Origin of the sequence: Mesorhizobium sp. 1B3 (genome assembly GCF_050958605.1) — a bacterium.
GTDB lineage: Bacteria > Pseudomonadota > Alphaproteobacteria > Rhizobiales > Rhizobiaceae.
In genome coordinates this window covers 287241-402583 of record NZ_JBJHDO010000005.1, presented here as the reverse complement: position 1 = coordinate 402583, position 115343 = coordinate 287241, and the positions used below count along the sequence as shown (strand labels likewise).

Annotated in this window: 107 protein-coding genes and 2 pseudogenes (2 of these 109 cut by a window edge); 47 read left to right on the top strand and 62 right to left on the bottom strand. The window is 62.6% G+C overall.

Annotated features, from left to right (window positions below; genetic code table 11):
- Window positions 1-122, bottom strand: the 5' end (the start) of a protein-coding gene (locus ACCO56_RS16575) for a peptidoglycan-binding protein (protein ID WP_433641887.1). It extends 1051 nt beyond the left edge of the window; the window shows 122 of its 1173 coding nt (coding positions 1-122); the start codon lies at window positions 120-122; its stop codon lies beyond the left edge, outside the window.
- A 1357-nt stretch (window positions 123-1479) separates the two neighbouring features.
- Here ACCO56_RS16575 and ACCO56_RS16570 point away from each other — a divergent pair.
- The 3 genes from ACCO56_RS16570 to ACCO56_RS16560 all read left to right on the top strand — a co-directional run bounded on the left by ACCO56_RS16570 (window position 1480) and on the right by ACCO56_RS16560 (window position 4238).
- Window positions 1480-2742: an FAD-binding protein gene (locus tag ACCO56_RS16570; RefSeq protein WP_433641886.1), complete on the top strand. Its 1263-nt coding sequence runs from the start codon at window positions 1480-1482 to the stop codon at window positions 2740-2742.
- Window positions 2691-3101: a GMC family oxidoreductase gene (locus ACCO56_RS16565; protein WP_433641885.1), complete on the top strand. Its 411-nt coding sequence runs from the start codon at window positions 2691-2693 to the stop codon at window positions 3099-3101. The genes ACCO56_RS16570 and ACCO56_RS16565 overlap by 52 nt, the downstream gene beginning before the upstream one ends.
- Window positions 3102-3458: 357 nt before the next feature.
- A complete protein-coding gene (locus ACCO56_RS16560; RefSeq protein ID WP_433642022.1) occupies window positions 3459-4238 on the top strand; it encodes a UTRA domain-containing protein in 780 nt (259 codons plus the stop codon).
- Here ACCO56_RS16560 and ACCO56_RS16555 read toward each other — a convergent pair.
- The 8 genes from ACCO56_RS16555 to ACCO56_RS16520 all read right to left on the bottom strand — a co-directional run bounded on the left by ACCO56_RS16555 (window position 4204) and on the right by ACCO56_RS16520 (window position 12116).
- Entirely contained in the window at window positions 4204-4443 is a 240-nt protein-coding gene (locus ACCO56_RS16555) for a hypothetical protein (RefSeq protein WP_433641884.1), read from the bottom strand. The two genes, ACCO56_RS16560 and ACCO56_RS16555, sit on opposite strands and share 35 nt — an antisense overlap.
- A 17-nt stretch (window positions 4444-4460) precedes the next feature.
- Window positions 4461-4841 (bottom strand): RidA family protein, encoded by a 381-nt coding sequence (locus tag ACCO56_RS16550; protein ID WP_433641883.1) that lies wholly within the window; start codon window positions 4839-4841, stop codon window positions 4461-4463.
- Window positions 4842-4936: 95 nt separating this feature from the next.
- On the bottom strand, window positions 4937-5731 hold the full coding sequence (locus tag ACCO56_RS16545) for an ABC transporter permease (protein WP_433641882.1): 795 nt from the start codon (window positions 5729-5731) through the stop codon (window positions 4937-4939).
- Complete coding sequence (locus ACCO56_RS16540; RefSeq protein WP_433641881.1) at window positions 5728-6552, bottom strand: ABC transporter permease; 825 nt, start codon at window positions 6550-6552, stop codon at window positions 5728-5730. Before ACCO56_RS16540 ends, ACCO56_RS16545 begins: the two co-directional genes overlap by 4 nt.
- 32 nt (window positions 6553-6584) lie before the next feature.
- Window positions 6585-7676, bottom strand: a complete 1092-nt coding sequence (locus ACCO56_RS16535; protein ID WP_433641880.1) for an ABC transporter ATP-binding protein — start codon at window positions 7674-7676, stop codon at window positions 6585-6587.
- Between the two features lie 104 nt (window positions 7677-7780).
- Entirely contained in the window at window positions 7781-8803 is a 1023-nt protein-coding gene (locus ACCO56_RS16530; RefSeq protein WP_433641879.1) for an ABC transporter substrate-binding protein, read from the bottom strand.
- Between the two features lie 100 nt (window positions 8804-8903).
- Complete coding sequence (locus tag ACCO56_RS16525; protein WP_433641878.1) at window positions 8904-10613, bottom strand: thiamine pyrophosphate-binding protein; 1710 nt, start codon at window positions 10611-10613, stop codon at window positions 8904-8906.
- A gap of 12 nt (window positions 10614-10625) precedes the next feature.
- Complete coding sequence (locus ACCO56_RS16520; protein WP_433641876.1) at window positions 10626-12116, bottom strand: aldehyde dehydrogenase; 1491 nt, start codon at window positions 12114-12116, stop codon at window positions 10626-10628.
- Window positions 12117-12453: 337 nt separating this feature from the next.
- Here ACCO56_RS16520 and ACCO56_RS16515 point away from each other — a divergent pair, with 337 nt between their 5' ends.
- The 8 genes from ACCO56_RS16515 (at window position 12454) to ACCO56_RS16480 (ending at window position 19283) form a co-directional block, all read left to right on the top strand.
- Entirely contained in the window at window positions 12454-13212 is a 759-nt protein-coding gene (locus ACCO56_RS16515) for a UTRA domain-containing protein (RefSeq protein ID WP_433641875.1), read from the top strand.
- Window positions 13213-13233: 21 nt separating this feature from the next.
- Window positions 13234-14559 carry a UbiD family decarboxylase gene (locus ACCO56_RS16510; protein ID WP_433641874.1) on the top strand — a complete coding sequence of 442 codons (1326 nt, stop codon included), beginning with the start codon at window positions 13234-13236 and terminating at the stop codon, window positions 14557-14559.
- 1 nt (window position 14560) lies between these two features.
- The gene (locus ACCO56_RS16505; protein ID WP_433641873.1) at window positions 14561-15154 is read left to right on the top strand and encodes a UbiX family flavin prenyltransferase; all 594 of its coding nucleotides are present in this window, start codon (window positions 14561-14563) and stop codon (window positions 15152-15154) included.
- Complete coding sequence (locus ACCO56_RS16500) at window positions 15151-15873, top strand: aspartate/glutamate racemase family protein (protein WP_433641872.1); 723 nt, start codon at window positions 15151-15153, stop codon at window positions 15871-15873. The genes ACCO56_RS16505 and ACCO56_RS16500 overlap by 4 nt, the downstream gene beginning before the upstream one ends.
- On the top strand, window positions 15870-16985 hold the full coding sequence (locus tag ACCO56_RS16495; protein WP_433641871.1) for an NAD(P)/FAD-dependent oxidoreductase: 1116 nt from the start codon (window positions 15870-15872) through the stop codon (window positions 16983-16985). Before ACCO56_RS16500 ends, ACCO56_RS16495 begins: the two co-directional genes overlap by 4 nt.
- Window positions 16966-17286, top strand: a complete 321-nt coding sequence (locus tag ACCO56_RS16490) for a (2Fe-2S)-binding protein (protein WP_433641870.1) — start codon at window positions 16966-16968, stop codon at window positions 17284-17286. Before ACCO56_RS16495 ends, ACCO56_RS16490 begins: the two co-directional genes overlap by 20 nt.
- Window positions 17283-18659, top strand: coding sequence for an NAD(P)/FAD-dependent oxidoreductase (locus tag ACCO56_RS16485; RefSeq protein ID WP_433641869.1), 1377 nt, complete (start codon window positions 17283-17285; stop codon window positions 18657-18659). Before ACCO56_RS16490 ends, ACCO56_RS16485 begins: the two co-directional genes overlap by 4 nt.
- A 78-nt stretch (window positions 18660-18737) precedes the next feature.
- Window positions 18738-19283 carry a TIGR02444 family protein gene (locus tag ACCO56_RS16480; protein WP_433641868.1) on the top strand — a complete coding sequence of 182 codons (546 nt, stop codon included), beginning with the start codon at window positions 18738-18740 and terminating at the stop codon, window positions 19281-19283.
- A gap of 141 nt (window positions 19284-19424) precedes the next feature.
- Here the strand turns inward: ACCO56_RS16480 and ACCO56_RS16475 are convergent, their stop codons facing one another.
- The 4 genes from ACCO56_RS16475 to ACCO56_RS16460 all read right to left on the bottom strand — a co-directional run bounded on the left by ACCO56_RS16475 (window position 19425) and on the right by ACCO56_RS16460 (window position 22331).
- Complete coding sequence (locus ACCO56_RS16475; RefSeq protein WP_433641867.1) at window positions 19425-20636, bottom strand: cyanate transporter; 1212 nt, start codon at window positions 20634-20636, stop codon at window positions 19425-19427.
- Between the two features lies 1 nt (window position 20637).
- Window positions 20638-21111, bottom strand: a complete 474-nt coding sequence (locus ACCO56_RS16470) for a nucleoside deaminase (RefSeq protein WP_433641866.1) — start codon at window positions 21109-21111, stop codon at window positions 20638-20640.
- Between the two features lie 16 nt (window positions 21112-21127).
- On the bottom strand, window positions 21128-21760 hold the full coding sequence (locus ACCO56_RS16465; protein WP_433642021.1) for an ankyrin repeat domain-containing protein: 633 nt from the start codon (window positions 21758-21760) through the stop codon (window positions 21128-21130).
- Window positions 21761-21842: 82 nt separating this feature from the next.
- Window positions 21843-22331 (bottom strand): GlcG/HbpS family heme-binding protein, encoded by a 489-nt coding sequence (locus ACCO56_RS16460; RefSeq protein WP_433641865.1) that lies wholly within the window; start codon window positions 22329-22331, stop codon window positions 21843-21845.
- Between the two features lie 254 nt (window positions 22332-22585).
- On the opposite strand from ACCO56_RS16460, the gene ACCO56_RS16455 reads away from it, so the two are divergent.
- Window positions 22586-23443 (top strand): LysR family transcriptional regulator, encoded by an 858-nt coding sequence (locus tag ACCO56_RS16455; RefSeq protein WP_433641864.1) that lies wholly within the window; start codon window positions 22586-22588, stop codon window positions 23441-23443.
- 114 nt (window positions 23444-23557) lie between these two features.
- On the opposite strand, the gene ACCO56_RS16450 is transcribed toward ACCO56_RS16455, so the two are convergent.
- The 8 genes and pseudogenes from ACCO56_RS16450 to ACCO56_RS16415 form a co-directional block, all read right to left on the bottom strand.
- Entirely contained in the window at window positions 23558-24415 is an 858-nt protein-coding gene (locus ACCO56_RS16450; RefSeq protein WP_433641863.1) for an amidohydrolase family protein, read from the bottom strand.
- Between the two features lie 8 nt (window positions 24416-24423).
- Window positions 24424-25350, bottom strand: a pseudogene (locus tag ACCO56_RS16445) (branched-chain amino acid ABC transporter permease); the annotation flags it as partial.
- Window positions 25351-25494: 144 nt separating this feature from the next.
- A pseudogene (locus ACCO56_RS16440) lies at window positions 25495-26400 on the bottom strand (branched-chain amino acid ABC transporter permease); the annotation flags it as partial.
- A 3-nt stretch (window positions 26401-26403) separates the two neighbouring features.
- The gene (locus ACCO56_RS16435) at window positions 26404-27117 is read right to left on the bottom strand and encodes an ABC transporter ATP-binding protein (RefSeq protein WP_433641862.1); all 714 of its coding nucleotides are present in this window, start codon (window positions 27115-27117) and stop codon (window positions 26404-26406) included.
- Window positions 27110-27916 (bottom strand): ABC transporter ATP-binding protein, encoded by an 807-nt coding sequence (locus tag ACCO56_RS16430; RefSeq protein WP_433641861.1) that lies wholly within the window; start codon window positions 27914-27916, stop codon window positions 27110-27112. Before ACCO56_RS16430 ends, ACCO56_RS16435 begins: the two co-directional genes overlap by 8 nt.
- Window positions 27913-28674, bottom strand: coding sequence for an SDR family NAD(P)-dependent oxidoreductase (locus tag ACCO56_RS16425; RefSeq protein ID WP_433641860.1), 762 nt, complete (start codon window positions 28672-28674; stop codon window positions 27913-27915). Before ACCO56_RS16425 ends, ACCO56_RS16430 begins: the two co-directional genes overlap by 4 nt.
- Before the next feature lie 71 nt (window positions 28675-28745).
- Entirely contained in the window at window positions 28746-29948 is a 1203-nt protein-coding gene (locus ACCO56_RS16420) for an ABC transporter substrate-binding protein (protein ID WP_433641859.1), read from the bottom strand.
- A gap of 41 nt (window positions 29949-29989) precedes the next feature.
- Window positions 29990-30412 (bottom strand): cupin domain-containing protein, encoded by a 423-nt coding sequence (locus tag ACCO56_RS16415; protein WP_433641858.1) that lies wholly within the window; start codon window positions 30410-30412, stop codon window positions 29990-29992.
- A gap of 197 nt (window positions 30413-30609) precedes the next feature.
- On the opposite strand from ACCO56_RS16415, the gene ACCO56_RS16410 reads away from it, so the two are divergent.
- Window positions 30610-31524, top strand: coding sequence for a LysR family transcriptional regulator (locus ACCO56_RS16410; protein ID WP_433641857.1), 915 nt, complete (start codon window positions 30610-30612; stop codon window positions 31522-31524).
- Between the two features lie 144 nt (window positions 31525-31668).
- On the opposite strand, the gene ACCO56_RS16405 is transcribed toward ACCO56_RS16410, so the two are convergent.
- On the bottom strand, window positions 31669-32460 hold the full coding sequence (locus ACCO56_RS16405) for an RraA family protein (protein ID WP_433641856.1): 792 nt from the start codon (window positions 32458-32460) through the stop codon (window positions 31669-31671).
- 669 nt (window positions 32461-33129) lie between these two features.
- Between ACCO56_RS16405 and ACCO56_RS16400 the strand changes: the two genes are divergently transcribed.
- The 3 genes from ACCO56_RS16400 to ACCO56_RS16390 are packed head-to-tail and all read left to right on the top strand — an operon-like array spanning window position 33130 to window position 36219.
- Window positions 33130-34155 (top strand): DUF1989 domain-containing protein, encoded by a 1026-nt coding sequence (locus tag ACCO56_RS16400; protein WP_433641855.1) that lies wholly within the window; start codon window positions 33130-33132, stop codon window positions 34153-34155.
- A complete protein-coding gene (locus ACCO56_RS16395) occupies window positions 34070-35152 on the top strand; it encodes a LysR family transcriptional regulator (protein WP_433641854.1) in 1083 nt (360 codons plus the stop codon). The genes ACCO56_RS16400 and ACCO56_RS16395 overlap by 86 nt, the downstream gene beginning before the upstream one ends.
- Window positions 35149-36219: a BMP family ABC transporter substrate-binding protein gene (locus tag ACCO56_RS16390; RefSeq protein ID WP_433641853.1), complete on the top strand. Its 1071-nt coding sequence runs from the start codon at window positions 35149-35151 to the stop codon at window positions 36217-36219. The genes ACCO56_RS16395 and ACCO56_RS16390 overlap by 4 nt, the downstream gene beginning before the upstream one ends.
- A gap of 393 nt (window positions 36220-36612) precedes the next feature.
- Here ACCO56_RS16390 and fdhF read toward each other — a convergent pair whose 3' ends face one another.
- The 8 genes from fdhF to ACCO56_RS16350 all read right to left on the bottom strand — a co-directional run bounded on the left by fdhF (window position 36613) and on the right by ACCO56_RS16350 (window position 47880).
- Window positions 36613-39402, bottom strand: coding sequence for a formate dehydrogenase subunit alpha (fdhF, locus tag ACCO56_RS16385; protein ID WP_433641852.1), 2790 nt, complete (start codon window positions 39400-39402; stop codon window positions 36613-36615).
- Entirely contained in the window at window positions 39402-41075 is a 1674-nt protein-coding gene (locus tag ACCO56_RS16380) for an NAD(P)H-dependent oxidoreductase subunit E (RefSeq protein WP_433641851.1), read from the bottom strand. Before ACCO56_RS16380 ends, fdhF begins: the two co-directional genes overlap by 1 nt.
- A gap of 296 nt (window positions 41076-41371) precedes the next feature.
- The gene (locus ACCO56_RS16375; RefSeq protein ID WP_433641850.1) at window positions 41372-42802 is read right to left on the bottom strand and encodes an amidohydrolase family protein; all 1431 of its coding nucleotides are present in this window, start codon (window positions 42800-42802) and stop codon (window positions 41372-41374) included.
- A gap of 64 nt (window positions 42803-42866) precedes the next feature.
- Complete coding sequence (locus tag ACCO56_RS16370; RefSeq protein ID WP_433641849.1) at window positions 42867-44243, bottom strand: nucleobase:cation symporter-2 family protein; 1377 nt, start codon at window positions 44241-44243, stop codon at window positions 42867-42869.
- Window positions 44244-44312: 69 nt separating this feature from the next.
- Window positions 44313-45137 carry an alpha/beta fold hydrolase gene (locus ACCO56_RS16365; protein ID WP_433641848.1) on the bottom strand — a complete coding sequence of 275 codons (825 nt, stop codon included), beginning with the start codon at window positions 45135-45137 and terminating at the stop codon, window positions 44313-44315.
- Window positions 45118-46260, bottom strand: a complete 1143-nt coding sequence (locus tag ACCO56_RS16360) for a Rieske 2Fe-2S domain-containing protein (protein WP_433641847.1) — start codon at window positions 46258-46260, stop codon at window positions 45118-45120. The genes ACCO56_RS16365 and ACCO56_RS16360 overlap by 20 nt, the downstream gene beginning before the upstream one ends.
- Entirely contained in the window at window positions 46175-46924 is a 750-nt protein-coding gene (locus ACCO56_RS16355) for an SDR family NAD(P)-dependent oxidoreductase (protein ID WP_433641846.1), read from the bottom strand. Before ACCO56_RS16355 ends, ACCO56_RS16360 begins: the two co-directional genes overlap by 86 nt.
- Window positions 46925-46935: 11 nt before the next feature.
- Window positions 46936-47880 carry a PDR/VanB family oxidoreductase gene (locus ACCO56_RS16350; RefSeq protein ID WP_433641845.1) on the bottom strand — a complete coding sequence of 315 codons (945 nt, stop codon included), beginning with the start codon at window positions 47878-47880 and terminating at the stop codon, window positions 46936-46938.
- Between the two features lie 106 nt (window positions 47881-47986).
- Between ACCO56_RS16350 and ACCO56_RS16345 the strand changes: the two genes are divergently transcribed.
- Together ACCO56_RS16345 and ACCO56_RS16340 are read left to right on the top strand one after the other, a co-directional pair.
- Window positions 47987-48907: a LysR family transcriptional regulator gene (locus ACCO56_RS16345; RefSeq protein WP_433641844.1), complete on the top strand. Its 921-nt coding sequence runs from the start codon at window positions 47987-47989 to the stop codon at window positions 48905-48907.
- A gap of 181 nt (window positions 48908-49088) precedes the next feature.
- A complete protein-coding gene (locus ACCO56_RS16340) occupies window positions 49089-49889 on the top strand; it encodes an IclR family transcriptional regulator (protein ID WP_433641843.1) in 801 nt (266 codons plus the stop codon).
- On the opposite strand, the gene ACCO56_RS16335 is transcribed toward ACCO56_RS16340, so the two are convergent.
- The 15 genes from ACCO56_RS16335 to ACCO56_RS16265 form a co-directional block, all read right to left on the bottom strand.
- Complete coding sequence (locus ACCO56_RS16335; protein ID WP_433641842.1) at window positions 49880-50479, bottom strand: pentapeptide repeat-containing protein; 600 nt, start codon at window positions 50477-50479, stop codon at window positions 49880-49882. The genes ACCO56_RS16340 and ACCO56_RS16335 overlap by 10 nt on opposite strands.
- The gene (locus ACCO56_RS16330) at window positions 50479-50946 is read right to left on the bottom strand and encodes a flavodoxin domain-containing protein (RefSeq protein WP_433641841.1); all 468 of its coding nucleotides are present in this window, start codon (window positions 50944-50946) and stop codon (window positions 50479-50481) included. The genes ACCO56_RS16335 and ACCO56_RS16330 overlap by 1 nt, the downstream gene beginning before the upstream one ends.
- On the bottom strand, window positions 50943-52193 hold the full coding sequence (locus tag ACCO56_RS16325) for an FAD-dependent oxidoreductase (RefSeq protein WP_433641840.1): 1251 nt from the start codon (window positions 52191-52193) through the stop codon (window positions 50943-50945). Before ACCO56_RS16325 ends, ACCO56_RS16330 begins: the two co-directional genes overlap by 4 nt.
- Window positions 52190-53683 (bottom strand): aldehyde dehydrogenase, encoded by a 1494-nt coding sequence (locus ACCO56_RS16320; RefSeq protein ID WP_433641839.1) that lies wholly within the window; start codon window positions 53681-53683, stop codon window positions 52190-52192. The genes ACCO56_RS16325 and ACCO56_RS16320 overlap by 4 nt, the downstream gene beginning before the upstream one ends.
- Before the next feature lie 26 nt (window positions 53684-53709).
- The gene (locus tag ACCO56_RS16315; protein ID WP_433641838.1) at window positions 53710-54534 is read right to left on the bottom strand and encodes an aspartate dehydrogenase; all 825 of its coding nucleotides are present in this window, start codon (window positions 54532-54534) and stop codon (window positions 53710-53712) included.
- Between the two features lie 4 nt (window positions 54535-54538).
- Entirely contained in the window at window positions 54539-56212 is a 1674-nt protein-coding gene (locus ACCO56_RS16310) for a thiamine pyrophosphate-binding protein (RefSeq protein WP_433641837.1), read from the bottom strand.
- 9 nt (window positions 56213-56221) lie between these two features.
- Complete coding sequence (locus tag ACCO56_RS16305; protein WP_433641836.1) at window positions 56222-57010, bottom strand: SDR family oxidoreductase; 789 nt, start codon at window positions 57008-57010, stop codon at window positions 56222-56224.
- A complete protein-coding gene (locus ACCO56_RS16300; RefSeq protein ID WP_433641835.1) occupies window positions 57010-57936 on the bottom strand; it encodes a VOC family protein in 927 nt (308 codons plus the stop codon). The genes ACCO56_RS16305 and ACCO56_RS16300 overlap by 1 nt, the downstream gene beginning before the upstream one ends.
- 19 nt (window positions 57937-57955) lie before the next feature.
- Window positions 57956-58771 carry an alpha/beta fold hydrolase gene (locus tag ACCO56_RS16295; protein ID WP_433641834.1) on the bottom strand — a complete coding sequence of 272 codons (816 nt, stop codon included), beginning with the start codon at window positions 58769-58771 and terminating at the stop codon, window positions 57956-57958.
- Between the two features lie 7 nt (window positions 58772-58778).
- On the bottom strand, window positions 58779-59513 hold the full coding sequence (locus ACCO56_RS16290; protein ID WP_433641833.1) for an SDR family oxidoreductase: 735 nt from the start codon (window positions 59511-59513) through the stop codon (window positions 58779-58781).
- Window positions 59513-60553, bottom strand: coding sequence for a Rieske 2Fe-2S domain-containing protein (locus ACCO56_RS16285; protein WP_433641832.1), 1041 nt, complete (start codon window positions 60551-60553; stop codon window positions 59513-59515). The genes ACCO56_RS16290 and ACCO56_RS16285 overlap by 1 nt, the downstream gene beginning before the upstream one ends.
- 63 nt (window positions 60554-60616) lie before the next feature.
- Window positions 60617-61456, bottom strand: coding sequence for an ABC transporter permease (locus ACCO56_RS16280; RefSeq protein ID WP_433641831.1), 840 nt, complete (start codon window positions 61454-61456; stop codon window positions 60617-60619).
- Complete coding sequence (locus tag ACCO56_RS16275) at window positions 61453-62427, bottom strand: ABC transporter substrate-binding protein (protein WP_433641830.1); 975 nt, start codon at window positions 62425-62427, stop codon at window positions 61453-61455. Before ACCO56_RS16275 ends, ACCO56_RS16280 begins: the two co-directional genes overlap by 4 nt.
- Before the next feature lie 27 nt (window positions 62428-62454).
- Window positions 62455-63225 carry an ABC transporter ATP-binding protein gene (locus tag ACCO56_RS16270; protein ID WP_433641829.1) on the bottom strand — a complete coding sequence of 257 codons (771 nt, stop codon included), beginning with the start codon at window positions 63223-63225 and terminating at the stop codon, window positions 62455-62457.
- Window positions 63215-63517, bottom strand: coding sequence for a recombinase-like helix-turn-helix domain-containing protein (locus ACCO56_RS16265; protein WP_433641828.1), 303 nt, complete (start codon window positions 63515-63517; stop codon window positions 63215-63217). The genes ACCO56_RS16270 and ACCO56_RS16265 overlap by 11 nt, the downstream gene beginning before the upstream one ends.
- Before the next feature lie 243 nt (window positions 63518-63760).
- Between ACCO56_RS16265 and ACCO56_RS16260 the strand changes: the two genes are divergently transcribed.
- Window positions 63761-64891, top strand: coding sequence for an FAD-dependent monooxygenase (locus ACCO56_RS16260; RefSeq protein WP_433641827.1), 1131 nt, complete (start codon window positions 63761-63763; stop codon window positions 64889-64891).
- Window positions 64892-65155: 264 nt separating this feature from the next.
- On the opposite strand, the gene ACCO56_RS16255 is transcribed toward ACCO56_RS16260, so the two are convergent.
- Both ACCO56_RS16255 and ACCO56_RS16250 read right to left on the bottom strand, forming a co-directional pair.
- Window positions 65156-66304: an alpha/beta hydrolase family protein gene (locus ACCO56_RS16255; RefSeq protein WP_433641826.1), complete on the bottom strand. Its 1149-nt coding sequence runs from the start codon at window positions 66302-66304 to the stop codon at window positions 65156-65158.
- Window positions 66305-66431: 127 nt separating this feature from the next.
- Window positions 66432-67379, bottom strand: coding sequence for a cupin (locus ACCO56_RS16250; RefSeq protein ID WP_433641825.1), 948 nt, complete (start codon window positions 67377-67379; stop codon window positions 66432-66434).
- A 69-nt stretch (window positions 67380-67448) separates the two neighbouring features.
- Between ACCO56_RS16250 and ACCO56_RS16245 the strand changes: the two genes are divergently transcribed.
- The 26 genes from ACCO56_RS16245 (at window position 67449) to ACCO56_RS16120 (ending at window position 98259) form a co-directional block, all read left to right on the top strand.
- Window positions 67449-68273, top strand: coding sequence for an IclR family transcriptional regulator (locus tag ACCO56_RS16245; RefSeq protein WP_433641824.1), 825 nt, complete (start codon window positions 67449-67451; stop codon window positions 68271-68273).
- Window positions 68274-68402: 129 nt separating this feature from the next.
- Window positions 68403-69407 (top strand): ABC transporter substrate-binding protein, encoded by a 1005-nt coding sequence (locus tag ACCO56_RS16240; RefSeq protein WP_433641823.1) that lies wholly within the window; start codon window positions 68403-68405, stop codon window positions 69405-69407.
- Window positions 69404-70198 carry an ABC transporter ATP-binding protein gene (locus ACCO56_RS16235; protein ID WP_433641822.1) on the top strand — a complete coding sequence of 265 codons (795 nt, stop codon included), beginning with the start codon at window positions 69404-69406 and terminating at the stop codon, window positions 70196-70198. Before ACCO56_RS16240 ends, ACCO56_RS16235 begins: the two co-directional genes overlap by 4 nt.
- A complete protein-coding gene (locus ACCO56_RS16230) occupies window positions 70198-70983 on the top strand; it encodes an ABC transporter permease (RefSeq protein WP_433641821.1) in 786 nt (261 codons plus the stop codon). The genes ACCO56_RS16235 and ACCO56_RS16230 overlap by 1 nt, the downstream gene beginning before the upstream one ends.
- A 368-nt stretch (window positions 70984-71351) precedes the next feature.
- Window positions 71352-72122 carry a LuxR C-terminal-related transcriptional regulator gene (locus tag ACCO56_RS16225; RefSeq protein ID WP_433641820.1) on the top strand — a complete coding sequence of 257 codons (771 nt, stop codon included), beginning with the start codon at window positions 71352-71354 and terminating at the stop codon, window positions 72120-72122.
- Window positions 72123-72508: 386 nt separating this feature from the next.
- Window positions 72509-74020: a phage tail sheath family protein gene (locus ACCO56_RS16220; protein WP_433641819.1), complete on the top strand. Its 1512-nt coding sequence runs from the start codon at window positions 72509-72511 to the stop codon at window positions 74018-74020.
- A gap of 20 nt (window positions 74021-74040) precedes the next feature.
- Window positions 74041-74565, top strand: coding sequence for a phage tail protein (locus ACCO56_RS16215; RefSeq protein WP_433641818.1), 525 nt, complete (start codon window positions 74041-74043; stop codon window positions 74563-74565).
- Window positions 74566-74576: 11 nt separating this feature from the next.
- The gene (locus ACCO56_RS16210) at window positions 74577-75275 is read left to right on the top strand and encodes a hypothetical protein (RefSeq protein ID WP_433641817.1); all 699 of its coding nucleotides are present in this window, start codon (window positions 74577-74579) and stop codon (window positions 75273-75275) included.
- Window positions 75272-75922: a hypothetical protein gene (locus ACCO56_RS16205; protein ID WP_433641816.1), complete on the top strand. Its 651-nt coding sequence runs from the start codon at window positions 75272-75274 to the stop codon at window positions 75920-75922. The genes ACCO56_RS16210 and ACCO56_RS16205 overlap by 4 nt, the downstream gene beginning before the upstream one ends.
- Entirely contained in the window at window positions 75919-77235 is a 1317-nt protein-coding gene (locus ACCO56_RS16200) for a DUF4255 domain-containing protein (protein ID WP_433641815.1), read from the top strand. The genes ACCO56_RS16205 and ACCO56_RS16200 overlap by 4 nt, the downstream gene beginning before the upstream one ends.
- Window positions 77236-77312: 77 nt before the next feature.
- Complete coding sequence (locus ACCO56_RS16195; protein ID WP_433641814.1) at window positions 77313-79184, top strand: ATP-binding protein; 1872 nt, start codon at window positions 77313-77315, stop codon at window positions 79182-79184.
- A complete protein-coding gene (locus tag ACCO56_RS16190) occupies window positions 79181-79429 on the top strand; it encodes a hypothetical protein (RefSeq protein WP_433641813.1) in 249 nt (82 codons plus the stop codon). The genes ACCO56_RS16195 and ACCO56_RS16190 overlap by 4 nt, the downstream gene beginning before the upstream one ends.
- On the top strand, window positions 79426-81903 hold the full coding sequence (locus ACCO56_RS16185; RefSeq protein WP_433641812.1) for an eCIS core domain-containing protein: 2478 nt from the start codon (window positions 79426-79428) through the stop codon (window positions 81901-81903). The genes ACCO56_RS16190 and ACCO56_RS16185 overlap by 4 nt, the downstream gene beginning before the upstream one ends.
- The gene (locus ACCO56_RS16180; protein WP_433641811.1) at window positions 81903-82445 is read left to right on the top strand and encodes a hypothetical protein; all 543 of its coding nucleotides are present in this window, start codon (window positions 81903-81905) and stop codon (window positions 82443-82445) included. Before ACCO56_RS16185 ends, ACCO56_RS16180 begins: the two co-directional genes overlap by 1 nt.
- Window positions 82442-83869, top strand: a complete 1428-nt coding sequence (locus ACCO56_RS16175) for an eCIS core domain-containing protein (protein ID WP_433641810.1) — start codon at window positions 82442-82444, stop codon at window positions 83867-83869. The genes ACCO56_RS16180 and ACCO56_RS16175 overlap by 4 nt, the downstream gene beginning before the upstream one ends.
- On the top strand, window positions 83866-84525 hold the full coding sequence (locus ACCO56_RS16170) for a hypothetical protein (RefSeq protein WP_433641809.1): 660 nt from the start codon (window positions 83866-83868) through the stop codon (window positions 84523-84525). Before ACCO56_RS16175 ends, ACCO56_RS16170 begins: the two co-directional genes overlap by 4 nt.
- A gap of 10 nt (window positions 84526-84535) precedes the next feature.
- Window positions 84536-84886, top strand: coding sequence for a Base plate wedge protein 53 (locus tag ACCO56_RS16165; protein WP_433641808.1), 351 nt, complete (start codon window positions 84536-84538; stop codon window positions 84884-84886).
- 10 nt (window positions 84887-84896) lie between these two features.
- Window positions 84897-86024 carry a hypothetical protein gene (locus ACCO56_RS16160; protein ID WP_433641807.1) on the top strand — a complete coding sequence of 376 codons (1128 nt, stop codon included), beginning with the start codon at window positions 84897-84899 and terminating at the stop codon, window positions 86022-86024.
- Window positions 86021-86536, top strand: coding sequence for a phage baseplate assembly protein V (locus ACCO56_RS16155; RefSeq protein ID WP_433641806.1), 516 nt, complete (start codon window positions 86021-86023; stop codon window positions 86534-86536). Before ACCO56_RS16160 ends, ACCO56_RS16155 begins: the two co-directional genes overlap by 4 nt.
- A gap of 12 nt (window positions 86537-86548) precedes the next feature.
- Window positions 86549-86866, top strand: a complete 318-nt coding sequence (locus tag ACCO56_RS16150; protein WP_433641805.1) for a hypothetical protein — start codon at window positions 86549-86551, stop codon at window positions 86864-86866.
- Between the two features lie 11 nt (window positions 86867-86877).
- Entirely contained in the window at window positions 86878-87246 is a 369-nt protein-coding gene (locus ACCO56_RS16145; RefSeq protein ID WP_433641804.1) for a GPW/gp25 family protein, read from the top strand.
- On the top strand, window positions 87243-89789 hold the full coding sequence (locus ACCO56_RS16140) for a putative baseplate assembly protein (RefSeq protein ID WP_433641803.1): 2547 nt from the start codon (window positions 87243-87245) through the stop codon (window positions 89787-89789). The genes ACCO56_RS16145 and ACCO56_RS16140 overlap by 4 nt, the downstream gene beginning before the upstream one ends.
- On the top strand, window positions 89786-92407 hold the full coding sequence (locus ACCO56_RS16135; RefSeq protein ID WP_433641802.1) for a putative baseplate assembly protein: 2622 nt from the start codon (window positions 89786-89788) through the stop codon (window positions 92405-92407). Before ACCO56_RS16140 ends, ACCO56_RS16135 begins: the two co-directional genes overlap by 4 nt.
- Window positions 92404-94527 carry a hypothetical protein gene (locus ACCO56_RS16130; RefSeq protein ID WP_433641801.1) on the top strand — a complete coding sequence of 708 codons (2124 nt, stop codon included), beginning with the start codon at window positions 92404-92406 and terminating at the stop codon, window positions 94525-94527. The genes ACCO56_RS16135 and ACCO56_RS16130 overlap by 4 nt, the downstream gene beginning before the upstream one ends.
- A 24-nt stretch (window positions 94528-94551) precedes the next feature.
- Window positions 94552-97731: a DUF6519 domain-containing protein gene (locus tag ACCO56_RS16125; protein ID WP_433641800.1), complete on the top strand. Its 3180-nt coding sequence runs from the start codon at window positions 94552-94554 to the stop codon at window positions 97729-97731.
- Window positions 97732-97746: 15 nt separating this feature from the next.
- Window positions 97747-98259 (top strand): hypothetical protein, encoded by a 513-nt coding sequence (locus tag ACCO56_RS16120; protein ID WP_433641799.1) that lies wholly within the window; start codon window positions 97747-97749, stop codon window positions 98257-98259.
- 123 nt (window positions 98260-98382) lie between these two features.
- Here the strand turns inward: ACCO56_RS16120 and ACCO56_RS16115 are convergent, their stop codons facing one another.
- On the bottom strand, window positions 98383-100008 hold the full coding sequence (locus tag ACCO56_RS16115) for an ABC transporter substrate-binding protein (RefSeq protein WP_433642019.1): 1626 nt from the start codon (window positions 100006-100008) through the stop codon (window positions 98383-98385).
- A gap of 72 nt (window positions 100009-100080) precedes the next feature.
- Between ACCO56_RS16115 and ACCO56_RS16110 the strand changes: the two genes are divergently transcribed.
- Entirely contained in the window at window positions 100081-100977 is an 897-nt protein-coding gene (locus ACCO56_RS16110; protein WP_433641798.1) for a LysR family transcriptional regulator, read from the top strand.
- 29 nt (window positions 100978-101006) lie between these two features.
- Here the strand turns inward: ACCO56_RS16110 and ACCO56_RS16105 are convergent, their stop codons facing one another.
- The 9 genes from ACCO56_RS16105 to ACCO56_RS16065 form a co-directional block, all read right to left on the bottom strand.
- Window positions 101007-101939 carry a phytanoyl-CoA dioxygenase family protein gene (locus ACCO56_RS16105; RefSeq protein WP_433641797.1) on the bottom strand — a complete coding sequence of 311 codons (933 nt, stop codon included), beginning with the start codon at window positions 101937-101939 and terminating at the stop codon, window positions 101007-101009.
- 318 nt (window positions 101940-102257) lie between these two features.
- A complete protein-coding gene (locus ACCO56_RS16100) occupies window positions 102258-102752 on the bottom strand; it encodes a RidA family protein (RefSeq protein ID WP_433641796.1) in 495 nt (164 codons plus the stop codon).
- A 54-nt stretch (window positions 102753-102806) separates the two neighbouring features.
- Window positions 102807-103772, bottom strand: a complete 966-nt coding sequence (locus tag ACCO56_RS16095) for an ABC transporter ATP-binding protein (RefSeq protein ID WP_433641795.1) — start codon at window positions 103770-103772, stop codon at window positions 102807-102809.
- A complete protein-coding gene (locus tag ACCO56_RS16090) occupies window positions 103769-104761 on the bottom strand; it encodes an ABC transporter ATP-binding protein (protein ID WP_433641794.1) in 993 nt (330 codons plus the stop codon). The genes ACCO56_RS16095 and ACCO56_RS16090 overlap by 4 nt, the downstream gene beginning before the upstream one ends.
- The gene (locus ACCO56_RS16085; protein WP_433641793.1) at window positions 104758-105882 is read right to left on the bottom strand and encodes an amidohydrolase family protein; all 1125 of its coding nucleotides are present in this window, start codon (window positions 105880-105882) and stop codon (window positions 104758-104760) included. Before ACCO56_RS16085 ends, ACCO56_RS16090 begins: the two co-directional genes overlap by 4 nt.
- 10 nt (window positions 105883-105892) lie before the next feature.
- Window positions 105893-106741: an ABC transporter permease gene (locus tag ACCO56_RS16080; RefSeq protein ID WP_433641792.1), complete on the bottom strand. Its 849-nt coding sequence runs from the start codon at window positions 106739-106741 to the stop codon at window positions 105893-105895.
- Window positions 106734-107654: an ABC transporter permease gene (locus ACCO56_RS16075; protein ID WP_433641791.1), complete on the bottom strand. Its 921-nt coding sequence runs from the start codon at window positions 107652-107654 to the stop codon at window positions 106734-106736. Before ACCO56_RS16075 ends, ACCO56_RS16080 begins: the two co-directional genes overlap by 8 nt.
- A 13-nt stretch (window positions 107655-107667) precedes the next feature.
- The gene (locus tag ACCO56_RS16070) at window positions 107668-109272 is read right to left on the bottom strand and encodes an ABC transporter substrate-binding protein (protein ID WP_433641790.1); all 1605 of its coding nucleotides are present in this window, start codon (window positions 109270-109272) and stop codon (window positions 107668-107670) included.
- 55 nt (window positions 109273-109327) lie between these two features.
- The gene (locus tag ACCO56_RS16065; protein ID WP_433641789.1) at window positions 109328-110341 is read right to left on the bottom strand and encodes a pyridoxal-phosphate dependent enzyme; all 1014 of its coding nucleotides are present in this window, start codon (window positions 110339-110341) and stop codon (window positions 109328-109330) included.
- Window positions 110342-110498: 157 nt separating this feature from the next.
- Between ACCO56_RS16065 and ACCO56_RS16060 the strand changes: the two genes are divergently transcribed.
- Window positions 110499-111275 (top strand): IclR family transcriptional regulator, encoded by a 777-nt coding sequence (locus ACCO56_RS16060; RefSeq protein WP_433641788.1) that lies wholly within the window; start codon window positions 110499-110501, stop codon window positions 111273-111275.
- 99 nt (window positions 111276-111374) lie between these two features.
- On the opposite strand, the gene ACCO56_RS16055 is transcribed toward ACCO56_RS16060, so the two are convergent.
- The 5 genes in view from ACCO56_RS16055 to ACCO56_RS16035 are tightly spaced (at most 16 nt apart) and all read right to left on the bottom strand, a layout consistent with a single transcriptional unit that may run on beyond the window.
- Window positions 111375-112217 carry an ABC transporter permease gene (locus ACCO56_RS16055; RefSeq protein WP_433641787.1) on the bottom strand — a complete coding sequence of 281 codons (843 nt, stop codon included), beginning with the start codon at window positions 112215-112217 and terminating at the stop codon, window positions 111375-111377.
- Window positions 112214-113407: an ABC transporter substrate-binding protein gene (locus ACCO56_RS16050; RefSeq protein WP_433641786.1), complete on the bottom strand. Its 1194-nt coding sequence runs from the start codon at window positions 113405-113407 to the stop codon at window positions 112214-112216. Before ACCO56_RS16050 ends, ACCO56_RS16055 begins: the two co-directional genes overlap by 4 nt.
- A 16-nt stretch (window positions 113408-113423) precedes the next feature.
- Window positions 113424-114203 carry an ABC transporter ATP-binding protein gene (locus tag ACCO56_RS16045; protein ID WP_433641785.1) on the bottom strand — a complete coding sequence of 260 codons (780 nt, stop codon included), beginning with the start codon at window positions 114201-114203 and terminating at the stop codon, window positions 113424-113426.
- Window positions 114200-115279, bottom strand: coding sequence for an acyl-CoA dehydrogenase family protein (locus ACCO56_RS16040; RefSeq protein ID WP_433641784.1), 1080 nt, complete (start codon window positions 115277-115279; stop codon window positions 114200-114202). Before ACCO56_RS16040 ends, ACCO56_RS16045 begins: the two co-directional genes overlap by 4 nt.
- Window positions 115276-115343, bottom strand: partial view of a carboxymuconolactone decarboxylase family protein gene (locus ACCO56_RS16035; protein ID WP_433641783.1) — the 3' portion only. Its footprint extends 508 nt past the window's final position; the window shows 68 of its 576 coding nt (coding positions 509-576); its start codon lies off the right edge, out of view; it ends in the stop codon at window positions 115276-115278. Before ACCO56_RS16035 ends, ACCO56_RS16040 begins: the two co-directional genes overlap by 4 nt.

Sequence of the window (115343 nt, the reverse complement as noted above, 5' to 3'; positions counted from 1 at the left end):
CGTTTACGCCATTCCTCGAACGTCGCGCTGTCGATCGCCTCCCCGGTCATCGAAGGCGAGGCGAAGGCAACGTCTGTAACCATGGTGATAGTGGAGAGGATCACGACGGAGATGATTTTCATCTTGTTTCCGATTGGAGCAACGCGGCGGTTCAAGTTAGCGACAACGCACCCCAAAGGACAAAGTTCAGCCGGTCTGGTCGTTATTTTCGTACGTCTGACCCGCGGGCGCAGAGCGCTCCCATTTGCCGATTTGCTTAGGCTCCTCACCACCGTCCGTAACGGCCGTGTAACACCTTGCGGGAAATATCCGTTGCGGGTCGTTGCTCAAGACCTCCGAACGGGGATGGATCTTAATGCAAGCGAGGCACGTGCAAATCGAGGGACTGGGTTTCATTACCGGCTACGTCGTCGTGAGTGGCGTGGTGACCGAGGCAACTCCGGCCCTTTCGCACTTCATCGGCTGGCGCGATAGTCGCGCGAAGGCATACGCCCGGCGCGAGGGGTGGCGCATCCGCCCTGCCTCCGATGGTTCCCCACCGCAACAATGGTGGCTTGGCTGCAAAGGTATCCCCCCGAGCTTTGGAGAAGTGGCATGATGGAAATCCTAGCAAGCGAGGTGGCCAAGGAACCAGGCTCAGCATCAGAGATGGAGCGGCGGCTCCACTCGGCAACAACGCAACGCTCTTGGGGGGAGCTCCTGTGGGTCAACTGGAACGTATCGCCGGAATCTCCTCTATGCGGACGGCTACGCCTGCTTCCCTGAATTGATCGCGCGTCGCGTGCGCGTACGCTCGATCTGGCGTGCGCAGGACGACACTCCAGGGTTTGGATTTGCCTTCGACGGCCGCAACCACCTCATATGACAGAACGGCCTTGGCGTGGTTCATCGAGGGTTTGCGTGGTGGCATGTCAGTCGAAACCCTTCTTACCGCAGCGCACGCTTCTGGCAGGAGGTGCCTACGCAGTATGCCGCGCGGCATAGCTTGAGAAGCAAGGGTATTGGGGACCCCTTCATGCCGCGCGGCAGACGGATGGCTGGCTGCATCCGCTCAGGCGACGCTATTCGGCATCTGGCCTTTGTGTCTATTGGACTTGGGGGCAATGGCGGGCAGCAATTCGGATGCTTCGGCCAGGACACCTCGCCTCCAACAACTGATGCGGGACCCGGTCCAACGTGGTCTGCCCAGCCTGGAATGTGGGAAGCCGACGCGGCGAGGCTGGCAGCCTCGTACTTGTTGAGCTCGGTCCTCCTTCAAACTTTTTGTCGCGAATCATTTGCCGACAGTCCCTGCCGGTGACTAAACCGCAGATAGGACAGCTTCCAACCTTCGCAACCAATCGGGTGTCGCGGCCGGCACGAAGGTGCATTGCCGACTGCATGGTAACGGCGACCTGCTCCCAACGAAGGCCTTCATGTCCAGGTTGTGATATGCCATGAAGACTCTCGGCGGTTGGCGTCCGTGAAAGCGGCGGTGCCATGATCCTGCACGATTGGGAGCCAGTCCCCAGCGATGTCGACGTCTGTATCGTTGGTTCGGGGCCGGTAGGCCTTGCGCTCGCGCTCAAATGCGCGAACCAGGGCCTCTCGGTTGCCATACTGGAAGCTGGGGAGGAAAGGGAAGCCACAAAGGGCGGTGACGCGCCATACGATGATTCCGTGACGCCACATCACGTGACGCCGTCCCTGGCCGCCGCCAGTGGCCTCGGCGGCACCTCGCGTCTGTGGAGCGGACGATGTGTTCCTTTGGACGACATCGATTTTGAAGAGAGGGCTTTCGTTCCTTTCTCCGGTTGGCCGATCACACGTGCCGATATTTCTGTCTACCATACGGAAGCGTTGGAATTTCTCGGATCCGGCGCTGGCTCGCCTCCTCCATCTGATTGGATACTGGGAGGTAATGTCTCGAACACCGTCCTCGAAAGGTGGAGTTCCGAACCCGACCTGAGCCGCCTACATGGACAGGCCTTGAGGACGTCACAGGATATAAAGGTTTGTACAAGCTGCACCGCAACCGAAATCAAGTTCGATGACGGGCGCCGAGCTACCGCCCTAATCGCCAGACGACGTGGGCACGTTGTCGAAGTCAAGGCTAAGTTCTTGGTGTTGGCAGCCGGGGGCCTAGGCAACACCCGGCTGCTGCTCGCGACTCAGCGCAAATGGCCGCGGAAGTTCGGCGGGCCCGGGGGGCCTCTCGGCGGCTTCTGCACAGGCCATCTCACTGGTTATCTCGCGAAGATCCGCTTCCATCAGCAGGCGCTTGTCCCTGGGTTGTGGTATCAGAAGGGTGCCAGAGGCACTTTCACAAGGCGTCGTCTGTCAATCTCGCCCGAGACACAACGTACACAATCTCTTTTAAATATCGGCTTCTGGCTGGACCCTATCTCAATCGCTGATCCCGCGCATTGTAGCGGCGCCCTCTCGGCAATTTATCTGGGGCTCGAGACTTTGGGGCTCTATAAGCGCCTCGGAAGCGGTTTGGCGCCGTCGACCATTCGCGGGAAATCAGGCGCAAAGCGACAGCACTGGGCAAACATCCGAGGCGACGGAGAGATCATCCCAGGCCTGCTTTCCGTGGTTTCCTGTCGGGTTCGACAGGGGATGGCCACAAGGATGCGCGGGCTAGTCAATCCAACCGGGCATTATCTGTTGCGATTCCATGCGGAGCAGGCCCCGATCCAGCCAACCGCGTGCGGTTGCTGGACGATAATAATGATGCGCCGTTGCCGAACGTTCGGGTGAACTATCGGTTTGCAGAGCGGGACGCAGAGTCTGTGGTGAGGTCCCATGAGGTACTCGACAGATGGCTGCGAGATCACAATCTCGGTTTGCTGGAATACCTCTGCCCACCGCAAGAGCGGCTCGAGCATGTCCTCGAACAAGCCGTGGACGGTTATCACCAGATCGGGCTGACGCGGATGTGCGCCAATTTGCGCCAGGGCGTCGTCGATGCGAATTGCCGCGTGCACGACACGGATAACCTGTTCGTGGCCGGCAGTTCGGTGTTTCCGACGGCAGGCCAGGCAAATCCGACGCTTTCCGCGGTCGCACTGGCAATGCGACTCGCAGACCATATATCGCGACGCCTCGCGCAACGATAGCTGGCTCTGGAGCGCCAAGGCGCCGGTGCTCGGTTCCGTATGCCACGGACGAGCTCGGCGGCAGCGCAAACTTCTCACGCCAGAGCGAGACGATGCAAGCCAAGGCCTCACCCGCAGCCCAAGCACATCCGGGCCATAGGCGCAGGCGCAGAAACCGATGTGCGAGCAACAAACGACACGCCTTTTAGGTGTAATTTCAAACAAAACATTCTTTTTCGTGACCTTAATTATATCACTATCAGCCCTACCAAGCGCGTAATACCCCGGAGCGGTGGATGCCCCTCATCGAAATCGTCCTAGACAGGCGACAAATGGATACCGTAAGTCCAACCTATTGGTATTAATTTTAAAAGGATGATGATTGTGAGCCAGCCGGGCCAGCCGCTCTATGAGCAGATCAAAATGGTGATCGAGAGGCGCATCCAGCAGCAGGAATGGCCTGCTGACTTTCAGGTCCCGGGAGAGGAGATTTTAGCCGCGGAGTTCGGTGCGTCGCCCCTAACTGTTCGACGCGCCCTGCGCGAACTGCAGACCGAAGGAATGCTGGTCCGCATCCAAGGCCGGGGCACTTTTGTTATCGGCCCGCGAATGCAATGCGCGATTTTTAATCTCCAAGACGTATCCGAGGAGATTGAGGAAAGCGGCGGGGTTCATCTAAGCAAGGTGATATCGTTAGGTGCGCTCCCCCCGGACAGTCCGTTAGCTAACTTGCTGCCGGTAGAGCCTGGTACCGCGGTCTACCATTCACGCTTGCTCCACATGGAGGACGGCACCCCCATTCAACTCGAAGATCGCTTCGTCAACGCAGCGATGGCGCCTGACTACCTCAAGCAGGATTTCACGCGCATCACTCCGCATGCATATCTGCTTGGCGCAACTGAAGTCACCTTCGTGGATAATACGATCCGCGCCATCCGGCCAGACGAGCAGGCACGGATGCTCTTGCAGATCGATGGAAACCAGCCCTGCCTGCTGCTCGACCGGCGCACCTGGTGTGGCGACGTCCCCGTCACACGCAGCCGTTTTCTTTATCCAGGTGACCGCTATCGGCTGCGCAGCGCGCACGAGGCGGCTACAACACCTGGCGGTCCCCGCGGCGCCTTCACGCCATCCAACTCTTCACGGAGAATTCGATGAGAATCCGGTTGCCCGCCTTGCGAAACCGCATTGCCATCGCGAACAAGAAATTCTCCCGTTCGGCTGCTGCGTGCAAGGCTGAAATTCGTTGTGGCAAGCTATCCTTCTTCATGAACTCGAAAGCGCGCCATTCACCGCTGTAATCCGGGATTGTCGCTAAGAACCCCAGGCTTCGCTCAAATTGAAGAAAGCCGCGCGCCATCAATGCCGCAGTCTCTCCAGTTACGAAGCAGTTGAGGCTGTAATCTCGATTTCCACCTTAGCGCCTGAGGCAGGGATCTGGCAGATCAGTAAGGTGTTCGTCGGCCGAACATCGCGAAAAACCTCACCCAGCACGGGGGTCACCTCCGCCGCGCTGGCCTGATCAACGACATAGACCCTGCAGACTACTGCGTTCGAGAGGCTCGCCCCCGCCTGTCGCAAAGCCGCGTCGATCGAGGCAAGGCAATTCCTTGCTTGCTGGCCCGCATCCTCAGGGAAAGTGCCGGAGACAGGGTCGCGTCCGGTCGTGCCCGAGACATGGATGGTGGTGCCGTCGATAACAGCCTTGGCGTAACCTGCCGCGTCCTCAGAAGGAACCCCGGCGAATATGCGGTTTTTCACGAAAGTCTCCTTGACCTCGCCCGCCGACGGGCGCCTAACGCTTTAAAGGTGTGGGGTATCCGCCGGACATTCTCGAAATGTCCGGCAATCTTCGATCAGGACCGCAGCACGCGCCGCAATCCGGCCAACCGATCGATGATCACTATAGCAAGCGCCGATAGCAGGATAAGGGAACTCGCCAGAGCCGCCGCGACTGCATCATATTGGAACTTGATGTACGAGAAGAGCTCGACCGGCAGCGGCGTCCATCCCGGCGGGGCAAGGAATACCGAGATTGGGAAATCGTTCCAAGACAGGATAAAGCAAAGCGCGAAACTCGATACCAACCCCGTACGGATCACCGGCAGCGTCACCGAGAACAGCGTTCGAATACGCCCTGCACCCACAATATACGCCGCCTCTTCGTAGGACGGATCGAGATTATGCAAGCTCGCCGTCAGAATACGCAGCGCGTAAGGCAAAATATGGATCGTATGGCCTACCAGCAGCGGCAAAAGGCCTGAACCATAACCGATCCGCACGAAATAGATGTAGAGCGCAAGGCTGAAAATCGTGGTCGGGATCAGCAATGGCGACATGAGGATGATGTTGATCGCCCCCTTACCGACAAAATTGTTGCGCACGAGCGCCATGGCGGCCGGCAGGGCAAGCACGTTGGCCAGGAAGGCGGCCGAGATGCCGAGCACGAGGCTTACCCCCATGCCGCGCAGGAACGTCTGCGAACTCCAGGCGGCTTTGAACCAGTCCAGGGTGAAACCGCTCGGAGGCAGGATGAACTCACGCGGATTGACCGCCACGATCAGCGTCACGGCGATCGGGAAAATCAGGAACGCCATCATGAGCATCGTGATGAGCCGTAGCGCGGCTGTGCCAAGGTCCAGCCGGTTCACTGTTTCGCCTCCAGTCGATTGAGAATGAGGCGGCCGAACAGCGCCGCCATCCCCACTAGGATCAGCGCGTTTACGGCCACCATAATCACCGACAACGCCGAAGCGAAGGGCAGGTCGTTGTTCAGCAGCGCCTCTCGATAGACGATCAGCCCGATCATCTGTGTATTGCTGTCGCCGACCATCAGCGGCACCGCAAACGCCGAGAAATTCAGTGAGAAGACAATGACCAGACCGGCATAGAGGCCTGGCAAGGTCATCGGGAAAACAATCTTCCAGAATGCGGTCCAGCGGCTCGCACCAACATTGCGCGCCGCCTCAACGAGGAAGGGGCTGATGCGCTCGATCGAATCGAGCAGCGAAAGCACCACATACGGTGTTCCAATGTAAACGAGAAGGATCACCACACCCTTGATATCCCACATATAGCGGACTGGTTCGTCATAGATCCTCAGGGCGATCATCAGCGAGTTCAACAGCCCGCCGCCCCTGAAAATGACGATCCAACCATAGACCAGTGTCACGAGGCCGATCAGGAGCGGCGCCATGATGAGCGCTATCAGTACGTTGCGCTGGAGGCCCGTGGTCTTCGCGATATAGAGCGCGACAGGATACGCGCAGACCACCGAGATCACAGTGGTAACAATGGCAATTCGGATCGAGAACCACAACGTATTGACGAGATACCAGGGATCACCAAGAAACCGAGTGTAATTGTCGAGCGTCATCGCATCGACGATATAGGCTCCGTCAACCAGCTCATTGAAACTGGTGCGCAGAACCCAGAGCATCGGGAAGGCGACAAAGATCAGCAGCGCGATCAAAGCCGGCGCCAGAGGGGGTAGAATGCGCCGGGTCATGTCAGCACTGCCGTTTCCTGGGGAATCACCCGCAAATGTTCCGGAAGGACACGTATCCAGACCTTCGCGCCGTCCTCGATGAAACCGTCGAAATTGTGGACCTCTGAGCGTAGGACGTCGCCGCTGTCGAGCCGCACCGAATAGCGAAGCACAGCGCCGAAATATTCGGAGAGGATGACGCGGCCGGTTAGCACATTCTCGCCCTCGATCGATGCCGTCATAAGCGTCACCCGCTCTGGCCTGATCAGTGCGCGCACCTCGGTGCCCGATGTGACCGTCTCTTTTGCAATTGCGCGGAGAACCTGGCCCGAGGACAGTTTGACGCCGATTGCCCTTCCGTCGACGCCACTCGCCACTCCCTCGAGGAAATTTGTTACGCCTACGAAATCAGCCACAAAGCTGGTGGCGGGGTTTTCATAGAGCTCGTATGGGGCGGCAATCTGTTCGACCCTTCCCTTATTCATAATCACGACGCGGTTCGACAGCGATAGCGCTTCCTCCTGGTCGTGCGTCACATAAAGCGTCGTCATCTTCATCCGCGCCTGCAGTTCCTTGAGCTCACGACGCATGGTGACCCTTAGCGCGCGGTCAAGATTGGAGAGCGGCTCGTCCATCAGCAGGACCTGCGGCTCGAGAGCAAGCGCGCGCGCCAGAGCCACGCGCTGCTGCTGGCCGCCCGAGAGCTGGCGTGGTAGCCGGTCCTCATAGCCCGACAGCCCCGTCACGGAGAGAGATTCCGCGATCTTGTCGCGAATGAAGGCGCGGCTCTTCTTCCGCAGCTTCAGGCCGAAACCCACGTTCTCGGCCACCGTCATATGCGGCCAGAGCGCGTAATTCTGGAATACGAAGCCCAGATCGCGTTTATTGGGCGGCAGATGAGTGACGTCGCGATCGTGGACGCGGAGCGCCCCGCCAGTGGGCGCGATAAACCCAGCGATCATCCTCAGCGTGGTGGTTTTGCCGCAGCCACTAGGTCCGAGGAGCGAAACGAATTCGCCCTGGGCGACATTGAAGGAGACATGGTCGACAGCTGTCGCCGCGCCGTAGCGCTTCATGACTTCCAGGACTTGAATGGCATTATCAGACATGGCTGTTTTTCATCTCAGCTCTGCGCGGGTCCTTGGCGAAAGTTCTGGTTGGACATGCAAGACGTGGCGGCCCGAGTGTCGGACCGCCAGAGAGCGTATTCGAGTCAGCGCTTGGCCTTCTGGTTCAGCCGCTGCTGCCAATCAGCCTTGTTGGCAGTGATCTTTTCCTGATCGGGCAAATAGAGACGGCCGAATGCTTCGTTCCGCACGAGAAGATCGCGGAACTCGAAATCCTGAGGTATTTCGGCATTCTTCACCGTGGGTGCATATAAATTGCGTGTGGCGAAGGCGACCTGTACCTCGGGGCTGAGGATATAATTTACGAAATTCGCCGCCATATCGGGATTGGGAGCATCCTTATGGATGTTCACGCTCGTGATAAGCGGGAAGGTGCCTTCCGCGGGACGCACGAACTTGACGTTCTTGGTGCCCTTCGAAAGCAGATCCTTCATTCGACCGGTGGCCAGCATGCCGATCGAAGCATCTCCGGTTTCGAACAGCGAGACCATCTGGCTTTCCACGTCAAGCATGCCGATCAGATTGCCGCTTTTGACCAGTTCGGCCATGCGGTCGACACCCGGATCGATGTTGTCGATGCTACCGCCGTTCTGCTCGGCTTTCATCACCATAAGGCTCAGCGTCGGGATGTGATCGACCCCGTAAATCACCACGCTGTTTTTGTATTCCGGATTCCAAAGTTCGTCCCAGCTAGCCGGCTGCTCGGCGATTTTGTCAGTATTGTATGCGAGAACATAGTCCCCAACATTCGCGAACACCGTGTACTTGGAATAAACAGCATTCTCGTAAAGATTGGCCATGTTCGGGATCTTGGCTGGGTCAAGCGGCAGCCAAAGAGCTTCCTTCTCACCCGCGATCGAATTTAGCAGCGTGTTTGTGACCACGTCGACTTGACCGAGACGAGCTTTGATCAGGTGGTCTGGGCTCGCGCCAACCACCCATTCGATCTTGCAGTCGTATTTTTCCTGGAATGCGGCCGCGACAGATTCATAGGTGGCTTGGTAGCTGCCGCCCCAAGTGGTCACGCGCAGCATACAATCGTCAGCAGCCGCCGTTCCGACCCAGCAGATCGAAAGGGCGAGACCTGTAAGGATATGTCTGGATTTCATGTCAACTCCTCTGGGGTGGTTAATCGAGCGGGTCTTCCGCCCGATCTTGCGCCGGCTCGCTTCTGCGTCGGGTTTCGGCAAATCTATTGTCGCGCCGCGGTCAAGCTCTTCTCTCCGCTCGTGCCTTCGCCTCGCGCTTTGCGCGCAGATCGCTTAGAGAATAGCGGCAGTGGATCGCTTCAGGGTCGATCATCATCTCGATGAGAGCAGGCCGGCCGGCCGCAAGACAGCGCTCGAACGCAGGCGCGAATTCCTCCGTTCGTGTGACGCGCTCGCCGTGCGCGCCATAGGCCTTGGCGAGCATGAGGAAATCCGGGTTCACGAGATCGGTGCCATTGGCGCGCCCCTCCAGCCGATTTTCCTCATGGATACGGATCGTGCCGTAGAGCCCGTTGTTGTAGAGGACGACGATGATGTTCGCGCCATATTGGACAGCAGTCGCCAATTCTTCGCTGCTCATCTGAAAGCAGCCGTCCCCCACGAAATCCACCACAACTCGCTCGGGGTGAGCGATCTTGGCCGAGATCGCCGCAGGCAACGAATAACCCATCGAGCCGCTGATCGGCCCCAGTTGGGTATGCAAACGGTAGTGTGGGAAGTAGCGCTGACTCCAGGTGGCGTAGGCGCCTACACCATTGGTCACGATAGCATCCTCGGGCAAGCGCTCACGCAACCAGCGCATCACGCCAGGCAGGTCGATATCGCCCGGGCACGGCTGAGGCATGCGCTCCTCCATCAATGTGGCGCGCAGTTTCGCGCACCATTCCCGATGTTCAGGGCGTGGAGAAGCCGGATGCGTTGCCAGGGCCCGGGCGCAGGCATCATTGTCCGCCGCCAGCGCCAGATCGACCTGAAACACCCGGTTCAAATCGCCGTGATCGGCCATGACATGAACGACTTTCTGCTTCGGATGCGGAATCGAGAAGAGCGTGAAGCCCTCCATGTAACCCGCACCGATCGTGTTCACGTCGCTCAGCGCGTCGTTGAGCATCAAGATGAAGTCAGTCTCGCGAATGTGAGCCAGAAGCGCTGGATTCGAGCCAATCCCGATCTCGCCCACATAGCACTCGAGCCGGTGGTCGATGATGTCGCGCCGTCGGAAGGTGGTCACGATCGGCAATCCATGGACGGTGGCGAAGTGCTGGATATCTTCGCGGGCGACCTCACTCCAATCCGAGCCACCGACGACCAGGAGCGGCTTTTTCGCATCGGCCAACATCGCGAAAATCTGGCGCAGATCCCCATCCCTCGGGGCGCCGGCACGTGAAGGCGCGGCCGGTCGATCCGAAGGCGCGACATCGCTCATCGCCTCCAGCACATCCTCGGGCACGACCAGAACCACCGGCCCCTTTCGTCCTGAAAGGGCGGTAGCCCAAGCGCGCTGGACGAATTCCGGAATACGTGCCGGATCGTCGATCTGTCCCACCCATTTTGTCATAGGGGCGAACATGGTGCGAAAGTCATAGGACATGAACGCTTCGCGCTCGAGAATCGAGCGCTTGACCTGCCCCACAATCAGGATCATCGGCGAGGAATCCTGAAACGCGGTATGCACGCCATTTACGGCGTTGGTGGCACCGGGGCTGCGGGTTACAAAGGCAATTCCCGGCTTGCCGGTGAGCTTACCATAGGCCTCGGCCATCTGTGCCGCTCCGTTTTCATGGCGGCAGCTGATGGAGCGGATTTCCGGATGACGGGTGGCCAGCGCATCGAGCGCGACGAGAAAGCTCTCGCCCGGGACATGATAGACGATCTCGACCCCATTCAGAGCAAGTTCGTCGGCGAGGATCTCAGCGCCTTTTCTCATCATTTCACCCGCGCGTCAGCCGATGACAAAGGGATTAGCGATCTCTTCCGCCGTCGAGAGCCAAACGGCCTTGGTCTGCAGGTATTCATAGATGCCCGCGACGCCGTTCTCACGGCCGATGCCGCTCTTCTTGTAGCCGCCAAAGGGGGTCGTGTAGGAAATGTCCCGGTAGGTGTTGACCCAAACACTGCCGGCCTCCAGCTTCTCCGACATTTTCAGGGCGAGCCGCATGTCGGCAGTCCAGAGCCCTGCCGCGAGGCCGAATTCGCTATCATTGGCGATGGCGAGGGCCTCTTCCGGTTCATCGAAGGGAATCGCGGCCAGAACCGGACCAAAGACCTCCTCCCGCGCGATACGCATATCGTTGTTCACGCCCGCGAAAATCGTGGGCTCGATGAACAGGCCGGTGCGGCATTCTTCCAGATCGGGGCGCTTGCCACCAAGGATAAGTTCAGCCCCTTCCTGACGCGCGATGTCGATATAGCCAAGCACACGGTCATATTGCATTTTGTTAGCAATTGGACCGATCTGGGTCTCGATCTTGCGCGGATCACCAACGCGGGCAGTCCTCGTGAAGGCCGCGAGCTTTTCCAAGAACTCGTCATGGACTGAGCGATGCACTAGGAGCCGCGAGCCGGCGATACAGGTCTGACCCACAGCACCGAAAATGCCCCCGACCACGCCACGCACCGCGTTGTCGAGATTTGCATCGCCGAAGACGATATTCGGGGACTTGCCCCCCAATTCGAGGCTCACCCGCTTCACATCCTTCGCCGCCAGCGAATAGAGATAAGAGCCGGTCTTCGTCGAACCGGTGAAGCCGACGTGCCGCGTCAATGGATGGACAACGAGCGGCTCCCCAACCTCCGGACCATAGCCGGTGACCACGTTGATGACGCCGGCAGGGAAACCCGCCTTCTCGACCAACTCCATCAGCTTGAGCGCGGTGGCCGAGGTGAATTCTGCCGGCTTCATTACCAATGTGTTACCCGCAGCCAGAGCAGGAGCCGCCTTGAGGGAGAACAACAGGAGCGGTGCGTTCCACGGCACAATGCCGACGCAAACACCCAGCGGCTCATGGCGCGAGAAGCTCAATGCCGGCTTGTCGCAGGGATGGACGGCACCCTCGATCTTGTCGGCATAACCAGCATAGTAGTGATACCAGCGGGGGATGTAACGTATCTGATGCCTCATCTCCTCTAGCAGGCGACCATTATCCCGCACCTCGATCTCAGCGAGCGAATCCGCATGCTCCTCGATGAGCGTGGCGAAGCGCTGGATAATGCGGGCACGCTCGGTCGGATGCATCTTCCCCCAGGGACCTTGGGTGAAGGCTCGGTGGGCGGCTTGGATTGCCCGATCAGCGTCGTCAGCATTGCCGCGCGGAATCAGTGCCCAAGGCGCACCCGTAAAGGGATCGACTGTCTCGATATACTCACCCGAAGCGGGCGCGGCCCATTGGCCGTCGATATACATGGACAGTTTCGGCAGGCTTTCCGCGGACATGATCTTTCCTTCTCGCAAAGCTGAATGGATAACCACCCTGCGCGATGCGTGATCGCGCCACATGGAATACCCATTAGTAATATCTGTTTCAATAAAAAGTGATATTTTTAGTGCGTGTCAAGCACAAACCTGGCACATGAAATTTATATCTAAATCTGCTCAAAAAATGATCACTTCGGCAGGCAAACGCTCAGTTTGATTAAAATATAGGCAACATCCTGCTGGCTAACGAGGGAATCTCCTCCCTAAATCGGCGGATTGCCCCGTAAGGCGGCAAAATTGCCTTGATTTTAAAAATCGGATCATATGTGTATGTGACAAACATTGTGATATCATTTTGGACGCGCACGTGCCCCCTGACCTACCGCTCTACGAGCAGATTAAAAGCGCTATTGATCGCCGAATTGAAACCGAAGAATGGCCTGCTAATTTCCAGCTGCCCTCCGAGGATGAGTTGGCCGGCGAGTTCGGCGTCTCGCCCCTGACTGTGCGCCGCGCGCTACGAGAATTACAGTCCGATGGGGTACTCATTCGGGTCCAGGGCCGGGGCACTTTCGTGATCGGGCCCCGCACGCAATGCGCGATCTTCAACCTTTCGGATATCTCCGAGGAAGTCGCCCTCTCCGGCGGTGTGCATAGCTGCCTGGTTCTTGAGCATGAAGTTCTCGACAAAGACGGCATCGGCCGGAGCATGCTTCAGCTTCCGCCGGGCGAGATCGCCTTCCATTCGCGTCTCCTGCATCTCGAGGATGGCACGCCCATTCAGCTTGAGGATCGCTATGTCAACGCCTCCGAGGCCCCGGATTACATAAACCAGGATTTTTCCAAAACGACACCGCACGCTTGGCTCCTGCGCGAGACCTCGGTGACGACGGTCGATAATACGATCCGCTCGATCCGCGCTGACGAGGAAATCCGTCAGCATCTGCAGATTGATCCCAACCAACCCTGTCTGCTGCTCGACCGCAGCACTTGGCGCGAAGGAATCCCCGTTACACGCAGCCGCTTTATCTATCCTGGAGACCGCTACCGGCTGCGTTCGACCCACGAGGCGCGCACCAACCGCATCGTAAACGCCCCCAACAAGGGCAGATGAGCCCGCTGCAAGGAGCCCAGTATGAGAGAATTCGTCCGTAAACTGCAGGAGCGCGGAGACCTGTTGGTCATTGAACGTGAGATCGATCCCGCGCATGAACTCGCGGCCGTCACGCATCTGGCCCAGAAGAAATGGGCCAAGCCGGTTTTGTTTACCAATGTGAAGGGGACCCGTTTTCCGGTCGTCACCAATGTCTACAGCACGCGCGAGCGACTGGGCGAGGTGATCGGAATCGACGCAAGTGACTTCTGCCGACAATGGAGCAGGCTCTCCTCACTTGGCTCGGCCGAGATGAAGGAGCCGCTCGTTCCTGCCACGGATCTCCCGGAATACGAGGAGGTGAAGCTCTCGGACCTGCCGTTGATCACTTATTCCGACCGCGACGGAGCGCCTTATTTCACCTCGGCAATGTTCATCGCCAAGGATCCCGAAACCGGGGTGGGGAATCTCTCCTACCACCGATCGATGTATATCAATGATGGCGAATTGCGCTGCCGCCTCGCTCCGCGACACCATCTGACGATCTATCACGAGAAGGCGGAGAAAATGGGCAAGCCGCTGGAAGCAGCCATGCTGATCGGGGCGCCCGCTCATGCATTTCTGACTGCCGCTGCACCGCTGCCTTATGATGTTGATGAACTGGAAGTCGCAGCCCGCCTGCGGGGGCGCTCAATCTCGATGCGCAAATGCAACCATATCGACCTTGAGGTTCCCGCCGAAACCGAAGTGGTGATCGAGGGGCGCTTCCTGCCCAATGAACGCCGCCCCGAAGGTCCTTTCGGCGAGTTCATGGGCTATTATGTCCCCGTCGGGCCCAATGCTGTCTTCGAGGTGCTGGGCGTCACCGTGCGCAAGGACGCGATGTTCCACTCGATCCTCTGCGGCTCGCCCGAAGAGGTGTTGACGCTGGAACTTTCTGTCTCGGCTAATATCTATCAGCGCCTGAGCGCGGCGTTGCCAGGGATCGTCAACGTCACCTGCCAGCCCTTCGTTAATCATGCGATCGTGCAGATCGAGCCGCAGTTTGCGGGCCATGCGCGCCAGGTCATGCTCTCCACCATCGGCGCCGAGCCGATCTGGGCCAAGCAGATCACTGTCGTGGATACCGATGTCAACATCTACGACATGGACGATGTTCAATGGGCAATTCTCACCCGTTGTCGCCCCGACCAGGACATGATGATCATCCCGGAAACGCCGTCCTTCTATCGCGACGAAGCCAAGGATCATTGGGGCCGCCTGCTGGTCGACGCCACCAAGCCTTGGGGACGTGAGAAGGAATTCGAGCGCAAGCGGCTGCGCATGGTGGATGACATCCGCCTCGCCGACTGGTTCCAGGGCGCCTGACATGGACCGGCGGAGGCTGGTGATCGGCATATCCGGTGCATCGGGGGCGGCCTATGGGCTTCGTGCGCTCGACCTTGCTAGGACGGCGGGGGTGGAGACCCACCTCGTCGTCAGCCGGTCGGCACTTCTCACGTTGAAGCAAGAGCTCGGTCTCCATAAGGCCGATATCGAAGGGCATGCCGATGTAGTCTACCCGCCCACCGATATTGGAGCCACAATCGCCAGCGGCTCTTTCCGCACGATCGGGATGCTGATTGCACCCTGTTCGGTGAAGACCATGTCCGAGATTGCCACCGGCGTCACTTCGACCCTCATGAGCCGAGCGGCCGATGTGGTGCTTAAAGAGCGTCGACGCCTCGTCCTGATGCTGCGCGAAACGCCGCTGCATCTCGGACATATCGAGACGATGGCTGCGCTCACCCGAATGGGGGCAATCATCATGCCGCCGGTTCCTGCTTTCTATGCGAAGCCGCAGAGCCTTGACGAAGTGGTCATTCACTCCACGGCGCGCGCACTTGATCTCTTCGACATAGATACCGGTGCCGTTCGGCGCTGGACAGGATTGAAGGATAGCTTCGCCGGAGAACCAAAATGATCCTGTCCGTCCCGCCGCGCCGTGCCGTGCATGGCACCATGATCGGCATAATCGTGCTCGATACTGGCTTTCGCCGCCTCCCCGGGGATATCGCCCATGCAGGGACCTGGCCGTTCCCGGTGCAGTTCCGTGTGGTGCATGGCGTGCGCCCGGCAGAAGTGATCGAGGGGGACCCCCGCCATTCGTTGGACGCTTTCCGCGCCGCGATCGACGATCTTGTCGCCCTCGGCTGCACGGCAATCACAACGAGTTGCGGCTTTCTCGCCGTCGTGCAGGATGAGCTTACTCGCCATTCACCAGTGCCTTTCCTCTCGTCGGCCCTGCTCCAGATCCCGATGGTCGAGCGCATTCTGCCGGCCGGAAAGAAGCCGGGGCTGATCGTCTCCGACCCGAACGCGTTGACCGAGCGACATTTCCGCGGCATTGGCGCCGCCTCCGGCCTGCCCATGGGGGCCCTGGCTTTCGATGGACCCTTGCGGCGCAACATGCGCGAACAGGCAACCGAGGTGGATGCCGCCGCACAGGAGGCCGAAGTGATCGGAGTGGTGGCGGATCTTCTCGCCCGGCATCCAGAGGTCGGCGCGCTGATCTTCGAATGTGCGAACCTGCCGCCCTATTCCGCCGCTGTCGCGCGCCGCTTCGGCGTGCCTGTCCACGATGTCGTCACGCTGCTGCGCTGGATGCATCTCTCGCTCGCGCCGCCGGATTATCCTTCATGAGTGCCAGCAGTGACCTGATTGTCATCGGCGGTGGGCTGATTGGCTCGGCTCTTGCCTGGGGGGCTGCGCGTCGGGGCGCGCGGGTCACCCTGTTGGACGAGGGCGATATTGCCCACCGCGCCTCTCGCGGGAATTTCGGCCTTGTCTGGCTGCAGGGAAAGGGGCTCGGCCACCCCGATTACATGCAGTGGTCGATCCGGGCGGGGCAGCTTTGGCCCAGATTCTCCACGATCCTGCGGGAGGAGACCGGTATCGACATCGGTTGGCGCGGTGGTGGCGGGCTGCATTTCTGCCTCTCCGAGAATGAAATGGAGGCTCGCCGCACCCTCATCTCCCGCTCAAAGGCGGAAGGTGCCGAGATTCGTATCGAACTGCTCGACCGTGAGGCCCTGCGCGAAATCGCTCCCGGCATCGGTCCCGAAGTGTGCGGCGCCTCGCTTTCCGACCTGGATGGCGAGGTCAGCCCACTGCTAACTCTTCGCGCACTGCAAACTGCGTTTCGCACCCATGGTGGCGAGCTCGTAGTGAATTTCATGGCTGAACGAATCCGCCACGACCGACGCCTGGGTTTCATCGTGAGTGATGGCAAGGGTATCGAATTCACTGGCCATCACCTTGTCATCGCTGCCGGGCTCGGGGCTAACCATCTTGGCGGCCAGCTGGGCTTCGAGCTGGGCCTGCATCCCGAACGTGGACAGATCGTGGCCACCGACCGCATCGCTCCGTTCCTTCGCCATCCCACCAACATGATCCGGCAGACCCGGGAGGGCACGGTGCTGCTGGGTAGTTCGCACGAGGATGCGGGTTTTTCCACCGGCACCGATATGGATACCATTGCCCAGCTCTGCCGGATCGGGACACGGCTCTTTCCGGCGCTCCGTTCGGCGCGTCTGTTGCGGGCCTGGGGTGCGCTTCGAATCATGAGCCCGGACGGATTGCCGATCTATGATGAGGCGCCAGGAACATCCGGCGCGTTTGTCGTCACCTGTCACAGCGGGGTCACCCTCGCCAGCCTCCATGGGCTCGAAGTGGGCCCGGCGCTGGCTGAAGGGCATCTTGGCCCCGCTCCCAATTCGATGCGGAGTGTACGTTTTGCCCTTCAGACGCCTTGACGACCGGCCCGTGTCCGGACCCACACCTGCCGAATTCCACTTCCAAGGCCGCCCCGTCTCCTTTCAGCCCGGCGAGTCCCTTGCCGGCGCACTGATGGCGGCGGGGGTCACGTATTTTCGCGAGACACCGGTCTCGGGCAGCCAGCGAGGGCCTTGGTGCCTGATGGGGGTCTGCTACGAATGTCTGCTGCGCGTCGACGGGCATGACAACCAGCGAGCTTGCATGACAACGGCGCGAGCGGGGATGGTGGTCGAGCGCCAGGTCGGCGCGCGCCGCGACGCCGCAGGAGGCCGGAGATGAATGCATGGGATGCAATCGTCGTCGGCGCCGGGCCGGCTGGAATCGGCGGAGCGAGCCTCTTGGCCGAGAGTGGCGCGCGGGTTCTTCTGGTTGATGAAGCCTCCGGCCCAGGCGGTCAAAGCTGGCGCGGGATCGAGACCGTTCCGGAAAGCCGCGCACGAGTTCTCGGGCCCGATTATTTGATGGGAAAGGTCGAAGCCGCCCGCCTGCGCGCAAGTGCGGCACATCTTGCATTCGAGACCCAGGCCTGGCGAGTTGAAGCTGATGGCACGGTCTGGTTGAAGGACAAAGGAGGCATCCATCAGGAACGCGCCCATCACCTCCTGATTGCCACCGGGGCGATGGAGCGCCCAGTTCCGCTACCCGGCTGGACGCTCCCCGGCGTAACCACAATCGGCGGCCTGCAGATCCTGCTCAAGCGGGAGGGGCTTTTGCCTCAGGGACCTCTTGTTCTGATCGGGACGGGGCCGCTCTTTTACCTCTATGCCGCTCAATGTCTTGACGCGGGCAAGCGGGACCTGACGCTCGTCGATACCGCCGAAACTGGTGCGCTGATCCGGGCCTTACCGTATCTGCCGCGTGCGCTCTGCGGGCACGGCCCGTCCTATCTGGTCAAGGGACTGAAGCTTTTGTGGAAGCTCCGACGCGCCGGGATCAAATTCCATGAATGTCCGCAGGATCTCCGCATCGAGACAGCCGCGGATACATTGGAAATTCGCTTTCGAAGCCGCGGCGCCCAGCATTGCCTGCCCGCCAGCCATGTCGGCCTTCATGAGGGTGTAATCCCGGAATCGCATATGACGCGTTCCTTGGGCTGCCGGATGCGTTGGTCAGAGGCGGGCGCGGCATTCCATCCGCTGCGTGACATGTATCTGCAAAGCTCGATCGCCGGGGTGTATGTCGCGGGCGACGCAGGGGGTATCGGCGGTGCCACGGTGGCGCTGCTTGAAGGGCGCCTCGCAGCCATGTCCATTCTTGAGAAACTTGGGCGCCCAGTTGATGAATACCTGCGCAGCACGACCCGCCGCCAGCGGCGTGCCCATCTTGCCCCTCGTCCCCTGCTCGACAGGCTCTACCATCCACACCGTGCCCTATTCTCTCCGCCGGATGGAGTCATCGCCTGCCGCTGCGAAGAAGTCACGTGTGGCGAGATCCGGGCCTCACTTAAGGCGGGCAGCGCCGGTCCCAACCAAGTTAAGGCGTTCCTGCGCAGCGGCATGGGGCCGTGCCAAGGTCGAATCTGCGGCATGACGCTAACCAGCCTTTCAGCCGCAACGTGCGGCCTCCCAATGGAGGAGGCTGGCTACTTGACAATCCGCTCGCCGCTCCGGCCAGTCTCGCTCGGAGAAATTGCCGATCTGGTCCAGCCTTGACCGCATATAGCTTCACGAGCGGCTATATCGAGTCACACAACAAGGCTGATACCCTCGAGCGTTTGAGGTAATGAACCGATGCCGGACCTCCCCTCTCCTCCCCTCGATCTGAATGGCGAAATCTGGCGGTTTGCACTCGACTACTACGGCGGGCCGGGGATTTCGGATGCGTGCCTCCGCCTCCAGGACGAATCGGGAATAGATGTGGTCAACCTGATCATCATCCTCTACGCCGACACGAAGCTGAAACGCCGCTTGTCCGCTAAAGAAGTGAGCCAGCTTAAGGAGGAGATGAAATGCTGGCGTGAGGAAACCGTGTTACCTCTGCGCACCTTACGGCGGCGGTTGAAAACCCCGCCGGCGGAGTTTCCTGCCGAGGAAACGGAAGCTCTGCGGAATCTGATCAAAAAAGCCGAATTGCAAGCCGAGCAAATTCAGCTCGCGATAGGCGAACGCTGGCTCTTGCGACCTCGAACGCGGGGCGGCTTGTCTGCCGAAAAAGCGATTCTCCTCTTGCGCGAAGGCTCCCCAGGCGATCCGGCAACGGACCTTCTGGCTCTGATCGAGCATGTGGCAGCCGCAGCCAGAAACACGGCTGGCCGAATGGCTGAAAGAAGCACCTAGTCCTCCTGCTCATCGCTATCCATGGCAATCGAACCGCTCAGAAAGATCCCGCGCGATCGGCGGCGTCTCAGCGGCTGATGCGCCGCCGCGACCTCCAGCGACTCGCGTTTGCGCGGGCCCGCAGTGCAATGGGGGCGTTCCCTATCGGCCGCACACCGCGCTCGCGTTCCCCGGCGACATCGCGCGTGCATAGCCGTGCGGCGCCAGACGCATCGTCAGAACGACGACAATTGCAACACTCGTCAGGTGCCACAGCCAACCGGCAGTATAGCCGCCCGTCAGGTCGCGCAGGACCGCGACAATCCATGGTGGTATCGCTGCGATCAGAAAACCACCGCCCTGCATCAGGGCAGACAAAGCGCCGGCTTGCCCCGGATCGGCCGAATGATCGAGCGCCACCACCATAGAAAGCGCAAAGCAACCGCCCAATCCCGCCCCAACCAGCACTGCCCAAGCCATGGGCGAGACGCCCGGCCACAAAGCCAATCCGGCAAAGCCCGCTGCCTGCATCGCCAAGGTCAACCATAGCCATGGCCGGCGATCCCCGCCTTTGCCGGCCAGCATGGGCATCAAGAGGGCGGACAGCGCCTGACAGGCGGCCATGATGGCAAGCAGGCTGCCGCTCGCTGCTCCGCTCCAGCTCTGTCCCTGATAGGAGGGAGCAAGCCATGCCACAGCAGATGAATAGCCGCCGTTGACGAGACCGAAGCTGGCCATGAGCAGCCATGCGCGCGGCCGCTTCAGCAAGGCCGCAGCCAGGCTCCTGTTCGATTTTGAGGTCTCGTCGGGCGGCAACAGGAAAACAGCCAGCGCCGCCGCGCCCAGCGCGGGCACCGCGAGCCAGGCAAGTCCGATATGCCAGCTTCCCGTCACTCTTGCGATGATCGGAGACGCCTGCGCACCAAGCGCGCCACCGCCCATTAGCATCGAGGAGTAAAGCCCCGTCACCGCGCCGACGCGTTCGGGAAACTGATGTTTTATGATTCCCGGGAAAACGGACTGGACGATAGCGACACCGAGGCCGATGATCGCGGCCGTTGCAATCATCGCCCACCCAGTCGAGGCGAACAGGCGCAACAACGACCCGACGCCCAATATCGCAAGCGCCGCGACCACCAATCGTCGCGCACCCAGCGTGCCCTGCAGTGACGGACCGATAAAGGCAACCAGCCCCATCAAGAGCATCGGTACCAGTGTCAGAAGCGCCATTCCCTGAAGGCTCAGGCCCGTTTCTACCCGCACGCTATCGGCCAGCGGCCCCACGCTTGTAATGAACGGCCGCAGATTGAGCCCGACCAGAGCTACGACGGCAAGGAGCAGCAGGGGTGCGACAGAAGACTGGCTGTTCCGCACCCTAGATCTGGGCCTCTTGCTTGCGTTTCCAATCCGCATAGAGATCAGGATGCGATTCGAGCCGAACCGGGAGATGACGGATCTTCATCGTTTGTTCGGCAAAGGGTTTTGCAAGCTCGGCAGAAATTGCAGCCGTCGAAAAACCGAACGGAGCGCCGTCATCGTTGGAATAGGCGTAGGCGACCTCGCTGACACCGGCGAGCCGCATCGCCGCCATGCACATCGGACAGGGATGGCCGCTCGCAAAAACGGCACAACCTTGGAGATCGGCCGAGCCCAGCTTCTGGCTGGCAGCACGGATCGCCATAAGCTCCGCGTGGGCCGTCGGATCGTTGGTGCTGAGGATCTCGTTCACGCCCGTCGCTATGATCTCGCCGTTCTTGACGACGACCGCGCCAAATGGCCGTCCACCGTGTTCGACATTGGCATGCGCCAGCTCTATCGCCTCGCACAGAAAGCGTCGTTCATTGCTCATGTTCTTTCCTCTCTATTTACCGGGCGCCCGCCGCAAGGAGGATCTTTTCGATCTCGGTATAGCCGCGGCTTCGCGCATGCTGGAGCGGTGTCACACCCTCGCGATCCGCCAGATTGACGTCGGCCTCGGCCTTTACCAAAAGCTCCACGATCCGCTGGTGTCGATCCCCACCGTCGCCAAGGATGATCGCCTCGAGCAACGCTGTCCAACCAAGATTGTTGACGTGATCGACCTCGACACCGGCTTCGATCAGCGTCCGCACCGTCTCGACATGACCGCGCTCCGCTGCCGGGATCAGGGCTGTCCCACCATAACGGTTGGTGCTCTTCAGATCAGCACCGTGGGTGAGCGTCATCATGAGGATTTCGAGATGGCCCCGCGCGCCGGCGTAAAGATAGGGGCTGTCGTTGATCTTGTCTTTGGCGTTGACGTCGGAGCCGGCCTCGATCAGCGCCGCGGCGGCGCTGATTCTGTTTTCGTGCGTCGCAACGAGCAAGGCGGTTGCACCAGAGCGGTCGCGCGCGTCGATCTTCACCTTGTCGGACAGAAGTTTCTTGATCGCTTCGACGTCGTCCTTCGCGGCCGCGGCATGCAGTGGTGTCTCACTCATGGCTTTTCCCGATGTCAATGAAACGGACGCCATCGCCATGAAGGCGCAGGCCAGAATAGCGAGAGATCTGGGCAATGTTTCCACTCCAACAACGATTTGAGCATGCGCGCGAACAGGCTGATTATTTCAGCTGGTCTTCGACCTGCTTGATTGCGGCCACCGCGCAAGCCTCATCGAGATGCCCGCCGGGCGCCCCGCCGACTCCGATGGCGCCAATCGTTTCGTCACCGACCTTGATCGGCACGCCGCCGCCGAGAACGAGAAAGCCGTCGATCGCAACGAGCTGGGCAGCACCCGGATTGTCCTGCACGTTCTTCGCCATCGCGCTGGTCGCCGTGCGCGACGACGCTGACGTGTAAGCCTTCCGCCGGGCTGCGTCGGGCGTGTGAATGCCGGCGTTATCACCCCGCATGAGGGCACGTAGGACGCCTGCGCGATCGACGACTGCAGCCGAAACGTTGTAATTGTCCTTGGCACATTCCTGCACGGCGCCCTGAGCGATTTCGACGGCCAGATCGAGCGGAATGTTGCGCTCCCGGAGGACTTCGGCAGAAGCTGCGGTCGAAAAGCTTGCCGCCGCGCAGGCAGCAATGACCAGGTGCTTGCTCATCTCATGTTCCTTTCTTGTCTTGCGCCTTTCAGGTCGAGCAATGGTTCAGGTCCGGCAGAACCGCCCGCAGCGGTTTGAAGATGAATTAGCCAGCCATCGGAGCGCGGCCCGGGCAGATCGCAAATAGGTCTTGCGCCCCACATTTGAAAATTAAATATGTAGATGTATCCTATTTCAAATCTGAATACAGATGGCAAATTGCCCATTTTGCTCCCGAAGACCGAGGTAGCCGGCACATCTGTTGGGAAATTAAGATGCTCGATCCTCGCCTGCTCCGCGCCTTTGTCGCGATCGCCGATGCCGGAAGCTTCACTGCGGCAGCGGAACGCTTGAACATGACCCAGTCCACGATCAGCCAGCAGCTTGCGCGTCTTGAGGACACCGTCGGTCATCCCCTCATCGACCGGGTCGCCCGCCCTGTCCAGCCGACCGCCGCCGGTGAGCGCCTCCTGGGTTACGCCCGTAGGATCCTGACACTTCAGCAGGAGGCCGAAACCGTTCTTGCCGATCCCGCCGGCACAACTTCCATCCGCATCGGCCTGCCTGAGGACATCATCACCCGTGAAATGGCTGCCATCTTCGCAGCGTTCGCGAAGAGCCACCGCTCCATCCGGCTGGATGTCGTGGCCGGCCTAAGCCGGATCCTGACCAGACGATATCGTGCCGGTGAGTTCGACATCGTCGTCGTGAAAGAGCCAGCCGCGAGTTCGGACAATCGCGCGTCTTTCCCTGAGGCCATGGCGTGGTTCGAGAGTGCCGATGCGCCGGAAGCGTGGCCTGATCCCATTCCGCTGGTGACGTTTCCGCCCGGAGGACTCTATCGAGAGTCTATGTTCGAGCGGATCGAACGGGAGCGTCGGCGATGGTACATCGCCTTCTCGGGCAGCAGCCTTCACAACGTGATCGTTGGCGTGGAGGTCGGGCTGGGCGTGTCTCTCTTGCCGGTGGGGGCAACGTCGGGGCGGCATGTCCGACGCTATGCGCCCTTTGGCATGGAAACTTCCATGGTGGCCTCCATCTATGCCTGGGAAACGACAGGTCCCGTGTCGCAGTTGGTGGAAGAAATGGGTGCAGTGCTTGCCGCGCGTTTCAAAATATCCGGCCAGGTCTAGCCCTCGAATCTGCTTGCAAATCGCGAAGATGGCCGCAGCGCCGGGATGTCGTTTGTCACTCCTTGCTCGTGGCGAAACCGGCAAAGCCACGCGATGCATCGATAGTCCGCTTTGTCAAAGCCCGTAGACACGGCCCGCATTGCCGCCAAAGAACAGCTCCCGCTCATCTTCGCCGCTTCTTGCGAAGATCGTCTCCATCGCGCGGTACCATCTCGGAAAACCGCCGCCCGTCATCTGCACCGGTGTGTCGCTGCCGAACAGGATACGGCGGGGGCCGAACGCTTCGGCCACCTTCTCGACGATGGGCGCCACAGTTTCAGCACCCCAGTCTGCCGGAAGATGCACTGGCAGGCCCGAAATCTTGCAGACGACGTTTTCCCGCTCTGCCACCGCCCGCATTGATTGCTCCCAGAACGTATGTGCCTCGCCATCCAGGGGTGGGTTGGCCATATGATCGATTACCAGCGTGACAGCAGGGCACCGGTCGGCCAGCGTCATGACATTGGCAAGGTCGGCTGGGCCGCAGGCGACATCGAAAGACCAGCCGTAGCGTTCCAGCAGCCGGATGCCATCGATGAAGGCCGGACGGACGCAGAAGTCGGGATCGCTCTGGAAGGGCGGCCGGACGACGCGGCGAATACCCCGGATCAGGCCGATCTGAGCCAATCGATCGAGCTCATCGGCAACCGCCGCACCACGTTCGATCCTGGCCTGGGCGACGACCGCGGCAACATTAGGCGTGGCATCCGCGAAGGAAGCGAGCCATTCGGCTTCGTCGAACGATTGATCGTCGCGCGCCGCAGCCTCGACCAGCACGACCTTGGTGACGTTCGCGCCTTCGATGTGGATGCGATAGTCGGCATCCGTGAAGGGGCCGTCGACATCCGGCCGGCGTGCCAACCAGGGATAGTGGAAGCGCCCTGGTGCCATGAAGTGAACATGCGTTTCGATTATTTCCTGCGGCGCACCCATGGCCTCCCCTATTCACCGGCCGCGCTGGCGGTATTGGAAACGGGCGCGGCATTCGCGACCGTCCCCGTGTCGGATGCGCGGCCGCCGGCGGCATGACCGATCGCTGCTTGAATTCTGCGCCACGGGCGTGCCAGGGCGCCAGCAACTCCTGTGCGGAGAAACAATATACACACGACAAAGATCGCTCCCTGGATGACGAGCACCCAGGATCCGAAGGACGCCAGATAGTCTTGGATTGCAATCAGCGCTGCGGCGCCCAGAATCGGCCCGAACAGCGTCCCGATGCCGCCGATCAGGACCATTAGCAATGCATCGCCAGAGGTCGTCCACGATACGTCGACCAGGGTTGCCATTTGGAAGACGATCGTCTTGGTGCTGCCCGCCAGGCCGGAGATCGCGGCGGAGATGACGAACGCCAGCAGCTTGAATCGGTTGGTATTGTAACCCAATGAGATCACCCGCGCTTCGTTCTCACGGATCGCCTTCAAAATCTCGCCGAAGGGCGAGTTGATCGTGCGGTAGATTACGGCAAAGCCAATCAGAAAGATCGCCAGGACGAAGGCATAGAGCGCAGGCGTGTGCGCCAGGTCGAACAGGCCGAAGAGCTTGCCCCGCGGCACGGCCTGGATGCCGTCCTCACCATGCGTCCAAGGTGCCTGGACTGCGTAGAAGTAAACGATCTGTGCCAGCGCGAGGGTGATCATGGCGAAGTACAATCCCTGGCGACGGATCGCCAGAAGGCCGATGAGACCGCCCAGCACTGTGGCGACGAGTGTTCCAGCCAGAATCGCGAATTCCGGTGTTAGGCCCCAGACCTTGGCGGCATGCGCCGTGACATAGGCAGCCGAACCGAAGAACGCGGCGTGGCCGAACCCCAGCAGGCCGGCGAAGCCGAACAGCAGGTTGTAGGCACAGGCAAGCAATGCAAAACAAAGCAGCTTCATCAAAAACAGCGGATAGATAAAGAAGGGGGTAACGACGCCCAGCAGTGCCAACAGCACCAGATAATGGCCCAGGCCCCAGCGGCTGGAATCGGTGCTGTGCGCGCCGATCGAAACCGAGCCTGCATGAACGACCCCCGCATCCTTGCCGAACAGACCTGCCGGTCGCACCAGCAGCACGAGCGCCATGATCACGAAAATCGTCGTGGCGGAGGCCTCCGGATAAATGATCTTCGTCAGACCTTCGATGATGCCGAGCATGAAACCGCCGACGATCGCGCCGAGGATGGAACCCATGCCGCCGATCACGACGATTGCGAAGATGACGATGATGACGTTTTGCCCCATCTGCGGATTGAATTGATAGATTGGCACTGCCAGCACGCCGGCCAGACCCGCCAGCGCCACGCCGAAACCGTAGGTCAATGTCAGCAAGCGGGGTACATCGATTCCGAACGCCTGGACGAGTGCGGGGTTCTCGGTCGCGGCCCGCAGATACGCGCCAAGCCGGGTGCGCTCGATCAGCAGCCAGGTGCCGAAACAGACAATGATGGATGCCGCGATAACCCACAGCCGATAGGTGGGCAGATACATGAAGCCTAGGCGCATGCCGCCTCTCAGCATCTCCGGCGTCTCATAAGATGCGCCCGTCGAACCGAACACGATGCGGAAGACGCCCTCGATGACCAGCGCGAGACCGACAGTGAGCAACAGCCCGTAGGCATGGTCGAGCCGATATGTGCGCCGGATGAACAAACGTTCGATGGCCATGCCGGAGAGCCCGACGAGAAGCGGCACGATGAGAAGCGCCCAGCCATAACCGATCGACGGCAGGCCCAGACCCGGGAATAGGACCGGCAGATTGAAAAGGAACCATGCACCGAACGCACCCAGCATGTATTGCGCGCCGTGCACAAAATTGGCGATGCGCAGCAGGCCGAAGATGACAGCCACTCCCAGCGACAGTGTGGCGTAGAACGAGCCGTTTATCAGCCCGATCAGTACCTGGCCGGCCACGAGCGATGCGGAAATGTTGAAGTCCATTTTTCAGACGCCCAGATAGGTTTCTATATGGCTGCGCCGGATGGCCAGATCGTCGCTCGACAGCATGTCAATGACTTTGCCGTGCTCGACGACATAGTGACGATCCGCGAGCTTTGAGGCGAAACGGACGTTCTGTTCGACGAGCAGGATCGTGTAGGCGCGCTCGCGCAGCAGCCGGAACATTCGAGCAATCTGTTGGACGATCGCTGGCGCCAGTCCTTCCGTCGGTTCGTCGAGCAGCAACAGCGTCGCCCCGGTGCGCAGGATGCGCGCGATCGCCAGCATTTGCTGCTCGCCCCCCGACAGCTTGTTGGCCTGACCGTGGCGCCGTTCGGCGAGGTTGGGAAAAAGGGTGTAAAGCTCGGCCACTTCCATTCCATCGGCAGAGACGTTCACCGGCAGCATCAGATTCTCTTCGACCGATAGCGAAGCGAAGATTCCGCGTTCCTCGGGACAATAACCGATACCGCGCCTTGCGATCTGGTTCGAGCGCAGGGCAAGCAGGTCCTTCCCTTCATGGTCGATCGCCCCTTTCACCTTCTCGAGCATTCCCATGATGGCGCGCAGTGTCGTGGTCTTGCCGGCACCGTTTCTTCCCACCAACGTGACCACCTCGCCCTGTTCGACCCGCAAGGTCATGCCGTGGAGGACGTGGCTCTCGCCGTACCAGGCTTCCAGATCGCGCACGTGGAGTGCCGGCGGGAGCGCGTCACGCATCCTCACCTCCGAGATAGGCTTCAATGACCGCAGGCTGGGCGGCAACGTGTCGATAGGTTCCTTCCGCGATGACTTTGCCTCGCGCCAGAACGGTGATGGTATCCGACAGCTGTTCGACGACGGACAGATTGTGTTCGACCAGCAGTGTCGTGCGACCCCGAGAGGCTTCTTTCACCAACGTCGAGACACGCTCAACATCTTCGCGGCCAAGGCCGGCCATGGGTTCGTCGAGTAGCAGCAGTTTGGGGTCTAGCGCCAATGTGGTGGCGAGTTCCAGGACGCGCTTGCGGCCATAAGACAATTCCGCCGCTATACGGTCCGCAAAGCCGGTTAGGCCGACCAGTTCCAGGAGCTCATCCGCCCGGCTGTTCAACGTGCGGAGAGATGCTTTCGACCGCCAGAACTGGAAGTGTGTGCCTAGCGGACGCTGCAAGGCGATCCGAACATTTTCGCGCACCGTCAAATGCGGAAAGGTCGCCGAGATCTGAAATGACCGGACGACACCACGGCGGGCGATCGCGTAGGGCTTCTGGCGAGTGACGTCCTCGCCGTTGAAGAGAATAGTACCGCCGCTGGGCTCGATGAATTTGGTGAGCAGGTTGAACATAGTGGTCTTGCCGGCGCCGTTCGGCCCGATCAAGGCATGGACAGTGCCGGCCATGACCGCGAGATCGACGCCGCTGACGACGGTGAAACCCTTGAAGTCCTTGGTCAGCGAGCGCGTCTCGAGTAAGACATCATCCGAGCCGGTAGCCGGCGCGGATGGTATCCGGCCAGACAGATCAGGCGAAGCGTTCATGACATGGTCACGCCGCTGTCGACCGGCAGGACATGGCCGGTGATCATTCGCGACTCGTCACAAGCAAAGAACAATGCCGCATGGGCTACATCCAGCGGTTCGAGGAAGCCGAGCAGATGGCGGTCGCCCAGGGCCGTCGGGATCGCACCCTCGTCGATGCGCTTGACCAGCCGTTCGGTGCGGGTGATGCCTGGGGCCAGGGCGTTCACCCGGATGCGATGGGGCGCATAATGTACCGCCATCGATCGCGTCAGCGAGACGATCGCGCCCTTTGCGGCAACATAGCAGTCGGTTGCCGGAGCCGGCTTGCCCATGAGCGCAACGAGGGATGCGGTGTTGATGACAGAGCCGCCACCGGCTTTGATCAGTTCCGGTATTCCGAAACGGCAGATCAGGAACGTACCGTAGAGATCATGGTTTATGGCGTTCCAGAAGACGTCGAGATCGACCTCCGTGACTGGACCGTCCCTCCGACTAGTGCCTCCAACATTGTTGTAGAGCACGTCGAGGCGGCCGAATTCCTCTACCGCCGCCGCAATCGCCATCTGGACGCTGTCCGGATCGGTCACGTTGGTTTCCACGAAGGTTGCCCTGCCGCCCTGCGCCGCAACGCGGCGAACCGTCTCTTGGCCGGCCTCGGCATTGATCTCCGCGACGACGACCGCCGCCCCTTCCCGGGAAAACAGCTCTGCCGTTTGACGGCCGATACCACCTCCGGCCCCGGTGATCAGCGCAACCTTGTTCTCAAGCCGTTTCAATGTGTGACCTCTTTGTTGCTAACGCCACGCTTCGCCTCGACAGGCGGATGTCGATCGCCGAACAGCGTGATTTACTTGAGAAGCGGGCATTCGCTTTCAGAAGCGGGCCGGAACGCCACGTCGCCGGGCACGGTGGTGACGATCTTGTAGAGATCCCACTCTCCCTTCGACTCCTCCGGCGTTTTCACCTGCGCCAGATACATCTCCTTGATCAGGCGACCGTCTTCGCGCACGCTGCCGTTCTTGGCATAGACGTCGTTGACCGGCAGTTCTTTCATCTTGGCGACGACGGCAGCTCCGCTTTCGTCCGAGCCCAGCGCCTTGACGGCTTCCAGATAGTGTCTGGTCATCGAATACGTGGCGACCTGGACACGAGAGGGCATCTTCCCGCGCGCCTTCATGAAAGTTTCGGCAAAAGCTCGGGTCTCGCCGTTCTGGTCCCAATACCAGGCTTCTGTGAGGTAGAGTCCGCCAAGAACCTTGGTGCCGATCTTATAGGCATCGAGCAGTTCGACGCTCAGCCCAACCAATTTCATCTGGTCGTTAAGGCCAAACTCGACCGCCTGCCGCACGGCATTCTGGAGGTCCAGCCCACCGGTGGCGAACGCGAGCGTATCCGCGCCCGAACTCCCGGCCTGAAGCAGGAAGGACGAGAAGTCGGCGGTGTTGAAAGGAAAACGGATCGCGCCGCTCAATTGCGCGCCGTTGGCAGTAGCTATGGCGGCGGCGTCGCGCTCCATTGAGTGGCCTAGCGCATAGTCGACCGTCAGCGCAAACCAGTTCTTCAGACCGCGCTCGACGAGTGGACGCACCGCGACCGCCGCGAACGAATATGTGTCGGGTGCGAACTGGACGCTGTTCGGCGTGCAGCCTTTGCCCGTGATATCGGAACTGACAGCCCCGCTGAGATAAACCCGGTCCGTATCGCGTGCCAGCGAGGCCATGGCGATAGCGATTGCCGAGTTGGGCGCATCGATGATGACGTCGACCTTCTCCTGGTCGATCCAACGGCGTGCGATCGTCATCGACACGTCTGCTTTATTCTGGAAGTCGGCACTGACGATCTCGATGGGGACGCCGTTGATGTTGCCGCCGAATTCCTCGACGGCCATCTTGACCGCCTCCATACTGCTTTGTCCCGAATTGTCGGCATATACACTGCTGAAGTCGGTTAAGACGCCGAGCTTGATGACATCGCCGCTCATCGCGGCCTCTGCGGGTATCGACACGCCCATCAGTGACACGGCGATAAGCCCTGACAACAATTTCTTCATGATCTTCCTCCCCACTTGACTTCCGAGTACCCACGAGGGCGCTACTCCGCGCCCTCGTGCCGTGAAGCTTCAACCGTTTCGAATTTCCCAGGCATGCTGATGCACAGCACTTCCAGATCATCGGAATAGTCGAGCACGGCGTGCTCGATCGACGGGGGCTGGAGCCAGCTGTCATTGCGCCGCACCGTTACTTCCCCCTGCCCCTCGATGGTCATGCGCTGCCATCCATTGAGCACGTAGAAGAACTGGAAATCTGCGTGATGCCGATGCGCTCCGGGCAAGGTGTCCGCCTCGCATGGTCCCGCGGCGCGCACGACATGCGCGATGGCCAAGCCGTTGGTCGCCTTCAGCACTCCAAGATCGCGCTTCAACAGGTACGCACGTTCGCTGGTCGGCGTGAAATCCGCTTCGTTGTAATGGCTTACGACGAAATCCTGCTGCTTCCATCCTTGGGCATTGCTCATCGCGCGCTCACTTCCTTAGCGGACGTATGGGGCCCTGGGCGCGCCGAAGGGCTATTGTGGATCATTTGTGGCTCCTCCACAGATTTTAGATAGCGGCAATCTACACAGCCCAGCTCTTAAGCCGCCAATATAGAGTTTCGCGCCCTGCCATCTCGTTTTTTGATACCGTCTATCTATTGATCGCTGGGAGGACAACCTTGGATCTGAAGCAGCTGCGCTATTTTGTGCGGGTCGCCGAACTGGCCAGTTTCACCCGCGCCGCTGCCGACATGCGCATCGCGCAGTCGGCGCTGAGCTATCATATCAGCACCCTCGAAGCCGAACTCGGAGTCGGCCTGCTGGATCGCCATAGCCGCGGTGTGACCCTCACGGAGGCCGGCCGCTCGGTGCTCGCCCACGCGCATCGGGTCTTACAAGGGGCCAACGACCTCAAGGCCGACGCCTTCTCGCACACGCGATTTCCATCGGGCCACATCGTCTTCGCCGCGCCGCCGTCGATTGCTCGCGCGCTGGCTCCGTCGGTCATCGAGCGATTTCGCGCCGAGTATCCTCAGGTTCGGCTGACCATGCGCGAGGAGACCGTCGACGTCATCCACAGCTGGCTGCTGACGGAAGAGATCGACCTGGGGATGGCGTTCGACCCACCGAACCTTTCGACTGTGGAGCCGGAGTTGCTGCTGGTCGACCATTTGCATCTCGTCGGAGCGAACCGGACCGCCCTGCCAGACGATCTCTCGATACCCGAGCTGGCATCCCTGCCTCTGGTGCTTACCACGACTTCATACGGCTGGCGCCGACGGCTGGAGCGTGCGCTGCAAGAGCATGATCTGAAGCCGACCATCCGCGCGGAGGTCGATTCGCTGTCGGTCATCAAGGAACTGATGGTGCGCGGTTTCGGCTATACGGTGCTGCCGCAATCGGCAATTTCGCAGGAACTTCAGAGCGGCGCGCTCTGGGCCTTGCCAATCACCGGGCTGAAGCTCGATACGAGTCTGATGATGGTGCGCCTCAAGCGGCGCGCTCTGACCTTGGCCGCCGAGGCGCTGTGCGTGATGATCCGCGCCGAAGCATTGCGTTTGACTGAAAAGGCCTCGGGCAGCACGCCAAGCTAAGCGCGTCAGCCCAAAACGATATGCGCCTGTGCGGGAAGCAGGCGATCAAGTTCGAACGAATTCGTAGCTAGCGGACATCTTGACGGCGTTTCACAACACCATGCCGACGGGAAAGTCGCTTTGTTGGTATCTGGAATGCGAATATCACCGATGATCGCTCCGATCAGCACTTGGCCCCGGCACGTCATCGAAGGCGCCATCGATGATCACGCCGTTGCGCTCGGCCACTGCCTTATAAACAGAATCCATGCCCAGCACCGGCGTATCCGGCGCCAATTCCTTGAGCCGCCGAGTGATGGTTTCCGGCGCAAACTCGGGATGGCCGGCGGCACCGATGGCGCGAGCGACTTCGCCTGCCCAAAGGCGGGGGACGACGACCAGCCCTTCGGCATCGCCGATGACAATGTCACCAGGACACACCACCGCGCCACCGCAGGCTACCGGCACATTGACCTCGCCAAAACCGGATGTTGTGCTACCTGATCGTGGCGTAAAGCCCCGCGCCATGACCGGCAGGCCGAGCTGCCGAAACTCGCCGACGTCGCGGACGACGCCGTCGACGACAAGCCCGGCCACGCCGCGCTTGACCATATGCATGGCGATGACGCCGCCGAGCACGGCACGGGAAGTCTCGCCATGCGCGTTGGCAACGATGACATCGCCCGGTTTGGCGACTGAAATGGCAGCGCGCAGCAACAAGCCGTCGCCAGGCGTGAGATCAACGGTAATGGCCGATCCGAAGATCCGGCCCATCGGGCTGTACAAGCCACGGATGCCCCCTTCGACGACGCCTCTGCCGCGCGCCACGTCGGAGATGTCACAGCTGCTGGCGTTGGAAAGAGCCGCCAGCTCAGCCTGCGATGCGCGGTGGATCCGTTCATAAATACGCAGACCCAACGCGCAGCCACCACGACCTGTCGAATTCACATGTGCCATTTCTCGATTCTCCACGCGTCATCCACGCACCGCCACAACAGCTAAGCGTGGCAAAGCCACTGTCCAGGAAATGTTTCTCCCGCTGGGCGGCGAAAAGATCGCCTTTTTGACCCGATCGCAAGACACAACGCGCGACCAGCGCCGAAGACCTTCGTTAATGGTTGCCTGCCGCGACCGGCGATGCTCATGAGCTCTGCTGGGCTTGAATCCCCGATCCGGAGTGGGGTGCCAAATTCAGTTGTTTCCCTGGTGAAGTTTCGCAAGTCTCCAGGCAGGATCCTGTTGAAAAGTTTTTGGGTTAAGGCTCCATAGGAGGACAACCGGCGTTACGCGGGATCCCCTGCTGCGAGCTGTCAGCGGCCAAGCCGTTCTAATTTTTTCCCCGTTCCCTCACTCGCTCCTCGATGTCTTTCTGAACCTTGGCGCCCCGATGGAGCCCGGCCACATCGAAGACAAGATTCTTATGAAGCGCTGCACTTTCAACAGCACCTTGCGGCAAAACTAAATCTACTCGACATCAACAATGCCTCCTACAATCGAGTAAATTCGGTCGATCTTCGTGTCTGTTCGGAGGGTATTTTGGCGGCTGACACTCTTGTTCTGACATTTAACCAACAACAACTCGAGCTCCTCGAGAGAGCCGTCAGAAGCGGTGGGGCAACCGACCTTTTGGCTCTGATCTATCGCGCCTTGGGCGAATACGGACGACCTGCGCCTCAGGCCAGTGCCGATCACCATCAGCAGAACTCTGACGCCGACACAGACCAATCAAATCGCGAACTGGTCGATGAGCTCATCATGGAGCCAGGCACTGGTAAGGCAGTGGAGGTTCTCAAGGATCAAATCCTGAAAATTGAACAGATCGAAGGCCCACAATGCGTGGATTTCAACTGCTTCAATCTTCATGACTACAAGGAGGCAATGCACGTAGGACGTATCCGTGCCGTGCACGGACTGAGCCCCACCGCTGGTCACTTCATCTGGTCCGCGCCACCGCGGGAGCGCGCCATGATGTATATTATGGGAGACACTGCCAACTGCAACGATGTGCTGTTTTCGCGCTGCAGCGCCTATCTCTATGAGTCGGCTTACGGCTTTGCCCACCACACGAACTGCCACGATATCCAGGCAGAGGCTCAGCGGGAATATGGACTCACTCCCGATGACGTCCATGATTCCCTCAACTTCTTCATGTGCACCGGCGTCGAAGACAACCGCGCGGTGATTAAGCGGCAGCGCTCAAACGGCGACCACTGCGTAGAACTCTTGGCCTTGATGGATGTCCTTGCCGTCCCGAACGTTTGCGGGAATGACGTCGGCCGGACCAGCAACTTCTCGCTGAAAAAAATCAAGGTCAGCGTTTTCAGCGCGAGTGAGAACGATTTGGCGCGCGTACCACCGCTCAAGACCTTCCCTACCAATCTTCGTACTCCAGCCAGCTTCCGGCAGCCAAACATAAAGGCCGATCGACCGCTCAAGCGTGATCCTAGCTACGAACCCCAGTTCACGAACGTTCCGCTTGCCACTACCCGGATCGAAGTGCCGATGAACAAGGAAATATGGGCGAAACTCAACCAGGCTGGGAACGTATTGCGAGAATACCACGGAGATGACGACGCCGCATTGCTTCGCGATGTCGTGCTCAGCTGGTGGGAAATCCAGTACACAAACAATCTGCCGGGAACCGTCGACTGAGTGGGATGTCCAGAATCGGGAGAGTTCGCTGCATATACAACGGCGTTCACTAAAGTTCTTTGATGCCATCCGTCGACACGGATCGATCCGGGAGGCTGCACGACAACTTTTCATCGATTCTTCGGCGCTGAACCGTCAGCTCTTGGCACTCGAGGCGGAGGTAGGGACTCCATTATTTGAACGCCTCTCGCGAGGTCTGAAGCTAACGCCGGCCGGAGAGATTTTCGCCAGACACGTAATCACCGTGTTGCAAGATGAGGAACGTCTCGCCAGTGAACTCAACGAACTCCAGACAGACTATCGCGGCAAGATCATGCTGCAGTCTGTCGAAGGACTGAGTGCCGGCTTAGTGGCCCCTGCTATCCGGGAGATGATCCAGCGCTATCCAAATGCGAAGATCATCGTCAAAAACGGTACCTCCGCGCAGAATGCGAAGGCAGTCATCGAAGGGGACGCCGACGTTGCGCTCAGTTTCTCCTCCGAACACAGTTCGGAATTAAGGTGCTGCCACCTTGGCCGGTTTTGCATGGGCGCCATCATGCAGCCCGCCAATCCCCTGGCATGGAAAGCACAGGTCAGTTTCGCCGAATGTGCCGCGCATCCGCTGATCTTCAGCAGTCCCGAACTGACGATCTCTCAAGAGATGCGTCCTGTGATCGCCAGATACGGCCGCCCCTTGAATGTACTTCTGGAAACCGCGTCGATCGATCTGGCCAAGAGTATCGCGGGAATGGGGCTTGGCATTGCCTTCCAAACAAGGCTCGGTCTCGAAAGCGAAATCCACGACAGCAAGCTGGCCTTTGTACCACTGAAAACGGTGCCGCGCATATACAGCGAGCTGAGCCTATACGTTCGCGCGAGAAGGTCCCTGCCGCCCGCCCTGGAGGCCTTCGTGAAGCTGTTGGCCTCTGAGATCCGGCACAGACAGGCTGAGGAAGCAGAGACGAAAAAGCTCGGAAGAGACACAACTAGAAAAATTGAAGGAGGGAACCAATGAAACGTTTTTTTCTGCCCGCCATGGCGGCCATAACAATCCTTCCCCTGACCTCGGTGGTAGCAGAGGCCAAAACCAAAGCCTGCTTTGTTTATGTCGGATCGATTACGGATTTAGGTTGGTCATACCAACATCATCAGGGCATGCTTGAAATGCAAAAGGCCCTCGGCGACGAGGTCGAAACGGCATTTCAGGAAAATGTATCCGAGGGCGCTGATGCCGACCGCTCGATCGAGCGCTTTGCCAGATCTGATTGCGACATCATTTTTGCGACCTCGTTCGGCTACATGAATGCCGTGAACCGCGTCGCTGCGAAATTTCCCAACGTCAAATTCGAGCATGCATCGGGTTATAAGCGAGAGCACCCAAACGTCTCGACCTACAATTCGAGACCATATGACGGGCGTTACGTCGAAGGGATAATCGCTGCGAAATTGTCGAAGAACGGTTCGGCTGGCTATATCGCGTCATTTCCGGTGCCAGCTGTCATCATGGGCATCAATGCCTTTATGCTGGGCGCACAGTCGGTAGATCCGAAGTTCGAGCTAAAGATCGTCTGGGTCAATTCCTGGTTCGACCCCGGCAAGGAAGCCGACGCGGCGAAGGCACTGATTGACCAAGGCCAGGACATTCTTGTGCAACATACCGACTCGACCGGTCCCATGCTAGTCGCCGCCGAGCGCGGCATCAAAGCCTTCGGGCAGTCTTCAGACATGATCAAATTCGGCCCGAAGACACAACTCACCGCCATAATCGAAACCTGGGGCCTGTATTACACCGAGCGGGTCAAAGCAGCGATGGATGGCAGCTGGAACCAAGGTGATGTCTGGGGCGGTATGGCTAAGGGGATTGTTGTGATGGCGCCCTATACCAATATGCCCGATGACGTCGCGAAACTCGCGATGGATACCGAGGCAAAGATTAAATCTGGTGCTTTTGAGCCATTTACAGGCCCAGTGTTCAAACAAGATGGCAGCGCCTGGCTGGCCGCGGGTGAAGTCGCGAGCCCTGCCGATGTCTTGAATATGAATTTCTACGTAAAAGGCATCGAGGACACGATCCCCCACTGATTTTAAGCAGTAGTCCGCTCGGAACAGAGTGACCAGCGCCGTGCGCTTCGAACCGGCGGAGCCTATTGGCGTTGCCGATCATCACATAGGTGCGCAGATCCTCGGCCAAATGTCCAGCTCTTGCGTCATACGGTCAACATGCCGAGCGCGAGCACGTCGACCTTCATGAACTTCCTCGCATCGACGTCATCGATGCGAGGCCGGCGGTAAGCGGGCTCTGGAAGAGCTGGGCCAGGCGGAACAAGTCGTTGGAAGCCGGAGATTTCACGGATGCGGGAAGCTTCAGCGGCAAGCCGTCATTCAATCAAAGATCGCGTGGACTCTTTCCCATCTGAGCCAGTTGCGCTCACATCGGGGCATGGCTTCCTGAGTCCGCTCGCTTTCAAGAACGCGCTATTCAGCGGCCTCGATCCTCGATGCAGGCACAATTCGTGCGGCGCAATACTTGAACTCCGGGATCTTGCCGTAGGGATCGAGCATCGGGTTGGTAAGCTTGTTGGCCGGGCTCTCGTTGAAGCAGAAGGGCATGAATACCATTCCATCGGCGACTTCCCGGTCTGCGCGGAGGATGGCCTCGACCGTGCCGCGCCGCGTCTCGACGGCGATGATGTCTCCCTGTGTCAGTCCACGACGCTTGATCTCGTGCGGATTCATCGCCGCGATGCCGTAGGGCTCGATGGCGTTGAGGACGCCGGCGCGGCGGGTCATGGCTCCGGTGTGCCAATGCTCCAGCAGGCGCCCGGTGGTCAGTACCAGCGGATATTCGTCGTCGGGTACCTCGGCGGGCGGCAGGAGATCGGCCGGCACAATGCGTCCCCGCCCATCCGTGGTCGGAAAGCCGGAGGAGAAGACGATCTCATTGCCGGGGACATCCGGGCCATCGGCCGGATAGACGACGGAGTCTTCGCGCATGAGGCGCTCCCACGAGATGTGCCGTAGCGACGGCATCATCTGCGCCATCTCGGAATAGACCTCTGAAACGTCGCGGTAGTTCCAGCCAAGCCTCATCCGTTTGGCGAGCTCGACGATGAGGTCGAGATCCTGCCGCGCCTCGCCGGGCGGGTCGAGCGCCGGACGGCCGACCTGCACCTGACGGTTGGTGTTGGTGAAGCTACCGAGCTTCTCTGCGTGCGCGGAGGCCGGAAGCACCACGTCGGCGTGCCACGCCGTCTCGGTCAGGAAGATGTCCTGAACCACCAGATGTTCGAGCTTGGCAAGCGCTGCGCGGGCATGGCTTTGGTCGGGGTCCGACATCGCCGGGTTTTCGCCCATGATGTACATGCCGCGGATCTCGCCGTCATGGATGGCGTCGACGATCTCGACGACGGTGAGGCCGCGTTTGGGGTCCAGCGTCTGGCCCCAGAAATTCTCGTACTGGCCGCGTATGTCGATGTTCTCCACCGACTTGTAATCTGGGAAATACATCGGGATGAGACCGGCATCCGAGGCGCCCTGCACGTTGTTCTGGCCGCGCAGGGGGTGGAGACCGGTGCCGGGACGCCCGACATGGCCCGTGATCAGCGCCAGCGCGATCAGGCAACGCGAATTGTCGGTGCCGTGAGTATGCTGGGAAACGCCCATGCCCCAGAAGATCATCGAGCGCTCGGCCTTGGCGTAGGTGCGCGCCACTTCGCGCAGGACATTCGCCTCGATACCGCAGACCGGCGCCATCGCCTCGGGTGAGAAATCCTTGACCTTGGCCTTCAGCGCCTCGAAGCCGGAGACATTGGCCTGGATGTACTGCTCGTCGAAGAGCTTCTCCTCGATGATGACATGCAGGAGCGCATTGAGCATCGCCACGTCGCTGCCGGGTTTGAAACGCAGCGCATGGCTGGCGTGCCTCATCAGGTCCTGCTCGCGCGGGTCCATGACGATCAGCTTGGTGCCACGCTTGGCCGCCTGCTTGAAGTAGGTCGCGGCGACGGGATGGTTGGTGGTGGGACGCGCACCGATGATGATCACGCAGTCGGCCTTCAGCGCATCCATGAAGGGGGCCGAAACCGCGCCCGAGCCGACGCCCTCCATCAGGGCCGCGACCGAGGACGCGTGGCAAAGCCGTGTACAGTGATCGACATTGTTGGTGCCGAAACCCTGCCGGACCAATTTCTGGAAGAGATAGGCCTCCTCGTTCGAGCCCTTGGCCGACCCGAAGCCGGCGAGAGCCTTTCCGCCATGCTCGTCGCGAATACGCGTCAGGCCGCCGGCAGCGCGCTCCAGCGCCTCCTCCCAGCTCGCCTCGCGAAACACTGTGAGCGGATCGACATTGCGAAGGTCGATGTCGCCCGTCTTGGGCGCGTCTTCCCGGCGAATCAACGGCTTCGTCAGGCGTTCCGGCGACATCGCATAGTCAAAGCCGAAACGGCCCTTCACGCACAGCCGGTTCTCGTTGGCCGGACCATCGCGGCCATCGATCTGGACGATCCGGTTGTCCTTCACCGCGACCTTCGTCTGGCAGCCGACTCCACAGAACGGGCAGACCGAGTCCACGACCCTGTCGAACTCCTGGACGATGCGCGTCTTTCCGGCTTGGTCCATCAGCGACTTCTCGTAGAGCGCCCCGGTTGGACAAGCCTGCACGCATTCGCCGCAGGTCACGCAAGTCGACAAGCCCATCGCATCGTGCATGTCGAAGACGGGGACCGAATGATTGCCGCGCTCGGCCATGCCGATCACGTCGTTGACCTGCACCTCGCGGCACGCGCGCACACAGGCGCCGCAGGTGATGCAGGCGTCGAGGTTGACGGCTATGGCAGGGTTCGAGATGTCGAACTCGGGGCGCACATCGTCAGTGTCGAACTTCGACCCGAAACGGTCCCCCGCGATCCCCATGGAGCCGGCCCATTGCCAGAACATCGACTGCTGGTCGGGACCGTCTGAAACCGGTCGCATGTTGCTGGCGAGCAGCTCGAACACCATCTCGCGCGATTTACGCGCGCGCTCGGTGCCGGTCTTCACCACCATGCCCGCAGTCGGCCTCCGGATGCAGGAGGCTGCCAGCACCCGCTCACCCTCGATATCGACCATGCAGGCGCGGCAGTTGCCGTCGGGGCGATAGCCCGGCATGTCGACATGGCAGAGGTGCGGGATCGTCGTGCCTTCGCGTTTCGCCACCTCCCAGATGGTCTCGCCGTCAGCCGCGATAACGGTCTTACCGTCGAGGGTGAATTCGATACCGCTTGCCATCAGAGATCCTTCCGGAAGTGCGTCAGCAGGTGGTTCACCGGATTCGGCGCGGCTTGACCCAGGCCGCAGATCGATGAATCGCGCATAACCATTTCGAGGTCGCGGATCGCAGTCTCCCGCAGGGGACCCTGTTCCTTCAAGAGCGTCACCATCTTTTCGGTTCCTTCCCGGCAAGGCGTGCACTTCCCGCAGCTCTCGTGCTTGAAGAACTCCATGAGGTTGAGGGTGACGTCCTTCATGTTGTCGGCTTGCGAGAATACCACGATCGCATGCGATCCGACGAAAGAGCCCTGCTTAGCCAGTTCGCCGCCGAAATCGAGCGGAATGTCGCCGAGCGCGGCCGGCAGGATGCCGCCGGAGGCGCCGCCGGGAAGATAGGCCTTGAACTCGTGGCCTTCCGCCATGCCGCCGCAATAGTCCTCGATCAGTTCGCAGACTGTGACGCCCGCCGGCGCCAGCTTGACGCCGGGCTCCTTCACGCGGCCCGAGACCGACCAGGAGCGGATGCCGGGATGCCCCGGCTTGCCGAGGCCGGCGAACCAGGCCGGCCCCTTCTCGACGATATCGCGGATCCACCACAGAGTCTCGACATTGTGGTTGAGCGTCGGACGGCCGAATAGCCCGAGCTCGGCGATATAGGGTGGACGGTGGCGGGGCATCCCGCGCCGCCCTTCGATACTTTCCAGCATCGCGCTCTCCTCGCCGCAGATATAGGCTCCGGCGCCCCGCCGCAATTCGATGTATCCCGGCGCAGCGATGCCCGCCGCCTCGAGCGCCGCGATCTCGGCGCGCAGAATGGCCAGCACCGCCGGGTACTCGTCGCGCATATAGAAGTAGATGCGCTTCGCCTCCACGACGTGGGCGGCGATCAGCGCCCCCTCGAGTGCGCGGTGCGGATCGCGCTCGAGATAGATGCGGTCCTTGAAGGTGCCGGGCTCACCCTCGTCGCCATTGATCGACATCAGGCGGGGGCCCGGATAGGAGCGCACGATCTGCCACTTCTTGCCGGTGGGGAAACCCGCGCCGCCCAGCCCCTTCAGGCCTGCATCGCCCAGCATGGCGATTATCCCCTCCGTACTCAGGACGCCGTCGCGGACCTTCCGCAAGAGTTGGTAACCGCCCGACCGCCGACACGCGTCGAGCCCGATATATTCAGGGAGCTGTACCCCGGTCTCGCCGGCCGCAGCCATGCCCACCAGGCCTTCTGCGGTCGCTCCGTCGACTTCGCGGTCGCCGATGCGCGCGGCGGGCGCACCGGCGCAGCGGCCCATGCAAGGCGCCCGCACGAGGCGTATTGCCGCCGGGTCCAAGACGGCCTCCAACTCGGTCAGCAGGGTCTCGGCGCCCGCCAGCATGCAGCTTACCGAGTCGCAGACCCGGATCGTCAGCGGTGCCGGCGGCGTCTCGCCCTCCTTCACCACGTCGAAATGATCGTAGAAGGTCGCCACCTCATATACCTCGGCCTGTGCCAGCCGCATGTCTTCGGCCAACGCGCGCAGATGCCGTGCGGAAAGGCAGCCGTAGCGGTCTTGGATCAGATGCAGGAATTCGATCAGCAGGTCGCGCCGCCGCTCGCGTGTTCCGAGCAGCGTCCGGACCTCGGCCAGAGCGGCATCGTCCAGCGCCCGCCCCTTGGGCCCGCGATCCCGTGGCCGCCTCTCCTGCATGGTCATTTCTTCTCCTTCCGAGGCACGATACCCGCCATTCTTAAGGACAATTCGAGCCGTGAGGATGTAGACTTTAAGCCAACATATGTTCTCTGCACGACCTGGGATGGAGCTACACGACCGAAAGTCGTGCCGGTCCCGCGGACGAGGTCCACCCGCTTTGAGGCATCTATCCTGCCGCGAGTTGGGGCCCGTGCCAAGGCTTAACAGACCGGAGCGGCCGGCAGTTCCTCGGCACGCGTCACGTTTGTCGCAATCTCAGGTGGGCGATCCCGCCTTCCCGTGCAGCTCTGGTTGTTCCATCATGATCGAAACGATGGGAGGACCCAGTCGGTAAGCAAAGAGGTCAAGTCAGCTCGCTTGATCAGTTCTCTTGTGGCTTGCAAACCGTCTGCAACGACCTTGTCCTGGTCGACTCGCGTCGACTTGCCGCTTTTCACCACCATCTCACCGTTTACGACAACGTCCTTTACTGTTGGAGAGCCGGCCATGACGACCGCTGTCGCCAAGCGTGTCGTCGGTTGATGGATGGGAGATGACAGGTCGAGCGCCACGAAATCGGCCAGAGATCCAGTTGTCAGCCTGCCAAGGTCTCGGCGCATCAGACGGCCGCCGCGGCGGGTTGCGAGGTCGAGCATCAACTCGGCACTGGTGGCCAACGGATTCAGTTCCCGGATTCTCTGGAGAAGCAGCCCTGATTTCATCGCTTCGAAAATGCTGACCCCGCCAACGGCGACGCCATCGCTGCCAAGCGCTACGTTAGCACCAGCGTCTAGTAGCGGCCCAAGCCGTATGATGCCTGAAGCAAGGTACTGGTTGCACACGGGGTTGTGCACGACGTGTGCGCCGGTGCCTCCGAGAGCCTCGACTTCCGCATCGTCAAACCAGATGCCATGCGCAAATGAGGCGCGCTCCGATAGCACGCCAGCTTTCTCCATCCAGATCGCCGGCCGCACTCCATGGATCTGCTCGAATATTTCGACCTCGAATTTGGATTCGCTGCAGTGTGCCTGCCATCCGATATCATGCTTCTCGGCTATCTCGGCACATCCGATGATCAGTTCGGGATCCACGTACACGATATTCTCCGGCATTGGCCAAATTTCGACCAGCTGTCCGGCGGGAATGGCTGAGATGCAATCAAGAGTGATCGAGATCTCTTCGGCCGTGGAATGACGGAACAGCCGCGGATCGCAGTTCATTCGCCTTCCGCCCTCGACCATCGGTCCAAATATTCCACGCGCCACGACCCCGCGCACGCCGATTCCACTCATCTCCTTCGCAAGCGCCACCACGGTTTCTGCGTCCACGGGTGCATAGTGATTGTCGACGATGGATGTCGTTCCGTTCAAAAGGGAACTTAGGGCGGCTAGTCGAACAATGGCTAGCGCGTCCTCCGACCTCACGCTTGCGGCGAGCGGCAGCATGAACTTTTCAAGCCACGGCAGCAACGAGAGGCCATCGCCAAGCGTTCGTCCAAGACTTTGAAAGAGGTGGCTATGTCCGTCTACGAGGCCAGGCATCACGATATGGCCTGACCAATTCACACGGCTAGCCGCTGCTCCGTGGACGCGCGCAAGTTCTGCGGTGGGACCGACGGCAATGATATGGGATTCTCGGACGGCGATCGAACCGTTCCTGATAATGGGGCGCTCCCGGTCGAGGGTGATAAGGTCAGCGCCCTCGTAAAGCGTGACGCCATCTTCAGCTTGGGATGCGTTCTCTACCGTCATTGGGCCCTCTTGAAATCAGGTCTTCTCCTCCGCGTTGACGTTCCTGCGGAGGGGCGGTGTCTTACTAACGATGTACGGCAGGAGCCCGGTTCGTATCCGGACGGATGCCGTTGAACATGGCATTGAGGATAACCGCGGAAACCACCGTCAAAATCACCCCGCTCCCAAGCAGCGGCTCGAGTGAAGTCGGGAGTTTGTTGAAAATGCTCGCCGACATGTTCGGCATCATACCCAGGCCAAGGCTTATTGCAGCGACAAAGCCATTGTACCGGTTACCCTGCCAGTCGACGCGCGCGAGAATGCGGATACCTGAGCAGGCTATGAGACCGAACATGACCAGAGCGGCACCCCCCAGAACGAAGTTCGGAACCGAGGCGACGACGCTGGCGACTTTAGGGAAGAAGGCCAGAGCGATAAGCATGATGCCGCCGGCCACGCAAATGTACCGGCTCCGGGCTCCGGTGATGCCGACCAGCCCGATGTTCTGCGCATAGGATGTGTAGGGGAATGCGTTGAAAATACCGCCGATCACTGCCCCCAGCGCATCGGCCCGCAGGCCTCGCCGAAACTGATCACGCGTCAGATCGCGCTCCAGTATCTCGCCCATGGAAAAGAACAGGCCAATGGACTCGATCATGGCGATCAGGACCACCAGCGTCATGCTCAATATGGGGATCAGGTGGAAAGTGGGAAGACCGAAGTGAAAGGGTTTGACGAAACCGATCATTGGTGCGTCCGCAACTCCGGAAAAATCGACCAGACCGACGAAATACGCGATCGCTGTACCGAGTATGATGCCGACCAGCACCGATATGTTGGCGACAAATCCGCGGGCGAAACGCGCTACCAGCAGGATCGACAGAATGACGACCGCGCCCAGAAACAGATAAATCGGTTTGCCGAAATCCGGATTGCCGAAGCCACCGCCGATCCACGTGGTAGCGACGCCCAGAAGCCCGATCCCGAGACTCACCAATGTGGAACCAGTCACAACCGGGGGAAAGAGCACAAGGGCCCGAGCGATTAGCGGCGTTGCGAGGTAGCATATGATGCCCGCCGCGATAATCGAACCGTAGAGCCCCGTCATCCCGACGTCGGGGGTAAGCCCGATTGCAATCATAGGTGCAAACCCCGCATAGGAGACTCCCATCATGATCGGAAGCCGAATTCCGATCGTTCGGCCAATGCCGAGAGATTGGATGATGGAGATTATTCCACAGCACAGCAGGTCCGCATTGATCAGTATTGCGATGTCCTCCTTGCTCAGCCCGATCGCGCCCCCGACGATCAATGGAACGGTGATCGCTCCGGCATACATGACAAGAACATGCTGAAGGCCGAGCGTGACAAGCCGAGACGCCGGCGGAATCTCTTCTACGGGATCCGCGACGGGGTCGGTCGGCCTATCTGACGAGACGGCTATCTGTTTGGCATTTCGCATGGGCTCCTCCCTGAGACCTGGCTACTGCACAATTTTTCGGATTCGGATCACGGGGAGCGTTTCCCCTGATCAGCTAGGCTTGATGAATTCAGCGATTTCTCTTGCCAGTTGGTAGGGCTGCTCCAGCGGCACGAGATGACCGCTTTTCGGGATCTCCGAAAATCTCCACCCCTCATTGAGGGCAACCATGCGTTCACAGATACCGCGCCTGACGAAACTCTCTTCGCCGCGGATGACTTTAACCGGCTGAACGAGCCGGCTCAGCTCTTCCCAAAGATCATCTTTGCGGAAAGGCCAACGTGTCAGAAAATAGGGATCGTGCCGCCGCATCCAGTATCCATCCTCGGTCCTTGTCATAGATGCGCGCGTGAACTCTGCGAGGACCTTCTGGGGTGCATTGCGGTTGGCAAGGCGTTCCCATTCAATCGCACTTTCAAGGGACGGGAAGCGGTAGGGTCGTGGAGGTACGTCTGTCTCGCGCGTTTCGAATGACGGCTCGACATCGACGATCAGAAGCTTCCGCGCGGCTTCAGGCGTCTGCGAAAGCAATAGAACCGCTGCCAAGGCGCCCCAGGACGATCCCATGATCGTTGGCGGCTCATCGCCGAAGTCGATCTGATCGATAACAAGGCGCAGATCAGCAACAAGGTCTTTGGTTTCGTAGGCGTGATCCAGGGACCAATCGCTTCGTCCGTGGCCTCGGAAGTCAAGCGCTATCATCCGCGCATCGTCGGCGATAGCGCTTGCGACGCCGGACCACAAATAGCTGCCGCCGGTGACGCCATGGAGCGCAAGAATGATCGGACCTGAGCCGCCGAAATCCGTCAGATGAAGCTTTCCTGCCGCTCCATCCACCCAACGCGATCTCATCTCATTAGACATTGGCGAGCTCATTGGTCAGCTCGAGCAACCAACGACGGTACTCCACACTGACGATATCGGCATGACGAACCGGCATTTCCTGTCGGGCAAGTTCACCTGCCAGGTCCATCTGGATTGGGGTCTGGGATTCGATGATCGGCTTGTCCTCGGCAAGAACCTTGTCTTCGAAATCCATGAAGAAATCGTCGTGCTCTTCTTCCGTGCCGAAATCGCGCGCCTGCCACCAGAAGCTGCGGGTCGTCGTCGCGTCGACCGGCGACGCGGCCATGAAAAGCACATACCTTTTACCGTTCGGAAAGATGCGCTTGAGATGCACCGTGTGCGGCATCGTCACATGGTAGACGTTCGTGGGTTCGATCCAGTCGTCGGTGATTCCGAGAAGTTCTTTCTTCTTTCCGACACCCGGCTCCTTTACGCCACTGCGGTCGAAGCGCATGACGTTTTCTTCCCGCCAGACCTTGACGGCCTCGACGCGCGGATGATCACGACTGCCGATCGTGCCATCATGCACGAACGAGAAATGAGCGAAATCGACGAAATTCTCGAGCCTTCGCGGGGTCGACGTTTTCCAGTCGTAGGGTTTCCCCCGCAGGACCCTGTATTCGCCGTTGTGCAGTTCAGGAAACACAGGTGGTGCGTATTTGGGAGTGTCGGCCAGGCACACCCAGATCATGCCGGCGGATTCCGTCGCATGGTATTTGCGCACCTTGCGGTTCACGACTGTCGCCATTTCTTCGCGAGCCGGAATGCGGACGCAGTCGCCGTTCTCGTTGAACTGCCAGCCGTGGTATGGGCATTCAAGCTTGCAATCGATGATCTGGCCTAATGACAGTTCCGAGCCTTTGTGCGGGCAACGGTCCTGCATCGCAACGAGTTCATCGCCAAGTCGGGCGAGGACGATCTTGTGCCCCATCAACTGGATACCATGGGGCCTGTCAGTGACATCGTCTGAATAGCAGACGGGGTGCCAAAAGTGTCGCAGCGCCAGATAGGTGGAGTTTTCCTGAGGCGGCGGGGATTTCAATTCGAGAACGGACATTGGCTGTCTCCTAGTTGAAGTGCGCGCCACCGTTGACGAGAAGACTCTGTCCGGTAACGAAACCAGCGAGATCACTGAAGAGGAACGCAGCTGCACCGACCATGTCTTCGGGGAGTTGCGTGCGTTTGAGGCAACGGCCTTCGACAGTACGCTCATCCGCGGCCTTGCCCTGTCGCGCGATGATGTCGTCGTCAGGTATGAGGTCGGGACAAAGCGTGTTGACGAGTATCCCGTCCGGGCCGACCTCGCGAGCAAGCGACCGCGACAGGCCAATGATCGCCGCTTTTGACGAGACGTAATGCAGGAAGTTTGGCACGCCCTTGTAAGGCGTGTTCGATGAAACGTTGACGATGCTGCCTTGCCGCTGTCGCTTCATATGCGGATACACGGCCTTTATGCATTGCCAGGTTCCGCGTACGTTGACCTGATAGCAAACGTCCCACTCCGAAGCCGTGATATCCATGAAGGACCCGAAGCTTGCGGACTTAAAGAAGCCAGCGTTGTTTAAGAGACCATCGACCCGCTCGAACTTTTCGACGGCTAAGTCTGCCATGCGATTGCAGTCTTCCTGATCGAGGACATCGGCTTCGACGACCAGCACCCGATCATCGCATCCCCAGCTCTGGGCTTCCGTGGAGATGTCGTTCAGGTCCGCGGCGACGACGTTGGCCCCCATGTCGAGAAAGCCTCGGCAGTACGACCTTCCGATATTGCCTCCGGCACCGGTGACGATGATCGTCTTGTTTTCAAGAAGTCTCATTCCTGCTCCCTTTAGATGTCGAGCGTGATCGAGCTGCCCTTTGCTCTCGACACGCAAATCATCATCGTTGAATTGCTTGCGCGTTCGTCGGGTGTCAGGACGCGATCCCTGTGGTCAGGTTCCCCCTGAAGAACCGCGGTTTCACATGTTCCGCAGGTTCCTTCGCGACATGAACAAAGCGGCGCTAGTCCCTGTGCTTCCAAGGTTTCCAGGATCGACCGATCAGATGGAATGGTGACGCGCTTGCCAGATCGGGCGCAGACAAGCTCGAACTCCGAGCCTGCGGCCTGCGCTTCTTCATTGACGAAATACTCTACGTGAACCCGATGAGGCGGAATGTTCGCGGTCGCCGCCTCGAACGAGGCCATAAGCGGAGTTGGTCCGCAACAATAGAAATGAGTGGTTTCGTCCGCCGCTTCGATAATGGCCGATACATCCAACGGTCGGATGCCAGGCACTCCATCATGCACATGGATGATCGATCCTTGGGATGCAGCGGCAAGCTCACGGAGTTCGGTTGCAAAGGGGGTACGTTCTGGAGTGCGTGTGCAATGATACAGGACCCATCGTCGCCCTAGCTTCGTAAGGCGATGTACCATCGCATGTATGGGAGTTATGCCGATGCCGCCTGCTATGAATATCGACTGCTCTGCATGTTCCGTCAGAGGAAAATGATTGCGAGGGTGGCTGATTTCCAACTTGTCACCGACTTTCAGGACCTGATGCACGTAGGCGGAGCCGCCTCGGCTTTGCGGGTCAAGATTGACAGCTATGTCGATCGTTTCTCCCCGTTGTGGAGTAAGGAGCGAATACTGTCGGACAAGTCCGTTCGGCAGATGCAGGTCGATGTGAGAACCCGGTGTCGATTCAGGGGCACCCTGCCCGGTGTCAGGCTTCAAGCGAATATGAACAATGCCATCGGCGATCCGTGCGATGGCTTGGACATTGGCCTGCATCAAGCTCAACTCCTTGGCTTTCGGGTGTCCGAATTGATTGCTGTTGCACGCTAGGTCGTATTAATTGTTATCTAGAAATAGATTTTTTTTATAACGGAGGCCGTTGATGAAGATATCGACCAAGCAGATCAGCGCATTCGTTACGATCGCACGGCAACAGAGCTTTACTCAGGCCGCGAATATCCTGCAGGTGACGCAGCCTTCCCTCAGCGTCCTGATCCGTGATCTGGAGCAGACGCTGTCGGTTTCGCTGTTTGACCGCACCACGCGGGGCGTTCGGCTTTCACAAGCGGGACAGGAGCTGCTGCCTACCGCGGAAAGGATTTTGACCGATGTCCAGCGTCTCGAGGAAGCCGCTGGCGACCTGTCGAGATTGGCGCATGGAGAAGTAAGGGTCGCGTGTTCATCCGTCTTCGCCGCCGGCCCGTTGCCCATCGCAATCAGCAAGTTCGCCAAAGATTATCCGGGAATTCGGGTAATCATTCACGACACGGCGGAACAGAACCTGGTTGAGCTGGTCCGCGACGACGTGGTTGATTTTGCTATCGCCACACGAGTCGAGGCGGATCCGCGCATATATCAAAAGATGATTCAGACCGACCAGATGGCGGCCTATATGGCCCCCGATCACCGCCTCGCCACGGCGGAAACCGTTGGTTGGCGCGAACTGGGCGACGAACCTGTGGCTCTGCTCGACAGAAAAAGCCCCCTACGTCATATCGTCGACAAAACCGCCGGCCGTCTCGGTATTTGGTTGAACACGCGCTTCGAGGTTACGTTCGGAACGACGGCTCTGGCATTGGCAGAACACGGTATAGCTGTCGCTATCTTGCCCGCAAATGCCATGCGTAACGAAGACTCTTTCCGATGCGTAAGACGCATCATGGTAAGGCCGAAAGCACAGCGCAGCATTATGTTTATGCGATTGGCAAACCGAAAGCCTGGAGCCGCTGTCGATGCATTCTGGTCCTATTGCGAGGAGCAACTGGGCCTGCCCGGTCACCACGCGATGACAGGGCCCCTGTGACGATCACCCCATCTCATCAGTGTGAGCAGGAATTGAGGACAGTTTGGCCGCAGCTGCAGCCGAGAAAGGACGTGGTGAAAGCCCGGCGGCGGAACCCGCAGCGACCTTGTGAAATTGTTCATATCTGGTACAAATGTTCATATTAGGACAGAAGGCCTGCAATATGGATAGCGAAGCTCCCGTGGAACGCGCTGACACAACCTATGTCGTTCCCCCGGTCGTACGGGCTATCTCGCTGCTACGCCACGTCGCCGCCGGAAACCGGTGCCGCAATACCAGCCACACGGCGAAGGCACTCGGCATAAACCGCACGACGTTGATCCGCCTCCTTGCCACGCTGGAGGCGGAAGGCATCATCGAGCAAATCGATGAGGGCGGCGGATACCGTCTCGGCACGGGGCTGATCGCGCTTGCCTCAGAGGCGCTCAACGAACGCAGCATCCTGCAGGTGGCGCGGCCGTTCTTGAAGCGGCTGGTCGACTCGCTCAATCTGTCGGCGCATCTCGGCGTGCTCGAAGGCCGCGAGATTGTCTATCTCGCCCGCGAAACACCCAACTCGCATCTCGCCAGCACGGTCCGCGAGGGCACCCGGCTGCCCGCCCATGCGACCACCATCGGCCGGATTCTCCTTGCGGAACTCCCGATGGCCTCGCTGCGCTCGCTCTATGCGGGGCAGACGCTGGAATCCTTCACTTCGAAGACGCGCACGACGCTCGCCGGCCTTGAAAAGCAGCTCCATGCGGACCGGGCGCGGGGCATGTCGTGGAGCGTCGCCAATTTCGAACCCGAGATTGGATCGGCCGCCGTGGCAGTCCACGATCACCAGGCGCGCGCCGTCGGCGCGATCAACGTCACCGGCCATGCCAGCATCTTCGCCGATGACAGCCCGCATACAGAGAGGATCGAGCGAGAGTTGAAAGCGGCAGCCCGCGCGATGTCCGAGGCACTCGGCTATCGCGGCTGGTCGGCAGATCAATTGTAGGTATAGCCGTAGGAAAGCGCGAAGGCGGTGTCTGGCAGTGGCGTGTTTCCGGCAAGTGCCCGGCGCAGCCACAGTCGGCCGTGCACCTGGGTCTCGGTGAAGTCGGCGCCCTCCGGCAGCCGGACGTCCTCGCACCACAGTCCGCCGAGCCATTCGGCTTTGCGGAACGATGCACGTCCTAGGATTTCCGCGCCTTGTAGCGAAAAATTGCCGTAGCACGCTATGCCGTCGAAGCGCGCGCCGCCAGACAAGCGCGCGCCGTCAAAGCGAGCTATGCCGCGAAACTCCGCCTGGCCGAAATTTGCCGCATCGGCGAAGCATGCCCGTTCGAAACGTGCGTCATTGGTGAAAACCGTTCGCTCGAACCGTGCCTCGCCGCCGAATTGCGTGGCGCCAAACCAGCTCACGCCTAAAAACCGCGCGCAGGACGCGTCGATTCCGTCGGGAAAGGATGCGCGACTGAAGTCGACTCCCGTCAGGTCGAGCCCGGCAAGGTCGAGCGGTCCTTCGCAGGTGACGCCGGCGAGATCAATGCAGTCGCCATGCCCCCAAGGGACCATGATCCTCTCGCGTATTTCGGCCGCCAGCATCAAGCAATCTCGCCAAGCTTGTCTTCGGCGAGCGCCACGACGCGGGCCGCCCAGGGAAACGCCAGATCTTCGGCCATGTCGCTGCCCGAGGCATCGTGTATGACACGTTCGCCGATCTGCACGGCGCCATGGGTGCCGAGCAGTTGCGCAAGCCCCTTGCTGCCGAAGTTGAAGGTCTCCTCGTACTCGCTGTCGCCGAGGCCGAAGATGGCGAAATGAATTCCCGACAGACTTGGAGCCGCTGACTTCAATGCTTCCGCGAAGGGTCGGGCGGAGGCCGGCAGTTCGCCATCGCCGTAGGTCGAACAGACGATCATGTAAAGCCGGCCGGCTTCAAACTCGTTCGGCCCAAAATCCGAAAGATTACGGCACTCTACCTCGTGATCGCCTTCGAGTTCGGCCATGATGTCTTCGGCCAGCATCTCGGCATTGCCCGTCTCGGTGCCGTAAAGAAGCATGATGTTCATCGATTGGCCTCCTCTCTTTGAAGGGCAAGCTCCAGCATGGTTTCGCGCGAGACGATCTTGACGCGGCAGCGGTCTTCAGGCGTCGACGCGGTCTCGGCGGCATCGATCCGCTTCCAGCCGTCGTAGCAGACGGCCGCGGCCCATTGCGGGAAGGCAGCCCGGCCCGGCCTTTCCAAGGCTGTGCCCATCGCCTCCAGATCGGCCAGGACGCGAGCGGCGAGAAGCTGCGCGTCCGCGCGGTTGTCCGGAATCGTGCCCCGCGGCCCACGGCGGAACCAGCCTGTCGCGTAGAGACCGGGCGCGAGCACGCCCGCCTCCCTGTCGGCAGCCGAGCCGATCAGTTCGCCGCGCGGCAGCAGCCCCTCGGTCTCGAAGCCGATCGCCGTGATGAAGGCATTGCAGGGCAGCGCGATGGTCCTGCCGCCGGCATCCCGGAACCGGGCCTCACGAACGCGTCCGCCCTCGCCGACCAGCTCCACTGGAGTCAGGCCGAACCGGAACGTGATGCGCCTCGGCCCGGCAGCGTGGCCGTGGAGTGCTTCGAGGACCGCGATCTTCCGGGCGCCTTCGGGATCGTCGCTCGTGCCGGCGTCGACGACGTTGATCGTCACACCCTCAAGCTTTGCCAACTCCTTGATCATGACCGCGTCGAACTTGGCTTCTGCAGCCGGCGAACGTCCGACGATGTCGATCTCCTCGATCCCGGATCCCGCGAGCCAGGCGCTCGGGCCCGGACCGAGATCGGACCCGGCAAGCTCGTCCGGCGACTTGGCGAGCAGACGCAGGATGTCGACGGCGACGTTGCCGTTACCCATGATCACGATACGGTCGCCGAGCGTCGGCAACGGCTCGGCGTCGGGATGCTCGTAGAGTGCGCGCGTCAGCCGGCCGGCGCGGCAGACGCCTTGCAGTTCCTCGCCCGGAATGCCGAGCGACCGATCACCCGACAGGCCGGCGGCCAGCACCACCGCGTCATAGGCCTCGCGCAGATCATCGAGACTCACATCCTTGCCGACGGCCACATTGCCGACGAAGCAGGCTCCTTGCCGCTCGAACAAACGTTCGAACTGACGGATCACCCCCTTCGTGCCCTGGTGGTCGGCGGCGACACCGTAGCGCACGAGACCGTAGGGCACCGGCAGGCGGTCCACGAGATCGACGCGAAGGTCCGGCGCGGCCTTCAACAGCGCCTGCGCCAAATAGCAGCCGGACGGCCCCGAGCCGATGATCGCGACCGAGCGGCTCATGACGCGTGGACCGCCGCCGCTGCCCAGGGGTGCGGGGCGCCCGAAAGGTCTGTGTAGAAGGATTTCTGACTCATGTAGGCGCGTATGCCGTCACGGCCCTTCTCGCGTCCCATGCCACTCGCCTTCTCGCCGCCGAACGGCGTCGAGATCGAAAACTGCTTGTAGGTGTTGACCCACACTGTTCCCGCATGGATCGCCTTGCCGACGCGCCAGCTCTTGGGGAAATCGCGAGTCCAGATGCCGCAGGCGAGTCCATAGTCGTTGTCGTTCGCCTGCGCGATCACATCCGCCTCGTCGTCGAAGGGCAAGATCACCAGAACCGGCCCGAACACCTCTTCGCGGCAGATGCGGGCCGAATTGTCGACGCGGGCGAGGATCGTCGGCAGGTAGTAGGCACCCTTCTCGTATTCAGCCCCCTCGGGCGCGGAGCCTCCGGCGAGCAACTCCGCGCCCTCCTCGCGCGCCCCGCGCACGTGCTCGGCAACGTTGTCGCGGTGTTCGAAATGTACCAGCGGAGCCACCTGCGTGTCCGACTCGAAGGGATGGCCGACCTTCAGCCGCCTGGTGGCCGCGACCAGCCGCTCCACGAATTTCGTGTAGATCGGCCGCTCGACGAACAGGCGTGCGCCGGCGATGCAGCTCTGGCCCGTCGAGGAAAATATCCCGAACAGGACTCCAGCCAGCGCCTGTTCGATGTCGGCGTCGGCAAAGACGATGGTCGGCGACTTGCCGCCGAGTTCCAGGGACACGGGCATCAGCTTCTTCGCCGCCTTCAGCGCCAGCGCGCGCCCGGTTTCCGTGCCGCCCGTGAAGCTGACTTTGGCGATGTCCGGGTGCTCGACCAGCAGATTTCCGATTTCGCGGCCCGAGCCGGGCAACACCGAGAACAGCCCTTTTGGCAAGCCCGCCGCCTCGACGATCCGGGCCAGCTCGAGCGCGACCAGCGGCGACCAGGAGGCCGGCTTCAAAAGCACCGCGTTTCCCGCCGCAAGTGCCGGCGCCACTTTCTGCGCGTCGGAGGCGATGGGAGAGTTCCAGGGCGTGATCGCGGCCACGAGTCCCAACGGCTCATGTACCGACATGGTCAGCGCATCGCCGCGCTGGGTCGTCAACACCTCGTCCGAGGTCTCGAGCACGGCGCCGAAATAACGGAAGGTACCAGCGGCCGAGGCCGCAAGGGCGCCCGTCTCGCGCAGGGTCTTGCCGGTGTCGCGGCTCTGGATGTGGGCGATGCGCTTGGCATTCGCTTCGATACCGTCTGCGATGGCGTAGAGAAAGCGTGCCCGCTCGTGCGGCTTGAGGTTGCGCCAAGCGGGATCGGCCTGCGCGCGCAGGGCGCGCTCGATGGCGCGTTCGCCGTCGGCCACCGAGGCGCCGCAGAGCACGCGATTCACGCTGCCATCGGCAGGAAAGATCGACGTGATCTCTGCGCCAGTGCCCTCTTCCCATTCGCCGCCGATGAAGAGCTTGTTCTGCGGCAGTTCGATCATATTTGCCTCCACCTTCAGCTCGCGTCTCAGATGGCCACCGGGCCGATCCGGTTCCGAATCTCGCGCAACACGCTGTAGACCGTCGACACGGACGTCTTGGCGTTGCCGGCGGATGGCAGGTTTTCTATGCGCATGGAATATTTCGCGAGCGGCGAGACGACCGAATACTCATGCACGTTTCCGGGCGCTGCCGGATCGGCAACGAGTTCGACATGCGTCGCCTCGAAACCGGCGCCTGCGAGTGCAAGCGTCGCCGCCACGTTGGCATTCTTCGGAAACTGCCTTGCTGCCTCGCGCGCCGTGCCCGTGAAGAATATCTCGGCTTCGGTCAGCGCCCCGAGATCGATTGCCGCCTCGGCCGGCGTCCCGCTCCAGGCGAGCGGCGGCTTCGAGCCGCGATAGCGCACCTCGAGCCCGCCTGCCGCTCCTAGCGCCGCCAGAAGGTCGATGCCTCCGACCGCGCCAGCGGGCAGGATCAGGTGCGCTCTGCCATCGGCAGCCGCCAGCCGCAGTTCTTTCTCAAGCGACTCGTCCGACAAGGCTCCGATGGAGACAACGACCACGTCGACGCTAGCACGCAGCACCGTTGGTACATGCGTCGCCACGGCCATATGTCCTGCGCACTCGATGACCAGTTGCGGCCGGTGTGAAAGCAGTGCAGGCGCCTCGGTGACGACGGCCACCTCCGTCGCAACGCCAGCAAATTCGCCCGCCAGCCGCGCCGTGGTCTCGCCGGCAAATTCGGGCAGGCACAGCACTGTGAGGCACTCCAGCGGCGCGTCGATCGTCTCGGCGAGTTGCCCGAGAAGCGTTACCGCGATGTTGCCAAAGCCGATCAGCCCAAGCCTCATCGCATTATTCCCCATTGCCTGCAGCGCCCGCCGGAGGACCGGCGAAGGCCTCGCTGAACGGACCGATGGCGCACATGTCGATCTCGATGAGGCGCGGTCCCTTCGCGGCGAGCGCCTCGTCGAGAATGGCAGGAAACTCCGCCACGTCCCTTACCAATCTGTGCGGCATGCCGATCGAGCCGCAGAAGGCGGAAAAGTCCGGCGTCGCCAGCGCCGAATAGTGCCGGCGACTGCCATATTGCGCGTCCTGGATGTTCTGAATCACGCCATAGGCCTTGTCGTTCATAAGCAGATAGACGAGTGGCACCTGCTCCTCGACGGCGGTGATCATTTCGGCGAGACCCAACATGGTGCCGCCATCTCCGATAAGTGTCACCGCCTTGGCTCCGCCGGAACCGAGTGCGGCACCGATACCCATCGCGACGCCCTGACCGATCCCGCCGCCAAGCGCGTGAACTCCAAGATTCGGTGCGGCGATGCGAACATAGCGATTGCCGAAGGTCGAGTTCGAGATGGTGACATCGCGCACCCAGGGATGGCGCCCGGAAAACACCCGCTCCGCCAATGTGTCGGCCACGACCCGATACGGTCCGAGCACGTCGCGCATCCTGCCCTCGGCCTGCAATCGCGTGCGGGCAATGTCGAAGGAGAGATTGGTGTCGGTGTCGAGCGTTTCAGGCAGGCGGTCGAGCAGGCGTGCCAGCGTGTCGGCAGCGTCGCCATGGGCGAACACCTCGACCGGATAGTTGCGGCCGCCCTGTGCCGCGTCCGCGTCGACCTGCATCAGCGGCCGGGGCAATGGCATCTTGTTGTTGCGGGTCTCGTTGCCGCGCAGGCGCGAGCCGACGACGATCATCAGATCGCAGCCTTTGTAGAGCTCGATCGCCTCTGGTGTCATGTTGAAAGCGCCAAGGCTGGCGGGTTCGGCCTCGGAGACGATGGCGCGGCCATTGGTGGAGGTGACGACACCGAAACCGCGACGCATCAGTTCCGTCGCCTCTGTCCCTGCACCCCGAGCGCCGCCGCCGAGCCAAAGCAGCGGTCGCCTCGCAGCCATCACCAGTTCGGCGATCTCGTCGATCACCGAGTCGGGAGCGATCGGGCGCGTCGGCTGCGGACGATGGATGCGTTCCAAGGCGCGCGCCGGCTTGCGCTGCACGTCGACGGGGATTTCGAGGCTCACGGGCCCCGTCGGCGCCGACAGGGCTGCCGAGATTGCAGCCGTCAGCGTGCCGATGGCGCCGTTCGCGTCCCACATGCGAAAGACGGCCTTCGAGACGCCGCGCAGCATTTCCGGCTGGCGCGGCACGTCGTGGATTGCCGCGCGGTCGCGGTCGGCGAATTCGAGATCGACCTGCGTCGTGATGTGCAGGATCGGCGATCCGGCAGTCTGCGCCTCGGCCTGCGCGCCCGCCGCATTGCCCGCCGCGGTGCCCGTCGAGGTGAGGCAAACGCCGAGCCTGCCAGAAACGCGTGCATAGGCATCCGCCATGTTCATCGCGCCGGCCTCCCCGCGAGCAGGCACGAAACGTATGCGCTGCTGGCGCGCGATGGCGTCGAGGATCGGCATGTTGTGGATGGAGATCACCCCGAAGATCGTGTCGACGCCGATCTCGGCAAGATACCGGGCGATGAAGTCTCCGACTGTCTCGGAGGCTGTTATTGTTTCGAGTTTCATCTCGTTTCCTTAAATGTGGCGAGACAGGCCGCCCGACACTTCGAGCTGAGCGCCTGTGATGTAGCTCGCGGCGGGCGAGCCAAGAAAAGCGATTGCCGCGGCGGCCTCGGCAGCATCTCCGAGGCGACCGAGTGGAATCCCCTTTTTCGCGGCAAGAGCGGCGTACCAATCCGCCCGGCTCTGGCTCTGGTCCTCTCGTTCGGCGAAGCGGCGCAGCCATTGTCCCGAGCCGATCAGGCCAAGCAGTATCGAATTGACCCGAATGTCGGGTGCCAGCTCGACGCTCAGCGATTTGATGAGGTTCTGCACTCCGGCGCGCGCGGACGAAGTGCACACCATGTGCGCTTCGGGCTGGTAGGCAAGCAGCGAATTGACGGCAACGATCGCGCCCTTGGCTCGGCGCAGCATCGGCAGGAAGGCGCGCGTCGGATGGATCTGGCTGAACAGCTTCAGTTCGAACTCCGCCCGCCAATCGTCATCCCCGGTATCGGCGAAGGTCGAAATCCGCCCTTGCCCGGCATTGTTGACGAGCAGATCGCAACGGCCGAAGCGGGACTCGACTTCGCCGGCGAAAGTCTTCACCGCATCCGCATCAAGCACCGACAGTGCTCTGGCCAGCACCCGGTCTTGGCCATGATCGCGCACGAGAACGGCAGCCACATCGCTAAGCCGGCTCTCTGTCCGGGCACAAAGGGCAACGCTCGCGCCCGATTGCAGAAGGGTTTGCACGGTCGCGAGGCCCACACCTGAGGAGCCGCCGGTGACGACCGCCACCTTGCCATCATAGCCGTAGTGCATCAGGCGTCGCTCCCCTTCGGTGCAAGTTCAGGAAATCCGGGATCGGGACGTCCCTGCATCACGGCGCGCTGCGCGGGTGTGGGCGGCCCGGCGGTCATCCAGCGATCCATCGCTTCGGGATTGTCGCGCGGCCAGATTTGCGCCTCATGGGTGGCCTCGTCGATCTGCTGGAGTTCGGAGGTGAATTCGATGACGAACCCCGACGGTGAGACGAAATACGCGAAAGGGTTGTTGCCCGGTCCGTGTCGTCCCGGCCCCCAGGTCGGCACATGGCCCTTCTGCTTCATACGGCCGATGCCGCGCATGAACTCGTCGATCGACGGCATCTCGAACGCGACATGGTTGACGCTGGCATAATTGCCGCGCACCAGCGCGATCGAATGGTGGTCGGAATTGCAGCGCAGAAACACCATCTGGTCGGCCGAATAGTCGGACACGCGGAAGCCAAGGACGTGGGAGTAGAATTCCTGCACGCCATCCATGTCCGGCGTGTTGAGCACGACGTGGCTCACCTTGCGCGGCTTCGCCCATTCCGGCTCCTCGTCGAGCGACCGCGCCTCCGTGCGGAAGCGCAGGCGGCGGTTGTCGGGATCGAGCATCTCGAAGCCGTAGCCGCCGGCGTAGTCGTCGAAGGGCGCCGGATCGCCGAGCACGACACCGCCGCACGCGACGATCTGGGCGTGCAGCCCGTGCATCGATGCCTGGTCCGGCATGGCAAAATGCACATATTCGATGCCGTAGACGGGACCGTCCTTCAGGCCATACAGGAATGGCTCGCTGCCTGTGCCGCGCAGGAGCGCGACTCCCGCTTCCTTATGGGCGAGACTCAGGCCCCACATGTCCTCGTAGAACGGCAGTGTCTGGGTAATGCCCGGCCCGCGCATCATGATACCTCGAAGACTGCCGACGCGTATGGTCTCTGCCATGTCTTTCCTCCTCCGGCCTCTAGCCGACGGTTTCCGCAAGGGCTGCCAGCGCTGCCGCGAAAGCGACGGGCGCCTGCTGGTAAAGGGCGTGCCCCGCTCCGGGCACAAGGGTGAATGCGCCGCGCCAGGGATGGCGCAGAGCCGCATGGGCGCGCCGCGCCGAATCCGGCGGAGTGACGACGTCATGCGCGCCGACGATCACGTCGGTCGGCACCTGTAGCCGCTCCGCATCGTCGATGAGACGGCCGGAAGCGAGCATGCGCGCGGCCTTCGGGTAGCCGGGCAGGCTCACCCTCGCCATACCGTCGCGTACATAGCGGACGATTTCGGGATTGCTCTCCGGCTCAAAGACGAGCCGGGGCGCGCGCAGGGCCGCGAAGCCGTCGGGGCCGAGTGTCTGGAGATCGTCGATGCGTGCCTGAGCGGCTGCGCTCAGCGCGCCGCCGCACGGCACGCCGTGACCAAGCGCCGGCGAACTCAGGAGAAGTCGGACAACACGCTCGCGATGCGCGGCCGCATAAGCCGCCCCAATCAGACAGCCAAGCGAATGACCCGCGAGCAACACCCGCTTCAACTCCAGCCGGTCGAGAAAATCCTTCAGCGCCGCCGCATAGTCGAGCGCCAGCGGCCACTCGGCATCAAGTGGGATGGAGCCGCCATAGCCAGGCGCGTTCCAGGCGATAACCCGCCAATCGCGCGGCAGATGATCGAGCAGGGGCGTGAAGGAGGCGGCGTTGGAGCCGATGCCGTGCAGCATTACCAAAACAGGGCCGCCAATCGAGCCGGGCCGCTCCAGATATTCGATATTGCCGGAAATGTGCTGTTCGAACGTCATGAGCGCCTCAGTTGAAGACAAAGCCGTTGTTGACCGGCAGCACCTGGCCGGTCAGCGTCAGCGCGCCCGTCGAAAGCAGGAAGGCGACGACCTCGGTGATCTCGTCGGGGCCTTGCGGGCCTGGCACAGCGCGCCCCTCGGCGTAGAGCCGGTGTCGGGCCTCCGGCACGTAGCCGGTCGATTCCGTCGTCAGGATGCCCGGCGCAACCGCCGTCACTCCAATGCGGTCGGGGCCGAGCTCGCGGGCGAGCGAGCGGGTCATCGACATCACCGCCCCCTTGCTCGCCACGTAGGACATCAGCTTGGGCGCGCCCCACAGCGCCGTGTCGGAGGCGACGTTGACGATACGGCCGGAACCGGAAAGCTTGAGCAGAGGTGCGACCGCGCGCGTCATCAGCCAGGTACCACGCACGTTCACCCTCATCACCCGGTCCCAGCTTTCGATCTCGATCTCGTCGAAGGAAATCCCGCCGATGCCGGTGGCGATCGCCCCATTGTTGACCAGGCCGTGCAGGCACCTCCCATCGCCGGTAAGCCGTTCGCCGAGGGCAGCGATCGAGCCGGGATCGCCAAGATCGACGGGCAGGAAGCGCGCCCCAAGCTGGCCGGCCACTGCGCGGCCTTCCTCGACCGCGATATCGGCCAGCACAAGGTCGGCCCCCTTTTCAGCCAGACTGCGGGCGATCTCCGCTCCCAGTCCGCGCGCGGCCCCTGTGACGAGTATGGCGCGGCCCTGAAGCATCAGCCGGTCACTTCCGCGGCCATCTCGGCCTCAACCTGAGCCTTGGCGGCCCGCGTCAGGACCTGACGCACGCGAGACACGCCGAGATCGTGCTGGTAGAGCATTTCGCGTTTACGTGCGTCGTCGGGCATGCCTTCGAGCATCACCCGATCCTGCTCGAGCACGTTCCAGTGGTTCTCTTCCAGCCGGGCACGGTAGAGGAAGCGCCAGCTTTCACGAGCAAGTCCAGAGACCTGACGCATGCGCCAGAAGAAGACCTTGCAGCTGGTCGCATCGACGGGAGTGACGAATCCGATGATACGAAACACGCCGCCCGGTCCGGCAGCCGGTGGATACGGAATCTCCAGGAAGCAGAACATCGAGCCCGGGTGCACCTCGAACTCGGTCCAGTCGAAATTTTCGCCGACCTGCCCCACCCGGCTGACGCGGAAACCGGCGTCGGTCTTGTCGAGCTTCATCAGGTCCTGCTTGGAGCCGTAGGCGAGCGTGAAGCTTTCCGCATGCAGGTAGCAGCCGTGCATGGGGTCGGCCAAATTGTCGAGCGCGTAGCGATAATTGGCTTGCCACAGGCCGGTGCAGAGAAATCCCGTCCAGTCGTCGCTGGTCAGTTCCTTCGGCAGAACGAGTTCCGGCGCCTCGGGATGCTCGGCCGACGGCACGTAGACGAAGACGGCGTCATTCGCTTCCGTCACTTCGAAGGACTTCAGCGCCTTGCGGCCCTCGAGCGCGCATTCGGGCATTGCAGGGACCCGCACCACCACGCCTTCACCGTTGACGATGACGCCGTGATAGCGGCAGCCGATATTGCCCTCGTGGATCTCGCCATAGGAAAGCGGCGCGCCACGGTGCGGACAGAAATCCTCGACGCAGCGCAGCCGGTTCTCCGCATCGCGCCACAGCACGATCTTCTCCCCGAGCAGCCGTGCGCCGTAAGGCTTCGTCGCCTTCACCTCGACCGATTTCGCCACCGGATACCATTGGCCACGCAAGCCGTTGTTCACCCGGTCTTCGATCAGGGATTTCTTGTCGATGGCTGTCATTTCCGTCTCCATCCTCGGTGTCCGGAGGCCTCCCGCCTCCGCGGCCTTGTCTTGGCAGGCCGGCTAAAGCTGAGCTTTCGGCAGGTAGTGCAGCACGCGTTCCTCGATGCGCACGAGGACCGAGTAGAGCAAAAAGCCGATCACGGTGAGGAGCACGATGGCGTTGAAAACCATCGCTGCGTTCGCCTGCCCGCCGCCGTATGAAATCAGGAAGCCGAGGCCGGTATTGCCGCCGACCAATTCGCCGACCGTCACGCCGATCACGGCAAGCGTGGAGGCGATGCGCAGCCCCGCCATAAGGTTAGGCATGGTCCACGGCATCTCCACTTTCAGGAAAATGCCCCAGCGCGACAGATTGTAGGCGCGCGCCAGATTGACGAGGTCGCGGTCGACCGTGCGCATGGCCTGCAGCACGTTGACGAGCACCGGAAAGAACACGATCAGCACCGTCACCAACAGCTTCGGCATGGCGTTGTAGCCGAACCACATGATGAACAGCGGCGCGAATGCCACCTTCGGCGCGATCTGCAGCGCCAGGATATAGGGCGACAGCACTTTCTCCCAGAACTCGGACATGCCGAGCAGGTAGCCGATCACCGCTCCGAGCAGGCTGCCGATGGCAAAGCCCAATACCGTGTAGAGCGCCGTGGAGAGCGTGTGGCCGAGAAGCCCCTCTTGGACCCACATACGCTGCAGTTCCGCGAGGCAGTCCGTCACCGTCGGGATGATGAATTTCGGAACATCGAGCGCCGGCGGCAGGAACTGCCAGGCCAAAAGTACGAGCACAAGAAGCACAAGGCTGGCGATGAGCGTGCTGTTCTGGGCGACCGTCGCGAGCTTTGCCGGTTTCGTCGTCTCGGTCGAAGCGCCCGACCCGGCGCGAATCGCGCTTGCCTGTGTCATTGGACGAACTCGTTGGTGTAGAGGTCCTCGACAGGAACCGCTGTCTGGACGATGCCGCTGTCGACGTAGAAGGCCTGGACCTTGGCGATGCGTTCGGGATCGAAGGCGCCGAGCGGCTGGTTCGCGGCTTCCGGATAAACCAGCGTCGCATAGGCCCGCAGGATTCCTTCGATCTCGGCTTCCTTGCCGGCATGTTGAGACATTGCCGCCACATAGTCTTTCGCAGCCTGGGCGGGGTCGGCGGAGATGTCCCGAACGGCCTTTAGCACGGCGTTGACGAAGCCGCGCACGACCTCCGGACGCTCCTTAACGGTCTTGTCGGAGGCAATGATCGCCTGCGCCATCGCCGGGAACACTTGGTCGACCGGCATTTGCTCCATCTCGACGCCACCCGCCTCGATGGCCGCGATCCACTCGGGAACGCCCGAGAGCGCCTGCAGCTTGCCGGCAATGGTGAGCTGGATGATGCCGCCCGGCCCGACCGCCTGAATGTCGGCGTCGGCCTTTGAAAGCTCCGCTGAGGCTAGCACGCCGAGCAGGTTGTAATAGGTAGTGTCCTGGAAGGCCAGAACGCCGATCGACTTGCCCTTCAGATCCGCCGGGCCGGTGATCCCGCTGTCCTTACGCCAGGCGAGTTGCGTAAGGCCCCGCCCGCCAAGCAGGGCGACACCACGGATGTCGAGGCCGTTGGCGCGTACGATGATCGGCGTGTCGCCGATGCCGCCGCCCAGATCGGCGTTGCCGACGGCGACCTGGGTCGCCACATCCGCACCGCCCTTGCCCACCTGGAAGGAAACATCGAGGCCCGCCTCATCGAAATAGCCCTTGCTCTTGGCGAGCTGGAACGGGGCGAAAGCCGGCAGGAAGTCAGGCGCCGGGAACAGGTAGGTCACCTTCTCGGCGGCAACCGCCGCGGTCGCGAAAGCCGCCAGCATCGCGGCGGCTACGGTCGTACGAAGCATGCGTCTCATAAGATTCCCCTTTTCGTTTTCAGCCGGTCAGACGGCTTTTTCTTCGAGCTTCAGATGCTTGAATATCTGGGCAGCATAATCGCTGACCTCCGGCATCACCCGCCGCCGGAGCGGTTCCTCTCGGTGCGGCAGCTCGACCTTGATCTCCGCTACCACCGTGCCCGGCCGCTCGGACAACACCAGGATGCGATCCGACATCAGCACCGCCTCGGCCAAGTCATGGGTGATCAGCAGCGTCGTCTTGCCGGTTTCAGAGATGGTCCCTGCGAAGCTGTTCTGAAGCAGCAGCTTCGTCTGCGCGTCGAGTGCTGAGAACGGTTCGTCGAGCAGCACGATTTCCGGCTCGATAGCGAGTGTGCGCGCCAGCGCCGCGCGCTGGCGCATGCCGCCGGAGAGCTGATAGGGATAATGGTTCTCGAAGCCCGCCAAGTGGCAGCGCTTCAGCTCAGCCATCGCCCTGTCCCGGCGTTCCGACTTCGCCACACCGCGCGCTTCCAGCCCGAATTCCACGTTCGAGACGATGTTGCGCCAGGGCAGAAGCAGGTCCTTCTGCAGCATGAAGCCGACATGCTCGTTGGGGCCGCCCACGAGATCGTCGCTGACAAACACCTCACCGTGCGTCGGCTGGTAGAGGCCGGCCGTCATGCTCAGGATGGTACTCTTGCCGCAACCCGAGGGACCGACGACGGAAACGAACTCGCCCTCGCCGACGCGGAAGCTGATATCGTTGACGGCGGTGAGGTTCTGGCCCGTGCCAGTCGTGAATTCCTTCGTGACCGAGCGAAACTCAAGCGCCATAGCCAACGGCCTCGTATGCGGCATCGAGTTCCCGATTCGTCGCCTCGAGCTCCTCGGCCAGCAGCGCCTCCGTCCAATCGGTGCGCCCTGAACGAGGCGCAACGATCCCCTTCTGCTTCAATTGCTGGGCGACAGCATCGAAATCCTGCTCGCCCGTGGCGTAGATCGCCATCAGGGCGCTTGCGAGCGCATTTTCCTTTTCGTCCAACTCCCTTCCCCGGCACTGATGTGCAAGGCCCGGACGGCCTGTGGCGAAGGCGCGCTGCGAGAGGCGGTCTTTGAAGGCGTCCATCTTTACCTCCCAGTGAGTGTTCTATAATGAACATATTGTTCAAATTAGGATGCCTGATCACCGAACCGGAGTCAACTGCGCTCGTTGCCGGGTCATGCGGGGACCATTTTCGGGGGGGAAGACGGGGCGCCGATACATCGTAATGCGACGGTCGCTCGCCGAACGTTGACAGCAGCGCGCCCGATCAGTACCGTTATTTTTTGAACTTTATGTTCTTATTTGAACAATCTGTGGGGAATCCGCATGAAGATCGGGATTGCCGGTGGCGGCATCGGAGGAATGGCGGCGGGGATCGCGCTTCAGAAGCGGGGGCATGACGTGACGATTTTCGAGCGCACGCGCGCCTACGGCCGCATCGGCGCCGACGTCAACCTGACGCCCAACGCGGTCCACGCGCTCGACGGGCTGGGTGTCGGTGAGTTCCTGCGTCGGACAGCGGCGCGGCCGGAATTCCGGATCAGCCGCACCTGGGACAGCGGCGAAGAGACCTCGCGCCTACCTATGAGCACTGCGGCCGAGGAACGCTATGGCGCGCCGCAGCTGACCATACACCGCGCCGACCTGCTCGCCGCTCTCGAAGTGGCGCTCAAGCCCGGCACCATCCGCTTCGCCGCTCCCGTGGAGGCCGCCGAGCCGGACGGAAACGGCGCCGCTCTTGTGCTTGCCGACGGCACACGGGTTGCGGCCGATGTCGTGATCGGCGCCGATGGCATTCATTCCGCCGTGCGTCATGCCTTGTTCGGGGAGGATCATCCACGCTTCACCGGTCTCGTCTCCTACCGCGCCGTGTTCCCGCGCGAACGTGGCGGCGACATTCCCAATCTCGATTCCTTCACCAAATGGTGGGGACCTACGCCCGACCGGCAAATCGTCACCTTCCCTCTCAACCGCGGCAGCGAGACGTTCGTCTTTGCCACCACCGCGCAGGACAACTGGACCGAGGAAGGCTGGACCCTTCCCGGCGACGTCGCGGAGCTGCGCGCCGCCTATAGCGATTTCCATCCCGAGGCACGTGCGCTTCTCGACGCTTGCGAGGACGTTACCCGCTCCGCGCTGCACGTGCGCGAACCGATGGAACGCTGGTCCGCCGGCGCAATCACCCTTCTGGGCGATGCAGCGCATCCCATGGTCCCCTTCATGGCGCAGGGCGCCTGCATGGCGGTCGAGGATGCAGTCGTGCTCGCCCGCGCCCTCGAAGGCGCCACGCCGGCGACCGTGGCGGCTGCGCTCAAGCGCTACGAGACCGCACGGATCCCGCGGACGGCGCGGGTCCAGCAAGGCTCGCTGGCCAACGACTGGCTGAAGCAGGGCACGAATGCCGACTGGGTCTATGGCTACGACGCCTGGGCGGTCGAATTCACCGAAGCGGCATAGATCCGCGCGCCGGGGCGGCATGGCTGGTGCCGCCCGAGCAATACCAACAAGCCCTTCGGGTGCGGCAGCAAAACATGCTCATTGCGTTTTATCGAGAAGGACAGGCGCGTTTCCTCGCCTGAAAATCTCGTTCGGTGATGATCCCAGGAATTTGCCGCCAGCGCTGATCATTCCAGCACTGCCGTGACTTAGCGATACCCGGCCCAACACATTACGACATCGCTGCAGCGCCGGGCGTGGCTGAACGCTCGGCGCCTGAGCGAGTCATTCCTGGCACGTACTTTTGGGAGTCTTGCCGGAAAACACGGTCTCCGCGAACTGGAATGCGTCCATTGACGATGCAGTGATGACGCCTCTGTGGTCGGCGGCTTTATAGACCTTGTAATCTACCGTTGCATCGCTGGCGCACAGGCTTGAGACCATCTTTTCCGTGGTCGACGGTGTCACAGTTGTCTCATCGTCCGTCCCCTGAGCGATCAAGACCGGCACGTTAAGTTTCAGCGACGAAGGATCCTGAGCCTTCAAAAAGCTGACCAGTTTGTCATAGTCTTCGCCGGGCTTCAGATATTGACCCGGCTGCAGGTGAGGAAAGTTCATAAACACTGGATCGCCAAGGCAGGCCGAATCCCTCATGGCTTCAAGCTGCGGCTTCATTTCGCCCGTCGCAAGCCGGTCAATATCGATTGACGGGTCTGTCGCCTGCGCACCAAGGAGCGTCACAGATACGAATTGCTGGGTAAAATGACCAATGGGCTTGCCTTGCATTATTCCATCGATGAACTCGAGCACTCCCGGCCCAACCGGGGCAAGGGCGATCGCGCCCTTGAGATTATACTTGTAGGACTGAGAGGCGGTCCAAAGAGCGGCGCCGCCTCCAAGGCTGTGGCCTATTGCGATCCAGTCGTCGCTTAGCTGGTCAGTCAATTCATGGGCTGCAGCCACGAGATACCCCATGGCATCAGCGTTGCTCTTCCCATTCAGCTCCAGCCGAGGGCCGTCCGCCCCCCATCCTTCATAGTCGGTTCGCACGACGGCGTAGCCTCGTTTGACCCATTCATTCAGATATTCAACAGCGTAGGAGGACACGATCGATGGCGCGCATTGTGGCGCATTTCCCGTCGTGCCATTGCCCCAGCTTATGACGGGATAACCACCTTCTGGCGGCGGTGACTTGGGAAGGGAGATTTGACCATACAACACTGCCTCCCCACCGGTCGGAGTGGGCGCCAAGTATGAAACGAAGTAGTTCTCGCCTGCGTCAGGAAGCTTATTCCTGGTGCTCTCTCTGATCGTTATGAGCTGCCCTGGTTGAAGACTGGAGCCTGCATTTTTCTTCACATTCTCCGAGCTTGCGTCAGAAACCCCGGCCATAGATGCCGATGACAATATCAATGCGAGGGTAATGATGCGCATGACTTTTCTCCTCCCGATTATCTTTGCGGACTGTATGCTGTTGGGCTCCCGCAGGAGTGCAGCAAGCGCAGCCCTTTTGCAGCCCGGCCGATTAGGCCGGGGCAATCTTTGTTGAAGGCAGAGTGCCTTATGCCGCTTCGTAGATGATGCCGTCCGCCTCGGCAGAGCCGATCACCGACCAGACGGTGGCGTGCGCAGCCGAATTGTTGCGGAACCAGTGCTTGCGGCCAGCGGGCGTCTTGACCAGGTCGCGCGGCCCGAGTTCGATCTCGACGGTCTCGCCATTGTCTTCCCAGCCGACGATCAGCGAGCCTTCGAGCACGAGATAGGCGTCCTCCACGTTGCGCACGATCGGCTTGATGCCGACCTGCGAGGGAATGCCGAGCATCTCCTTGCGGCAGGTGTCGTGCTCAATGCCGCCTTCGCCCACATAGACCTTGCGAGTGAAGCCAGCCTTTTCCCAGATGGTCGGCAGTTCGCTGTGGCGCACGACATACTGGGCCATCAGCTTTTGCAGCGGATGGCTGCCATTGCGGTCAAATGGCAGGGTCTTGCCTGGCGCGGCGCCAAAGCTGCGCGCAAGCTCCGCCGGATGCTCTTTCGGGTGATAATGATAGACCGGCGGCAATGGCTTGCCGACATCGACCGAGATCGACATCAGCACCGGCGTCACACCGTCATTGCGGAAGCCGTGGCCGATTTCGCGTGCATTGAGGATCATGTCCTTGGCACCGAGCTTGACCTCGACCACCTCGCCGTCCTTCTCCCAGCCGACCGTCAGCACGCCGTCGATGATAAGGAAGCTTTCCTCGATCTCGTGACTGTGGCAGGCGGCGTATTTGCCTGGCTCCTTGTAGATCAGGCTGACGGTGAAGTGGTCCGGCTTCAACGTCGTCGTATCGCCGACTTTCGGCGACCCGCCGGCGCCGATATAGCGCATCTGTGCACGCGCGAGGTCGTCGAAGCCGGCATTGGAGGGAAATGCGTTCCAGTCGAACGACTTGTCGGTGAAGCGGCCCATATGTGCAGCCAGCTCCGTTGCCAGGGCGGAAGTGGCGGTGGCGTGAATTGTCATGGGATCTCCCTTTCTCCTCAGTTCGGGTAAGGCTAGATCAGAGCCGTTTTACCTGCTAGACAGCGTTTTATGGGCAAAACAAACGACCTTCCCGAACCGACGCAGTCCGACGATAAATACCTCGTGCCCGGCCTGATCCGAGGCCTGCAGATATTGCAGGCCTTCACTCCAGAGACGCGCGAGATGACCCTTTCGGACATTGCCCGCCGTCTTGGCACAACGCGGTCCGCCGCCTTCCGCACGGTCTACACACTCGCCCATCAGGGCTATCTGCTCCATGATCCGAAAACCGCGCGCTACACGCTCGGTCCCGCGGTCCTGCGGCTCGGGTACGGCTATCTGGCCACACGCGAAATGGTTGAGATTGCCTTGCCCGAGCTCGAGAAGCTGCGCGACGCAACCGATTGGTCAGCTCATCTGGGCGTGCGCGACGGGCGTTTTGTGCTCTACATGCTACGAGTGCCGAGCCAGATGGGGCTTGCCAGTATCGTCCATGTCGGCAGTCGTCTGCCGGCCGCAGGAACGACGATGGGCCGCGTTCTGCTTGCCGATCTGTCCGAAGACGATCTGGTGCGGCTCTACCGCGACGAAACCTACCAGAATGCCCCAGGCCAGACTCCCCGCAGCCTGTCCGAGCTGATTGCCCAATGGCGGCGGGACCGCGAAGCGGATGTCGTCGTCCAGATCGGAAATTTCGAAACGGGGATCGCGAGCGTCGCCACCTCGGTGCGCGACATCGAGGGCAATGTGGTCGCGGCGATCAACGTCACCCGTTCAGCCTCCGGCGATGCGCCCGACAGCATCGAGGCCGGGGTGCGCCAGGCGGTCCTGGATACTGCGGCTTCCATAACCCGGCTTCTCGGCGGCCTCCCGGAGCGGGTGGGCACCCGATAGGGGGCAGGCTTCCAGGCGGCCAAAGACCTCAACACTCCGTAGGACCGGGCCTTGCCTTGCAATGAGCACAAATTTGCGCTTAGTATTCTCTGAACAATGGGTTCAAATGTGAACAGGAGGAGATGACGCATGGACCTGACGAGGCGAGGCCTGATGCTTGGCGCAATGGGAAGTGCGGCCTTGCTGTCGTTCCCCGTCAAGGGACGTGCCCAGACCCCTTTCAATTTCATAACGCCCTTCACCTTGTCGCTTGCCTTCGCACCGGTCATCTATGCGGACGCTGCCGGCTACTACGCGGATGAAGGCTTGGAGATGAACCTCCAGGCAGGCAAAGGCGCCGCACTCGCGGCACAGATGACGATTGCCAAGCAGATGGATTCCGGCCGCACAGGCGGCACCAACTACATCGTCTCGCGCGTCAACAACGACGCGCCGTTGATCTCGATAGCCACCATCGCGCAGATGTCTCCCTTCTACGTCATTTCCTCGACGGAAAATCCAGTGAAGACAATTGCCGATCTTGAGGGGCGCACCGTCGGCATGGCAACCCTCGGCGGCTCGATGGAGGGCACGCTTGACCTGATGCTATCGAGTGCCGGCGCAGCGCCAGAGAAGGTCACCAGGGTCAAGGTGGCCGATTCGGCCGCTTCCTTCGCATTGATCGAGGCCGGCCGCGCCGGTGCATTCATCGGCAACACCTCATCCATGGTGATGGCGAGTTCGGCGCGAGACGGCGTCGCGGTGATGCCCATCGACGACGGCATGCCGGGCCAGGTCTATGTCGCCCGCCCCGATCAGATCGCCGAGAACCCGGCAAAGTTCGTTTCCTTCCTGCGCGCTACGCACCGCGCCGCCAAGGAAATCGTCGGCGCCGAGGACCTGATGCCGATCCTGAAGTCCATCGCCGAGAAGCACGACGTCTCCGGCCTTAAGAACCTCGACACGGCTCAGAAAGACCTGCAGGCCAACGCACAGAACTGGGCCGCCAAGGGCGAGGAGAATCTCTTGCGCAACGTGCCGGAAGTCTGGGAGCGTGCAGTCGGCCTTCTCTCCGGCGCCAAGCTGATCGACAAAACCGTCCCGGCAACGGAACTCTACACAAACGATCTGCTCGACCAGGCCCTGAAAGCATGAAGGTGGACAATGAGGCCGACATCCGCCTGTCGGGTGTCGGCAAGACCTTCGGCCGGGACGAGAACGCGGTCCGCGCCATCGGCAACGCGACGCTCGACATGCAGCGTGGCGATTTCATCTCTCTGCTCGGCCCCTCGGGGTGCGGCAAGACCACGCTTCTGCGCATCATCGCCGGCCTCGAGCGGCCGACGGAAGGTGAGGTCCTGGTGCGCGGTCGGGCCGTCTGGGACGGCGCCAGGCGTTCGGAGGAGGCGACGCGACCGATTGCCATGATGTTCCAGGAGGCGCGCCTGTTCCCCTGGTTCACTGTGGCGGAGAATGTCGCCCTGCCGCTGCGCCTCAGCGGCATGAAGAAGGCCGAGCGGGAAGAGCGTGCCCACGCGCTGTGCGAGACGGTCGGCCTCAAGGGCTTCGAGAAGATGCGGCCCGCAGCACTTTCCGGCGGCATGCGCCAGCGAGCTTCGCTCGCCCGCGCACTCATCACCGAGCCGCAGGTGCTGCTTCTCGACGAGCCCTTCGGCGCGCTCGATGCGATGACGCGCGATACACTCAACCTCGAACTTATGTCCGTCTGTGCGCAGGCCCGCGTTACGACCATCCTCGTCACCCATTCCATCACCGAGGCCGCCTTTCTATCGGATCGCGTGGTGGTGTTGGCGGCGCGGCCGGCGCGTATCACCGAGGTCATCGAAATGCCCTTCGAGCGCCCGCGCACGCTTGACCTGCAACGCAAGACCGAGTTCCAGGACATGCTCGCGCGCCTGCGTTCCAGCCTGATCGGAGGCCATTGATGCGCAGCGACCGTTTCCTCCGCGTCGCCCTGCCGACTGCGACCGTGATCGCCTTCCTTCTCATCTGGACCGTCTATGTCCGGACGGCGGAGGTTTCCGCCTTCATCCTTCCGACGCCGATGCAGATCGTCACCGCCTTCATCGGCCTGGTCGGCGACGCCGAGGTCTGGCGCCATGCGCTCGTCACCGTCACCGAGGCCGTTTCCGGCTTCCTGATCGCGGTATTGCTCGGCATCACGCTCGGCATGGCGATGGCGCGAATCCGGATGCTCGAATGGGCCTTCAAGCCCTTCATCGTCTGCCTGCAGCTGATTCCCAAGATCGCGCTGGCGCCGCTGTTCATCCTGTGGTTCGGCTTTGGCCTCGAATCGAAGATCGTGATCGCTGCCGCCCTTGCCTTCTTCCCAGTTTTTTCCAACGCACTCGTCGCCTTCCGCTCGGTGGAACCCGGCGACCGCGACGTCTTCACCATGCTCCAGGCAAGCCCCCTGCAGCGCTTCACCATGCTCGACCTGCCGACAGCGTTCCCTGTCGTGCTCGCCGGCATGGAGGTGGCCGTCGTCATGTCGATGATCGGTGCTATCGTCGGCGAGTTCATCGGCGGCAACGAGGGGCTCGGCTATCTCGCCGTCTCCATGCTGCAAGAACTCCAGGTGCCGGGCTTGTTCGCGGTGATCGTGTTCCTCACCCTGATCGGCCTTACCCTCTACACGCTGATCGCGCAGCTGCGCGGCTGGCTGACGCCCTGGCACGCTTCGGTGGCGCGCGCAGGCGAGACGGCTTAATTGTCACGTCGTACCGGGGCCGAGCGATGAGTCAGCCGCCCCGGCGCAGCAGATCGGCTAGCGCGACTTCCTGCTGCGCATTGTGCTGAAGGACTGCCGGCCCACGAGATTTTCACCCAGGCAGAAACTGCTCGGCTTTCTGGCCGGCGGTGGTGGCGACTTTCTGACAGCGAGGGACGGCGCATCCCCTCCCCGGCTCGTCGTCGCATAAAGTTGTTTGTCGATACTGTCGCCTTCAGTTATAATGCGGGCGAGGTTAATAAAGTGCGCGGAAACTTAAGTAGTCCCTACGGAATAGTGCAGTTGTCAATATAAGTATTTTTGTTCGACCCGAAAAATTTGCCATCCAGTCGTTTCCTGGAGGGAAGATGTCGGCTCATGAAATTGCCAGCCAGAATGCCGGGTTGCCGGTTGGCGAGCGTGCGTCCTGGTCATTGCCGCGCGCCCCTTCCGTTTTGATCGTCAGCGACGTGCGGCTCGTACGGGAAGGCATCGCGCAGGCGCTCGGCGAGGACGGCACGCTGCTGGTGATCGGAACGGCCGCCCCGGATGTCGCCGACCAGGCCGTCGCGCGCTTCACGCCCGATGTCGCCCTTGTCGACATGCGCATGCCTGGCGCGCTGGAGATCGCGCGCGCCCTGCGGTTCGCCGGCGCGGCGCCGGTTGTCGTCGCGCTTGGGGTGGCCGAATCCGACAGCGCCTTGCTGGCCTGCGCCCAGGCCGGCGTCGCGGGTTTCGTCGCCTGCGGCGCGACGACAGCGGAAGTGGCCAAGGCCGTGCAAAGTGCGGTCCGCGGCGAGCTGGTCTGCACCCCACGCATGGCCGGCATCCTGCTCAACCGCATCGGCGCCATGGCCAGCGTGCCTGACGGGCTGTCCAATCCCGATGCGCTGACCCTGCGCGAGCATGAGATCGCTGGGCTCATTGGAGATGGCCTCTCCAACAAGCAGATCGCTCTGGCGCTCGGGATCCGCAACGCCACCGTCAAGAACCACGTGCACAACATTCTCGGCAAGCTGCGGCTGACGCGCCGCAGTCAGGTCGGCGCATGGCTGCGCCGCCTGCCGGGGGTCGACGGTTCCCAAGTTCGCCATCATCCGCGGACGGCATTCGCCGTGGACCAGACGGCGACGGCCTGACCGGTCGGGTCCGCGGCGCGGTTGCGCACCCTCGCCCCTCAGTCGCACTCATGCGTTCGGAACGATCCCAGCCGGTCGCCACCGGCCCGATGAAAGTCGTGCCCCCGCGGATCTAGTTCCTTTTATCCATCCTGGAGCCGGCTGCCATGCCGACTTTCCTGCTCGACGCGCTCCGCTGGTCCGTTCATTTGATACGGCAAGCCGGCCGACGACTGCATGCGAGACGCTCAGGTCTAGTTCCCCCGCTGGACCGACGGTGGGCCGATAGGTTCATGCGCAAACCTGGAATCGGTGGGACGCTATACACATCGCCGATCCCGCTGCGCAGCCATCGGGGGTTGCCTTGGTCGGCGTCCGTCCGATCGCGATGGAAGAGAGGAGACCACATGCCCGTAGCCCTTCTCCACCCCGGCGTTTACATCGAGGAAGTTCCGAGCGGCGTGCGGACCATCACCGGCGTCGCGACGTCGATCACCCTGTTCGTTGGCTGGGCGCGGCGCGGCCCGATCGACCGAGCCCTGCGTATCACCAGCTTCGCTGATTTCGAACGCCTCTACGGCGGCCTGCATAATGAAGACGAAGCTTATCTCGGCTATGGCGTGCGCGCGTTCTACCAGAACGGCGGATCCGACGCCTACGTGCTGCGCATCGCCCAGACCGAAGCGGAGGAGGACGAGGATAACGCAACCGCTGCCACGGCGTCCTTCGGCGACCTCAGCATGTCAGCCAGTTCGCCCGGCGCCTGGGCGGATGATTTCAGCGTGCGTGTCACAATCCGGGCCGACGACAACACCCGCTTCACCATCGACGTCATCCAGCCTTCCGCCAACAACGCAGTGCTGGAGACCTTCGCAAACCTGGCGTTTGATCCTTTGGACCCGCGTTTCGCGCCCAACGTCGTGAACGGCCGTTCGGCCTTTATCAACGGACTCGCCTTCGCAAGCGATCCGCCAGCCTCGCCGACGGCTGACACCCAGCCGCTGGCGGGCGGGGGCGACGGAGCGTTCCTTGCGCCCAATGTTGCCGAATTCACCGCGCCGTTGGCCGCCGCCTTCGCCACCGGCGGCATCGCCGACCGTATCGACCTCTTCAACATCATCTGCGTTCCCGGCTTGACCGACCCGACGGCAATTGCCGACCTGCAGACGCGGGCCCGCGAGCGTCGCGCCTTCCTGGTCGCCGACAGCGACCCGGACGCGATCGTCGGCGACGTCATACCGCTCGACAATGCGATCACCGGCGCGGACGCACGCAACTCCGCCCTGTTCTTCCCCTGGGTGCGGGCTGCCGACCCACTGCGCGCCAACGCCGTCCGCGCCTTCCCGCCGAGCGGTTACGTGGCTGGCGTGATGGCGCGAACGGACGCGACACGCGGCGTCTGGAAGGCCCCGGCAGGCACCGAGGCCAGCTTGAACGGCGCGCTCGGGCTCACCATCACCATGAGCGACGCCGAGAACGGCCAGCTCAATCCGCGCGGCGTCAACTGCCTGCGCACCATGCCGGTGTTCGGCAACATCGTCTGGGGCTCGCGCACCCTGCATGGCGACGACGAGCGGGGCTCAGAATGGAAGTACGTGCCCGTGCGACGCATGGCACTCTTTCTCGAGGAAAGCCTGTTCCGCGGCACGCAATGGGTTGTGTTCGAGCCCAACGACGAACCGCTATGGGCGCAGATCAGGCTGAACGTCGGGGCGTTCATGCAGGGATTGTTCCGGCAGGGCGCTTTCCAGGGTGCCACACCGAAGCAGGCTTATTTCGTGAAGTGCGACCGCGAGACGACGACGCAGGCCGACATCAATCTCGGTATCGTCAACATCCATGTCGGTTTCGCCCCGTTGAAGCCCGCGGAATTTGTCGTGCTGCGCATTCAGCAGATCGCCGGCGACCTCGCCGCCTAAGCGCTTAAAGGACCGATCAGATGGCACAGTTCTCCGTCAATCCCCTGCGCTTCGACCCATATAAGAACTTCAAGTTCCGGGTGAAATGGGACGGCCGCTACGTGGCCGGCGTCAGCAAGGTCTCGGCTCTGAAGCGCACCACCGAAGTGGTCGAGCACCGCGAGGGAGGCGACCCGTCGACCTCGCGCAAGTCGCCGGGCCGCACGAAATATGAGCCTATAACCCTCGAGCGCGGCGTCACCCACGATCTCGAGTTCGAGCGTTGGGCTAACAAGGTCTGGAACTTCGGGTCAGGCCTGGGCGCGGAAGTTTCGCTGCAGGACTTCCGCAAAGACCTGATCCTGGAGGTCTACAACGAGGCCGGCCAGCTGGTGCTCGCCTATAAGATATTCCGCTGCTGGGTCTCGGAATTCCAGGCCTTGCCAGACCTCGACGCGAACGCCAACGCCGTGGCTATCCAGACGCTGAAGCTCGAAAACGAAGGCTGGGAGCGCGATGTCGATGTCGTGGAGCCTTCGGAGCCCAGCTTCACCGAGCCAGCCTGAAAGGCGCTGCAATGCGGCTCCATCGCGAAAGCGACGTCCTCGACCTGTGGGAGCGCAGCGTTGGGCTCGACCGCTGGCGGCGCGACGATGCTCTGCTGGGTGGCCACGCCACAGCGCCGCGCCGGCTCGGCGCGCGCAACCTGGCGCTTCTCGCCGTGCGCAACGCGCACTTTCACGCAGCCCTGCCGCTGCGTAGCGCCTGTCCAGGTTGCGGCGCGGAAGTGGAGTTCACTGTCGACGCTCAGGCGCTTTCGGAGAGCCTGGCGGCAGCGCCCGCCAGGGATCGCGCCGAGTTCGAATGGCGTGGCGCGGCCGTTGCTGCGCGCCCGCCGACAGTCGACGATTTGCGCGCCGCTGCAATGGAAGGCACGCCGAACAGCGTGGCGCGAGCGGTGCTGTCGCGCTGCGTCGACGGCATCGATGCGGCCGTTTGCGACGAGGTCGGCCTGACGGAACTGGGCGATTGCCTGGAGGCGCTCGACCCCGCCGCCGCGGTAGAGTTCGATCTATCCTGTCCCGACTGCGCCCATGCCTGGTCCGCGCCGCTGGACATCGCGGAAGCGCTGTGGGGGGAGGTTCGCGGAGCGGCGGAGCGGCTGCTTCTGGAAGTCGACACATTGGCCCGAGCCTACGGCTGGACCGAGGCTGAAGTGCTGGCGCTGTCGTCGACCCGTCGCGCCGCATATCTGCAAATGGCGGAGGCTGAATGAGCGGCTTCCTGGCCAATCTCGCAGGACTGGCGCTGGGCGTCCAGCAGCCCGGTGCCGCGCGCCTTGCCCTGCCACCACGCTTCGGCGGCGGGGTTGTAACGGACACCGGCCTCGAGGCTGAGACCGTTGTTCATGCCGTCATGGGGCGCGCGGTTGCGATGGCGGCGACTTCTAGCACCCCGACCGAACAGCCTGCGACGGGTGCCGTGCAAAGCTACGGATCCGTCCAACCGGCTCACCGCATGCCCCGCAGCGACGAAGAGGTGGTCCGGAGGGCCGCGACCGGCCGGAGTCAGGCCGCCCTCGCCGAGGTCGTCGAGCGGTCGACGGTCGAGCGCCCGCACACGTCTGCGACGCAAGCCAGCCGGCAGCAGCCTGAGCCATTCGAGCGTCGGGGCGCGGAGGCGCCGCGCACCGTCGCGCCGCTGACGACCAGCCGCACGCCCCCTGCCCGCTCCGCTCCGATCAGCCCGGCCGCGCTCGCCAGCCGTGTCACGGCGGAGCGCGAGCTACGCCCGGTGGTCACCATCACCATCGATCGCATCGAGGTGCGCGCGCCTCGCGAGGCGCTGCCGCAGCCGCCTGCCCGTCGTCCCAGGCCGGAGCCGTCCCAATCGCTGGCCGACTATCTGGAGGCGCGGCCATGAGTTCGCCTTTGGCCATAGGGGCGGTATCGGCCGTGTTGCGCAACCTTCTGGACGATGGTCTCATCGAGGCGGGGAGCGCCATGGGCTTGACGGTCGACGTTACCGCCGTGGCTCCCGATACCATCGACCTCGACGATGCAGACGCCTCGCCCCGTTTGAACCTCTTTCTCTATCAGGTCACCCCCAACCAGGGATGGCGCAACGCCGCTCTGCCGTCGCGCAGTTCCGTCACCGGCGAGCGGCTGACGAACGCGCCGCTGGCGCTCGACCTGCACTACGTGCTGACGGCTTATGGCCGCGCAGATTTCCAGGCCGAGATACTGCTTGGCTACGCCATGCACCTCTTGCATGAGCGCCCGGTGCTGGACCGCGAGGCGATCCGCCGCGCGCTGGACCCGAGCCCGCTCGACGTCAGTATGTTGCCGCCGGCTTTCCAGGCGCTGACCGCCTCCGACCTCGCCGACCAGTTGGAGCAGATCAAGCTGACCCCTTCCATCATGAGCAACGACGAAATGTCAAAGTTATGGTCGGCGCTCCAGTCGCACTATCGACCTTCGGCCAGCTACCAGGCCTCGGTCGTGCTGATCGAGGGCGCGCGGCCGGGCGTATCGCCGCTGCCGGTGCTGTCGCGCGGCCCCCGTGATCCGACGACCCAGCGTGAGCGCGGCGTGTTGGTCAATCCGGACCTCTTACCATCGGTGCCGACGCTGTTCCGGGCCGAACCCCAATTCAGCCAGACCGGCGCGCGCCTCGGCGAGCCGGTCACGGTCACCGGCGCGCGCCTGGCCGGGACCGGCCATGTCGTGCTGTTGCGACATCGTCTTAACGAGCAGCCATTCGAACTGACGCCGGATTCGGTTGCCGCCAGCGGCGAGTCGATGACGATCACCCTGCCGGGCGACGCGGCGGCGCAGGCGGCGCTGGCCGCCGGCCAGCTCTCAGTCGGCCTGCGCCTGCTCGTCGATGGCGAGCCCGCGCCGCGCGAGACCAACACGATCCCCTTGATCCTCGCGCCGACCGCCGATTTCGCGAGTGCTGACCTGCAGCGCACCGCGTCGGAGGTCACCGTCGAACTCACCGCATCCCCGCAGGTCCGCACACAGCAGAAGGCGGTCCTGATCATCGGCACAACCGAGGCGGTGGCGGCGGCACGCGACGACGCAGCCGATCCGCTGCTGTTCAGCTTCGATCCCGCCATTGCCGCCGGAGAGCAGCGCGCCCGCCTGCGCGTCGACGGAGCCGACAGCATTCTCCTCGACCGCAGCGGGACACAGCCCATCTTTGCGCCGGACCAGGTTCTGGAGGTGCCGTGATGGACGCTCCCGAACACGCCTCCCTCAGTCCCTCAATGAGGTGGGATGAAGCGAACCGGTGCTGGCTCATAGCGGCCATGGCGCGCCTGCGCGACCGGTTGACCGCGAGCAAGGTCCCTGCCGTGGCGGAGGCGAGCGAGCCTCATGCCGACGCCATCCAGGCGCCCTTGACCCTGGGCTTCGAGCCTGCCCTGATAAACGTCGCCAGAACCTTTGGCCTTTCGCCTTTCGAGCGCGAGCTTCTACTGCTCCTTACCGGGCTGGAGATCGACGACGGTTTGCGCAAGGCCTTCGCCGTGGTCGGCGGAACCGATGGCAGGGCAAGCTTCGGCGCGGCGCTGGCTCTGCTGACCCGCCCGCATTGGGACGCGCTGTCGCCGGAGGCGCCGCTGCGCTACTGGCGGCTGGTTGCGCCGGAGCCCGCCGCGGCGCTGATGCTGGCGCCGCTGCGCCTCGACGAGCGCATCCTGCATTTGATCACCGGAATTCCGGCCTCCGACGCGATGCTTTCGGGCTTGGCGATCCGGGTTGCGGGAAAGGCTGCGCCACCGCAAGACTTGCCGCTGGCGAGGCGCATCGCCAGCGCGCTGCAGTCCGGCGCCGTTGTGGTGCTCGACGACGGTGGTGACGCTATACGCCGCGACTGGGCTCTCGCCGCCGCCGCCGCGCATCGCCGCGACGCGCTGTGGATCGAGGCGCGCAACATCCCTGCGAACCCCGAGGCCGTCGCGTTGCTCGCCCGGCATATCGACCGCGAGACGATGCTCGATGCGGCCGTCCCGGTCGTCAATGTCGCAGATGGCGCGGTAAACGAGGCCCTGGCGCTAGCCGCGCGCGTTAAGGTCGGCGTAATCTGGCTTGCGCAGGCCGCGCCCGGCCTCAGCGCCTTGCCGAACGGCCGCCGGATCCTGCGCATCGAGCTCCCCAGGCCCGACGCGGCGCGCGAGCGCAGCAGCCTCCTGGCGCGCTGGCGCGCCGCGCACGGACGCGACGATTCCGTGGAGGAGCAACTCGGCCGCGCCGCGACGCAGTTCCGGCTCGAGTCGGGAATGATCGACGGGGTGCTGGACGCGGTCGCCGCCGCATCCGGTTGCCGCGCGGAAGCGGTCTGGCCGGCAGCGCGCGCCGCCGCGCGCGGCGGTCTGGACGCACTGGCTCAGCGTCTCGAAACGCGCGCCGGCTTCGACGATATCGTGCTGCCAGTCGGGCAGACAGGCATGCTGCGCGACATCGCCCATCAGCTTCGCCAGCGCGAGCGTGTTTTCCGCGACTGGGGTTTTGGTGAGCGGTACCGGCTGGGGCAGGGTTTTGTGGCGCTGTTTTCGGGCGAGTCGGGGACCGGGAAGACGCTGGCCGCCGAAGCCATCGCCAACGAGGCCGGGCTCGACCTCTACCGCGTCGACCTAGCCTCGCTGGTCAGCAAATATATCGGCGAAACCGAGAAGAACCTGAAGCAGCTGTTTGATGCCGCCGACGCCAGCGGCGCGGTGCTTCTGTTCGACGAGGCGGACGCGCTGTTCGGCAAGCGCAGCGAGGTGAAGGACAGCCACGACCGCTACGCCAACATCGAAGTCGCCTACCTCCTGCAGCGCGTCGAGGCCTACCGAGGACTGGCGATTCTCACCACCAACATGAAGAGCGCGCTCGATCGCGCATTCCTGCGACGCATCCGCTTCGTTGTGAATTTCCCGATGCCGGACGCGGCCGCCCGCGAACGCATCTGGCGGCGGCAGTTCCCGGCCGCCGCGCCGCTGGGCGTGATCGACTTCAAGGCTTTGGCCAAGCTCAACATCTGCGGCGGCAACATCCGCAGCATTGCCCTCAGCGCCGCCTTCAAGGCCGCCGACGCGGGCTGCGCCATCGACCAGGCGCTGCTGATGACCGCAGCGCACGAGGAAGCTGCCAAGCTGGAGCGCAATCTTGGCCGCGACCGCGGGAGGACGAAATGAAGATCGCGCCTCGCCAGGTCTCGATCCACATTCGCCGTCTCTCCGTCGAGCCGGCTGTGAGCTCCGCGTTTCAGCCAAACACCGCCTTGTTGGATCTGCAGGCGGCCGTAAATCGCGCGCTGTCGGGTGAGAGCACAGCAGCAGACGGGTCGGTCCATGCGCAGATCGCGGAACGGATTGCCGGGCGCATCAGGGCCGAAATCGGGGGGGTAGACGCCGCTAGCGTGAACGGTGGCGGCCGATGAGCAGGACAGCCGCAGCCGCCCGACAGCCCAGCTCGACCGCCGCCAGCGCGAAGATCGTTGCGTCATCGAGCCATGCGAACGAACGCTTGGCCGACCAGACCGCGCATCGCGTCCTGTCGGCCTTCGATCCTGCCCGTGTCGGCGGCGCGGAGTCGTCGGCGCTTTCCAGCAAGGTAGCCGGAACGGCGGCGCCGGCGAGCGTCGACGATACCCTTGCCAGGCCCGGACAACCGCTCGACCGGAGCACGAGAGCATTTGTCGAGCCGCGCTTCGGCCGGGACTTTTCCAACGTGCGCATCCACCGGGACGAAGACGCGGCGCGGTCGGCGAAGGAGATTGGCGCGTTGGCCTACGTCAGCGGCAACCATATCGTCCTGGGCCGGGGCGCCTGGGATCCCGATACGTCCCGGGGGATGAGCCTGTTCGCCCATGAACTGGCGCATGTGACGCAAGGGGGGGACGCGGGCACGATCTGGCGCAAATCGATCGTCGATCTCGATGACTTTGACGCCGGCAACTTTTCCGAAGCGACCCTGACGACCTATCTCCACAAGCTGCGCACCACGCTGACCATCGAGGACAACAGCGACAGCGACGACAAAGCGCGCGGCGTCGTCCGCAAATGGCTCGAAGGCGGCGACGACTTCCTGCTGGAGCCCGAGATCAAGGTCCTCCTGGTCAAGGAGATGCAGTCGGGCTTCACCGGCAACGACGACGAGCGGGCGATCCTCAATCTTCTCGAGAAGAGCGCCAGGCCCGATGTCGAGGCGATGTTCGCGCCGGGCCAGCTCGACCCGGAGGATCTCGACGACGATTTCCACGGCGACGAAGAAGACGAGCTTCGCGCGTTCTACGACCGGCTGTTCATCGGCGGCCGCGAGAACGCGTTGGACAGCAAGGTCGTCGGATTCAACGCGCAGCCGGAGAAAGGTCTCGGCGCTACATACACCTATGCGGAACTGCGCGCGCTCATCGATGAGCGGTTCAAGCGCTTCTCGTTGGTGATCCGTGACCGGGTCCCCGCCGACCGGGACGATCTCATCGACGCCTTCGCACGAGAGGAGGCGGGCAAGATCGGCGCGAAACTGGCGCTGATGTCGACGGCCGACCAAGCGAAGGCCGGCAAGGATCTGTCCAGTGACCGGGCGCGCAGGGATTCGCAGTCGACAGCGATCGACAGCGAAATCGACACCGCACCGACCAAAGCGAAGGAAGAGACGCTCAAACGCAAGAAGGCTCTGCTCAAGGGCGAAGTCCTGCTGCTGGATCTGGTTCTCCAGTCGGTCTTCCGGGATGTCGCGATGGCCGCACCCAAGACGAAGGCCGATCGCGATAAGCTGGCCACGCCGCTGGACGCGGCGACGAAGACAGCCGCGAAGGAGGCCATCGCGCCGCAGACAACGGCCAAGATCCAGGCGGAAGCGCAAGGCGTGGCGCCGCCACCACCGCCCGCCTTCAACCCGCACGCGCTGCCGGGCGAGACCGACACCTACGAGGACAAGATCAAGAAGCGCATTCCGAAACTCATCACCGACATGCACAACGCACTCGCCAAGAACCGCACGGCGGTCGAGCACGCGGATCCCAACAAGAGCCGGTCGATGAAGGACATGCAGCTCATCGCAAATCGGGCCAAGGAGGAGGTGGATCTGGTTTTCGGCGCCTATTACGACAAGAGCAAGGTCAAGGCGTTCCAGGGCGACAAGCGCACCGCGACCGGGGTGTTGACTAAAAAGGGCAATCTTCGCGACGCCTGGCAGGTCGAGGAGGACAAGCGAAAGGCGGATCCCGGTTACGAGAAACGAAGCGCCAAATTCTGGCTCTTCTATCTTATCCAGAACGACGACGAGTTCGACACGCCGGACGACACGGTCGCGGAAATCAACATGGCGCATGACGCCTCGCCCTCTTTCGGCGACGACGCCGTGGCCTTGAACGACGAAGCCAAGGCCATCCGCAAAGTCGGCGATCCGTTCGTGACGTCGGAAAAGCGCAGGCTGTTCGAGATCGGCCGGGCGTGGGACGCCTTCGAGCTCAGCGGAGACATCTACATCCAGCTCTTCAAGAAGGCGTCGCCGGCCTCGGACCGCAAGTTCCTCTGGGACATGTATTTCGTCCTGATGCACGAATACCTGCACAAGCTGGCGTCCAAGAAATACAATGATTACGCGGAGCGCCTGGGTGGCGAGCACAGCACCGAAGGCAACACGCTGATCGAAGGCGTGGACTCGCTGCTGACCGAGATCATCTGGTCGAGCGCCGTGCAGCACGCCTCGGCGCCGGAAGTCCGCAAGATCGTCGAGCCCGATGCCGTCAAGGCGGGCCTTCCGTTCGACATCAGCCTGCTGCCCAAAATCCCGCACCGCCGCTACTCGAACTACGAGAACGCTGTGCGTCTGGTCGCCGTTGTCGGCATTCACAATCTCTATGCCGCCTATTTCAACGGACGCGTCGAAATGATCGGGGGTCCCTAATGGCCGCCAAGAGCTCCATCGTGTCCGGGGCTTGCGCGCAGGCATTGCGCGCACTTTCCGAAGGCCTGTGGGCCCAATGGAAAGGCCTGCCTCCCGACTGCGCATTGGCTGAGATTTCACACGCGTTCGGTGGCGCGAGCATGCTCGATGCGACCGTATATTTAGGGCACGACCGGGTGCCGTGCTCACGCTCGTCGCTCGAAGACGTCCCGGCGACCATATGGCACGACGGCGATCAGGTCCTGCTGGTGGAGTTCGACATGGTCTCCAGGCCTCGGCCCGCGCCCCGGCTGGGCGGCGTCGCCAGGCACCACCTCGACCTGCCTCCCCATTATGCCGCGGCGAGCGAGCTGGTGTTTCCGTCGTTGGGCCTATCGCTGCTGCTGACCTCTCGGCGCAAGATCGTCGGCTGCCGAGGCTTCTCGGCAATGTCGGCCGAAGACTACGTCGCCCGGCGTCGTCCGGATGGGCGGGCGCTGCGTCCGCATTTGCGGCCCGCGCCATTTTCGCCGAGGACGGGACATAAGGGAGCCGCCCAATGAGGAGTTCGCCCCTGCTCCAGTTCCGACCCGGCATGTCTTACCAGGCCGTTCCCGATCTCATGGCGTCGAGAGAAACGGACGAAGGTGCTGCCGATCGTGCCGCGGACCATGTGAGCAAAGGTGGCGGGACGACTTCGTCGGAGAGCTTTAGGAATGCCTCGCGCCAGATTAGCGAAGCCGCTTCCGGTCATCCGCTGGATGCAGACACACGCAAGCGGTTGGAAGCCGGCTTCGGCGCGGATTTCTCCACCGTTCGCATCCACGCCGACGACAGGGCCGCGCGCGCGGCCCAGAGGCTGGGCGCGGATGCGTTCGCGGATGGCGAGGTCATCACCTTCGCCGCCGGCCGCTACCGGCCTCATGAAGCCGGCGGCATGCATCTTTTGGCGCACGAAGCCGCGCACGTCTTGCAGCAGCGCGCCGGCGCGCGCGGCGTCCAGCTGAAACCTGCGGGCCAAGCGATCCCTGCCGACTACAAGACGACAGCAGAGGCGGAAAAGGCGCTGAAGAAGAGATACGGCATCGCCGGCATCAAGGATGGCGAGTCGAGTTGGACCGTTGCCGAGCTCAACAGCGTTTACGATGCGCTTGGGAAAGTGCCGGCCGGCGATGTCGCCGCGCTCAAAGGGGTGACGCTGGCGCGCGCCAAGATGCTCGAGGATCCGAATAAGAAGCCACGCGATGGCGAGTTCTTCACGAGCCAGAAGGTCGAAGGCCAAACCGTCACCAACGACGCTGAACTGCGCCTCGCGGACTCAGCCTTCAAGTCAGCCGCGCAGTTGGAGGAGACCGTCACCCACGAGGTCGGCCACGCGGTCGCCAGCAAGCCCCGCCGCGACGCTTTCCACGGCGAGCTGAAGGCAACGGCCAGCTTCAACAAGAGCGTCGAAGCAAAGAATGAAACGGACGCCGCGCTAACCGCCGCCGCCAATGAAATGAATCCGGTCGTCGACGAATCCAACGCCATCGCGGCCGAGGTCAACAGCCTGGTCAAGGAGCGCGCGGCGGCGAAAACCGCGGCCGAAAAAGCCGACATCGACGCGAAAATCAAGGAGCTCAAGAAGAAGCACGCAGAGGCGATCAAGAGGCTGACACCATTGCAGACAGCGCATACCAAGGCGGCCGCGGCAGACAAGGCTGCGTCGACCAAAAAGGACGTCGCGGAAAAGGCCAAGGACACCGCAAAGGCGGCGGCCGACGACACTCTGGCATCAAGCGGCCAGACCAAGCGCGTTCAGAAGTTCGTCGACTTCGTGACCGAAAAGGGCATCGACCCGATCACCAAATACGCCAAGGACAACTGGCCGGGCAATCCGGAGGAGTTCTACGCAGAGGCCTATTCACTCTACCTGACCGATCCGAAGGCGTTGAAGGACAAATCCGGAGACCTCTTCGACTGGTTCAAGGGAGGCAAGTACAAATGAGCCTCACATCTTCTCCCAAGCTGCTCAAAGGCGGGCTCATCGTGATGGCCCCAGGCGGCGGCACGGTGCGCAATATCATCGCCCTGCAGATCAATGCCGACCAGTTGCAGATAAGCTATACGGTGCAAGGGGTCGGCGGCGACGGCGGCGGCGAGCGCGCGCAGCCGTTCAGGCTGAAGGGACCGGCGGTCGAGACATTCAAGCTCGAGGCTGAAATCGACGCCACCGACCAGCTTGAATTCCCCGGGGAGAATCCGGTCGTCGTCGCATCCGGTATCGCGCCTCAGCTCGCGGTGCTGGAGGCGTTGGTCAACCCGAGCGTCGACGAATTGCTCAACGTCGCCGCGGAGGCGGCCGGAGGCACACTGGAAATCCTTCCGCCAGAAGCGCCGCTGGTACTATTCGTCTGGGGCAAGAACCGGGTCGCGCCGGTACGCGTCAGCGACATCTCGGTCACCGAGGAAGCATTCGACCCGGCGCTCAACCCTATTCGCGCCAAGGTCACCCTTGGACTGCGCGTGATGAGCACCGATGATCTCGGTTTCACGCACCGCGGTGGCACGATCTTCTTGAGCTATCTGCGCAACCGCGAGGCGCTGGCCCTGAAGGCCGGCCGTGCTTCGCTCTCCGCCCTAGGTCTCACCAGCCTGCCGTGAGGAAGCGACGATGACCACCGATCCGATCCAGGCACTGATCGACGCCGGCGCAATCCCCTCCCAGCCGTTCGGGCCGGACAGCCGTTATGCCGGTGTTCCCCTGGCCGTCTACCGCCGTAAACCCGAGGACGAGGGAAAGCCCTTCGTTCGGCGCCGCTTCATCCCGCAGCGTAGCGAGATGCCACCGCTCCTGGAGCATATCGTTCGCAGCGGCGACCGGCCTGACCTCCTTGCCGCGCAGGCTTTCGGCAATGCCGAGCTCTACTGGCGCATCGCCGACGCCAATGCCGTGACCGACCCGCTCGAACTCACCGACGAGGTGGGAGAGCGTGTGGTGATCCCCAATTCGTCCGGGCTCTGAGGAGCGGGCGATGCTCTCCGGCCTCCAGCTCTCGCTTCGCATCGGGCCCGTTCCGGTCGCGGCGCCGCGCGAAGTCGCCGACGCGCTGATTTCAGCCAAGGTCATAGACGGGTCAGGCGCAGCGCAGAGCGGCTTCGAGATGGTGTTCGAGCTGCCGATACGCTCGCCGCTGCGCACGCTGTTCCTGCTTACCGGCGGCGGGGGCGGTCTGCCGATGATGCGCGTGGTGCTGATCGTCACGATGAATGGCGTCTCGCGTTCGATCATCGACGGCGTGGTCACCAATGTCGAGACCCAGCCCGGCGAGGGTGGCGTCTCGCGACTCGTCGTCAAGGGCAAGGATCTCTCTGCCCTGATGGACGTGATCGAGATTCCCGGTCTGCCGTTCCCTGCCCAGCCGCCCTCCGCCCGGGTCCTTCTCATCCTCGCAAAATACGCCGTGCTGGGGGTCATCCCCATGGTCATCCCGAGTCTCGCCGATATCCCGCCGCTGCCGATGCAGCAGATTCCGGCGCAGCGCGGCAGCGACTACGCCTATGTGAAGGAACTGGCGGAAAAGGCCGGATATGTTTTCTACCTCGAACCGGGGCCCTCGCCAGGCACGTCGAAGGCCTATTGGGGGCCGGAGATCAGGGTCGGCGAACCGCAGCCGGCGCTCACCACCGGTATGGATGCGCAGACCAATGTCGAAGAGCTGTCGTTCAACTTCGACAAGGAAAAGAAGAAGGTTCCGATCGTCTTCTTCCAGGAGTCGGTGAGCAAAGCACCGATCGGGTTGCCCATTCCCGACGTGTCGCCCCTCAACCCGCCGCTGGGCCTCGTCCCGCCGCTTCCGCCGAAGCTGCACAAAATGAAGGACACCGCGCACATGTCGGCGCCCGAGGCGCTGATGGCGGGGCTGGCCTTCGCCGGCCAGAACAGCGACTCGGTGTTCGGCAAGGGCAAGCTGGACGTCGCCAAATATGGCCGGTTGCTGAAGTCGCGGCAGCTGGTCGGCGTGCGCGGCGCCGGCCTGCCCTTCAATGGGCTCTATTATGTGAAGAGCGTGACCCACGAGATCGAGCGCGGCTCCTACAAGCAGAGCTTTTCGCTCGCCCGCAATGCCTTGATCTCGACCGTTCCGACGGTGCCGACATGACGGGAACGGCTTCTCTCTACGGCAAGTATCGCGGCACCGTGATCAACAACGTCGACCCGATGCAGATCGGCCGCATCCAGGCAATCGTGCCGGACGTCACCGGCTTCGTGCCGGGAACCTGGGCAATGCCCTGCCTGCCCATGGCCGGCATCAACAGCGGGGTCTTCACGGTGCCGATGATCGGCGCGGGCGTGTGGATCGAGTTCGAGCGCGGCGATCCGGATTATCCGATCTGGGTCGGCGGCTACTGGGGCAGCGCGGCGGAAGTGCCGGTGATGGCGCGCACCGTGGCGCCCGGGCTCTCCGGCATCACCATCCAGACGGCGCTCAAGAACGGCATCGTCGTCTCCGACGTGCCAGGCCCGACCGGAGGCATCATGATCCAGACCACCACCGGCGCGATGATCTCCGTCAGCGACATCGGCATCATCATCTCGAACGGCAAGGGCGCGATCATCAACATGACCGGCCCGACCGTCGACGTGAATGTCGGCGCGCTGACGGTTGTATAGGGAGGCACGATCATGCCCGCACCCGTCCTGCATCTCGGCGCAACGGTTCTGTGCAGCCATGCCGGCCAGGCGACGCCGCTGTCGCCATTCCCGCGCGTCCTCCTGTCCGGTCAGCCGGCCATCACCATCGCTTCTCCATATGCGGTCGCGGGATGTTCGCTGTCCACAACGAGCACGCCGCCTTGCGTCACGGGCCAGTGGCTCGCCGGTGCGGTGCGCGTCCTCGCCGGCGGTGTTCCGGTCGCGACGATGCTCGGCTCGTCAACCTGCATACCGACGGGCGCGCCGATGATGCCCGTCGCGGCGCAAGCGCGCGTGCTTGCGACGTGAGGAGGCCGGCCATGCAGACGCTCGACTATCCTTATCGCTTCTCCGGTCTCTGCCGTACCGCGGTGACCGATCGCGACGACCATATCCGGGACCTGATCGAGCAGGTCCTGTTCACCTCGCCGGGCGAACGCGTGATGCGGCCGGATTTCGGGGCCGGGCTGCTTGCGCTGGTTTTCGAACCGAACAGCGAAACGTTGGCTGCAGCGACCCAGATGCTGGTGCAAAGCTCGCTGCAGCAACACCTGTCGCATCTCATCGCCGTGCAATCGGTCAACGTCGTCAACGAGGACGCGACGCTGCGCATCGACGTCGTCTATGTCGTGCGGCTCGACCGGTCGCTGCACCAGGCGAGCTTCACTGCGCCGGGAGGCAGCCGATGATCTATCATTGCTGTGACCAGCGCCGGCTGGATGTCATCCGCAATCTCGGAACGGCGAACGGCATCGATTTCGTGGAGGTGCTCGACCGCGCCGCCCCGCCCGGCGTGCCCCGCCAGCAGACGCTGTTCGTGCGGCTGCTGCGTCCTGGCTTCGCGCTGGCGCCAGCCAATCTGACGATCACCGGCGGCGAACGGATTTCCAGGGTCGGAATAGTCTGGTGCGCGCCGGCCGACGACCTTCCGCCACAGGCGGAGCCGGGCCTGACCGATGACGTCAGCGAGCCGTCGCTCACCCTCGTCGTGCGCACCGACAGCTCCGGCGACTTCTCTCAATACACCCTGTCGATCGTCAGTGCCGCAGGCAGCGATCAGCCGCCGGCCGACTTCGATCCGCGGCTGGCGTCGATCCAGTTTTCGTTCAAGGTGGAGTGCCCTGCCGATTTCGACTGCGCCGAGACGGCAGTCTGCGCCGACGAGATCCGGCTTGCGCCTGAGATCGACTATCTCGCCAAAGACTATCAGAGCTTCCGCCGGTTGATGCTCGACCGGTTGAGCCTGCTGACGCCTGGCTGGAGCGAGCGCTCCGGCGCTGACCTTGGCGTCGCGCTGGTCGAACTTCTGGCCTATGCCGCCGACAATCTTTCCTACAGGCAGGACGCCATTGCCAACGAAGCCTACCTGGCCACCGCCCGCCAGCGCATCTCGGTGCGCCGGCATGCCCGGTTGGTCGACTACCAGATGCATGACGGCTGCAACGCCCGCGTCTTCGTGCAGATCAACGTCGACGGCGAGCAGCGTGACCTTCCCAAGGGCACGCAACTGATGACCCGCGTGCCCGGACTAGCCGTGCTGCTTGCGCCGGACGGTCCCGAGCACCGAGAGGCCTTGCTGGGCGGCGCCCTGACTTTCGAGACGGCACATGACGCCGTTCTGGACGACCGGGTGGAGACGCTGTCGTTCTACACCTGGGGCGACAATGCCTGCTGCCTGCCCCGCGGCGCGACTTCGGCGACCCTGCGCGACAATCTGGAGCATGTGCTTCGTGTGGGCGACGTCCTGGTCTTGGAGGAAGTGGTGAGCCCGACCACGTTCGTCGAAGAGGATTCCGATCGGACGCACCGTTGGGCGGTGCGCCTGAAAAGAGTGGATGGATCGGCCGACCCGGCCGGCGGCTTGTTCGACGACCCGCCCAGCAACGCGGCTGTTCCGGTTACCGAGATCGAATGGGATCCGGCCGACGCGCTGCCCTTTGCCCTGTGTCTATCCGTCGAGGATCGCCCTGGTCTCGAGATCAGCGTCGCGCACGGCAACATCGTTATCGCCGACCACGGCCGCACCATATCCGGCGAGGACTTAGGCGTGGTGCCGCAGGAGCGCATCAGGCTGGTTTCGGCTGGCCCGCATGGCTGCGGCTGCGAGGAACCGGAACGCCGGATGGTCGCGCCTCGCTACCGCCCCGTTCTCGCCCAGGCGCCGTTGTCGCATGGTTTCGATATCGACCAACTGCTTGCCGGCGACCCCGACGAGCCGTTCTGGCCGGCAAGCTCGCTTCTGCGGATCGACCCCCGCGCTTCTACCCCGCGCATCGCGCGGCTGACGGGAACGCTGGGCGCGATAAGCGATGACTGGATCGCGCGGCGTGACCTGCTGTCGAGCCAGGGGAGCGCTACCGATTTCGTCGCCGAGATCGAGGACGGTGGCCGCGCCCTCCTACGCTTCGGCAACGACGAGCGCGGCAAACGGCCCGATCCGGGCACGACCTTCAGCGCGACCTACCGGGTCGGCAACGGCGTCGCCGGGAATGTTGGCGCCGAGGCGATCGCGCATGTGGTGAGCGACGCGGCCGGTTTCGTGACATCCACACGCAATCCGATGGCGGCGGCCGGCGGTGTTGACCCCGAGGACATCGAGGTCGTGAGACGCGACGCGCCAGAAGCGTTCCGCACGCAGGAGCGCGCAGTCACTGCTGCCGATTACGCAGCGGCCGCCGAGCGGCGCCCGGACGTGCAGCGGGCCTCGGCAAGTTTCCGTTGGACCGGAAGCTGGCACACCGTGTTCGTAACGCCCGACCGCTTCGGCGGCGGCGAGATCGACGATGCCTACGAGAGGCGCCTGCGCCGGCATCTGGAACGCTTCCGCATGGCCGGCTACGATCTGGACGTGAACGCGCCGCGCTATGTGCCGCTCGATGTCGAACTGCACATCTGCGTAAAGCCGGACTATTTCCGCGCCGACGTGCTGCATGCAGTAGAGACCGCCCTTTCCAGCGGCATCCTGCCGAATGGCGAGTTGGGCCACTTTCATCCTGATCGCTTCAGCTTCGGCGAGCCGGTGTATCTCAGCACCCTCATCGCAGCGGCACAATCCGTCGAGGGCGTCGATGCGGTCCGTGTCGATCGCTTTCAGCGGCTTGTCGATCCGAGCCCGCTCTCCCTCGCCGAGGGTGTCATCGCCATCGGCGAACTCGAGATCGCACAGCTCGCCAACAATCCGAATTTCCGCGAGCGCGGCAAGCTGACGGTCGAAGCGGGAGGTGGCAAATGAGCGGGCCTGTTCCTGGCCTCAAACCGCACGTTCAGCCGCCCGTCGGGAACGAATGCTGCGGATGCTGTGAGGGCATCGAGGCCTCAACGCCACGCGAGATCGATAACCGCAGCGGACTTTCGGAAGTTGCCTACCGCATCGGCGAATACGCCCACTTCCGCGCCAGCTTGCACGCTGCGCTGTCGTCGTCGGCCTTTCTGCCTTTGCGGGCGCTGCATACGCGCGACGACGACGACTTTACGATCGGCCTGATCGACGCGTTCGCCTGCACGGCGGACGTACTGACCTTCTACCAGGAGCGCATTGCCAACGAATCCTGGCTGGAGACGGCCACGGAGAGGGTCTCCATGCAGGAGCTGGGCAAGCTTGTGGGCTATCGTCTACGCCCCGGCGTCGCCGCGGAAACCTGGCTGGCATTCGCCCTCGATACGCCGCCGGCCGCACCGGCCGGACTTGGTGCAGAGCCCGGCAGCTTCGTCACCGGCGCTCCTGACAAGCTCAGCCTGCCGGCCGGGTTGAAGGTGCAGAGCATTCCGGGGCCGGCGGAAAAACCGCAGACATTCGAGACCGTCGAGGGACTGGCGGACGCGCGCGCCGCATGGAACGCTATCAAACCGTGGATGAGCGAGGAGCACACGCCGGCCCGCAATGATCGCGAAGCTTGGCTTTCGGGCGTCGCCACCAACCTCAAGCCTGGGGACACGGTGGTTTTCGTCGGCCAGGAATTCTTCGACTTCAGCGCGAGCGACCGCTGGGATTTTCGCGTCCTCACGGGGGTCGAGCCAGACGCAGCCGGAGGTCGCACGCGCATCAGCTGGGCACGGGGACTTGGCGCGCACGAACCGGCCGGCTTTCCCTCGGAACGGCCCTTCGTCTTTGCCTTGCGCAAACGCGCGTCTGTCTTCGGTCACAATGCCCCGGACCCGGAGTTCATCGAAGGAGCCGGCTCGACCTGGAGCCATTTTCACATCAACGGCGAACACAATGCCGACGACCAGAATGGCGGTTCGGTCGATCTCGATACCGTCTATGCGGACATAGTCGCCGACAAGCCCGGCGAGGAGCGCAGCCTCGCCGTGCTGGCCAAGGGCAATTTCAACCGAGCTGACGAAAAATACCCGTCCGGCACCTATGTGGAGCTCTATCGCGTCGTCAGCACGGCGGAACTGTCGCGCGCCGATTTCGCCATGTCGGGCAAGGTCACCCGGCTCCACCTCGAAGGCGAGAACCTGCTTACCCAATTTTTCAACGCTGTGCGCGAAACGTCGGTGTTCGCTAAGTCCGAGCTGCTGCCGCTCGGCCGGCGTCCCGTGAACGAGGCGGTGACGGGCAGTCGCATACCGGTCGACCTCCCAGCGGACGGACTTGTCGCCGGACGCAAGCTGATCATCAGAGGCGAGCGCGCCAGCGATGGGGTCAAAGTGACGGTCCAGGCGACGCTGGTCGCCGTCCACCCCATCGATGCCCGCCGCTGCGAGCTGGAGATTGCGCCGAGCCTGCCCGCCGCGTTGCACCGTGACAGCGTCGTCGTGCATGGCAACGTGGCACAGGCTTCGCACGGCGAGACGGTGACGCAGGTCCTCGGCTCGGGCGACGCCAGCCAGAGCTTCCAGCGCTTCGAGCTGAAGCAGCCGCCGCTGACCTATCGCGCCGCGGCCGGCGAAGCGGGCATCGCGGCCGAACTGACCGTCCGCGTCGTCGAAGTTAAATGGAGCGAGCGGCGGACCCTTTATGGATCTTCGCCACAGGACAAGGTCTTTGCGCTTTTCCTCGATGAGAAGGACCGGCTGTCCGCCGGCTTCGGCGACGGCATCGCTGGCGCGCGGCTGCCGAGCGGCGTCAACAATGTCCGCGCGACCTATCGCAAGGGCCTTGGCAGCGCCGGCAACGTCGCGGCCGAGAGCCTGTCTCTATTGGTCAGCCGCCCGCTGGGCCTGAAGGGCGTCGCCAACCCCCTGGCGGCGGAGGGAGGCACCGACCCCGAAACCGAAGATATGGCGCGCCGGACGATCCCGCTGACGACGCGCACCCTGGGACGCGCGGTTTCGGTGCTCGATTATGAGGATTTCGCGCGCGCGTTCCCGGGCATCGCCAAGGCACAGGCCGCGGTGCTCAACCTCCGCCACGGCAGGACGGTCGCCATCACGCTCGCGGCTCCTAACGGCGCGGCGCTGACGCCGGCCAGTCCGGTCTGGCAGAGCCTTCTCGCCGCGCTCAAGGCCAGCGGCGATCCGCATGTCCAGGTAATACTGCTGCCCTACCAGGCGAGCACGTTCCGGCTTGGCATCCGCGTCAAGCGCAACCCCGCCTTCGAAGCCCAGACCGTGCTTGGCGCGGTCGAAACAGCGTTGCGTGATCGCTATTCGTTCGACGCGCGGCAACTCGGCCAGCCCATACAGCAATCGGACGTGATCGCCTGCGCACAGCTTGTGGCCGGCGTGGTCGCCGTCGACCTCACCCGGCTCTACGGGGGCACGCTGCCGCTCGGGCAGACAACGGCTTCCGAGCAGGTGCGACTGCTTGCCTCGCGCATGCGCATAGAGAATGGCGTCGCCAGGCCGGCGGAACTGCTCACTCTCGCCCCCGGCCCGCTCGACCTGTTGGAGGAGATGCCATGACGTCGCTGACGGCCGAACGTATCTATACCCTGCTGCCGGCGATCTACCGACTGCGCGACAACGCACATGGGGAACCGCTACGCGCCCTCATCGGCGCTTTCGCGGAGCAGTTGGAGGCCCTGGAGGAAAACGTCGAGCAGCTCTACGACGATCAGTTCATCGAGACCTGCGCGGATTGGGTTGCGCCTTATATCGGCACGCTGATCGGATACCGGCCGCTGCACGGGGTCGCGCCCAAGGTCGCCTCGCCGCGCGCCGAGGTTGCCAACACCATCGGCTATAGGCGGCGCAAGGGCACGGCGCTGATGCTCGAACAGCTGGCCGGCGACGTGACAGGCTGGCCGGCGCGCGCGGTGGAATTCTTCGAGTTGCTGACCACGACGCAGTATATGAAGCATACGCGGCTTCACGCGAAGGCGACTGCCGATCTGCGCGACATCGGCGCGACGTTCCGTGTCGGCGGCGCGTTCGCCAGCTTCGCTCACACGGCGGAGATGCGTGCGCCCGAGGAACGTTCCGGCAAATACAACATTCCCAATATAGGCATCTTCCTGTGGCGGTTGGTGCCGCTGCGTCTGAGCCGCATCCCGCTGACGCCGGATTCCGGCGATACGTCCGGCCGCAGGTTCCGCTTTAACCCTTTGGGTGCGGACATCCAGCTCTTCCGGCGCAACCGTACCGAAGCCTCCATCAGCCATCTCGCAGACCCGATCAACGTGCCCGAGCCGCTTTCGGTAAGGCTGACGGCGTTGGCCGTCAAAAAGTCTCTCGCCAGCACCACGACAGCGCCGGACGAAATAGTCGATGACGATTATGGACTTGGCGAAAGTTTCGTCCTGTTTCGCGAGGGCCAGTCCGATCCCGTTCCTGTCGGGGACATTCGCATCAGCGATCTGCGCGATGTGTTCGATGGCGGCGGCACCTTCGCCGGGTGGAACCACGAGGCGACGGTGCAGGCCGGGCAGATCGGGGTCGACCCGGAGCGCGGCCGCGTGCTTCTGGGCGAAGCGTCCGACGGACCGCTGCTCGCCACGTTCCACTTCGGCCTGACGCGTGAGATCGGCGGGGGCGAATACGAGCGCAGCCCTGCGAACGTTGATGCCGCGGCGCAACAGCTGACGATCAGTGGCGGCGCCGCGCTGCAGCCGGGGTTGGACGCCCTGGCTCCCGGTGGTCGGCTGTCGATCGGGGACAGCTTCACCTATCAGGAAACGCCGGTCTTGCGCGTCGATGGCGAGGCGGACGAACAGGCTCCCGGCCATGTGGTCGTGGTCGCGGCGATCAACGGCGTGCGGCCGCTCATCGCCGCCGGCGGCGAGCTCGTGGTCGACATCGGCGCGCGCGGCAAGCTGGTCCTGGATGGGTTGGTCATTTCCGGCGGCGCGCTTCGCGTCGTGGCCCCGGCTGTCGGCAGCAGTCCCGTTGAGCTCGTGCTGCGCGACTGCACGCTCGTGCCCGGCCTTACCCTCGATCCCGACGGCTCCGCCGGATCACCGGGAGAGCCGAGCTTGATCGTCGAACACCCATTCGCCAAGGTGACGCTGGAGCGCTGCATCACCGGGCCGCTGCGGCTGGTCGAGGACGCGGAGATCGAGATGCGGGACTGCATCGTCGACGCCGGATCGCCGGAAGGAGTGGCGTTCTCCGGGGTCGCCGATGACGAAGCAGGCGCAACATTGACAGCCAACGAATGCACGATCGTCGGCAAGGTGCGCGTGCGCCAAATCGCGCTCGCCTCCAATTGCATCTTCTTCGCTCGCCTTGGGCCTGCGCCGGGCGAAACCTGGCAGGCCCCCGTTCTGGTCGACCGGCGCCAGGAGGGATGCATGCGCTTCAGCTACGTGCCGTCCGGGTCGATCACGCCACGCCGCTATCGTTGTGTGCCCAGCGACGACCACCCGCACGCTTTCCCGCACTTCACGTCGCTGCGCTATGGCACCGCACCTTATGGACAGCTTCTCCGTGTCACGGACGAGGCGATCCGCGCCGGCGCCGACGATGGCGGCGAGATGGGCGTGCTTCATGCGCTGTTCCAGCCTCAGCGCGAAACGAACCTGCGTATCCGGCTGGAGGAATATCTCCGCTTCGGGCTTCGAGCCGGCTTTTTCTACGCGAGCTGAACCGCATATTGCGAGGAGTGCCTCATGGCGAACGATTTTTCGAGGGTACGGCTTGATCCGTTGCTCGACTTTGCCGGCGTGCAACTGAAGCAGGGCGGCGTCATGTTGGACGCCGACGCCAACGAGCTGACGGCGATTCTGGATCGCCGCCTCCGGGCAGTGGCGAGCGACGTCCTGGGCCGCGCGACCGTCTCCTCCACCACACCTGACGCATTCGAGATATCGGTCGCGGGTACGGGATTGAACATCGGCAAGGGCAGGCTCTATGTCGACGGCCTGCTCGCGGAGAACCATGGCGCGCCGTCGAACAACGGCGCCGAGCGGCTCTTCGATCCGCTGATGGCGGAGCCGCAGTTCGCCAATCCGGTGCCCTACGCGTCACAGCCCTACTTTCCCAGCCCGCCGGCACTGCCGACGGCCGGCCGCCATCTGGTCTATATCGACGTGTGGGACCGCGAGGTCACCCATCTGGAGCGCCCGGACCTCGTCGAGAACGCCGTCGGCGTTGAAACAACCTCACGTATCCAGACCGTCTGGCAGGTGCGCGTCATGGCCGAGGACGTGGGGACCGGCACTACCTGCGCGACACCTGACGGCGAGGTGCCGGGGTGGGAGGCTATCGTCGCGCCCTCGAGCGGCAGGCTGACGACCGGCACCTTCGAAGTAGCACAGGTCGACGATCCCTGCGAGCTGCCGCCCACGGGCGGCTATCGCGGACTCGAGAACCAACTCTACCGCGTCGAGATCCATGATGGCGGGCAGGCCGGCTCGGCCACGTTCAAATGGTCGCGCGAGAACGCCAGCGTCGGCAGCCGCGTCTCCAACATCGTTTCGGCGACAGTGCTCGAGGTCGATACTCTTGGCCGCGATGACGTGCTGTCGATCAAGACCGGCGACTGGGTGGAGATCATCGACGATGCCCGCGAGTTCGCGCAGCTCGCCGGCGAGATACGCAAGGTCACGGTGACGCCCGAAACGCGGCGCCTGGAGTTCACCTTGGCGCTGCCCGCTACGCTGCTCCCGGGATCATTCCCGAACAGCGAATTCCCCGACGCGCGCAACCTTCGTGTCCGCCGTTGGGACCAGGCCCGGCGCATCTTCCGCACCGGGCCGAACGGCACGACGGTGCAGGTGCAGGATCTGGACGCGGCCAATTCGCCCGGCGTCATCACCGTGCCCGGCGCCAACACCACCTTGGTGCTCGAGAACGGGGTGACCGTAAGTTTCTCCGACGCCGGCGGTCGCGGTTTCAAGCCTGGCGACTACTGGGTGTTTGCGGCCCGCACCGCGGACGCCTCGGTCGAGTTGCTCGACCGGGCGCCGCCGCGCGGCATCCACCACCATTTTGCACGACTGGGCATCTGGGACGTCGCCGCGGGCACGGTGACCGACTGCCGCAACGACTGGCCGCCCGAAGGCGGCGAGGTGCATGACTGCGCGTGCACCGCCTGCGTTACGGAAGCTTCGCATGCGGATGGCAGCTTCACCATTCAGGACGCGGTCAATCAGGCCGCTCAGACGGGCGGCACTGTCTGTATCGGCCCGGGCCAGTTCCCTCTGCGGGAGGCGGTGCGCATGACCGGCATCCGCTCCGTGCTGGTGAGGGGCCAAGGCCCGGCGACGATCATCGCCGCCAGCAGCGGCTCATTCCTGATCCAGAATGCCATCGCCGTGGGCATCGAAAGCCTGGCGATCCTGTCGGTCGGGAACCGCCCGGCCATCGCCGTGCAGAGCGCGGCGCGGCTGTCGCTGCAAAAACTGATGATTGCAGTGCTGGACGTGACGGGCGACAGCCGCAGTTCCGCCATCTCGCTCGAGGGCGCGGTGGTGGAAGCGAATCTCGGCGACAATATCGTCTTCGCCGAAACGGGCGTGCTCGCCAATGATCCCACCGCGTCCCGGGACGAAGGCGCGCCGGAGCCGTTCTTGCTGGCCGCGGCCCTGTCGCTGCGCGATAACGTATTCCTGTGCAGCCGCCAGTCGGTAGTGCTGGACGGCCGCGTGCTTCACATCTTCGGCACCGAGATTCGGGACAATCATGCCTTCGGCTCCGCCGTCGCAGCCATCAGCACGCTCGGTGTGTCGCTGGCCGGGGCATCGATCAGCATCTGCGGCAACAGCGTCTTCGCTTCCGGAACCGGCGTGCGCTCTTCCTGCGACGGGCTTTGGGTCGCGGACAATAAGCTGCACAACACCGCGACCAACGATGAGGCGGTGGGCGTGCAGGTGACGCGCGGTCTGGTGCGCACCGGCACCACCATGGCGCAGATCCTGGGCAATCAGATCCGCGGCTACGGACGCGCCGGCGTCGAGGTTCTATCGCCTGTACGCGACCTCATCATCAAGCTCAACATTATCGCCGAATGCGGCAACGGCATCGTTGCGGTTGGCCATCCCGACAGCGGATCGGTTTCGATCGAGAACAACCATCTGCGCGACATCGACGCACGGCGCGAGGCCGGCCCCGTCATGGTGAACGGCATTGCCGTCACCCGCGCGCCTTCCGCCAATATCGCCGGCAACACCATGCGCGCGATCGGCGTCAACAGTGAGACCGCGCGCTTTCGCGCCGGCGTGCTCGCGCTGGGCGTCGAGCGTGCGCGAGTGCGCGACAACGAAGCTATCGCCATCGGGCCGACGGGCGATGCGCTGGGCCGTACCGCCGGAATCATGCTGTCCTCGCCCTTGCGCGAGTTCGAAGTGCAACAGAACCGGGTCGAGCGCGATGCGACGGCGATCGATCAACAGGGCGTGGGCGAGTGGACGGCGCTAGTCGTGCAGAATGCCGATGACTTCGTGTCGACGTCCGGCTCCTTCACGATGGTCAACCTGCAGAACGGTCGCGGCATCGTGGTCGGCGTGGCCGGTGAGGCCTTCATTGCCGAGCTCGGCACGGACGATCGGGGGAGCGGCGGCAGCGGGTCGGTGCTGGGCAACAGCTTCGTCTCACGAGGGCACCAACTCGCGGTGGACATCGTTGCCCTGCACTGCCTTTTCGGCGACAATCGCGTGCTTGCGCGCTTCAATCAGAAGGAAGCGGTATCGCTGCGCGCCTTCACGGCTGCCGTCACCAGCAACCAGGTGGATGGCGGCGAGCGGTCGATCACCCTGGACGCCCAGGTGGTCACCGTGGTGGGCAACGTAACGACGGGCGTCATCAGCAACGTTCCGCCGCCCTTCGTGCCGCTCAACGTCCAATACTGACATGGAGGGAGAACCATGCGCACATTCGTCGCGAAATCGGGTCAGACCTTGCAGGAGATCAGTGCGGAGCTGATTGACGGCCGCCTGGGCAAGACGCAGGCGGAGGCCGTGCTGAAACGTATCCGTACCCTCAATCCGGCGCTCGGGACGGGCAAGCTGAAGCAGGGAACGGTCGTGGTCCTTCCGGCCGGACCAGGTATCAAAACCGGGCCGACCAGGGCGGTCAAGCAGGATCCAGCCGAAATGTTGACCGCCCAGTTCGAACGGGCCGCCCGCCAGACTCGCGGCGACGTGGCGGCGGCGGCCAAGGCGCGGCAGCCGGAGCGCGCCAAGCTCGCGGATGCCTTTCAGTCAGACGCCTTCAACCGAGCGCTGACAGTCGACAGGGAACTGGCGGGCAAGGCTGAACTGGCCAGGAAGGCGCTGGCGCAGGAAGAGGCCGACGACAAGGACTTGCTCGATGCTTTCGACGGCCTGATCTCGGACGCGCGCGCGGCCATCGAGAAGCTCGACAAGATGCTGGGATAGCAATTGCCGGCCTACAGCTCTTCGCGTGAACCCGTTTTCACGCGAAGAGCTGTAAGGGTGCCTGCGCCGTAGACAGGCCTCCTGCCCGATGCGCTGGCCGACAATTCCCTGTTCAGTCCGCCGCTATGCCAGCCATGCATTCTCGAAATGCTGTTCGTAGGCCTGATGCATCTGATACCCTTTGACCCTGGGCTTCATATGACAGAACAGCTTGCGCCAATACGGCTGGATGATGATGCCGGAATCCTGCAACATTCTCTCCAGCTCGGCCATGAGCGCCTTCCTCTTTTCTGAGTCGGCGATCGCGTTTGCCTCTTCGAGCTTTTGGTCGAATTCGGGATTGGAATAGCCTGTTTCATTCCAGGCGCTGCCAGTCTGGTAGGCAAGAGCGAGGGTCTGGATTCCGAGCGGACGTGCATTCCAGTTGGTGACCGAGAACGGATACTTGGTCCAGTTGTTCCAAAAGGTGGACTCCGGATAAACGGTGCGCTTCACCTTGAACCCCGCTGCGCGCAATTGCTGCCCGATAGCGTCGGCGCTCTCCTTCCTGTAGTCCGCCTCCACGGAGATCAATTCGAACTCGTGATCGAGGGCGCCAGCCTCTTCGAGCAATCGCTTTGCTTTCTCCGGATCGTACTCGACCCGATCAAGTTCGGCGTAGTCGGGATGCATGGGTCCCACATGGTGGTTCTCGGCCACGCTGCCGAACCCATCGGCTCCGAGCACCAGCACTTCCTCGTTGTTTACCGCCAATTGGACGGCATTGCGAACGCGCTTATCGTCGTAAGGCGCGGCCATGACGTTCATGCGAGCCACGATCGTCGTGGCGGTGACGACATCGGATCTGACCAGCCCCATCTGGTCGAGTATCTTGACGAAGCCGGTTTGAGTCTGGCCATTCAGATCGACCTCGTCAGATTCAAAGGCAGCTATCGTGGACTGGGAGTCCGTGCCGTAGTCGATCCAATCGACGCCATCCAGATAGACCTCGCCTCCCCACCACGAGCCGTCCGGTCGCCTTCGCACAGATGCGCTTACACCGACATCGACGTTGGTCAGCTCGAATGGTCCAGTTCCTATCGGTTGCTCGGCAAGCTGCTTTCCGGTCTTGTCGAAATCGCGATGAACGATCAATGCGGGATAGTCTGTCATCGCGGGAATGATCGTAATGTCGGGCCGTGCGAGATTCAGGCGCACGGTGTGGCCGTCGACGACTTCGATGGCTCCGTTCCTTGCTTTCCCGGCTTGAGGATCGATGAGCGCTTCCATCCGCCCTGCCATGGAATTGCCCGGAGCGTCCTTGTCGCACCAGCGACCGATGTTGAAGGCCACATCTTCAGCGGTGAACTCATCGCCGTTGGACCACTTCACGCCCTTGCGGACGCTGAGCACATATTGGGTGGCCTCATCATTGATCTCCCAGTGTTCGAGCAGCATTGGCCGGAAGGTGAAATCATGGTTCCAGCGGACGAGCGGTTCAATGAACTGCATGGCGATATTTCCCATTTGGGAAACGCTGAACTTTCTGGGATCGTCGAGTGCCATCACCTGCATGCTGACTCGCAGGATGCCGCCGCGCTTTGGCTTCTCTTCGGCAAGCGCTGCGGTTGGAGCAGTCAACCCGAGGAGCGAGTAGGACGCAGCGGCGCTGGCACCAAATATGCTGGCAAGCGCAATGAATTCCCGCCTGTCTACGCTTCCGCGGCCCCCTTCCTTCTTGAGCCGGGACAGTAACGGATGATCACGCATTGTTTTCCTCCCTTGTGATCGACATGGTTGTTTGAGACGCATTCGCTTGGAAAATTGTGCGGGGGGGCCGATATGAACCTCTTTACGGCGATGAGGGTATTTGAGCGGGTTGCCACCCTTGGCGGTCTGTCGGCAGCCGGGCGCGAACTCGGCATGTCGTCGACAGCGGTCAGCCGCCATCTCAAGGATCTTGAAGACGATCTGGGGGTCAGGCTGGTCAACAGAACAACCCGAAAGCTCAGCCTGACGGAAGTTGGCCGCAATTATTTGGAACGAACGAAGGCGCTGCTGGACGAAATTGACGAGCTGCAGGATTCGGCGCGAGGACTTCATAGTCACACTCGCGGCTTGATCCGGGTGTCCTGTTCCAACGTCCTTGGCCATACGCGCATCACGGCGCTGATCCCGAAATTTCTGCAGGAGAACCCATTGGCGTCGGTCGAGTTCAACCTGACCTCGCGATACGTGGTTGGCGTCGTCGAGGAAGGATATGACGTCGCAATCCGGTTCGGGGACCAGAGCGATTCCGCTTTGATTGCCCGTCGCCTCGGCGAGGTCAGAAACTACGTCTGCGCGGTGCCGGAGTACTTCGCCACACACGGACGACCCTTGCACCCCTCCGACCTCACCGACCACGAATGCGTCCTCAGCAACTATGCCAAAAGCATAGGGACTTGGCCGTTCCTCGGCCCCGACGGCCCATTTTCGGTTCCGGTAAAGTCCCGCGTTTCGACCAACAGCGTGGAAGCTGCCTATCAAATGACGCTGGCTGGATTCGGAATTGGGAATCTTCCCAGTCTGCTGGTCGATGACGCATTGCGCACAGGCAGGCTCGGGGCGGTACTCGACGAGTACCGCCCCGCTTCCAGCCCGATCTATGCACTCTACCCGCATAGAACCTATGTGCCCGCCAAGGTCCGGACCTTCGTCGACTTCCTCATTCGCGAGCTGTCCTCCGATATGATTTGAGCGGAAGCCGCTGGCTGCCGCTCAAGGTCTCAGTTCCACCACACTGTGGTGTCGTATTCGGGCCCCGGATTGGTCAGCAGGCGATCGTCCTTGCAGAGCTTTGGCGTATCACCAAGGGGTGTCGAAACCCCGTTCCGGAAGGCCCACTCTCCCCGCTCCGTGGCGTCGGCTCGCACATAGCTGGAGAGCAGGAACGCACGGTCATAATCGGACTTGTTTGGAGAAGATCCGTGCACCGTGAGCAAACCCCACATTGCCAAGTCCCCCGGTTCAAGAACGAGATCGACGATGGTGGAAGGGTCGATGCCCACCTTGCGCAGTTCTTCCTCCGCCGTCAGTCCCTTCATCAACATGCCGTCGTGGGAATCGTCGGACAGACCGAGATAACCAAGCTTGTGGCTGCCTGGCACGACCTGGAGACAGCCGTTTTCCGTTGTCGCCGGGTCGACTGCAAGTCCGGTCGTGACAGTGGAAGCGGCGACTTTTTCGAGGTCGTCCCCGTTCCGGAATCGAATGTCCTGATGGAAACGGTAGCCTGTGACGTTTACGCCCGGCGGTTTCCAATGGAGCTGCTGGGCTATCTGCCTGATGTCGGGCCCCAACAGGCCTTGGAGCAGCACGAAGTAATCGTCACTGCGTCTGATCTTTTCGAAATATTCATTTATCCAGGAAAACCAGTAAGCTTGGAGAACGTAGCGCCTGTCGAAATGCGTCTCCGGCAGCACCTGGAATGTGAGATTGCCGTTCCGATAGGTTGCATGATGTTTCAGGCCCTCCTCATAGACGGCGGTTGCCTCCTTTTGAAGTCGCATGACCTCATCACCGTCGATAAAACCGCGGATAAGAGCATAGCCTTCCTCGCGGTATTGTTCGTTCGCCTGTTTGGCTTGGCTAGCTGTAATCACCTTTCTTCTCCCGACCAAACTCGTCGGAAGAAGCATATGCGAGGGGAAACGCTTCAAGAATGCGCCGAATTCGGGAACGACTTTCCCGAATATCGGTGCAATACTCGGTTCTGCCACAGATCTGGCCAAGAGCTGTAAAGAGCCATTTCGGGTAGCACGCCGGCGATATCAGCGCTGTCATCGAGCGTGGGGACAAGGCGGACCATATGCTGGTTTAAAGATAGAAATGGAGGCTGATGCGCCAGGTCAGTGGATATTACCCTTGCTGCGCGTCGCGCCGTGCTGCTGGGTAACATGTCACTCGACCAGCCTATGCAGGCAATGGCGATGGTGGGCGACCGCGCATCCACCAAAAGGTTGGGCTCCTGCGGAAATTCAGTTCCCGACCGCGACGATCGCCTCGATCTCCACCGTGATCCTCCCCGGGAGCGAGCCTAGACCGACGGCTGAGCGCGCGTGGTTTCCACGCTCGCCGAAGACTTGGACGAATAAATCCGAGCATCCGTTGATGACGCTCGGATGGTCGCCAAAGTCCGGCGCGGCGTTGACCATGCCGAGCAGCTTTACGATCCGCTTCACCCGGCTGAGATCGCCAAGCACGCTCTGCATGACCGAGAGGAGATTGATGCCTGTCAGGCGGGCGTGGGCGTAGGCTTCTTCGATAGTCACTCCCGCGCCGACTTTGCCTGTGTGCAAATGACCGTCCGGTTCACGCGGTCCCTGCCCGGAGAGGAACAGCAGGTTTCCCTCACGCACATGCGTCAGGAAGTTGGCGATCGGCGGCGGCGGCGGCGGGATCACGATGCCCAGTCGTGCGAGCCGCTCTTCTGGCGATGTCGCCGCAGGCGCGTCGTGATCTGCGAAAGTCATGCAATGCTCCATTCACAATTCTGTCGGTACCGGAAGGGCCGTCCCGGTGAGGCCCTATTCCGCATGATGACAAGCTGCTTCAGCACCGGATGCCACGCGGCGCAGCGGCGGACGCATCTGGCGACAGATCTCCGTCGCGATCGGGCAGCGCGGATGGAAGGCACAGCCCGGCGGCGGGTCGAGCGGGCTGGGCACCTCGCCGCGCGGCACCCTGATGCGGCTGTGCCGCCGAGCAGGATCGGGGCGCGGCACGGCGTCCATCAGCGTACGCGTGTAGGGGTGGCTCGGCCGATGATAGATCGCGCCGGTGTCGCCGATCTCGACGATCCGGCCGAGATACATCACTGCCACGCGGTTGCTGATGTGCTGGACCACACCCAGGTCGTGCGCCACGAACAGGTAGGCCAGTCCAAATTCCTTCTGGATATCGGACATCAGGTTGACGACCTGGGCCTGGATCGACACGTCGAGCGCCGAGACCGGCTCGTCGGCAACGATCAGCGACGGGTTGAGCGCCAGCGCACGAGCAATTGCCAGCCGCTGCCGTTGCCCGCCGGAAAATTTCGAGGGCACGTTTCCCATCTGGTCCGCCCGCAGGCCGACGCGAGCGAAAAGATCGGCTACCTTCGCCCTGCGCTCAGACGCGGTACCAAGGCCATGCACGATCAGCGGCTCCTCCACGAGGTCGCCCGCACGTTGGCGCGGGTCGAGCGAGCCGTTCGGATCCTGGAAGATCATCTGCACCTTGCGCCGTAGCGGCCGCATGATGCGATGGGAAACGTGGGCAATATCAGTTCCTTCGAGCAGGATCTTGCCTGCGTTCGGCTCAAGCAGCCGCACGATCATCTTGCCGACGGTCGACTTGCCGCAGCCGCTTTCGCCGACCAGTCCAAGCGTCTCGCCGCGCGCGATCGAGAACGAAACGTCGTCGACCGCATGCACGGTCGCCGAACCGCCGCTGACCCCGCGCGAGACGGTGAATTGCTTGGAAATATTCCTGACGTCGAGCAGCGTCGTCACGGCGCCACCTCCACGGGATACCAGCAGGCCGCGCGGTGACCAGGTGCGAGCTCGTCGAGAGGTGGGCGCTCGGCTTCGCAGCGCTGGCGGGCACGCGGACAGCGTGGTGCGAAGGGACAGCCTTGCGGCAGCGCCCAGAGCGCCGGCACCGTTCCCTTGATTTCCGGCAGCCGCTCGGGCGAGCGGGTCCCGCCCGCATCCGCGACATGCGGGATCGAACCCAGCAGGCCGTGCGTGTATGGATGGCGAGGCGCCGCAAACAGCTGCTCGGTCGTCGTCTCCTCGACGATACGGCCGGCATACATCACCGCGACGCGATCGGCCGTCTCTGCGACCACAGCCAGATCGTGCGTGATCAGGATCGTGGCCGCCCCAACGGCAGCTTGCAGGTCGCGGAACGTCTCCAGGATCTGCGCCTGCGTCGTCACGTCGAGCGCCGTCGTCGGCTCGTCAGCAATCAGCACATCGGGATCGCAGGCGAGCGCCAGGGCGATCACGACGCGCTGGCGCATGCCGCCAGACATCTGGTGCGGGTAATCGTCATACCGGCGCTTCGGATCGGGGATCCGAACCTGCTCGAAGAGCTCCTCGACACGTCTGCGTGCTGCGCCAGCATCGAGCCCCTTGTGCAACCGCAGCACCTCGGCGACCTGCGGCCCTACACGGATTGACGGATTGAGCGAGGTCATCGGCTCCTGGAAGATCAAGCCGATGCGATTTCCCCTGATGCCACGCAAGGTAGCTTCGCTTGCGGTCGCGAGGTCGATGCCGTCGAAGAGGATTCTCCCCGATACGATCTCGGCCACCGGCTCCGGCAGCAGCCGCATGATCGCCATCGCGGTCATGCTCTTGCCCGAGCCCGACTCACCCACCAGCGCCAACACCTCGTTTCGTGACACTCCGAAGGTGAGATCACTCACGGCATCGAAGCTGCGATCGCGGGTAGCGAGTTCGACGGTCAGTCCCTCTATGGAGAGAAGCGGCGTCATCCCTCGCGCTTGTCCATTCGTGCGAGCGCGGGCAGCAAGGCGACCGCATTGTCGCGCAGGATCGCGCGTTTCTCCGCTTCAGACAGGTAGTCGCTGTAGCGGGTGAAGTAGGTCAGAGACTGCGCGTAAGTGCAGTAGCGATCCACGTTGGGCGCGTCCGAACCCCACAGGAATCGGGACGCTCCAAACCTTTCCACCAACTGGCGTATATGCAGATGCGCGCGCGGATAGGGATACTCCTGTTTTCCTCCCCATGCGATCGGGTAGAGGATCTCTGCGAAAACGGGCCCCTCGGTCAGCAGCGTCTCGATGATCGGCGGCAGCTTGAGCTTGTCATTTTCGTCTGCATAGAGCGTGGTGGGCACGCCGTGCACCAACAGGTGGCGGATTCCCGGGAACCGCTCGATGATGCGGGCAAGGTGCCGCATCTCGTCTTCGTACGTTCCGACCGGGGAATTGCCGGATTGCACCCAGAAGACCGGCAGGCCGCTTGCTTCAACCAGCTTCCAGTAAGGGTCGTAGGCGGGGTCTGAATGCATCGGCTTGTAGCCGCTACGGAACATGCCTGTGGTCGTGAAATAGAAGCCGGCCATGCCGAGCCGGCCGATCTCGTCATGGAGGCGTTGGAGTTCGTGGTCCTGATAGGCGAATGCTTCTTCCACCTGCGCCAGCCCTATGAAGCGGTCCGGATAAGCACGCGCCGCGGCGGCGAACTCCTCCGCAAGATTGCCGTAGATGTGGTCGTTCTGGAGAATGGCCGTCGCAACGCCGGCATAGTCCATGTAGGCGATCATCGTCTCGGCGGTCATTTCGAGGTTTGCCATCCACGGCGCGAGGAACTGGACGTACTGATCTTCGTCGTCGACCGTCCATTCGTAGCGGCCATGCGTGCCTATACGGAAATTCACCTCGCGGCGGCCGGTCGGCGACGGATCCTTCGCGTCCCACAGCGGGCGCTCGGTCACGATCGAATGATCGTGACAACGACGGTAAGGCTGGTTGCCGTGCATGTGCATCGAGCGCTGCTGGTGAAGCAGATGCGTCGCCACGTCAGGGAAGCCCGCCGCCGTCGCAGCCGGCGGGAAGATATGCGCGTGACAATCGATGATGCCGTATTCCATGGTACGCCTGTCAGGTAGCCGAATCTGGATCGAAGACGTCGCGCAGCCCATCGCCGAAGGCGTTGAAGGCAAGCACGAGGAGCGAGATGGCGATGCCCGGCGCGACCACCAGATGGGGCGCGAGGGTGAGATATTCGCGGCTGGCGCCCAGCATCGTGCCCCATTCGGGCGCGGGGGGCTGAACGCCGAGGCCGAGAAAGCCCAGCGCCGAGCCGACGAGGACCGCCTGCCCGGCGTTCAGGCTGAGCTCGATGATGATAACGGTGGCGGCGTTCGGCAGAATGTGACGAAGCAGGATGCGCGTATGTCCCATTCCGACGGTGATCGCCGACGCGATGAAATCCTCTGCCATCAGCTCGATCACGCGGCCGCGCACGAGACGGGCTAATGGTGGGATGAAGCTTGCCGTGATGGCGATGGTGAGGCCGGTGGCGCTGGCGCCTGCGACCGAGGCGATGGCGATCGCAAGCACGATGTTCGGGACCGTCAGAAGGAGATCGATGACGCCGGTGACGATGCGATCGGTCAGCCCCCCGAAATAACCGGCGATCGAACCCAGAGCGATGCCGCCGAGGCCGGCGAAGAGCACCGAAGCGAGCGCGATAGACAGCGTGAACCGCGTGCCGACGATGATGCGCGAGAAGATATCGCGCCCGACATTGTCCGTTCCGAGCAGGTGCGCCGCTGTCGGCGCCTCGAGCATGGCGAAGAGGTCCTGCGCGTTCGGATCGTAGGGCGCGATACGCTCGCCCAGCACGGCGAGCATGACGAAGGTCGCCAGAAGCGATGCGCCCAGCCACAGGAACAGGTTGACGCGGCGCCCCGAACGGCGCTTGCGGCGCAGAACGGTCTCACGCATAGCGCAGCCTCGGATTGACAAAACGGTAGATGACCTCGACTGCGATGTTGATGACGAGGAAGGACACGACGAAGATCAGCACGATCGCTTGCACCAGCGTGTAGTCGCGCACCGAGACGGCCGTCAGCAACAGGTCGCCGATGCCCGGCCACGCGCACAGCCGCTCGATAACGACGGAGCCGCCGAGCAGGTAGCCGGCCTGAAGGCCGATCACGGTGACCGTCGGGATCATTACATTGCGCAACACGTGCCGGCGCAGCGCCAGCCCTTTCGACAGCCCCTTGGCGCGGGCGGTCCGCACATAGTCCTTCCGCAGTTCCTCGATGACGACGCCGCGGGTCATCCGCGCGACCAGGGCGATCAACCGCGCCGCGAGTGCCAGCGTCGGAATGACCAATGAGGCGGGGCCGCTGGCCCCGAAGCTCGGCAACAGCCCGAGATCGACCGAAAGCCAGGCGATCAGGAGCATGCCCAGCCAAAAATTGGGGATCGCCAGCAGGCCGACGACCGACAGCGAGATCAGGTAGTCGGGCAGCCGGTTGCGATAGGCGGCGGCCACGACCCCAGCAGGAATGCCGACGAGGATCGTGAGCCCAATCGCCGCCGCCGCCAGCGCCAGCGTGGCCGGTAGCCGGTCGATGATGTGCGGCAGGGGATTGCTTCGGAAGGTGGTCGAGTAGCCGAAATCGCCGACGACCAGCCCGGATACGTGCCGCAGGTATTGTTGGATCAGCGGCTGATCGAGACCGAGTTGCACGCGCACCGCCTCGATTTCCGCTTGAGTGGCAGTGGCACCGGCGACGAAGGCAGCCTCGTCGCCGGGCACCGACTTGAAGATGATGAACAGAATCGTGACGACGCCGAGCACCACAAGCGGAATGGTCGCGAAGCGTCTGGCCACGAACCCGATCATCGATGCGCCCGCGTTAGGCCTTGGCGGCATTGCGCAGGTTGGTGAAGACGATCGGCATGACGCTCACGCCGCTGATCGGCTTGCGCACCGCCGAGACGTTTTCGTTGATCTGCAGCCACAAATAGGGCGCGTCTTCCCAGACCAGTTCCTGCACCTTTCCCAGCGCCTCCAGCCGTGCCGACTCCTCTGGAGCGGTGTCGGCGGTGACCAGGAGCCCGTCGACCTCGGGGTTGCGATAGCGGCCGATGTTCCAGACATCCGGCTTGGCGTTGTCATCGGCATTGGACTTGAACAGCGAGGCCAGATGATAGGTGCCGGATGCATTGGACGGATTGAAGCCGAACATTGCCAGGTCCCAGGCGAGATTGGCTTTGTCCTGCCGCAGGTGATCCCAGTAGGCGCCCTTCTCGATCTTGGTGATCTGGACATCCACGCCAACCTGCTTGAGCGAGGCCGCGACGATCTCCGCGACGGCGACATCGCCCGGGAACAGTCCTTCCGGCGCATAGAGCTTCAGCGTGAGTTTCGCGCCGTCCTTTTCCAGCACGCCATCGGAGCCTGGCTTGTAGCCGGACTCGGCCAGCAGCGCCTTTGCCTGTTCCTGGTCGAACGCGGCTTCGCCGACGCTCTTATGGCCAATCGCATCGAATGCAAGCGGCGAGTCCGGAGCCTTGGCGAAGCCGAAGAAAACTTTCTCGGCGATGGTCGCGACGGGAACGGCAAGGTTCAGCGCCTTGCGTACCTTGACATCCGAAAGTGCGGGACGCGTCAGGTTCATCGCCAGGCCAATCGGGCGCAAGCCGGGGCGGCGCACCACCTCGATGTCGGCGTTGCCTTGGAGCTGGCTGACGAGTTGCACCGGGACGGAGTCGATCACGTCCACGGCACCCGTCGTCAGCGCGTTGATGCGCGTCGCAGGCTCGGCAATGAAGCGGAACACGACGCCGGATGCGCCCGGCTTCTCGCCCCAGTAGCCGTCGAAGGCCTTCAGTTTCAGTTCCTGACCGGCATTGAGGCTCTCGACCATATACGGCCCAGCACCGACGGGGTTCTGCGCGAAGCCGTCCTCGCCGAATTTCTCGATAGCGGCCGGCGACACGATGGCTCCCGAGCCGTGAGCCAGCGTGTTGGGCAGTTGCGCGAACGGCGCGGAGGTGCGGATCACCAGCGTGCTATCATCGACGATGTCGGCGCCGACGATCGGATCCCACAAGGGCCGGTTGGTCGTGTTGATCTCCTTCTTCATCATGCGCTCGATGTTGAACTTGATCGCCGCCGCATCGCAGGGCGTGCCGTCGTGGAAAGTCACGCCGCTCCGCAACTTCAGCTCGCAAGACTTGAGGTCCGTGCTCATGGTGAAGGACTCGGCGAGCTGTGGCACGATCTTCATGTCGGCATCGAAATCGAGCAAGCGGTCGAAAAGCAGCAGCGCCGCTTCGTAGCCGCCCGGATAGCCTGTGAAGGCGCCGTGCGCGGGGTCCAGGGTGAGCACGGCCGTGCTCTGACCGAACGTGATGACGCCTGCCGCGTTCTGAGCGAAAGCCCGGATCGAGACCGCGGGCAAGGTGGAAAGCAGTACGGCACCGGCCGCACCCGACAAGAACTCCCTGCGTTTCATTCCAAGACTCCCCTTCGTTGTTGGACGCGGACGGGTTCGGCCACCCGGCTCCGCATCAGTGCCAAAGCTCATTCCATGTGAAGATTGCCGGCGTGCCGCCCGTGTGGACGAAAACCACCACGTCGTCCTGCGAGAAGCGGCCGGCGCGGATGTCGGCAACGAGGCCGGCAGCCGCCTTGCCGGTGTAGATCGGGTCGAGGATGATGCCTTCGGTTCGGGCGAAGAGCTGCACCGCCTCGTTGCCCGCGTCGCTCGGAGTGCCGTAGCCCTTGCCCACGAAATCCTCGGTGTTGACGACCTCGTCCTCGGCGACCGTGATGTCGAGCCCGAGTGCTGCGATCGTCTCGTTGGTTATCTTGGCCGTGCGGGAAGGCAGATGAAATTCGTCGGTGGCGCAGACCGCGTGCATGGCGAAGCCGCCGATCAACTTCTGCGCCAGCATGATGCCAGCTGAGCCCTTCCCGCTGGAGGACATGTAGAAATAGTCGGGCTTCAGCCCTCGCTGATCGAGCTGGTCGAGGACCTCCAGCGTCACCTCCAGGTAGGCGACCGCCGAGGCCACGTCGAACATCGGATTGTCGTTGAGGATGTGTGGCCGACCACCCTGTGCCCGCACTTCATCAGCAAGGCCGTCTAGCATCGCACGCTGCTCGCGTTGGTTTGCAGCGAAGTGGACATCCGCGCCGAGAAGATAATCGACCAGCAGGTTGCCCTGCACGTTGTTTGGCTTGCGACCTTCCAGGACGAGGATCGTGCGCAGTCCAAGCTTGTTGCAGGCGCCGACCGTCTGACGCGCAGAGTTGGACTGCAAGTCCAGGCCCACGATAACTGTGTCAGGCTCGTCCTTCATCGCATATGCAAGGCGGAATTCCAGATTGCGCAGCTTGTTGCCGCCGAGTGCCACGCCCGTTAGGTCGTCCCGCTTGACGAATATGCGCGGTCCGCCCAGGGCGCGGGTCAGATTGCGCGCCTCTTCGAGCGGCGTGTTCTTGAGCGCTATGTCGAGCCGAGGCAATGTCGCAATACGCTCGCGTATCGCCTGATGGCTCATCCTGGGCCCATTGCTCATGACAGTGATGTCTCTCCCTCCCAACGACGCTTCGGGAGCCTGCTCGGCATTGTCCGGGTTGCATCGTGTCTTTGCTAGCTGTCTAGTATACAAGACACTAGTCTCGTGCTAGAGACACCATAGCAACGTCGCGGAAATGTGCAAGAGAAAGTCGCATATGGACACCACTTCCCCACTGGCAGGTACCGACGCCCCTCAACGCCGGGAGCGCAGCGTCGACCGGATCCTTCAGATCCTCGAGTTCCTTCACGGGCATGGAGAGGCCATCCGCATCGGTGCGTTGGCGAAGGCACTTAATGCGCCGCGCTCTTCGACCTACACGCTGGTCAACGATCTGACCCAGGCGGGTTTGCTGGAGATTTCCCCGGAAGATTCCCGCATCTTCTTCGGCAAGCGCATGTATCTCTACGGCTTGAATTACATTCGCGAGAACTCGCTGGCAAAGCGCGCGCGCCTCGAGGTCGATCGCCTCGCCAAGGAAACGGGCGAGACCAGCGAGTTCTGCATGCTCCAGAGCGGCCGATACACCATCATGCATATGCGGCCAGGAAACAGACCTTTCCGCATCAGTTCCGCCGTAGGGCTACAGATCCCTATTCCCTGGACTGCGTCGGGCCGGTTGTTGCTCGCCGGCCGAAGCCGCGTCGAGATCGAAGAGTTGATCGCCGAGGAAGACCTTACGCTGCCGGACGGGCGGCGCATCGACATCGATGAGTTCATCGATGCGGTCGGCAAGGCGCGCGCCGACGGCTATTGCCTGACCAGGGGGCTCGTGGATGCGGTGACCCAGTGTCTTGCGGCCCCCATCTACGGCGTGGACGGAAACATCGAGGCGACGATCTGCCTGGTATTGCCGGTCGATTTGTCCGAACACCAGACCGATGCCTTGCGCGAGCGTTTGCTGCAAAGCAGCCGAGCGCTCTCGTCGCGATAGCTTTCGGGCACCAACCTGCACCCTATCCCGCCGCCGGAAGCAGGGCGTCGGTAGCGGCAGAACGCTTCAATCCAAGCCGACCGTCGAAAAGCTGGAAGATCAGGCTTTCCCCGGCGCGTAGCGCTGGACGATGACGCGGGCGGCGAAATCCAGACCATAGCCGATGACGCCGATGGCGATGACGGTGGCCATCAATTCGGGATAGGCGAGACGATCGCGCGTATCGAGGATGAAGTAGCCAAGGCCCGCCTGCACGCCCAGCATCTCGCAGGGTACCAGCACGATCCAGGTGATGCCGATCGCAAGCCGCAAGCCGGTCAGCACATGGCCAAGCACGCCGGGTACGATGACGCGCGTGAGCGTTTCCCAGCCGGTTGCCGCCAGGCTTCGGGCAAGCAGCAGCCAGTGCGGGTCGAGTTGGCGCACGCCCGCCGCCGTATTGAGCAGGATCGGCCATATAGCCGCGAAGCCCAGCAGGAAGTAGATCGGCACGTCGCCGACGCCAAACACCATGACGGCGACAGGCATCCACGAAAGCGGCGAGATCATCCGCAGGAACTGGAAGGCGGGCGTGGTGGCAGCCTCGGCCAATTTGGACGCGCCGACGAGCAACCCGACGGGCACTCCCACGACAAGCGCGATGCCAAGCCCGATCAGCACCCGCTTCAGACTGACGAGGATGTGGAGCCACAGATCCGGTCCGCGAACAAGGTCGAAGAGCGTCGGCAACGCGGCGATGGGCGAGAAGCGCCGTGCAAAACTGCGCTCGCTTGCCAGGAGGTCGGTGCTGATCCACCAAGCCAGCAAAATCACGACGAGACCGGCTATACCGAGCCCGACGTGAAGCAGCCGGCGCTGCCCCGCCGAGGGCAAAGCCTGCTTCCTTTTCTCCGGCCGCGCCAAGAAGCCGGCACGGCTTGCCTCTTCCGCCGTCACGCTCACGCCTGGATGGTCTCCGTGCGCGTGAAGGCTTCGCCGAGGCCGAATGCCTGAAGACCTCCGACGCTGCCAATCGCCTTCTTCACAAAGCTGTCGTCGACCAGGTCCTGCGCAGCGAATGCCGGATCGAGCGCATCGAGAAACGCGCGGTCGCCCTCCACATGAGTCTCCTTTAGCAGCTTCACCAGTTCCTCGGTGTAGGTCGGGAACGGATATGGCTGGAAGTCGATGCGCTTGTTGCGCCACTCGGGATGTCGGATCGCACCGGACGCGACATATTGCTCGATATCGCCTTCCTCGGGAGTCAGAACGCGGTTCAGGATCTCTACGCTGTGGGGGGTGTATTTCTGCTCGTGCGAGGACGAAAGCAGTTGCGCGGTCTCGGCGCGGTTGTCGCGCGTCCACAGCTGCGCTTTCACCATGGCGTTGACCACCTTCTGCGACCACTCAGGCCGCTCGGCGAGGTCGTGCTCGTGCATGAAGACCACGCAGCAGGCATGGTCCTTCCACACGTCGCCGGTGAAGCGAAGTACCTTGCCGACCTGATTGACCTCGGCCGCCGCGTTGAACGGCTCGGCGACGATGTAACCCGCGATCTGGCCGGCAGCCAGCGCCGGCACCATATCCGGCGGAGCCATGATGACGAGGTTGACTTCGTCTCCGGCGATCGAGCCCGATGAACGGGTGACTGCCTTCAAGCCGTTCTCGCGCAACAGCTTTTGGAGCACCACGTTGTGGATCGAATACCAGAACGGAATTGCCACCGTCTTGCCACCGAGTTCGGCAACGGAATTGATGTCGTTGGCGACGCTCAGCCCCGAGCCGCTCGTGTGGTTCCAGGCGACGACCTTGGCAGGCGTCTGGCTTCCGTAGCGCGCCCACACCGTCATCGGAGACAGGAGGTGGACGACGTTGACCTGCCCGGCGAGGAAAGCTTCCACGATCTGCGACCAGCCGCGGAACAGTACCGGTTTTTCGGCCTGAAGTCCCTCGGCCTCGAAGAAACCCTTGCCATGCGCGACCAGCAGCGGCGTGGCGTCGGTGATCGGCAGGTATCCGACGCGCACGGGCTCGTCGGCCGATTGGGCCCGGGCCTTGCGGGCGTTGAGCAAGGGCAATGCCCCGGACGCCGTCAGAAGCGCCGAAAGCTTGACTATGTCCCTGCGGGAGAAAAGAAAATCCTCGGTGGGCATGGATGAAATCCCGTGTTCAGTGGCGGCGGACCGCGCTACGAAGCGTGGCGACGATGTCTATGCGGACACGGCCGAGCTCGGAGACGAAATCCTCGCGCGGACGCGGCAGGTCGATCTTCCACTCGCCGATCTGCGAAGCGGGAGCGCCGCCCAGAAGCAGGATGCGGTCCGAAACGAGCAGCGCTTCGTCGATATCGTGAGTGACAAGAACGGCGGCAGTGCCATAGTCGTTGACGACTTTAACAAGCAGGCGCTGCATCTCCGATCGCGTCACCTCGTCAAGTGCGCCGAAGGGTTCGTCGAGCAGCAGCACCTCAGGCTTTCGGGCAAGGCAGCGGGCGAGCGCGGCGCGCTGTGCCATGCCGCCCGACAGTTCCGACGGCCGAAGCCCGCGTGCGTGGTCGAGACCAACCTCGGCGATCGCCGCGTCGACGCGCGCTTGCCGCTCGTCTCTTGAAAGATGAGTCTGGTGCTTGAAGTCGAGCCCGAAGGCAACGTTGTTCTCCAGATCCAGCCAAGGCAGAAGACCCGGATTCTGAAATGCGATGGCGAGGCGCGGATGGACGCCCGAGACGGCACGCCCCGCCGTCTCGACCGAACCGGCGCTCGGCTCTTGAAGGCCTGCAAGCACTCGCAACAGGCTTGACTTGCCGACACCACTCGACCCCAGAACCGTCACGATCTCGCCCTTGGTGAGATCGAGACTGAACCCTGCAAGCACGGGCGCCGTCGCGCCGGCATAGCGCAAGGCTATGTTTCTGGCACTCAGCGCGGAGTGTGGCGTCGCCTCGCTCATGCCGCCTTCAATTTCTGCTGGAGCGCTGACTTGAGCTGCACGAGGCTGGGCGTGATCAACGGAACGAAAGCGGCTTCGCGCCAGCGGCGCGCGAAGTCCCTGCCCGATCTGGCCAGATAAGCCCGCCCGCCGGCAGCCTGAAGCTCCAGCGACACGGCCTCGGCCACGATATCGGCCAACTCGATGCGCAACTCGAACAGCGAAGCCGCGTCGACCTCGAACTCGCGCGAGCGAAGGCCCGCGAACAGTCGTGCCTCGGTCCGGTCCAGGAGATTTTGCACTTCGGCGATCGGTTCGCCCAATACGCCGCGGCCCGACCCGGCAGCGTTCCCGGCCTCGATGATGGCGCGACGAGCAAGTCCGATTGACATGCCGCACTGCAAGCCGACGAAGGCCGGCCGCACCCGCGGCAGCCAGTCCACGGCTTTTTCGGCGAGGATCCGATCGCGGCCTACGCGCACGCCGGTGAGCGTCACAGCGGCCGTGTCCGACGAGCGCATGCCTATCAGTTCGAGATCGGCCGAGCGGACAAGCCCCTCATCGTCGTGCGCCAGAGAGATTATGAAGGCAGGCCCCCCATCGGCGCGATCGACGGCCGCCGCGACATGGAAGCCGGCGGGGCGCAGATTGGTCACCCACGGCATCTTGCCGTCAAGGACGAGCGTGTCGCCGTCCTGCCTGGCCGTGATCTGTAGCGGCTCCAGCCCGGCGAGAAACTTCATCGCGTTGGAAAGGGCGGTCGCACCTGCGATCCTCCCTTCGAGCAGATCGGGCAGGTAGCGGCCCTCCAGCTCACGGTTGGGGCTTTGAAGCAGATATTCGATGTAGGTACGCTGCCCCCACAAGACGAAGGCCGATGCCATCGATTCCTGGGCGACAGCCGAAATCGCAGCCACGCCATCGACGATATCGCCGCCCGATCCTCCCGCTTCCGCCGGCACGCCGGCACCCACGAGACCTGCCCCACTCAGTCGCGGCAGGATTATCGAAGCGGGCTCGATGCCCGTATCGATGCCGTCGGCCGCCTGCGCGAGCCATTCGGCGCAAGCGGCCGGGAGGGTGGCGCGCACGCTCATTCGGCTGCGACCGGGATGCCGGACGCCTCCCAACGATAGGATTCGAGTTGCGGGTTGAGCGGCG

Coding starts and splice junctions, on each gene's coding strand:
- ACCO56_RS16125 (WP_433641800.1), top strand. CDS start 94,552: ATGGCGAACGATTTTTCGAGGGTACGGCTTGATCCGTTGCTCGACTTT.
- ACCO56_RS16265 (WP_433641828.1), bottom strand. CDS start 63,517: ATGGACGCCTTCAAAGACCGCCTCTCGCAGCGCGCCTTCGCCACAGGC.
- ACCO56_RS16405 (WP_433641856.1), bottom strand. CDS start 32,460: ATGGCACATGTGAATTCGACAGGTCGTGGTGGCTGCGCGTTGGGTCTG.
- ACCO56_RS16375 (WP_433641850.1), bottom strand. CDS start 42,802: ATGACGGTAGAGAACGCATCCCAAGCTGAAGATGGCGTCACGCTTTAC.
- ACCO56_RS16455 (WP_433641864.1), top strand. CDS start 22,586: ATGCTCGATCCTCGCCTGCTCCGCGCCTTTGTCGCGATCGCCGATGCC.
- ACCO56_RS16370 (WP_433641849.1), bottom strand. CDS start 44,243: ATGCGAAATGCCAAACAGATAGCCGTCTCGTCAGATAGGCCGACCGAC.
- ACCO56_RS16525 (WP_433641878.1), bottom strand. CDS start 10,613: ATGATGAGAAAAGGCGCTGAGATCCTCGCCGACGAACTTGCTCTGAAT.
- ACCO56_RS16390 (WP_433641853.1), top strand. CDS start 35,149: ATGAAACGTTTTTTTCTGCCCGCCATGGCGGCCATAACAATCCTTCCC.
- ACCO56_RS16330 (WP_433641841.1), bottom strand. CDS start 50,946: ATGAACATCATGCTTCTTTACGGCACCGAGACGGGCAATGCCGAGATG.
- ACCO56_RS16130 (WP_433641801.1), top strand. CDS start 92,404: ATGACGTCGCTGACGGCCGAACGTATCTATACCCTGCTGCCGGCGATC.
- ACCO56_RS16435 (WP_433641862.1), bottom strand. CDS start 27,117: ATGCGTGACGCGCTCCCGCCGGCACTCCACGTGCGCGATCTGGAAGCC.
- ACCO56_RS16250 (WP_433641825.1), bottom strand. CDS start 67,379: ATGACAATTCACGCCACCGCCACTTCCGCCCTGGCAACGGAGCTGGCT.
- ACCO56_RS16355 (WP_433641846.1), bottom strand. CDS start 46,924: ATGAGACTTCTTGAAAACAAGACGATCATCGTCACCGGTGCCGGAGGC.
- ACCO56_RS16245 (WP_433641824.1), top strand. CDS start 67,449: ATGGGCAAAACAAACGACCTTCCCGAACCGACGCAGTCCGACGATAAA.
- ACCO56_RS16420 (WP_433641859.1), bottom strand. CDS start 29,948: ATGAAGAAATTGTTGTCAGGGCTTATCGCCGTGTCACTGATGGGCGTG.
- ACCO56_RS16240 (WP_433641823.1), top strand. CDS start 68,403: ATGGACCTGACGAGGCGAGGCCTGATGCTTGGCGCAATGGGAAGTGCG.
- fdhF (WP_433641852.1), bottom strand. CDS start 39,402: ATGGCAAGCGGTATCGAATTCACCCTCGACGGTAAGACCGTTATCGCG.
- ACCO56_RS16500 (WP_433641872.1), top strand. CDS start 15,151: ATGATCCTGTCCGTCCCGCCGCGCCGTGCCGTGCATGGCACCATGATC.
- ACCO56_RS16050 (WP_433641786.1), bottom strand. CDS start 113,407: ATGCCCACCGAGGATTTTCTTTTCTCCCGCAGGGACATAGTCAAGCTT.
- ACCO56_RS16100 (WP_433641796.1), bottom strand. CDS start 102,752: ATGACTTTCGCAGATCACGACGCGCCTGCGGCGACATCGCCAGAAGAG.
- ACCO56_RS16460 (WP_433641865.1), bottom strand. CDS start 22,331: ATGAGCAAGCACCTGGTCATTGCTGCCTGCGCGGCGGCAAGCTTTTCG.
- ACCO56_RS16195 (WP_433641814.1), top strand. CDS start 77,313: ATGGCGCGCCTGCGCGACCGGTTGACCGCGAGCAAGGTCCCTGCCGTG.
- ACCO56_RS16175 (WP_433641810.1), top strand. CDS start 82,442: ATGAGGAGTTCGCCCCTGCTCCAGTTCCGACCCGGCATGTCTTACCAG.
- ACCO56_RS16065 (WP_433641789.1), bottom strand. CDS start 110,341: ATGAGCAATGGGCCCAGGATGAGCCATCAGGCGATACGCGAGCGTATT.
- ACCO56_RS16510 (WP_433641874.1), top strand. CDS start 13,234: ATGAGAGAATTCGTCCGTAAACTGCAGGAGCGCGGAGACCTGTTGGTC.
- ACCO56_RS16295 (WP_433641834.1), bottom strand. CDS start 58,771: ATGACGTTCGAACAGCACATTTCCGGCAATATCGAATATCTGGAGCGG.
- ACCO56_RS16380 (WP_433641851.1), bottom strand. CDS start 41,075: ATGACCATGCAGGAGAGGCGGCCACGGGATCGCGGGCCCAAGGGGCGG.
- ACCO56_RS16470 (WP_433641866.1), bottom strand. CDS start 21,111: ATGAGCAATGAACGACGCTTTCTGTGCGAGGCGATAGAGCTGGCGCAT.
- ACCO56_RS16185 (WP_433641812.1), top strand. CDS start 79,426: ATGAGCAGGACAGCCGCAGCCGCCCGACAGCCCAGCTCGACCGCCGCC.
- ACCO56_RS16160 (WP_433641807.1), top strand. CDS start 84,897: ATGCTCTCCGGCCTCCAGCTCTCGCTTCGCATCGGGCCCGTTCCGGTC.
- ACCO56_RS16045 (WP_433641785.1), bottom strand. CDS start 114,203: ATGAGCGAGGCGACGCCACACTCCGCGCTGAGTGCCAGAAACATAGCC.
- ACCO56_RS16075 (WP_433641791.1), bottom strand. CDS start 107,654: ATGATCGGGTTCGTGGCCAGACGCTTCGCGACCATTCCGCTTGTGGTG.
- ACCO56_RS16395 (WP_433641854.1), top strand. CDS start 34,070: ATGACGACGCCGCATTGCTTCGCGATGTCGTGCTCAGCTGGTGGGAAA.
- ACCO56_RS16275 (WP_433641830.1), bottom strand. CDS start 62,427: ATGAGACGCATGCTTCGTACGACCGTAGCCGCCGCGATGCTGGCGGCT.
- ACCO56_RS16305 (WP_433641836.1), bottom strand. CDS start 57,010: ATGCACTACGGCTATGATGGCAAGGTGGCGGTCGTCACCGGCGGCTCC.
- ACCO56_RS16070 (WP_433641790.1), bottom strand. CDS start 109,272: ATGAAACGCAGGGAGTTCTTGTCGGGTGCGGCCGGTGCCGTACTGCTT.
- ACCO56_RS16190 (WP_433641813.1), top strand. CDS start 79,181: ATGAAGATCGCGCCTCGCCAGGTCTCGATCCACATTCGCCGTCTCTCC.
- ACCO56_RS16415 (WP_433641858.1), bottom strand. CDS start 30,412: ATGAGCAATGCCCAAGGATGGAAGCAGCAGGATTTCGTCGTAAGCCAT.
- ACCO56_RS16315 (WP_433641838.1), bottom strand. CDS start 54,534: ATGAGGCTTGGGCTGATCGGCTTTGGCAACATCGCGGTAACGCTTCTC.
- ACCO56_RS16320 (WP_433641839.1), bottom strand. CDS start 53,683: ATGATCGAACTGCCGCAGAACAAGCTCTTCATCGGCGGCGAATGGGAA.
- ACCO56_RS16465 (WP_433642021.1), bottom strand. CDS start 21,760: ATGGCGATGGCGTCCGTTTCATTGACATCGGGAAAAGCCATGAGTGAG.
- ACCO56_RS16235 (WP_433641822.1), top strand. CDS start 69,404: ATGAAGGTGGACAATGAGGCCGACATCCGCCTGTCGGGTGTCGGCAAG.
- ACCO56_RS16280 (WP_433641831.1), bottom strand. CDS start 61,456: ATGACACAGGCAAGCGCGATTCGCGCCGGGTCGGGCGCTTCGACCGAG.
- ACCO56_RS16215 (WP_433641818.1), top strand. CDS start 74,041: ATGGCACAGTTCTCCGTCAATCCCCTGCGCTTCGACCCATATAAGAAC.
- ACCO56_RS16530 (WP_433641879.1), bottom strand. CDS start 8,803: ATGAAATCCAGACATATCCTTACAGGTCTCGCCCTTTCGATCTGCTGG.
- ACCO56_RS16350 (WP_433641845.1), bottom strand. CDS start 47,880: ATGCAGGCCAATGTCCAAGCCATCGCACGGATCGCCGATGGCATTGTT.
- ACCO56_RS16260 (WP_433641827.1), top strand. CDS start 63,761: ATGAAGATCGGGATTGCCGGTGGCGGCATCGGAGGAATGGCGGCGGGG.
- ACCO56_RS16040 (WP_433641784.1), bottom strand. CDS start 115,279: ATGAGCGTGCGCGCCACCCTCCCGGCCGCTTGCGCCGAATGGCTCGCG.
- ACCO56_RS16085 (WP_433641793.1), bottom strand. CDS start 105,882: ATGGAATACGGCATCATCGATTGTCACGCGCATATCTTCCCGCCGGCT.
- ACCO56_RS16345 (WP_433641844.1), top strand. CDS start 47,987: ATGAAGATATCGACCAAGCAGATCAGCGCATTCGTTACGATCGCACGG.
- ACCO56_RS16145 (WP_433641804.1), top strand. CDS start 86,878: ATGCAGACGCTCGACTATCCTTATCGCTTCTCCGGTCTCTGCCGTACC.
- ACCO56_RS16285 (WP_433641832.1), bottom strand. CDS start 60,553: ATGACAGCCATCGACAAGAAATCCCTGATCGAAGACCGGGTGAACAAC.
- ACCO56_RS16155 (WP_433641806.1), top strand. CDS start 86,021: ATGACGGGAACGGCTTCTCTCTACGGCAAGTATCGCGGCACCGTGATC.
- ACCO56_RS16255 (WP_433641826.1), bottom strand. CDS start 66,304: ATGCGCATCATTACCCTCGCATTGATATTGTCATCGGCATCTATGGCC.
- ACCO56_RS16570 (WP_433641886.1), top strand. CDS start 1,480: ATGATCCTGCACGATTGGGAGCCAGTCCCCAGCGATGTCGACGTCTGT.
- ACCO56_RS16115 (WP_433642019.1), bottom strand. CDS start 100,008: ATGCGTGATCATCCGTTACTGTCCCGGCTCAAGAAGGAAGGGGGCCGC.
- ACCO56_RS16205 (WP_433641816.1), top strand. CDS start 75,272: ATGAGCGGCTTCCTGGCCAATCTCGCAGGACTGGCGCTGGGCGTCCAG.
- ACCO56_RS16485 (WP_433641869.1), top strand. CDS start 17,283: ATGAATGCATGGGATGCAATCGTCGTCGGCGCCGGGCCGGCTGGAATC.
- ACCO56_RS16290 (WP_433641833.1), bottom strand. CDS start 59,513: ATGCTTCAGGGCCGCGCCATACTCGTCACAGGGGCCGCGCGCGGACTG.
- ACCO56_RS16220 (WP_433641819.1), top strand. CDS start 72,509: ATGCCCGTAGCCCTTCTCCACCCCGGCGTTTACATCGAGGAAGTTCCG.
- ACCO56_RS16325 (WP_433641840.1), bottom strand. CDS start 52,193: ATGAGCCGCTCGGTCGCGATCATCGGCTCGGGGCCGTCCGGCTGCTAT.
- ACCO56_RS16165 (WP_433641808.1), top strand. CDS start 84,536: ATGACCACCGATCCGATCCAGGCACTGATCGACGCCGGCGCAATCCCC.
- ACCO56_RS16230 (WP_433641821.1), top strand. CDS start 70,198: ATGCGCAGCGACCGTTTCCTCCGCGTCGCCCTGCCGACTGCGACCGTG.
- ACCO56_RS16270 (WP_433641829.1), bottom strand. CDS start 63,225: ATGGCGCTTGAGTTTCGCTCGGTCACGAAGGAATTCACGACTGGCACG.
- ACCO56_RS16150 (WP_433641805.1), top strand. CDS start 86,549: ATGCCCGCACCCGTCCTGCATCTCGGCGCAACGGTTCTGTGCAGCCAT.
- ACCO56_RS16225 (WP_433641820.1), top strand. CDS start 71,352: ATGTCGGCTCATGAAATTGCCAGCCAGAATGCCGGGTTGCCGGTTGGC.
- ACCO56_RS16060 (WP_433641788.1), top strand. CDS start 110,499: ATGGACACCACTTCCCCACTGGCAGGTACCGACGCCCCTCAACGCCGG.
- ACCO56_RS16210 (WP_433641817.1), top strand. CDS start 74,577: ATGCGGCTCCATCGCGAAAGCGACGTCCTCGACCTGTGGGAGCGCAGC.
- ACCO56_RS16480 (WP_433641868.1), top strand. CDS start 18,738: ATGCCGGACCTCCCCTCTCCTCCCCTCGATCTGAATGGCGAAATCTGG.
- ACCO56_RS16495 (WP_433641871.1), top strand. CDS start 15,870: ATGAGTGCCAGCAGTGACCTGATTGTCATCGGCGGTGGGCTGATTGGC.
- ACCO56_RS16310 (WP_433641837.1), bottom strand. CDS start 56,212: ATGAAACTCGAAACAATAACAGCCTCCGAGACAGTCGGAGACTTCATC.
- ACCO56_RS16200 (WP_433641815.1), top strand. CDS start 75,919: ATGAGTTCGCCTTTGGCCATAGGGGCGGTATCGGCCGTGTTGCGCAAC.
- ACCO56_RS16090 (WP_433641794.1), bottom strand. CDS start 104,761: ATGACGCCGCTTCTCTCCATAGAGGGACTGACCGTCGAACTCGCTACC.
- ACCO56_RS16335 (WP_433641842.1), bottom strand. CDS start 50,479: ATGCTGGCGGCCGAAATACGCGAGAGGATCATGGTCCCTTGGGGGCAT.
- ACCO56_RS16535 (WP_433641880.1), bottom strand. CDS start 7,676: ATGTCTGATAATGCCATTCAAGTCCTGGAAGTCATGAAGCGCTACGGC.
- ACCO56_RS16560 (WP_433642022.1), top strand. CDS start 3,459: ATGATTGTGAGCCAGCCGGGCCAGCCGCTCTATGAGCAGATCAAAATG.
- ACCO56_RS16450 (WP_433641863.1), bottom strand. CDS start 24,415: ATGGGTGCGCCGCAGGAAATAATCGAAACGCATGTTCACTTCATGGCA.
- ACCO56_RS16180 (WP_433641811.1), top strand. CDS start 81,903: ATGGCCGCCAAGAGCTCCATCGTGTCCGGGGCTTGCGCGCAGGCATTG.
- ACCO56_RS16170 (WP_433641809.1), top strand. CDS start 83,866: ATGAGCCTCACATCTTCTCCCAAGCTGCTCAAAGGCGGGCTCATCGTG.
- ACCO56_RS16505 (WP_433641873.1), top strand. CDS start 14,561: ATGGACCGGCGGAGGCTGGTGATCGGCATATCCGGTGCATCGGGGGCG.
- ACCO56_RS16430 (WP_433641861.1), bottom strand. CDS start 27,916: ATGAACGCTTCGCCTGATCTGTCTGGCCGGATACCATCCGCGCCGGCT.
- ACCO56_RS16140 (WP_433641803.1), top strand. CDS start 87,243: ATGATCTATCATTGCTGTGACCAGCGCCGGCTGGATGTCATCCGCAAT.
- ACCO56_RS16080 (WP_433641792.1), bottom strand. CDS start 106,741: ATGCGTGAGACCGTTCTGCGCCGCAAGCGCCGTTCGGGGCGCCGCGTC.
- ACCO56_RS16300 (WP_433641835.1), bottom strand. CDS start 57,936: ATGGCAGAGACCATACGCGTCGGCAGTCTTCGAGGTATCATGATGCGC.
- ACCO56_RS16120 (WP_433641799.1), top strand. CDS start 97,747: ATGCGCACATTCGTCGCGAAATCGGGTCAGACCTTGCAGGAGATCAGT.
- ACCO56_RS16365 (WP_433641848.1), bottom strand. CDS start 45,137: ATGAGCTCGCCAATGTCTAATGAGATGAGATCGCGTTGGGTGGATGGA.
- ACCO56_RS16520 (WP_433641876.1), bottom strand. CDS start 12,116: ATGTCCGCGGAAAGCCTGCCGAAACTGTCCATGTATATCGACGGCCAA.
- ACCO56_RS16110 (WP_433641798.1), top strand. CDS start 100,081: ATGAACCTCTTTACGGCGATGAGGGTATTTGAGCGGGTTGCCACCCTT.
- ACCO56_RS16135 (WP_433641802.1), top strand. CDS start 89,786: ATGAGCGGGCCTGTTCCTGGCCTCAAACCGCACGTTCAGCCGCCCGTC.